This window comes from Micromonospora sp. DT44 (assembly GCF_049841635.1).
Taxonomy (GTDB): Bacteria; Actinomycetota; Actinomycetes; order Mycobacteriales; family Micromonosporaceae; genus Micromonospora.
In genome coordinates this window covers 1-87652 of sequence record NZ_JBNCKS010000022.1, presented here as the reverse complement: position 1 = coordinate 87652, position 87652 = coordinate 1, and the positions used below count along the sequence as shown (strand labels likewise).

Here is an 87652-nt window from a genome sequence, read left to right as displayed (position 1 = left end):
ACCACCCCGGCCGAGCCGATCGACACCACCCCGGCCGAGCCGATCGACACCACCCCGGCCGAGCCGATCGACACCACCCCGGCCGAGCCGATCGACACCACGCCGGTCGAGCCGGTCGAGGCCGTTCCCGCCGAGAGCGCGTACACCGGGACGACGCCGGCCGACACGACCCCGGCGGTCGCGGCCGGCCTGCCCGCGGCGGACGTCGACGAGGCCGAGCCGGCGCGGGCCACGCCGCCGGTCCGCGCGGCCGACGCCCCGCCGATCCCGGCGGACGCGGCGGACACGGCGGCCACGGCGGACACCGACCCGACGGGCCCGGCGGACGACTTCCGCCGGATCCAGGGTGTGGGGCCGAAGATGGCGGCCGCGTTGCAGGCGGCCGGAGTGCGCACCTACCGCCAGCTCGGCGAGCTGGACGAGCCGGCGCTGCGCGACCTGATCCGGACCGCCGGCCTGCGCGGCGCGCCCGCGCTGGCCACCTGGCCCCAGCAGGCTCGGGTGCTGGCCGGCGCCGGCGACGCGGCGACCGCCGTCCTGCCCGGCGGCGACCAGGGCTGACGCACCACCGTGAACCCCCGGACGTCCGCGCGGACGTCCGGGGGTTCGCTCGTTCCGAGCGCCCGACGGAGGCCGGGACGCGGGCCGAACGACGCCCGGTCGGGGGACGGTGGGACGAATCCCGAGGTGGCGGGGTGGGCCGCTGGCTAGCGTCGGTCGAGGTGGGCCGGACGGTCCGCCGAGTCGACCGGCACCGCAGGAGCGAGCGTGCAGTTCTCCGCGCCGGAGCCCGGGCCCGGAAGGACGCGACCACCGGTACGCGACCCGGATTCCCCCCGCCGGGTGACTCTGCTCGAACTTTTCTTCGACCTGGTATACGTGGTCGCGCTCGCGCTCATCTCGCGCGGCATGGTCGACCAGCTCGACTGGCACCGCGCCGGACGGGCGTTGATCCTGCTGGCCGCCGTCTGGTGGACGTGGGCGATCACCACCCTCGTCACCGACCTGTACGACCCGGAACGGACCGAGATCAAGCTGCTGATCGCCTCGGTCATGTTCGGCGCGCTGCTGATGACCACCGCGATCCCGGAGGCGTTCAACACGCGCGGCATCGCCTTCGCCGGCACGTACGTCGCCATCCACCTGGGGCGCGGGCTGTTCCTGATGCCGGCTGTGCGTCGCCAACCACAGACCCAGCGCCGAGCGTTGCGCATCTTCACCTGGTTCGTCGTGTCGGCGATCCCCTGGATCATCGGCGCGTTCGTCGCCGGTGACGCCCGGATGGCGTGCTGGGCCATCGCGCTTGCCATCGACTACACCGGCTTCCGGCTCGCGTACCCGGTGCCGGGCCTGGGGGTGGTGCCGGAGCCGCAGCGCAACGTCACGGCCGAGCATCTGTCCGAGCGGTACCAGCAGTTCTTTATCATCGCGCTCGGCGACGCCATCCTGACCATCGGCACGATGTTCAACCTCAACCACACCGAGGCGCAGAACATCGTCTCGTTCGCGGTGGCGTTCGGGACCACCCTGCTGCTGTGGCGGATCTACGTTCACAAGTCCGGCCAGCTGCTGCCGGCGGCCATCAAGATCTCCGGCGCGCCGGCCAAGTTCCTGTTCACCGCCCCGTACACCCACCTGCTGATGATCGCGGGTGTGGTGACCACGGCCTCCGGGTTCGACCTGGTGCTGCATGACCACCCGGGACGTACGCCGCCGGCCTGGGTGGCGGTGATCCTCGGCGGCCCGGCGCTGTTCCTGGTCGGCCGGTCCTCATTCGAGTACGAGGTGTTCAGTCGGGTGTCGCCGTCCCGCCCCGGCGGGCTCCTCGCATTGCTGACGATCGCGCCCGTGGTGATGTACCTGCCACCGCTGGCCGCCTCGTTCGGCGCGCTGCTGGTGCTGGCCGGGGTCGCCTACGCGGACCACCTCCGCAGCCACGGCAAACCACCGGAGGCCCCCGCACCGCCGCACTGAACCGGCCGTCGGCCGGCAGGCGGTCACACCAGCGCGCCCGCGTACCCCCGGGCCTGCAGCCGCTGCCCGGCGGTGTTGCCGAGACGCACCTGGAGGCCCAGCGGCGCGGCGGCCCGGCGTACGTCGTCGACGTGCAGCGAGCCGTGCCGGTCCACGGTCAGCACCGGCGGCTCCTCCAGCTCGCCGACCGGCGCGTGGAAGGAGAGCAGGGTCACCGAGGTGGTGAGGTAGCCCGGGTAGGCGGCGCGGGCCACCGCCTCGTCCGGGTGGGCGAGCACCACCAGGTCGCGCAGGTGGGCGAAGTCGGCGGCGAGCGCGCCGGCCTTCCAGTGGGCCGGCTCCTCGGCGGCCCCGGTGTGGTGCCGGGACCGGTTCGCCGACGTGATGTAGAGGTGGTCGGTGCCGGTCTCGGCGAGCGCCCGCTCAAAGAACGTGTTGGACGGGCAGGTGAGGCCGGGAGCGATGACCTGGGCGGTCCGCAGTCCGCAGTCGACCTGCGTGAGGTGGTCGGGCAACCGGTCGGCGGCCGGACCCCGGAAGCCGAACGGCCCGGCACCGTAGAGGGCGTCCATCAGGGCCCGTACCCGGCCGACCGGCAACCGGGGCGAGATGCGGGACCAGTCGAACATCCCCGGGATACGTCCGATCGCGGTGGTGATGCTGCCGACCTGGTCGACGGACCGACCCTTGGCCAGGTTCACCCGACGGACGGTGGCCGGGTCCGGGCGGGCGACGAGGGCGTAGACGTTGGCGAACGCCACCGCGACGATCGCGCCTCCCGCGAGCGCGCGGGCAGCGACCGCGACGTCGTGGGGGCGGTCGACGTAGAGCGATGGTGTCGGGACGTCCATGGGTCCTCCTCGGCGGGCCGTGAGGCAGTTCTACGTCCGATGCCCCGCGCGGCGGCCGGGTCGGTCGGCGATCCGATAGCCGCGCGGGGAGACCTCGTGCGGGCGGCCGATGCCGGCATCGGCCGGACGGACGATGCGGCGGGGGTACGACGCGTCCACCGTTAGCGGCGCGACCCGATTGGGTACAACGCGTGCACCTCAGCTCCACCACATTCCTTCAGGAGGCAGCGATGCGCGGCACCTCGATACTCGGAGTCATCGTCGTTATCTGGCTGGTGATCGGCGCGGTCGCCGCCGGCCAGCGGGGCTACTACAGCGGCGACGACACCAACTGCGCCGAGGCGGGCACGATCCTGGTCACGATCGTGGCCGGACCGTTGAACTACATCGGGGCCAACCCCAAGATCGACTGCAAGCTGCCTGAGCCGTCCAAGTAGGACGAAGGCGGTTCGCCCGGCCCGCGCCCGTGTAGGGCGCGGGCCGTTTTTCTGTCCCGGGATCGACCCGGTGGCGGGGCGGCCAGGCAGCCGGTTGGTCGGTCGGTCGGTCGGGTGATGGTGAGGCCGGCGCCCAGGGCGGGCGCAATGGGGCGAAGAAACCGAAAGGTGATGTCGGGGCGTTCATCGCGAAGAGGGGACATCTATCCGGCACCCGGCGGCTGACAGCCAAAAAGTTTTGTGGGGTCTCTACAAATCAGCGGCGGTTGGTTGGGCCGTTGCACCATGGCGCCGTCCACTCCGAGCCGGAAAAGTGATCACTGCCGGGAGCCGTCATGTCTCGGCACGTACAGATGGTCTACCAAAGGGGTCAGTCGGGTGTTCAACCGCGTCGCCATCGTCAACCGGGGTGAGGCCGCCATGCGCCTCATCCACGCGGTCCGGGAGCTGGCCGCGGAGACGGGCAGCCGGATCGAGACGGTCGCCCTCCACACCGACGTCGACCGCACAGCCACCTTCGTGCGCGAGGCCGACATCGCCTACGACCTCGGGCCCGCGTCGGCCCGCCCGTACCTGAACCTCGCGACGCTCGAGCGCGCCCTGACCGAGACCGGCGCCGACGCCGCGTGGGTCGGCTGGGGCTTCGTCGCCGAGGATCCCGCCTTCGCGGAGCTGTGCGAGAAGATCGGGGTCACCTTCATCGGACCGAGCCCGGAGGCCATGCGCCAGCTCGGCGACAAGATCGGCGCGAAGCTGATCGCCGAGGAGGTCGGCGTGCCGGTCGCGCCGTGGAGCCGCGGGGCGGTCGAGAGCCTGCAGGCCGCGACGGCGGCAGCCGCCGAGATCGGCTACCCGCTGATGCTCAAGGCGACGGCCGGCGGCGGCGGGCGCGGCATCCGCGTGGTCACCAGCGACGCCGAACTCGCCGACGCGTACGAGCGCACCAGCCAGGAGGCGGCGCGGGCGTTCGGCAGCGGCATCGTGTTCCTGGAGCGTCTGGTCACCGGCGCCCGGCACGTCGAGGTCCAGGTGATCGCCGACGGTCAGGGCACCGCGTGGGCGCTGGGCGTGCGGGACTGCTCGGTGCAGCGGCGCAACCAGAAGGTCATCGAGGAGTCGGCCTCGCCGGTGCTCGACAAGGCGCAGGCCGCCGAGCTGAAGACGTCGGCGGAGCGGCTCGCCGTGGCGGTCGGCTACCGGGGCGCGGCGACCGTCGAGTTCCTCTACCACCCCGGCGACCGGCTGTTCGCGTTCCTGGAGGTCAACACCCGCCTACAGGTCGAGCACCCGATCACCGAGCTGACCACCGGATTTGACCTGGTCAAGGCGCAGCTGCACGTCGCGTCGGGCGGCCGGCTCGTGGGTGACCCGCCGCTCGAGCGCGGGCACGCCATCGAGGCCCGGCTCAACGCCGAGGACCCCGACCGTGACTTCGCGCCGTCGCCGGGGCGGATCGCGCGGCTCGACCTGCCCGCCGGGCCGGGCATCCGGGTGGACACCGGCGTCAGCGAGGGCGACACCATCCCGGCCGACTTCGACTCGATGATCGCGAAGATCATCGCGTACGGGCGGAACCGCGACGAGGCGCTGGGCAAGCTGCGGCGGGCGATGGCCGACACCACGGTGATCATCGACGGTGGCGCGACGAACAAGAGCTTCGTGCTCGACCTGCTCGACCAGCCGGAGGTCATCGACGCCAGCGCCGACACCGGCTGGATCGACCGGGTCCGCGGCGAGGGCCGGCTCGTCACGCACCGGCACTCCGCGGTCGCGCTGGCCGCCGCCGCGATCGAGTCGTACGAGGAGGAGGAGCGCGCCGAGCGGCAGCGGCTGCTGTCGACCGCCGCCGGTGGGCGTCCGCAGGTGCAGCACGCCAGCGGCCGACCGCTGGACCTCAAGCTGCGGGGTGTCACCTATCGGCTGCGCGTGGCCCGGATCGGCGCGCACCGGTTCCGGGTGGGCATCGAGGTGGGCGGCGACGTCCGCACGGCCGACGTTGAGCTGGACCGCTTCGACCGGCACACCGGCCAGATCGTCGTCAACGGCGTCCGGTACCGCCTGCTCACGGGCACCCACGGCCCGACCCATCTCGTCGAGGTGGACGGCGTGACGCACCGGGTCAGCCGCGACGAGGGCGGCGTCCTGCGCTCCCCGATGCCCGCGCTCGTCGTCGCCACCCCCCTGGAGGTGGGCGCCGAGGTCGAGGCGGGCGCGCCGGTGCTGGTGCTGGAGGCCATGAAGATGGAGACGGTGCTGCGCGCGCCGTTCCGGGCCCGGCTCAAGGAGTGCGCCGTCTCGGTGGGCAGCCAGGTGGAGGCCGGTGCGCCGCTGCTGCGGCTGGAGCCGATCGTCGACGAGGCCGCCGACACCGTGGCCGCTCCGAGCGGCCCCACCGTCGAGCTGGACCTGCCCACCGTCGATGCCGGCCTGTCGTCGTACGAGCGCAGCCGGCGCGGTCAGGAGGACCTGCGCGGCCTGCTGCTCGGCTACGACGTCGACCCGCACGACGACCGGCGGGTGCTCGACGACTATCTCGTCGTACGCCGGTTGGCGGCCGAGGACGGGCACCGGCCGCTGGCCGCCGAGGTGGACCTCGTCGACGCGTTCGCCGACCTGGCCGAGCTGAGCCGCAACCGGCCGACCGGCGAGGACGGCGGCGCGCACGCGCGCAGTGACCGGGAGTACCTCCACACCTACCTGCAGAGCCTCGACGTGGAGCGGGCCGGTCTGCCGGACGCCTTCCAGGCCAAGCTCGCCAAGGCGCTCAGTCACTACGGCGTGACCGACCTGGAGCGCTCCCCCGGCCTGGAAGCCGCCGTGTTCCGGATCTTCCTGGCCCAGCAGCGCGCGTCCGTCGACGCCACCGTCGTGGCGTCGCTGCTGCGCGAGTGGCTGCGCGAAACGCCGCCGGACGAGTCGCTGCGGGAGCCTGCGGGTCTGGCGCTGGAACGCTTGGTGGCCGCGACGCAGGTCCGCTTCCCCGCCATCGCCGACCTGGCCCGGGGCGTGGTGTTCGCATGGTTCGCGCAGCCGCTGCTGCGCCGCAACCGCGCCCGCGTCTACGCGCAGGTGCGGGCCCACCTGCGACACCTGGACGCCCAGCCGGACTCGCCCGACCGCGCCGAGCGCGTCGCCGAGATGGTCCGCAGCACCGAGCCACTGGTCCGTCTGCTCGGGCAGCGCCTCGTGCGGCACCACCTCGACAACACGGTCATGTTGGAGGTGCTCACCCGCCGCTACTACGGCAACAAGGCGCTCAACCGGGTGCGGACCCGCGAGGTCGCCGACTGCTCCTTCGTGGTCGCCGAGCGGACGGACTCCACCGTGGTCTCCGCGGCCGTCCGCTTCGACGGGCTCGGCGACGCGTTGCGCGGGCTCGCCGAGCTGGCCGGCGCCGAGGACTCGGTCGACGCCGACATCTACCTCGGCTGGGAGAACCAGCCGGAGGACTTCGACGCGATGGCCGCCGCGCTGCGCGACGTGCTCGTCGCCCATCCGCTGCCGGTGCAGGTCCGGCGGCTCACCGCCACCGTCGCGGGTCGCGGCGGGGCGGTCATGCACCACCACTTCACGTTCCGCCCGTCCGACGTCGGGATGGTCGAGGACCGGCTGATCCGCGGTCTGCACCCGTACATCGCGCAGCGGATGCAGTTGGAGCGGCTGCACAAGTTCGACCTGACCCGGTTGCCGTCGTCGGACGAGGAGGTCTACCTCTTCCAGTGCGTGGCGCGGGAGAACCCGGCCGACGAGCGCCTGGTGGCGTTCGCCCAGGTACGTGACCTGACCGAGCTGCGCGAGCAGGACGGCCGGCTGGTGGCGCTGCCCACCGCCGAGGACGCGGTGGCGGCCTGCCTCGACTCGATTCGCCGGGCCCAGTCGCGCCGGCCGTCGAAGACGCGCTTCACCACCAACCGGATCGTCGTCTACGTGTGGCCGCCGAGCGAGCTGACCCGCGAGGAGATGGAGATGATCGCCGGGCGGGTGCGCCCGACGACGGTGGGCGCCGGCCTGGAGGAGATCCTGTTCATCGCGCGTCAGCGCGACCGCCGCACCGGCGAGCTGACCAAGATCGCGGTACGGATCTCGTTCGACGCCCAGGGCGGCGCGGAGCTGACCGTGGGCGAGCCGCCCGCCGAGCCCGTCGAGCCGCTCGACGAGTACCGGCTGAAGGTGCTGCGGGCCAGCAGCCGCAACACGGTGTACCCGTACGAGCTGACCGGTCGGCTCGGTGAGTTCGTCGAGCACGACCTCGACGACGCGCATGCCGCGCAGGATGGACGGTGCTCGTCTCCGCCCAAAACCGGCTCCGACGGCGCTCCGTCGCTATTACCGGTGGACCGGCCGAGGGGGCGCAACCGCGCCGCGATCGTCGCGGGCGTCGTCACCGCCACCACCGAGCGACACCCGCAGGGCGTGACCCGGGTCGTGCTGCTCGGCGACCCGACGAAGTCGTTGGGCGCGCTGTCCGAGCCGGAGTGCCGGCGCGTGATCGCCGCGCTGGACCTGGCGGAGCAGATGCGGGTGCCGCTGGAGTGGTGGGCGCTCTCCGCCGGGGCCAGAATCTCGATGACCTCGGGTACGGAGAACATGGACTGGGTGGCGGCGGCGCTCAAGCGCATCGTCGAGTTCACCCAGGCCGGCGGTGAGATCAACATCGTGGTCGCCGGCATCAACGTGGGCGCGCAGCCGTACTGGAACGCCGAGGCCACGATGCTCATGCACACCAAGGGTGTCCTGGTGATGACCCCGGATTCGGCGATGGTGCTCACCGGCAAGCAGTCGTTGGACTTCTCCGGCGGCGTCTCCGCCGAGGACAACTTCGGCATCGGCGGGTACGACCGGGTGATGGGCCCGAACGGGCAGGCGCAGTACTGGGCGCCGAACCTGACCGCCGCGCGGGACGTGCTGATGGCCCACTACGACCACACGTACGTCGCGCCCGGCGAGGACGCCCCGCGGCGGGTGACCACCACCGACCCGGTGGACCGGGACATCTCCCCGTTCCCGCACGACGTGGCGGGCAGCCCGTTCCGCACGGTCGGCGAGATCTTCTCCGCCGAGGCCAACCCGGACCGCAAGAAGCCGTTCGACATCCGGACGGTGCTGCGGGCCATCGCCGACCAGGACCGCCCGGTGCTGGAGCGGTGGGCGGGCATGGCCGACGCCGACACGGCGGTCGTGCAGGACGCACACCTCGGCGGCATCCCGGTGTGCCTGCTCGGTATCGAGTCCCGGTCGGTGCCGCGTCGGGGGTTCCCGCCCACCGACGGCCCGGACACCTACACGGCGGGCACGCTCTTCCCCCGCTCGTCGAAGAAGGCCGCGCGGGCCATCAACGCGGCCAGCGGCAACCGGCCGCTGGTCGTGCTGGCCAACCTGTCGGGCTTCGACGGCTCGCCCGAGTCGATGCGCAAGCTGCAACTGGAGTACGGCGCGGAGATCGGCCGGGCGATCGTCAACTTCCAGGGTCCGATCGTGTTCTGCGTGATCTCGCGATACCACGGCGGCGCGTTCGTGGTGTTCTCGAAGGCGCTGAACCCGAGCATGACGGTGCTCGCGTTGGAAGGGTCCTTCGCCTCGGTGCTCGGTGGCGCTCCCGCCGCCGCGGTGGTGTTCTCCGCCGACGTCAACGCCCGGACGGCCGCCGACGAGCGGGTACGCGCCCTGGAAGCCCGCGTCGCCGCCGCGTCCGGCACCGAGCGCGCCGCGTTGACGGCCGAGCTCGACGAGCTGCGGTCCTCGGTGCGGGCGGAGAAGCTCGGCGAGGTGGCTACCGAGTTCGACCGGGTGCACAACATCCAACGGGCCGTCGAGGTCGGCTCGGTGGACGCCGTGATCCGCGCCGCGGAGCTGCGTCCGCGCGTCATCGAGGCGATCGAGGCGCGGCTGAACGCTTGATCCGCCGCCGGTCCCGCTGAGTGGGGACGGCACCGACCCTTCCAGGTCGGTGCCGTCCCCACTGCCGTTGACGCCCTGCCGCCCGGCGCAGCGGCGAAACTTTCATCCGATGACTATCCACAGTCGCGCAGCTCACCCGTCTCTTTTCCGGAAGTTTTCAGAGTTGACGGGGCCCATCGACGGCCATAATGTTTCGAACGAGTTTCCGGTCCTTCAAAGCCACTCCCCCGTGCCCTTTCATCCCGGGCCGCACCCTTCCTTCAAAGATCGACACTTGTCGATCATTATCGAGAGGTAGGCAGATGAAGCCAAGACGGTGGATCAGCGCCGGCGTCGTCGCCGTCGCGACCGCTGCGGCGTTGAACGCGCTTCCGGCCACCGCGAGCCGGCCGTACGACCCGACCACCCAGACGCTGGCGGCCCTCGGCCAGCGCCACGGCCTGAAGATCGGCACCGCGGTCAACGCGGAAGCCCTCAACGACGCCAACGACCCGCGCTACCGCCAGCTCGCCGCCTCGGAGTTCTCCTCGGTCACCGCCGAGAACGCGATGAAGTGGGAGAGCCTGGAGCCCACCCGGGGCACCTACGACTGGACGGCCGCCGACCAGCTCATCCAGTTCGCCCAGCGCAACCACCAGAGCGTCCGGGGCCACGTGCTGGTCTGGCACAACCAACTGCCCGCCTGGCTCACCAGCGGCGTCGCCGACGGCACCATCAGCAAGCAGGAGCTGCGCGAGCTGCTGCGCAAGCACATCACCGCCGTCGCGAGCCGCTACCAGGGCAAGATCTGGCAGTGGGACGTCGTCAACGAGGCGGTCAGCGACCCCTGGGACACCCCGTCGACGCTGCACTACAAGGGCTTCTGGGCGCAGAACCTCGGCCCGGACTACATCGCCGACGCGTTCCGCTGGGCCCGCGCCGCCGATCCGAAGGCGCTGCTGTTCTACAACGACTACAACATCGAGGCGTTCGGCTCGGGCAACCCGGCCGACGACAAGACGCAGTTCGTCTACGACATGGCCAAGGGCCTGCGCGCCAAGGGCGTCCCGATCGACGGCGTCGGCTCACAGGGCCACCTGGGCACCCAGTTCGGCAACTTCGACACCCTGCAGGTGACCGCCGCCCTGAAGCGCTTCTCCGCGCTCGGCCTGGCCACCGCGTTCACCGAGGTCGACGTCCGGAGCCAGATGACCGCAGGCGTCCAGGCCGGTAACTCCGAGGAGATCAACCCCCGGTTGCAGGCGTCGGCGGCCAACTTCAGCGTGCTGATGAAGGCGTGCCTCGCCGTACGCGACTGCCTGTCGTACACCGTCTGGGGTTTCAGCGACAAGTACTCGTGGGTGCCGGACTGGTTCAACGACCCGCCCGAGGGCCTGGCCACCATCTACGACGAGAACTACCAGCCCAAGCGGGCGTACCAGGAACTGAAGTCGGATCTGATCTTCGCTGGCCCGCCGTACGTCCTGCCGCGCGTCGCGCCCCGGCCGCACCGCTGAGCCGGCACGGGTCGTGCGGGGTCCCACCCTCCCCGCACGGCCCGTGTCAGCGGGCCACTGTCATGTCGTCATCGGGCAGGAGCGGGCGCATGAACGTCCGCTCGTAGCGCAGCACGCAACCCGACTCGTCACGGATCGCGTCGGCCGCGACGAACTCCGGGTCGTGGCCGAATCGTGCGCGGTACCGCTCGTACGCCGCGAGGCTGTCGAAGCTGAACAACGCCTCGGCCCGGTCGCTGGCGCCCTCGGCGGGCAGGAAGTAGCCGTGGTGCACGCCGCCGTGCCGGGCCACGAGCCTCATCCACGCGCGGGCGAATCGTTCGAACGCCTCGATCTGCGCGGGGTCGATGGTGTAGTGCACGACGCAGGTGATCATCGGTCCACCATAGAGCGCCGGGCGGCCGGCAGTAGGATCGCGGACACCTCGGCGAAGAGTGCCGCCCTGCTGCCGGAGTCCGCATGTCCGACGATCCGCCCGGCGACACCGACCGCCGCCGGGGCATGACCGTTCCTGGCCGGCGCGCGAACGGCCCGTTCCGCGCGATTCGCCGGGCCCTCGCCGTCGGCTGTCTCGTCGTCGTCGCCGGTGTGCCGGCCCGGCCCGTCCCCGCCTCCCCCGCGCCCACGACCCTGTGGGTGGCGCAGCTGAACCTGTGCAACAGCGGTCGCGCCGCCTGCTACACCGGCCGGGCGGTGCCCAGGGCCGCCGAGCTGATCAGGACCGAGCGGCCCGATCTGGTCACCCTCAACGAGATCTGCCAGGACGACGTGCCCCTGCTGGCGGCGGTGTTCGCGACGGTGCACGGCCGCGCGAGAGTCACGTCCGCCTTCCAGGCTGCCGGCGACCGGCCCAGCGGCGCCGACACCCGGTGCCGCAACGGCCGGGCGTACGGCATCGGCCTGCTGGCCCGACTGCCGACGACGGCCAGCCGGTACACGGTGCACAGTGGGATCCACCCGGCGCAGGACCTCGCCGACCCCGAGGAACGGCCCTGGCTGTGCGTCCACGTCGAGGGTGGGCTCAACGCCTGCACCACCCACCTGGCGGCCACCAGCCGCAGCGTCGCGCTCACCCAGTGCGGCCACCTGATCGACGCGATCCTGCCCGCCATTCGTCGGCGCACCGGGTACGCCCCCACGGTGCTGAGCGGTGACCTCAACCTGGGCCCCGGCGACGTGGGGACGTGCGCGCCGCCTGGTCATCTCCGCGTCGGTGACGGGGCGGTGCAGCACATCGTGGCCAGCGACGACATCGGCCTGTGCTGCGCCCGGTCGGTCGACCTGGACGGGGCGACCGATCACCCCGCCCTGTTGGCCACCCTCGTCGTCGGCTGCGCCCGCCCGGCCGGTCAGTCCTCGTCGTCGTCCGGTTCGAGGTCCTGCTCGTAGTAGTCGAGGTCGTCCTCGTCCATGTCCTGCGCGGCCAGCGCTTTCTCGGCCTCGTCGGCGCGACCCTGCGCCCGCAGCGCGAGGGTCAGCAGCGCGGTGGCGTCGTAGCCGTACTCGTCGGGGTCCTCGGCCAGCACCTCCCGGGCCTCCGCCTCGGCGCGGGCCGGCTCGCCGAGACGCAGACGCAACCGCGCCCGGTACAGCCGGGCCGAGCGACGATCGTCCGCCAGCTCGTCGCCGCCGAACAGGCTGACGGCCGTATCGAGCCGGTCGAGCGCCTCGGCGGTACGGCCGGCACGATTCAGGAGCTGCGCGGCGGTCACCTGGTCCCGGCCCGCCAGCTCGGCGGAGTCGGGCCGCGCCGCCGCGGCGAGGGCGTCGACGCGCGCCAGCATCGCCCAGGCGACGTCGTCGGGCGGCCGGTTGGCGAGCCGGCCCAGCGCCTTGCGCAGCACCCGCAGCTCGGCGTCGGCGTCACCGTTGGCCCGGTGCCGGTCGGCGGCCGTGACCAGGTGGGTGAACCCCTCCGCACCGTGGAGCAGGTCGGCGGAGTCCTCCAGGACGACCTCCAGCGGCGGTAACCCGTCGGGCAGGTCCCCGGCCCGGATCAGCTCGGCGAGCACCACCCGCGCGGCATCGCGGTGGTGGTAGCCCCGGCGGTACAGCTCCCACAGCAGGTGGCGGCAGCGCAGCGCGTCGTCGCGCAGACCGACCCGGTCGAGGCTGCGGACCGCCTCCTCGGCGGCCTCGATCGCGTCCTCCTGCCGGCCCGCGTTGCGCAGGGTGTGCGCCACGTCGAGCCGGGTCCGTGCGGCGCCGGCCTGGTCGCCGGCCGCGGTGAGCGCGGCGACCCGTTCGACGAGCGCGGCCAGCGCCGGGTCGGTCGCCCGCTCGGACGTGGTGACCCGCCCGGCGAGGACGGTGAGCGGCACGTGCCGCGCCACCGGCGTCGCCGCCATCCGCGCCTCGACCCGCTCGCTCTGGTGCCGGTTGCCGTTCCGGACGTCGAACCGGGCGGCGATCGCGCGGGCCTGCGCGGCCACCTCGTCGTGCACCTCGGCGACCGTCGCCTCCCAGCGGCGGGTGCCGTCGTCCGAGCGGCGGGACAGCGTCAGGTCTGCGTGACCCGCCGCGCGCAGCCGGCCGAGCACCAGCGCGGCGGACGCGGCGAACTCCATCGCCGCGTACGGCGACGAGGGGCGCTCCAGCCAGCTCAGGTGCCGCTCCACCAGCTCCAGGCCCCGCGCCTCGTTGCCGGTCAGCCCGCAGAACAGCACGTGCTGGGCGAGGTTGTCGAGGTGGTGACGGTCGTCGCGGATGCGGCGGTAGCCGTCCCGGTGCGCCTCGACGGCCTCGTCGAAGCGGCCCGTCCGCAGGTACGGCGTGAGCAGCTCGCTGAGCATCCACTGTGGCTGTTCGGTGCAGCCGCCGCGCTTGTACGGCTCCCCGATGGTGATGGCCTCGTCGAACCGGCCGAGCGACGTGAGGTGCCGGACCTGCCCCGACGGAACGCACGCCTGGCAGTCGGACATCGAGTCCCGCTTGGCGGTGACCATCCGGTCGTACGCCTCCTGGGCGGCCTCCATGTCCCCGACATGGTGCGCCACGAGCCAGCGATGCTGGTGGACCGCGTGCAGGCTCTGCCCGGCGAGCTGGTAGCGGCGCTGCATGTCGTCGAGCACCGCCATGGTGCGCTCCAGCGGGATGTCCGGGAACTGGGGCAGCGCCCAGACGATCCATTTGAAGTCCCACAGCAGCGAGCGCGCGTGGTAACCCTCGACCACCTCCGGCTGCCGGTCGAACGTCGCCAGGCACCAGGAGAAGGCGAGGAACGCCCGGGTCGGGTCGCCGCCGTGGTGGAAGTCGCTGATCGCGCTCATCCGGGCCGAGAAGGCGAACGGCACGTCGCCGGCCGCGTCCGCGTGCCGGAAGACCGCGTCCAGCGCGGCGAAGCGGGCCGGGCCACGTGGCAGCGCGTACGCCTGGCTGAGGCGCTCCCGCAGCTCCTGCTCGGAGGTGGTCATCGGGTTCCCTCCATGGCGCGGGCGAGCAGACCGAGGAACGACTGGTTCAACGCGGCCGTGTCGGCGGGCCGCAGCGGCTGGTGGCCCAGCAGCAGCGCCTGCACGTACAGGCCCTCGATCGCGAGCGTCGTCAGCTCGTCGTCGCCGGTGGCGGTGGCCTGCCGGACAAGGGGGTTGCGGTGGTTGAACACGAGCTGCGGCCGCTCGTCGCGGCCCTGGGTGAAGGTGCCGAGGATCGACGACCACAGCTCGTCGGCCTGCTCCTGCCCCTGACGCAGGTCCACCGCCAGGGCGGTGTCACCGTCGAGCAGGTGCAGCGCCGGCATGCTGGCCGGTTCGAAGGCACGCACGAGCACCTGCACGCCGAGCCGGTCGAGGGTCCGCTGCGCCAGGACGAGGAAGGGCCGCACGGCCAGCTCGACGTCCGGGTCGAGCGGTTCCAGCCGGGTCGCCAGGTCACTGGCCGTGAGGATCTCGGTGACGACGCCGCTGTCCACGTCGGGCAGCCGACGCAGCAACTCGGCGTCGTACACGTAGCCCGCGTTGACCACGGCGATCCCCTGGGCGGCGGCGACCGCGGCGAGCTGCCGGAACTCGTCCACCGACGGCGTGTACCGCACCACGCCGTGCCGCTCCCGGAACTCGGCGAGCGTCAGCGGGCCCATGTTCGTCTCGAACGGCCACCACTGCTCGACCAGGCGCAGCATCTCGTCGTCGTGCACCGCCAGGGCCTTGACGCCCAGGTGGTGCACCCGCAGGAAGGCCTGGAGGCGACGCGGGTCGGTGCGTCCGAGCCGGGTCATCCAGCCGCGCAGGGTGTCGCCCAGCGCGTCGCGGACCTCGTCGAGCAGCGCGTCCTCGTAGAGCGCCTCCCGACTCGCGGTCGGGCGCAGCTCGGTGGTGTCGACCACGCACCGGACGAAGAAGGCCCACTCGGGCAGCAGCCGTTCGATGTCCTCGGAGAGCAGCATCTGCTTGAGATAGACCCGGTGGGCCACCCGCGACGTCGGGTTGGCCGGCATAGGCAGCACGAACGCCACCCCGCGCAGGCCCGCCGCGGGCACCGCCAGGTCGATCACGTCGAAGGGCGGAAAACCGAAGACCTCCTGGGCGTACGCGTCAAGGCGCTCCCGCCGTGCCGCCGCCGGCTCGGCCGGGTCGTTTTCCCAGGGGGCGAGTCCGGTGGTGATGGCCTCGTGGTCGACGTGGACGCCGATCGGGAGCAGCGACCCGTACAGCGAGGCGATCTCGACGACGCTGTCCCTGCGCAGCCAGTGCTCGGCGCCGCGCCGGGGCACCAGGGTCACGGTGGTGCCCTGCTCGGGGCGTTCCCGCTCGGCCGGGGCGATGTGCAGCTCGTAGCGCCCGTCGCCGTAACCGATCCACTCGACGGTCGGCGAGCCGGCCGCACGGGTGGACACCCGGATCTCGTCGGCGACCAGGAAGCAGGAGAGCAGACCGATGCCGAACTGGCCGAGGAACTCGTGTCGGGCGAACCCCAGGTCGTCCCGCTTGGAGCTGCGGCCGATCGTGGCGAGCAGCTCGTGCACCTGCGATTCGGTGAGACCGACGCCGGTGTCCTCGACGCGCAGCGTGCCGTCCCCTGTGGACTCCGGTGGGTAGATCCGGATCGCGCCCGGCGCGCCGGGCTCGCCCACCCGACGGGCGGTGATCGCGTCGACGGCGTTCTGCATCAGCTCGCGGACGTAGACGCGTGGGCTGGCGTACAGGTGGTGACTGAGCAGGTCGACGATGCCGCGCAGGTCGACGTGGAAGGTGTAGCTCACAACCGCCCTCTCCCGTGATCCGATCGGCTGCACACTAGCGGCTGACCTGACGCGCTGGGGGGCGCGTTTTCGTCGGACGGCCGTGCCATGCTGCCGCTCACCTGAGGGCGAGGAGCGCAACGCATGGTCACGGTGATCGTTCGGGACGAGACGGCGACCGGCAGAGCCGTCGACCGTTGGCCGTTGACGGGCCTGCCGGAGCGGATCTCCGCGCGGGAGCTGGTTCGGCTACGGGTCCGCGAGGAGGTGGCGCGGTTCAACGCCGAGCGGCCGCGGCACTTCCGGGGCCTGGTGCAGCCGACCGACACGGAGGCCACGCTGAACGGCTACCGGGTCGCCCCGGGCCGGCGGCTCGACTGGGAGGCGCAGGCGGATCGGGCCTGTGCCGCGTTCGCCCACAACGGTTTCCTGCTGCTGATCGGTGATCACCAGGTCGACGACCTCGACGAGGAGATCGACCTGCGAACCGATCCCGACGTGGCGTTCGTCCGGCTCGTCGCGTTGGTGGGTGGCTGACATGGGCGACTGGACGGCGCTGCTCCCCCACCTGAGCGATGCGGACCGGCGGCAGGTGGAGACCGGTCTCGCCGAGGCCGACGAACGAATCCGCACGCTGCTGCGCGCTGCCAGCGCGAACTACTGGGTGTCGTCGGTGACGAACCTGCCGGAGTGGGCCACCGTACGGGCGTGGCCGGCCGAGGAGCGCCGCCGGGCCGCCCTGGCCCTGCACCGGGGATCGACGTCCGGGATGAGCGGGGTGCTGCCCAACCTCGCCACCGAGGATGTCCCCTTCACGCGGGCGGACCTGCTGTGGTGCCTGGACGTGGTCGCTCGCCGAGGCGGCGTCGACGATGGCACCGACCTGGAGCTACCCGCCCTGATCGCGCCGCGCCTGACGGCCGCCGAGCTGGCCGACCTGGTGCCGGCGCTGTCCGCCCTGAGCAGCGAGCTGCTCGACGACTACTTCATCGCGGCGGCGACCCGACGGCGTACCGTCACGCTGCTCGGCCAGGCCATCGACCGCGCCACCGGCAGCCGCCTGCCGGCGTGGCTGCTGCACGACGGGGACAGCTTCGGGCCCACTGTCCGCGCCGACCTGGGCGCCGACCTCGTCGCGCCGGGCGTGCCGGAGCTGCTGGAGCACTGCGCCGCGCTGGACAAACCGGCGGCGACCGCGAAGTGGCTGCGCCGCCTCGACGAACTGCTCGTGGCCGCACACGGCGGCCGGCAGGTCGTCCGCCAGCTCCTCGACGCGTTCACCGCCCACGGGCGGAGCGTCCACGACGACACGGACCGTCTCCTGCGCGGGCTGGTCTGGGCGCTGTCCCGCGAGCGCGACGAGCGGGCGACGGAGCTACTGGCCCGGGCCACCGCCGGCGCGGCCGCCGCACCCCGCCAGGCCGCCGGATTCCCGTACGCCCCACGGACGGCCATCGCGGCGGTACGACTCCTGGCCGACCGGGACGGCGACGTGCCCCTGCGTACGCTGGCCCGCCTCGCGGTGACGGTCCGCAACAAGGCGGTGCGGAGCCGGGTCCAGACCGCGCTGACCCAGCTCGGGGCCCGACGCGGCTGGTCGCTCAGCGAGGTCATGGAGCTGGCCGTCGACGACCACGGTCTCGGACCGGACGGGCGGCTGCGCCGGGCGGTCGGCCCGTACGAGGCGACGGTCGAGATCGTGGGCGAGCGGGCACGCCTGGTCTTCGCCCGCGACGGGGCCAGCCTCAAGGGCGTTCCGGCGCAGGTGAAGCAGTCCCACGAGGACGATCTCGCCGAGTTGCGGAGTCTGGTCAAGCGGGTCGGCGCGACGCTGGTCAGCGAGCGGCAGCGGGTGGAGGGGCTGCTGTCCGAGGAGCGCGTCTGGTCGTACCCCGACTGGTCGTCGCGCTTGCTCGACCACCCGGTGACCGCGACCTACGCGCGGAGTCTGCTGTGGGAGACCAGCACCGACGGCCAGCGCTGGACGGCCGGCCTACCCCGGCGGAACCGCGACGGGTGGACGATGGTCGACCGGGACGGCCACGCCCTCGGCCACGGATCGGTCCGGTTGTGGCATCCGGCCCGCGCCGACACGGCCGAGGTGCTGGCCTGGCGCGCCCACCTGGTCGACGCCGGCCTGACGCAGCCGTTCAAACAGGCGTTCCGCGAGGTCTACCTGCGCACGCCGGCCGAGGAGAAGACGGAGACCTACTCCAACCGGTTCGCCGCGCACATCCTGCGCTACCGGCAGGCCAACGCCCTGATGCGCGCCCGTGGCTGGCAGGCGGGTTACCTGGGCACGTGGGACGGCGGGTACGACAGCGAGGCCACCAAGGTCTTCGGTGGCGGCGCGTGGCAGGCGTCCTTCCACCACGCGCTCGTCAACGACCCGGAGGAGCGCCGCCACGACGTCGAGTACTGCTCGACCGACCAGGTGCGCTTCGCCCGACACGACGGGAAGACGTGGCAACCGGCGCAGATCATCGACGTGCCCCCGCTGGTGTTCACCGAGGCCATGCGCGACGTGGACCTGTTCGTCGGCGTCACCTCGATCGCCACCGATCCACAGTGGGCGGACCGTGGCGAGGACCGGTTCTCCGCCTACTGGCACCGCACGGCGGTGGCGGAGCTGACCCCGTCCGCGCAGGTACGCGGGGACGCGCTCGCCCGACTGCTGCCCCGGATGGCCATCGCCGACCGGGTGGACCTCGCGGAGCGGTACCTGCGGGTGCGGGGCAACCTGCGCGCGTACCGCATCCACCTCGGGTCGGGCAACATCATGATGGAGCCCGACGACAGGTACCTGTGCATCGTGGCGGCACGTCAGCAGACCGGCCGCCTGCACCTGCCGTTCGACGACGACGCCATGCTCGCCACGATCCTGTCCAAGGCGATCATGCTGGCCGCCGACGACCGCATCACCGACCCCACCGTCCTGAGCCAACTCCGACCCGCGCAGGTCGGCTGATGCCGACCGAGCGAGTAGATTACCGGCGCATCGCCAACGAGATAGCCGAAAAGATCAAGTCCGGAGAGCTTGCGCCGGGCGAGAAGTTACCGTCCACGCGGGAGCTGGCCGAACAGCACGGCGTGCACATCTCCACGATCAACCGGGTCATGACGATCCTCAAAGATCGCGGGTCGATCGAGGGACATCCCGGTAAGGGCGTCTACGTAGCAGAGTCCTGACCTCAGGGCAGCAGGAGGATGTGCAGGCGGCGGGGGCCGTGCACGCCCTCGACGCGGATCAGCTCGATGTCGCTGGTGGCCGACGGCCCGCTGATCCAGGTCAGCGGGCGTTGCGGCGTGAGCCGGGCCAGGGCCTCGGGAACGGTGGCCACGACCTGGTCGGCGCGGACCACGCAGATGTACAGGTCCGGCAGCAGGCTGAGCACACGGCGTCCCTGGTCGGGCGAGCCGTCGAGGACCACGGTCCCGGTCTGGGCGACGGCGACCGCGGCGGCGGTGACGACGGCGTCCGCCGCGCCGATCCGCGCGTGGTCGAGGCCGTCGTCGGGCAGCGCGGTCACCGTCGGCGGCAGCCAGGCGGAGGGCAGACCCGGGGGTACGACGACCGTGCCGCCCGCCGGCAGGATGTCGGCGATCGTGTCGGCGACGGCGGCCTCGGGAACCCGGTGCACCTGCGCCCGGTAGTCGGTCAGTCGCTGCGCCAGCTGGTCGAGGTCCGCGTCGGCGGTCCGGCGGTAATCGCGCGGCACCGGCACCGGATCGGCGGGACTGCCGGCGAGCGCGGCGCGCAGTCGGCCGAGGACGAGGTCGCGGGAGTTCACCGATCGGCCCACCATTCGCGGAACGTCTGCGCCGGCGGGTCGGGCAGGTCCCGGCTGGCGGTCCAGCCGTTCAGCGGCGGGGGCAGACCTCGACCCCGCCGACCGGCGAGCCGGCTCAGCCGGGCCGCGCGCTGCCCGGCCGCGTACAGCCGGGGTCGGTCCATGGTGTACGCGGCGGCGGCCATCGCGATCGACTCGGCCGTGGGTCGCTGTCGCGCCTCGACGGCCTCGGCGCGCAGGTGCACCAGCAACTCCGGGATGTTGATCTTCACGGGGCAGGCGTCGTAGCAGGCGCCGCAGAGCGTCGACGCGTACGGCAGGGACGCATTGTCCTCGATGCCGGTGAGCTGGGGAGACAGCACCGCCCCGATGGGCCCGGGATACACCGACCCGTACGCGTGCCCGCCCGCGCGCTCGTAGACCGGGCACACGTTGAGGCACGCCGAGCAGCGGATGCACCGCAGCGCCTGCCGACCCACCTCGTCGGCGAGCACCGCGCTGCGCCCGTTGTCCAGCAGGACCAGGTGAAACGCCTGCGGCCCGTCGCCGGGGGTGACGCCCGTCCACATCGAGGTGTACGGGTTCATCCGCTCCCCCGTCGACGCGCGCGGCAGGAGTTGGAGGAAGACCTCCAGGTCACGCCAGGTGGGCACCACCTTCTCCACGCCCATGACGGTGATGAGGGTTTCCGGCAGGGTCAGGCACATCCGGCCGTTGCCCTCGGACTCCACCACGGCGAGGGTGCCGGTCTCGGCGATGGCGAAGTTCGCGCCGGACACCGCCACCGGCGTACTCAGGAAGGTCTGGCGCAGGAACCGGCGCGCGGCGGCCGCCAGGGCCGTCGGGTCGTCGGTGAGCGCGGGGTCGACGCCGGGCATCTCGCGCAGGAAGATCTCACGGATCTCGGCGCGGTTGCGGTGGATCGCGGGTACCAGGATGTGGCTCGGCCGGTCGTCGCCGAGCTGCACGATCAGCTCCGCGAGGTCGGTCTCGACGGCGGTGATCCCGGCCGCCTCCAGGGCCTCGTTGAGGCCGATCTCCTGGGTCGCCATCGACTTGACCTTGATGACGCGGTCCGCGCCGGTCGCCTGGACGAGGTCGGTGACGATGCGGTTGGCCTCGATCGCGTCCGCCGCCCAGTGCACCACACCGCCGGCCGCCGCGACCTTCGTCTCGAGCTGTTCCAGCAGCTCGGGAAGGCGGTGCAGGGTGTCGGTCTTGATGGCCGCGCCGGCCGCGCGCAACTGCTCCCAGTCGGCCTGCTCGGCGATCACCGATCCGGACTTGGTCCGGATCGTCGTCGTGGCGTGCCGCAGGTTCCGCCGCAGTTGCGGGTCGGCCAGGCTGCGCCGCGCGGCGGTCGGGAACGACTCGTCGCCGCGCAGGTGCCCCACGCCGGGCGGCGCGGTCGCCGGCATGCCGAGGAACGTCCGGCGGGTCACGACCGGGCCGCCGCTGCGCCGCTGGTCTCCGTCGACGCCAGGATCTCGGCGAGGTGCACGGTACGCACCCCGGTGCGCAGCCGTGACAGGCCACCGCCGATGTGCATGAGGCAGGACACGTCGCCGGCAGCGCACACGTCGGCGCCGGTGTCCAGCACGTGGCGCATCTTGTCCGCCAGCATGGCCGTGGACGTCTCCGGGTTCTTCACGGCGAACGTGCCACCGAAGCCGCAGCACTGCTCCGCCGCCGGTAACTCGACCAGGTCGAGGCCGCGCACCTCGCGCAGCAGCTGTCGCGGCCGGTCGCCCACCCGCAGCATCCGCAGCGAGTGGCAGGTCGGATGGTAGGTGACCCGGTGCGGGTAGTACGCGCCCACGTCGGTCACGCCGAGCACGTCCACGAGCAGCTCCGACAACTCGTACGTCCGCGCGGCCACCGACTCGGCCCGGTCGGCCAGACCCTCGTCGCCCGCCTGCCGGGCCACCATCGCGTGCTGGTGCCGGACCGACCCGACGCAGGAGCCCGACGGCGCAACGATCACGTCGTACCTGTCGAAGGTGCGCACGTGGCGGCGCACCAGCGGCACGGCCTCGCGCCGGTAGCCGGTGTTGACGTGCATCTGCCCACAGCAGGTCTGCTCGGTGGAGAAGACGACCTCGTGGCCGAGCCGTTCCAGCAGCCGTACGGTCGCCGTGGCCGCCTGCGGGAACATGGTGTCGGCCAGGCAGGTCACGAAGAGCGCGATCCGCACGGCACACCCCCGCCCGTCGTCACGGTCGGACCCGCAGGTGGGTGACCCCACCGTCGACGTCCAACACCGTACCCGTGGTCGACGCCGATCGGGGTGACGCGAGGTAGAGGATCGCGTTGGCGACCTCCTCCGGGGTGACCAGCCGTCCGATGGGTTGACGGGCCCGCAGCGCCGCCCGCTCGGCCGCCGGGTCGTCCGCCTGCGCGAGCAGCCGCCCGACCCACGGCGTGTCCGCCGTGCCGGGGCAGACGCAGTTGAACCGGATGCCCTCGCGGACGTGGTCGGTGGCCATGGCGAGGGTCAGCGACAGCACGGCGCCCTTGCTGGCCGAGTAGAGCGCGCGGCCCGGCAGCCCGTTGAGCGCAGCGATGGACGAGATGTTGACGACCGAGGCGTGCTCCGAGCGGCGCAGCCAGGGCAGCGCGGCGCTGACTACCCGGGCCATGCCGACCACGTTGACGTCGAGCACCCGGTGCCACTCGTCGTCGCCCTGGTCGGCGACGGTTCCGGTCGCGCCGATGCCGGCGTTGTTGACCACCACGTCGAGGCCGCCGAGCACGGTGGCCGCCTCGGCGACCGCCGCCTCCACCGACGGCCGGCTCGACACGTCGGCGGTGATGCCGGCGATGTCGTCGTCAAGCCCGCTCGGGTCGAGGTCCAGGACGGCCACGCGGGCGCCCCGGGCGCGCAACTCCACGGCGGTGGCGCGTCCGATGCCGGACGAGCCGCCGGTGACGATCGCGGCCAGCCCGGCGAACTCCGCGGTCATGCCGCCACCAGCGTCTGGCGTGCCCGGCCCAGGCCGGCGACCTCCAGCTCCACGACGTCACCGGCGCGCAGGTACGGGTGATCCGGAAGACCCAGCGCGACCCCGGCCGGCGTTCCCGTGTTGATGACGTCGCCCGGGTAGAGGACCATGAACTGGCTCAGGTACCAGAGCACGTGCGCCACCGGGAAGATCATGTTGGCGGTGGACCCGTCCTGGCGGAGCACGCCGTTGACCCACAGGCGCAGCGCGAGCGACTGCGGATCGTCGACCTCGTCGGCCGGCACGAGACTCGGCCCCAGCGGGTTGAAGGTCTCGCAGCTCTTGCCCTTGTCCCACTGGCCGCCGCGCTCCAACTGGAAGGCGCGCTCGGAGACGTCGTGCGACACCGCGTACCCGGCGACGTGGCGCAGGGCCTGCTCCGGAGACTCGGCGTACCGGATGGTCGTTCCGACGACGACCGCGAGTTCGACCTCCCAGTCGGTCTTGGTCGAGCCACGGGGAACGAGCACGTCGTCGTACGGCCCGACGATGGTCATCGGGTCCTTCATGAAGACCACCGGCTCGGCGGGCAGCGCCGCGCCCGTCTCCGCCGCGTGGTCGCGGTAGTTGAGTCCGATGCAGACGATCTTCGCCGGACGCGCCACCGGGGCGCCCACCCGCAGCGACGCGGCCCCGGGCAGCTCGAGCAGCTCGCCCCGGTCGAGCGCGCCGCGCGTCCGCGCGATCCCGTCCGACGCCCAGAACGCCCCGTCCAGGTCGGCGGTGAGCGGCCGCAGGTCGAAGGTCGTACCGTCACGCTCGACGACCGGGATCTCCTGGCCGCTCGGGCCGAGGCGCTGGAAGTTCATCTCACCCTCCTCTGTGTCCGGTTGACTCGCGGGGGTGGCGGACACCCCCGCATTCAACACCGACACACCTCGCCGCCCGCACGGCGGGATCACCTCGGTCAGTTCGGTGGGACCTCGTCGCTGCCCCGGACGCCGAGGGCACGCGCCGTCGCCGCGTCGGCGGGAAAGAACGACTCGACGGCCAGCCCGGCGACTGTGACATCCAGCGGGGTGCCGAACACGGTGGTGGTGCTGAGAAAGGACAGCTCCCGGCCGTGGTGGTGGTACCGGAGCCCGACGGCGACCCGCGAGACCGGGTCGTCGATGGCCGGCGAACGGCCGTTGTCGCCGGGATAGCCCCGCAGCTCCTCGTGCAGCTCATGCAGGGCCGCGTCGCCGGTGGCGGCGGTCGTCTGGCGCAGCCGGGTGAGCAGGTGCGCCCGCCACTCGGGCAGGTTGCCGATCCGCGGAGCCATGCCGTCGGGGTGCAGACTGAGCCGCAGGACGTTTACCGGAGGAACGAGCAGGTGCGGGGCCGCGCCCTCGGTGAACAACGCCACTGCGGGGTTGGCCTCCACGAGCTGCCAGTGCCGGTCGATGAGCACCGCCGGGTACGGGCCGTGGCCGTCGAGGATCCGCCGCACGGCGGCACGCACCGGCGCCAGCTCCGGGTCGTCCAGCTCGTGGCGGGGGTAGACGGGCGCGTACCCGCCGGCGAGCAGGATCGTGTTGCGGTCCGGCAGTGGCACGTCGAGCTGCTCGGCCAGCCGCAGGATCAGCTCGGGGCTCGGCTGGGACCTACCGGTCTCCACGAAGCTCAGGTGTCGGGCCGAGATCCCCGTCTCGATCGACAGGTCCAGTTGGCTCATCCGACGGCTCCGGCGCCAGTCGCGCAGCAGCTCTCCGACCCGTCCCACCGGTCTGGTCGTCGTCACGCGACCGACCCTAGTGAGTGCGCCGACGTACGGACCATTACCTCCGACGTAATCGACAGCGCCCCGGCTCGACCGCAACCATCTCTCCCGAGAGCGGCGCCCACCGCCGCCCGACGATGAGGAGAGAAGTCATGGCTACGAGCTTCGACGCGCTGGCCGAGCGGTACATCGCGATCTGGAACGAGACCGACCCGGCCCGCCGCCGCACCCAGATCGCCGAGGTGTGGGCCCCCGACGCCCGCTACGTCGACCCGCTCACCGTCGCCGAGGGCCGCGACGCCATCGACGCGACGATCGCGGCCGTGCAGGGCCAGTTTCCCGGCCTGACGTTCCGGCTGGCCGGCCCGGTCGACGGCCACCACGACCAGGTCCGGTTCACCTGGGAGCTGGGGCCCGACGGGGTCGAGGCGCCGGTCGTGGGCTTCGACGTCGCCGTGCTGGACGGCAACGGGCAGCTCCGCGAGGTGCTCGGCTTCCTGGACCGGGTCCCGGTGGCCTGACCCGTCCCCCCGGCGCGGGCAGTCAGCGCGGCGGGTTGTCCCGGCGGGACGGGAACGGGGTGCCGGGCGTCCCGAGGGTGGAGCGGGCGCGCAGCCCGACCGGGTCCGGGGCGGCTGCCGGCGCGGCCAGGGTGGGTTCCGGGGTCCAGCGCGCGTCCAGGTACGCGGCGGCGGCCAGGTCGTCGTCGGTGGGGGCGGCGAGCAGGGCGTAGAGCAGCCCGACCACGCCGAAGATCACCGCCACGACGATCGGCACCAGCAGGGCGCTCACCCCGGCACCGGTCACTCCGCCCGAGCGTTCGTGCAGGTGCACCGAGAGGGCGCTCATGCCGGTGAAGTGCATGCCGTTCACCGCGACGCCCATGACCAGCGCGGAGGCGAAGATCGCCAGGCCGCGCCGGACGGTCATCGCGAGCCACAGGGCCACGGTCGCGGCGACGACCGCGATGACCACGGAGAGGACGACCCGGATGGTGTCGTAGTTGAGGCTGCCGTTGAGGCGCATCGCCGCCATGCCGGTGTAGTGCATGGCGGCGACCCCGGCGCCGGTGAACACGCCGCCGGCGATGAGGCGTACCGGGTTCAGCCGGCCGGTGCCGACGATGGCCAGGCCGATGCCGACCGCAACCACCGCGATGGCGGTGCTGGCGACGGTGAGCGGCACGTCGTATCGGATGCGGGTGCCGTCGACGGCGAAGCCGAGCATGGCCATGAAGTGCATCGCCCAGATGGCGGTGCCGCCGAGGGCCCAGGCGGCCAGGAGGCCCCACCAGGCGCGCTGGCGGGCGGTACGGGCCGTGCGGATGCGGCCGGCGCAGACGAGCCCCAGGACCGACCCGAGCACCGACAGCGCGTAGCTCAGCGCGGGCGTGATCCACCCGTACTCAAAGTGATTGATGTCCGCCACGGCGATGTTTCTCCCCACTCGTTACCGGCGCGTATGCACAGCGCCTGGGCAATGATCAGGGGTGCTCCGAGCAGGCGCAATAGCGCCCCCCGGCTATTCGTGGGGTGCCGTCACGGTGACCGTCCGATGCGTCGATTCACCGGGCCGGTTGACCGAAAGTGATCATCAGGCCGAGGTGTGGTACGCCAGCACTCCCCGGTTGATGGCCGCGATCGCCTGCCGGGCCATGGAACGCAGCTCCGGCGACGCGCCGCCAGAGTCGGAAAGTTGGCCAAGAAGGTCGACCACCTGCCGCGCCCACCGGACGAAGTCGCCGGCCGGCATTTCGCCGTCGATCTCGTGCCCACTGCCGAGCACCTTCGCCAGGGCCTCGCCCCGGGCCCACCGGTAGACCGGCCAGGCGAAGCCCAGATCCGGCTCGCGGGTCGCGGTCAGCCCACGGGCGGCCTCGTCGGCCTCGATCTCGCCCCACAGCTTCAGCGTCTCGTCCACGGCGTCGGAGACCGGGCCGCGCGGCAGGGACGCCCGCTCGTCGACGTCGCGGCGCGCCTCGAAGACCACCACGGACACCGCGGCGGCCAGCTCGGCCGGGGAGAGCCCGTCCCACACGCGTCGACGCAGGCACTCGGCGACCAGCAGATCCGCCTCGGTCCAGATCCGGCCGAGCATCCGACCGGCGTCGGTGACCGCGCCGTCGCGGCCGAGGTAACCACGTTCGGTCAGCAGCGCGACGATCCGGTCGAACGTCCGGGCGAGGGACCCGGTACGCCCCGACACCCGCTCGCGCAGCTCCTCGGTGTCCCGTTCGAGACGACGTCGGCGCTCCGCCCAGCGGGCGTGCTCCTCCCGCTCCGGGCAGGCGTGACAGGGGTGGTTACGCAGCTCGGTGCGGAGCTGGCTGAGCCGGTGGTCCTCGCCGGGCGTCTGCCGGGAGCGGCCACCGCGGCGCCCACCGTGCCGGTCGAGGCCGGTGCCGCTGACCTCGGCGGCGAGGTCCCGCCGGGCCGCCGGCGAGCGGTGGTTGAAGTGCTTGGGCACCCGGATGCGGGCCAGCACCTCGGCGGGCGTGGTGAAGTCGCCCGGGCTGACCCGTCCCGCCCAGCGGTCCTGGGTGAGCACCAGCGGACGGGGTTCGCCGAACCCGCCGGTCGCCGGGTCCAGCACGACGGCCAGACCGGCCCGCCGGCCCGACGGCACACGGATCACGTCGCCGATACGCAGCCGCTCCAGCGACGCCACGGCCGCGGCCTTGCGCTGGTTCTGCCCCTGCCGGGCGATGGCCTTCTCCCGGTCGGCGATCGCCACCCGCAGCGCGAAGTACTCGTCGAAGTCGCCGTGGTGGCAGGCGGCCTCCGCGCCGTACGCCTCGATGGTCTCGGTGTTGCGCTGCACCTGCCGCGCCAGGCCGACCACCGACCGGTCGGCCTGGAACTGGGCGAACGAGGACTCCAGCAGCGCCCGGGCGGGCTCCGCGCCCACCGAGCCGACCAGGTTCACCGCCATGTTGTACGACGGGCGGAAGCTGGACCGCAGCGGATAGGTGCGGGTGGAGGCGAGCCCGGCCACGTGGCGCGGGTCGGTCTCCGGGGACCACACCACCACGGCGTGCCCCTCGACGTCGATGCCCCGCCGACCGGCGCGGCCGGTGAGCTGGGTGTACTCCCCCGGGGTCAGGTCGACGTGCGCCTCGCCGTTGTACTTGACGAGGCGTTCCAGCACCACGCAGCGCGCCGGCATGTTGATGCCCAGCGCGAGGGTCTCGGTGGCGAAGACCGCCTTGACCAGGCCCCGGACGAACAGCTCCTCGACGACCTCCTTGAACACCGGCAGCATGCCGGCGTGGTGGGCGGCGAGGCCGCGCTCCAGGCCGTCCAACCACTCCCAGTAGCCCAGCACCGTCAGGTCCTCGCCGGGGATGGCGGTGACCCGGGACTCGACCACCCGGCGGATCTCGGCGCGCTCCTCGGGCGAGGTGAGCCGCAGCCCGGCGGCCAGGCACTGCTGCACGGCGGCGGCGCAGCCCGCGCGGCTGAAGATGAACAGGATGGCCGGCAGCAGACCCTCCCGGTCCAGCCGGTCCACGATGTCCGGGCGGATCGGGCCGCGCCAGCGGGGACCTCGGCGTCCGGAGCCCGGCCCGGCGCTGCGCCCCTCCCCCAGCTCCAGGCGACGCATCGTGTCGCGGGTGTAGCGCAGCAGCTCCGGGTGCACGTCGTGCTTGCGGGCGGCGTCGGCATCGTGGAACAGGTCGAACATCCGCTTGCCGACCAGCATATGCTGCCACAGCGGCACCGGCCGGTGCTCGCTGACCACCACGGCGGTCTCGCCGCGCACGGTGACCAGCCAGTCGGCGAACTCCTCGGCGTTCGAGACGGTCGCCGACAACGAGACCAGGGTGACCGACTCCGGCAGGTGGATGATCACCTCTTCCCACACGCCGCCGCGGAACCGGTCGGCGAGGTAGTGCACCTCGTCCATCACCACGTAGGCGAGCCCCTGCAGGGTGCTGGAACCCGCGTAGAGCATGTTGCGCAGCACCTCGGTGGTCATCACCACCACGGGCGCGTCGCCGTTGATCGCGTTGTCGCCGGTCAACAGGCCGACCTGCTCGGCGCCGTACCGGGCGACCAGGTCGTGGTACTTCTGGTTGGACAGCGCCTTGATCGGCGTCGTGTAGAAGCACTTGCGCCGGGTCGTCGGCGGCGTCGCGCCGTCGGCCGCCGCCGGGTCGTCGGGCCGCCCCCGCAGAGCCAGGTGTACGGCGAACTCGCCGACCACGGTCTTGCCGGCGCCGGTCGGGGCGCACACCAGCACACCGCTGCCCCGCTCCAACGACTGACACGCCTCGCGCTGGAAGTCGTCGAGGTCGAACCCCAGGTCCAGGGCGAACTCGTCCAGCGCCGGAAACTCGGAGGCCTGCGCGGCCCGGCGGCGCGCCGCGGCGTACCGCTCAGCGGGGCTCGACATGGCACCAAGATTAGTGCGTGCCGGCACAGTGCACCCCACAAGGCCGTCCGGCGGGGCTGTCGGCGAGGGTCGGTAGGGTGCACGGCGTGCCGGACCATGCCGAACCGCCCCAGACCACTCCGCCGGGCAGCGCCACCGCCCGCCGGACGTCCCGACGGCCCGTGAAGGCGGTGCTCTTCGACTTCCACGGCACCCTGGCCCAGGTGGAGGAGCCCCGGCAGTGGGTGCTGGAGGCCGCGGCGGCGTGTGGGGTCACCCTGGACCGGGTCCGCGCCACCTCGCTGGCCGACCGCCTGCTGACCGCCGGCCGCGCGGGCGGCCCGCTACCGGCCCGGGTTCCGCCCCGCCTGGCCGAGCTGTGGGCCGACCGGGACCTCTATCCGCACGCCCACCGGGGCGCGTACACCGGGCTGGCCGAGACCGTGGACGCCGGCATCGAGGGCTTGGCCGACGCGCTCTACGAGCGTCTGCTCCTCGCGGAGGGCTGGGTGCCCTACCCGGACACGGCCCCCACGCTGGCCGCTCTGCGCGACGCCGGCGTACGCGTCGCGGTGGTCAGCAACATCGGTTTCGACCTGCGCCCCCACTTCGACGCCTGGGGGTTGACCGACCTCGTCGACGCGTTCGTGCTGTCGTACGAGGTGGGGCGCTGTAAGCCCGACCCGGCGATCTTCTGGCGCGCCTGCGGGATGCTGGGCGTCGACCCGGAGCAGACGCTGATGGTCGGCGACAGCCCGGCCGACGCGGGCGCGGTGGCCGCCGGCTGCGCGGTGCTGGTGCTGCCGGCCGCCGAGCCGGGCCGGGAGAACGGGCTGGGTGCGGTCCTGGACCTGGCGCTGCCCGCCTGATCCCCGTTCGAGGACCGTCAGTCCGGCATGGGGATGACGGGTAACTCCCCGTCGCCGTACCGGTCCTCCCCGGTCAGGATGGCGGCGTCATGGTCGAGCACGGCTAGCGCCGTGGTGGCGAGATCAACCCGACCCGTCAGCGTCCGCCAGTAGCTGAGCTCGTGCCAGGAGCGCCCTTCGGTAGAGAGCACCGCACAGGCGTCCAGGGTCAGCAGCCGGTGCAGGGTCGCTCGTTCCTTCGGGTCGCTGACGATTGCCATGGCCTCCGCCACGGTCACGACAGTTACACCGAACCTGTTGCGGTCCTGGATGACCTCGTGCAGAGGCTCCCCGACATGCACCGAACCCGCCAGGTACGCCAGCAGCGCCGACCGATCCAGCACGAGTCGGACCGGCCGCTCCTCCCCGGCGCTCACGCGGCAGGCTGGTCGGCAGCTTCCAGCGTATGTTGGCGTGCCCGCTCCCGAAGCGCCCGACGACGCTCCGATGACCAGTCCGCCTCGACGGCGGCACGGCGGGCGCGCGCCTCGGCCACACCCTGCTCCGTGATCTGGATGCCCTGATGAGCCAGCTCCGCATCCAGGGCGTCCAGACGCATCCGGTCTCGAACGGCCTGGGTGATGTAGGCGCTGGCGTTGGCCTCGCGCTCCAGCCTCTCCGCCACGTCCGGCGGAACGGAGATGGACAGCTTCCGCATCGCGATGGTCATACCAGAGACCGTACGCAGGTAGCACCGCATTGGCGAACACCTTCGGCGTGTCGGGTGCTCGGGCGCTTGCGACACCAGCGGCTCGCGTTCGTCGAGCGCACCCCCGGAAGATCCCGCTCGGCCGACCGCCTAGCGTCAGGGCCGTGACGGACACCCTCCTGCCTGCGTCGACACCGGCCGACGCGCCCCCACAGCGGCACGGTGGTGTCCTCGCCGTGGGGCTGGTGCTCGGCGGGGCGCTGTCGGTTCAGTTCGGCTCCGCCCTGGCCGCGCTGCTCTTTCCGCGTACCGGGGTGGCCGGGGCGGTCACCCTGCGGCTGACGATCTCGGCGCTGTTGCTGCTCCTCGTGTGCCGGCCGCGACTGCGCGGGCACGACCGCTCGGCCTGGCTCGCCGTCGGCGCGTTCGGGCTCGCCCTGGCCGGCATGAACTCGCTGTTCTACCAGGCCATCGAACGCATCCCGCTCGGACCGACGGTGACGCTTGAGGTGCTCGGTCCGCTGGCGCTGTCGGTGTTCACCGCCCGCCGGCTGGCGAGCTGGTGCTGGGCGGGCCTCGCGCTGGCCGGGGTGGCGCTGCTCGGGCAGGGCGGCTTCGACCGGCTCAACCCGGCCGGGGTGGCGTTCGCGTTCGGCGCGGGCACGATGTGGGCCGCGTACATCGTGCTCAGCGCCCGCGTCGGCGGCCGGTTCCCCGGCGCGGACGGGCTCGCCCTCGCGCTCACCCTGGCCGCGCTGGTCACCCTGCCGCTGGGCATCGCCGACGGCGGCGCCGTCCTGCTCGACCCGCAGGTGCTCGCGTTCGGCGCGGCCCTCGCGGTGCTCGCCTCCGGCCTGCCGTACACCCTGGAACTGCTGGCGCTGCGCCGGATGCCCACCGCCACCTTCGCGGTGCTGATGAGTCTCGGCCCGGCCGTCGCCACCCTCGCCGGCTGGCTGGTGCTGCGCCAGGCGCTGACCGTGTCGGAGTGTGTCGCCATCGTGCTGGTCATCGCCGCCAGCATCGGCGCCGGACGGGTCAGCGCAGCAGTCGCAGGGCCCCGGGCACCGCGGTGATCGAGACCGGGAGGCTGAGCGAGCGTTCCCCGTCGGCGTACGTGACGATCCCGTCGGCGGCCAACTCCACCGTACGGGCCCGGTAGCTGCTCACCACCGGGTGCTCGACGTGGGTGCCCTGGTAGATGTGCGGCTTCACCCGGATCATCGTGCGCCGGTCCGCCCGGCCGGCCACCACCACGTCCAGCAGCCCGTCGGTCGGGTCGGCGTCGGGACAGATCCGCATCCCACCGCCGTACGACGGGCAGTTGCCCACCGCCACCAGCACCGAGTCCATCTCGTGCAGCACCCCGTCCAGGCGCATCGTGTAGCGCCGGGGCTTCAGGCGGGCCATCTCGATGAGGATCGCCAGGTCGTACCGGCGGGGGCCACGCGGCCACCGCATCCGGTTGGCCCGCTCGTTGACGATCGCGTCGAAGCCCGCCGCGAGGACCGCCCCGTACCAGCGCTCGGTGCCGTCGGCGCCGGTCATCCGGGCCAGGTCGACCTCGCGGCTCCGGCCGGCCCGCAGCGCCTCGACGATCACTTCCACGGCGGCGACGGGATCGGCGGGAAAGCCGGTGTCGATCGCGAAGTCGTTTCCGGTGCCGGCGGGCACCGGTCCGAACGGGATGTCGGTGCCGGCCACGGCCTGCAGCGCCCGGTGCACGGTGCCGTCTCCGCCGATCGCGACCAGCGCGCCCGCGCCCTCGGCGACCGCCGTCCGACACGCCACCTCCGCCTCATCGGGGGTGGACGCCGACAGCACCGTCACTGGCCGGCCGGCGGCGGACAGCCCGCCCAGCAGCCGGGGCAGCAGGGCCCGACGCCGTCCCCGGCCGGCCGTCGGGTTGGCGAGCACGGCCACCGGGCCAGCGGCCGACGCGGCGTCCTCCGCCGGTCCGGGCCGAAACTCTTTCACGGTCACGGCCAGCACCGTACTCGTCGTACATCTGATGTTCATCGTGCGGAGGTAGCGCTCCCAGCCCACCGGGCGGCTCGATTCGGTCGACGGCGGACACAGCGACGCCGCCCCCACATGGCGGGGACGGCGTCGGCAGATCCGGCGGCGCGGAGCCGTCAGGTCATGTCGTCGTAACGGCGTTCGATCGGCGCCGGCTTCGCGATCGGCTCCGGAGCGCCGATCGGCGCGGTCGCGTCGACCCGCTGCCCGGCCACGACCGGGTCCGTGTCGAACTCCAGCGGCGAGACCTCGTCGTCGTCGAGACCGGCGTAGACCTCCTTGCCGCGACCCCGTCGCCGGTCGTTGATGAACGCGATGCCCACCGCTCCGAAGTAGAGCGCGGAGAGGCAGACGGCCAGGGCGGTCATCCCGAACGGGTCGGGGGTGGGGGTGACCACGGCGGAGAACGCGAAGAACACGAAGATCGCGACCCGCCACCAACTGAGCAATCGCTTGGCGCTGGCGATGCCGACGAAGTTGAGCATCAGCACCAACAACGGGAACTCGAACGCCACCCCGAACAGCAGGATCAGGTTGGTGACGAACGAGATGTACCGAGTGATGTCGAGCGTCGTTGTGATGTCCCCGCCACCGGAGACGTTGAGCAGAAACTCCAGGCCCTTCGAGGTGACGAAGTACGCCAGCACAGCGCCAGCCGCGAAAAGGGGCGCGGCCAGAGCGGTGAAGACGTAGGCGTAGCGCCGCTCGTGCCGGTGCAGACCGGGCGCGATGAACGCCCAGAGCTGGTAGAGCCAGATTGGCGCGGCCACGATCAGCCCGACCCAGAGCGCAACCTTCAGCTGCAGCAGGAACAGGTCGGCCGGGCCGAGCTGAACGAAGTTGCACAGGCCGTTGGCCAACCGGGCCTTGGGCAGATCGCAGTATGGCTGCTGGAGTAGGTGCAGCACCGGCCCGGCCAACCAGATGCCGAAGCCGAAGCCGACCACGATGCCGATCGAGGCGCGGAAGAGACGGTTGCGCAGCTCGCGGACGTGCTCGATGAGCGTCATCGAGCCGTCGGAGGCCCGCTCGAACTCGCTCGGGCCACGCTTACGCAGGGCGAAGGCCACGGTGCCAGGGCCCTTCGGTCAGTTGTCGCGGACGCGGTGCACCGGGTCGACGACCGGCTGCTGCGCCGGCGCCTGCTGGTACGGCGGCTGCTGCGGCTGCCCGGCGTACGGCGCCTGCTGACCGGCGTGCGGCGGCAGTGGCTGGTAGCCGGCCTGCGCGTCGGCCTTCTCGGCGAGGTCGCGGTCGTCGTCCTGCAGGCTCTTCGTCTCGGCCTTGATGATCCGCAGCGAGCGACCCAGCGAGCGGGCCGCGTCGGGAAGCCGCTTCGCACCGAAGAGCAGGATCAGCACAACCACGAGAACGGCGATGTGCCACGGCTTGAGGGCACCCATGAGAAGCTCCAGTCGCTCTGTGTCCGGGGGTGGTACGCAGCCCATCGTACGTGCGGATCGGTGGGATGCCACCCGCCGGGTGGTGGTGGTCCGGCCCGGCCGGTGAAGTCTTGACCAACGCGCGATGATCCGTCAACCAGATGGGCCGACGGCGCGGTCAGCCGCGCTTGGCCTTGATCAGCTCAAGGCGCTGCTGGGCGGTGTCGAGCTGACGCTGGACGCCCTCGGCGCGCTGCTGCAACGCCTCCGCGGTCTCCCGCATCGCCTCCGCCTCCCCGGCCCGGCGCTGCAACGCCTCGGCGGCCCGGCGCAGCTTGGGCAGCCGGGCCAGCACCGGGCGCACGGCCAGCACGAGCGCCACGAGCGGGAGCAGCACCAGCGCGAGCACGATCCAGATCAGCACGCCGGCCAGCCTACTGGGTGCGGCCGGCCACCGCCGGATCGCCCGACGGCGCGCCGGGGGCCGCGGCCGCGCGGTCGTCGGGCAGCCGCGTCACCGGCGCGGGCACCGCGTACGCGTCGAGCGCGGCGGACGCGGTCGCCCGGACCTGCTCGGCCAGCTCGACGGGGGCGACCACGGTGACGTCCGGGCCCAGGCCGAGCACGAACCGTCGCGCCCACCCCAGATCGGTCACGCGCAGCGAGACCAGCCACTGGTCACCGTCGCCGGCCTCGACCCGCTCACACGGGTAGTACTCGGTGATCCACCGCTCGCCGCGTCCGATCCGCAGGGTGATCAGCGGCAGGTCGGGCGACGGCCGGAAGACCCCCTCGGTGCGATCGTGCGGGACTGCCTGCGGCGGAACGGCGGCCGGCTCGTCCAGCTCGGTGATCGCGTCGATCCGGTCGGCGCGGAACAGCCGCACCGCCTCCGCGCGCCGGCACCACGCCTCCACGTACGCCCGGCCGCCGACCATCAGCATCCGCAGCGGGTCGACCACCCGCTCGGTGGTCTCGTCCCGGGCCGCCGTGTAGTAGGTGATCCGCAGCGCCCGGCCGCTCTCCACGGCGGCGCGCAGCGCCTCGACCCGCCGGGTGTCCCCGGGGAGCCGGACCGCTACCGGCGCGCCCACCAGGTCACCGGCGGCGTCCTCGATCTTGGCGAGGGCCCGTTCGATGGCGTCCCGGTTGGCGACGCCGGGGGTCTCGGCGAGCATCCGCAGCGCCACTACGAGCGCGAGGGCCTCGTCGGGGGTGAGCCGCAGCGGCCGGTCGATACCGGCGTCGTACGTGATGGTCACCCGATCACCGTCGAAGGCCATGTCGATCAGGTCGCCGGGGCCGTACCCGGGCAGCCCGCACACCCACAGCAGCTCCAGGTCCTCCCGGAGCTGCCGTTCGGTGACACCCAGGTCACCGGCCGCCTCGGCGACCTCGATGCCCGGTCGGGCCAGCAGGTAGGGCACCAGGTTGAGCAAACGCGCCAACCGGTCGGCGGAGGTCTTGGAACCGCCACGGGCGGCCGGGCGGGTCACCGGGCACCCCCGGAGACCGCCAGCTCGTCGTGGCGGACCGCGATCTCCTTGAGCCGTTGGATGACCGCCTCGCGGACCTCCGGCGGGTCGAGCACGCGTACGTCCGGCCCGTACCCGACGAGGTGGCCGGCCAGACCGTCCGGGTCGGCGTACGGCAGCACCAGGCGGTCGCCGTCCGGCCCGGCGGTCACCTCGACCGCCCAGCGACGCAGGCCGGCGGCCCGGCCGGGCGCGGCCAACACGGTCGCCCGGCCGGTCCGCTCCACCGGCCCGGACCAGCGGGCCACGTGACTGATCAGGTCTTCTCCCAGCGGCGGCTCGTAGGCGCCGGACGCGCCGGTCACCCGGACCGCGCCGACCACCCGGGAGAGTCGGAAGCAGCGGGTGGCGTCCCGGTCCAGGTCGTGGCCGACCACGTACCACCGGCCCCGCCAGCAGACCACGCCCCACGGCTGGAGCCGGCGGCGGCTGGGGGCGTCCCGGTCGGGTACCCGGTAGTCGAAGCCCACCTCCCGGCGGTCCCGGGCGGCGGCGGTCAGCGGCGCGAACGCCGGGTCGACGGTGACCATCGGCTCCAGGCCGAGGGTGGCCTGCGGGTCGACGTCCACCCCGGCGGCGCGCAGCTTGGCCAGCCCGGAGGACGCGGCGGCGGCCAGCCCGGCGTGCTGCCACAGACGGGCGGCGATGCCGACGGCGGCGGCCTCGTCCGGTTCGAGGGGGATGTCGGGCAGCGCGTACTCGCGGTGGGCGATGCGGTAGCCGGGCTCGGCGTCGAAGACGCTGGCCGTGCCGGTCTCCAATGGGACGCCCAACTCGCGCAGCTCGGCCTTGTCCCGCTCGAACTTGCGCTGGAACGCCTCGTGGTCGCGCGCGTCGTCGGGATCATGCTCGTAGCCGGGCACGGTCGCGGCGATCTGCGCGGCGGTCAGGAACCGTCGCGTGGACAGCAGGCAGATCACCAGGTTGACCAGGCGTTCGGTGCGGGTCCGCGACACGCGGTAGACGCTAGCAGCCGACGCGCCCGCATCGTGCACCCACGCGGGCGTGCCGCACACTTGTTCGGATCGGGCCTCTCCCCCGGCGCGCCGCCGCCCCCGGCCATAGGGTTGCCCTCATGTCGCAAGCCGGGATGAAGACCGAGAGCGAGAGCGTCGGCACCGTGGTCGTCGCGGGCGTCGCCAACCTCGCCATCGCGGTCGCCAAGCTGATCGCCGGGCTGATCTCGGGGTCGGCCGCGATGCTGTCCGAGGCGGCGCACTCGGTCGCCGACACCACCACCGAGGTGCTGCTGTTCCAGGCGCTGCGCCGGGGTGCCCGACCGGCCGACAAACGGCACCCCTTCGGGTACGGCAAGGAGAGCTACGTCTGGGCGTTCTTCGCCGCGATGTTCACCTTCGTGGCCGGCGCCGGTTTCGCCGTCACCCACGGCGTCACCACGATCCTCGTGCACGAGCACAGCGGCGACTACCTCGTCTCGTACATCGTGCTGGCGGTCTCGTTCGTCATCGAGTCGATCTCGCTGGCACGGGCCGTCCGGCAGGTCCGGCGCGAGTCCGAGCGCTGGCAGACCACCCCGCGACGGTTCCTGCGGCTCACCGCCGACACCACCGTCAAGGCCGTCTTCCTGGAGGACAGCGCGGCCCTGATCGGCCTGGTGCTCGCGGGGCTCGGCATCGGCCTGTCGCACGCCACCGGCGACGAGGTGTGGGACGGCGTCGCGTCGATCCTCATCGGCCTGCTGCTGCTGACCGTCGCCGGGATCCTCGCCAGCAACAACCTGTCGCTGCTGGTCGGCCGGGCCGTCCCGGAGCGGCTGCGCCGCGAGATCGAGCAGGAACTGGCCGGCCTGCCCGAGGTGGAACGCATCGACACCCTGCTGACCATGCAACTCGGCCCGGACGACATCCTCGTCGCCGCGAAGGTCGACTTCCGCGACGAGGCCACCGGCGCGCAGATCGAGACCACCGCCGACGAGGCCGAGCGGCGGCTCACCGAGCGCTACCCGGAGATCCGGTTCGTCTTCCTCGACCCCACCCGCTCGCAGCCCGGGGCCACCGGAAACGCCCGGCACACCCAGGCCGCAGACCCCGGCGACTCGCCGGCCTGAGATCGCACCCGGTCGCGGTCCGCCGCGCCCGCGCGGCTAGCGTGCCGGTCATGGTGCGATGGCGTACGGGGACGGTGGCGGCGCTGCGACGGCAGTGGACCGGGGCGGTGGAACTCGACGTCGACCTGCCCGACGGCACGCGCATGCGGGCGCTGGCCTATCCCGAACTGGTCGGCACGCCCGAGCCCGGCGACCGGGTGCTGCTCAACGCCGGCGCGCTGCTGATGGGGCTGGGCACCGGCGGGTACGCCCTCGTGGTGGCGGTGCCGGACCGGCTCCCCCCGGACCCGCCGGACGCCGGCGACACCCGCGACGCCGGGCACCTCGTCAAGGCCCGCTACACCCCGTTGCAGCCGATCCTGCTCGGTGTCGACGAGGAGGCGTCCCCGCACCGGGCCGTGCTGGCCGACGCCGACGACCTGGGCGGCCTGCCCGTGGTCACCGCCGACCTGCACTCGGCGCTGCCGGCGATCCTGGCCGGCATCCGGGCCGACGCTCCGCAGGCGCGGATCGCGTACCTGCTCACCGACGGCGGCGCGCTGCCGGCCTGGTTCTCCCGCACCCTGGCCGGGCTGCGCGACGAGCTGGCCGGGACGATCAGCGTCGGGCAGGCGTTCGGCGGCGACCTCGAGGCCACCACCCTGCACGGCGGTCTGCTCGCCGCCCGCCACGTGCTGCGCGCCGACGTGGCGATCGTGGCGCAGGGCCCCGGCAACCTGGGCACCGGCACCCGGTGGGGCTTCTCCGGCGTCGCCGTCGGCGAGGCGGTCAACGCGATCGCCACGCTCGGCGGACGGCCGGTCGGCTCGCTGCGCATCTCCGACGCCGACCCCCGCCCCCGGCACAACGGCGTGTCGCACCACAGCCTCACCGCGTACGGCCGGGTGGCGCTCGCCCCGGCGGAGCTGGTGGTGCCCGACGACCTGGACCCGGCCCTGGCGGCCGAGGTCGACGCCGCCCTGGCACCGCTGGCGGCCCGGCACCGGATCGTGAAGGTGCCCACCGCCGGCCTCGACGCCGCGCTGCGCGCCAGCCCCGTCCCCCTGTCCACCATGGGCCGCCCCCTGGACGCCGACCACGCCTACTTCCTGGCGGCAGCAGCCGCCGGCCGCCAAGCCACCACCCACGTCCCCTAACCTTCCACCCCCCAACCCCCACCCACCCCCACCCGGCCCCCGCGCCCCGCTCCGCCCCGGTGATCAAGAAGTTTGCGTCAGAATCCGGCGCGATTTTGACGCAAACCTCTTGATCACCGCAGCCAGTCGGGGGGGTCAGCGGATTACGGGGCGTTGGTCTCGGGGTAGGGCCTCGATCAGTTCTCGGGGCAGGTTGAGGGTGTCGGCGCTGACCTCGGGCGGGGTGTTCGCCATCCACTGGGTCAGCGAGACGGACTCGAACCGGGGCTTGCGGAACATCTCCAGGAACACCAGCGGCTCGGTGCCAAGGTTCTCGATGTAGTGGCCGTAGGCGAACGGCACGTACCCGACGTCACCGGCGCGCATGTCGAAGGTGCCGGCCACGCCCTGACTGGCGAACACGCCCATCCGACCGTGGCCGGACAGGTAGTACTGCCACTCGTCGTCGGTGGGGTGCCAGTGCAGCTCGCGCATCCCACCCGGATCCACCTCGACCAGCGCGGCGCAGATCGTGGTGGCAGCGGCGAACTGGGTGACGTCGGCGATGCGGACCTGACCGCCCGCGAAGCGCTGCGGCTTCTGGGCGAGCAGCCGGTGACTGAGACTGCGGGGCACGTCCCCGGTCGGGCTGACGACCCGGTCCTGGTCCAGCGCCGGCGGCACCTGCCCGGCGAAGATGTACTTCTCCCGCTCGGGGATCGAGTCGAGCTGATCGAGCCGCCACCCGAAGTTCTTGGCCAACACATCCTTCGGGGTGTGCGCGAAGAAGTCGCTGATCAGGAACGTGCCGTTCTCGGTGAACGCGCCGTCGTCGAAGACCAGCAGGAACTCCACACCCTCGTCGAGCGCCTGGATGTGGTGCGGCACCCCCTGCGGAAAGAACCACAGGTCACCGGCGCGCACGTCGTCGAGGAAGTTGCGGCCCTCCTGGTCGACGGCGCTGATCCGGGCGCTGCCACGCGACACGTACGCCCACTCGGACTGCTTGTGCCAGTGCATCTCCCGGTACCCGCCCGGTTCCAGCGCCATGTCCACGCCACTGAGCTCGGTGGCGATGGGCAACTCCCGTACGGTCACCTCCCGGGTCCATCCGCCGCGCTGCACCCGGGTGTGCGCGTCCGAGAAGGAGAACCGCAGGTTCGGCAGCGTGCCCGCGTCCGTGCTCGGTGGGGTCAACAGGTCGGGGTTCTGCCGGTCGCGGACCACGTCGCGTGGCCCGGGGTCCACCCAGCCCCCACCGTCGCGTTCCGGCTGCGGCACCGTCGGGTCGTTCATGATCGCCTCCCGCGTCGTCGCGTCCTGGCGCCGCCGGCACGATGGCCGGCAGGACGGCCCGCGACGGCGACGGCCAGCGGATACCCGGCGGGGCGACCCGGCCGGGCCAACCCCTGGCCCCGACGGGTCAGCACGTCGGACACCGAGCGGGGCAGCGATCACCGGACACCGTTCACGACCGCGCGGGAATGCGATCACCGGACACCGTTCACGACCGCGCGGGGCGGGGATCAGCGAACATCACGCGCGACCGCGCGGGGCGGGATCAGGAGAGGAAGATCAGGGCGAGCCAGCCGCCCACGATGAGCACCAGCGCCACGGCCAGCACCCAGGTCGGCACGGTGTACTCACCGCGCCGGTTGCGGTCGATCTCGGCGCGGATCTTCTCCCGCCGGCGCTCGACCCAGTTCTGCCGCGCGCCGCCGCGCTCGGAGGGCTCGGATGGTCCAGAAGTCGTCATGGCGCGCTCAGCCTACCGGTTGCGCCGGCCCCGTCGGCGTACACCACCGTCGGGGCCGGCGGACCCGTCACATGCTGGCGATCAGCCGCTCCACCCGCTCGTCGTACGCCCGGAAGGGGTCCTTGCAGAGCACGGTGCGCTGCGCCTGGTCGTTGAGCTTCAGGTGCACCCAGTCGACGGTGAAGTCGCGTCGCTTCTCCTGGGCGTGCCGGATGAACTCGCCGCGCAGCCGCGCCCGGGTGGTCTGCGGCGGGGTCTCCTTGGCCTCGAAGATCTCCGGGTCGGTGGCGACCCGGTCCACCTCGCCGCGGCGCTCCAACAGCCCGTAGAGGCCACGGCCACGGCGTACGTCGTGGTACGCCAGGTCCATCTGCGCCACCCGGGGGTGCGACAGCGGCAGGTCGTGCTTGCGCTGGTACCGCTCGATCAGCCGCAGCTTGCTGACCCAGTCGATCTCCCGCGAGACCGGCTCCAGGTCACCGCTCTCCACCGCGTTGAGCACCCGGCCCCACAGCTCGACCACCCGCTTCGCGGCCTGGTCGCCGCCGCGCCGCTCGACGAATTCGGTGGCCTTGGCCAGGTACTCCTGCTGGATGTCCAGCGCGCTCACCTCCTTGCCGGAGGCCAGGCGCACCTTGCGGCGGCCGGTGATGTCGTGCGACACCTCGCGGATCGCCCGGATCGGGTTCTCCAGCGACAGGTCCCGCATGACCACGCCGGCCTCGATCATCCGCAGCACGATGTCGGCCGTGCCGACCTTGAGCAGCGTGGTGACCTCGTTCATGTTCGAGTCACCGACGATGACGTGCAGGCGCCGGTAGCGCTCGGCGTCGGCGTGCGGCTCGTCGCGCGTGTTGATGATCGGGCGGCTGCGGGTGGTCGCCGACGAGACGCCCTCCCAGATGTGCTCGGCCCGCTGCGAGAGGCAGTAGACCGCGCCGCGCGGGGTCTGCAGCACCTTGCCGGCCCCGCAGATCAACTGCCGGGTCACCAGGAACGGGATGAGCACGTCGGCGAGCCGACCGAACTCGCCGTGCCGGGAGACCAGATAGTTCTCGTGGCAGCCGTACGAGTTGCCGGCCGAGTCGGTGTTGTTCTTGAACAGGTAGATCTCACCTGCGATGCCCTCGTCGTGCAGCCGCTTCTCCGCGTCGACGAGCAGTCCCTCCAGGATCCGCTCGCCGGCCCGGTCGTGGGCCACCAGGTCGGTCACCGAGTCGCACTCCGGTGTCGCGTACTCCGGGTGTGACCCGACGTCCAGGTAGAGACGGGCCCCATTGCGCAGGAACACGTTGCTCGACCGACCCCAGGACACGACGCGCCGGAACAGATACCGCGCGACCTCGTCCGGGGACAGCCGCCGCTGCCCGCGATAGGTGCAGGTGACGCCGTACTCGGTCTCGAGGCCGAAGATTCGCCGCTCCATGATGAGACATTAGCTGCCCGGAGGCCCGGTTCGTCACTGTCACACCACAGGTCGTGCCCGAGGAGCGGTCACATACCGGCCGAATGCGACATTCCGTCCGGTCCTAGGCTGGCCACGAACCGCCGGCAGGCGTCGTACTCCGGCAGCAGGCCGCTCTCGCGGGCCTGCGCGAGGGTCGGCGCGGCGTCGTCGCGCGCGGACAGCAGCGGCACCTCGGCGGGCCACTCAATGCCCAGTTCCTCGTCGAGCGGGTGCACCGCGTGCTCGCCGGTCGGGTTGTACGTGGCCGAGCAGAGGTAGCTCAGCGTCGCGTCGTCGGTCAGCGCGCAGAACCCATGCCCCAGCCCTTCGCTGAGGTAGACGGCCCCCCGGCCGGTGTCGTCCAACCGGACGCCCTCCCAGCGGCCGAAAGTCGGCGAGCCGACCCGCAGGTCGACGATCACGTCGAGGACCGCCCCGCGCACGCAGGTCACGTACTTGGCCTGCCCGGGAGGTACGTCGGCGAAGTGGATGCCGCGCACCACGCCGCGCGCGGAGACCGACAGGTTGGCCTGGGCGAGGCGCAGGGGGTGCCCCACCGCCTCGGCGAGCTTGTCGAAGCGGTACCACTCCATGAACATGCCGCGCGGGTCGCCGTGCTGCTGGGGGGTGATCTCCCAGGCGCCCTCGATGCTCAGCTCGCGGATCTTCACCGGCCCACGCGCCCCTCGTTCTTCTCGGCCAGCAGCCCGAACAGGTACTCGCCGTACCCGCTCTTGACCAGTGGCTCGGCGAGCGCCCGCAGCTGGTCGTCGTCGATGAGGCCGGCCCGCCAGGCCACCTCCTCGACGCAACCGATCTTGAGGCCCTGCCGCTCCTCGATCACCCGGACGAACTCGCCGGCCTGCATCATCGAGGCATGGGTGCCGGTGTCCAGCCAGGCGGTACCCCGGTCGAGCAGGGTGACGGACAGCTCGCCCGTCTCCCGGTACACCTCGTTGACCGCCGTGATCTCCAGCTCGCCCCGGGCGCTGGGGGTGAGCTTGCCGGCGATGTCGACCACCCGGTTGTCGTAGAAGTACAGCCCGGGCACCGCGTAGCGGGACTTCGGCCGCGCCGGCTTCTCCTCGATCGAGAGCACCCGCCCCTCGGCGTCGAACTCCACCACGCCGTACTCCTGCGGGTTGGCCACCGGATAGGCGAACATCCGGCCGCCGACGACCTCGCTGTGGGCGGCGAGCTGCCGACCCAGGCCGACACCGTGGAAGATGTTGTCGCCGAGGATCAGCGCCACCGACTCGGCGCCGATGAAGTCCGCGCCCAACAGGAACGCCTGGGCGATGCCCTCCGGGCGGTCCTGCGTCGCGTACTCCAGCCGCAGCCCGAACTGGCTGCCGTCGCCGAGCAACCGGCGGAACTGGTCCTGGTCCTCCGGAGTGGTGATCACCAGGATCTCCCGCACCCCGGAAATCATCAGGGTGGAGAGAGGGTAGTAGATCATCGGCTTGTCGAAGACCGGCAGCAGCTGCTTGGACACTGCCCTGGTGATCGGCCATAGCCGGGAACCGGTTCCGCCGGCGAGTAGAATTCCGCGCACCTGAGGAGCTTAGCCGCAACCAGCCCGCCGGCATGTCGCAGGTCGCCGCCGACATGCCCGCGTACGCCTTCGCGTACACTCCTGGACCCGTGAGGATCCTCGTCACCGGCGGTGCCGGATTCATCGGTTCGGAGTACGTCCGCATGCTGCTGGGCGTGCCCGGTGGCACGGCCGAGGGCGTGCCAGCGCTCGACCCGGCCGGCGTGACAGTGCTCGACAAGCTCACCTACTCGGGCAACCTGGGCAACCTGGACCCGGTGCGCGACGACCCGCGGCTGCGGTTCGTGCAGGGCGACATCTGCGACCCGACCGTCGTCGACGAGGTGGTCGCCGGGCACGACGTGATCGTGCACTTCGCGGCGGAGTCGCACGTCGACCGCTCCATCGCCGGCGCCGCGCCCTTCGTCACCACCAACGTGCTCGGCACCCAGACCCTGCTCGACGCCGCGCTGCGCCACGGCACCGGCCGTTTCGTGCACGTCTCCACCGACGAGGTGTACGGCTCGATCGACGAGGGCTCCTGGACGGAGACCTGGCCGCTCGCCCCCAACTCGCCGTACTCGGCCTCGAAGGCCGGCTCCGACCTGCTCGCGCTGGCCTACCACCGCACCCACGGGATGGACGTGGTGGTCACCCGCTGCTCCAACAACTACGGGCCGTACCAGTTCCCCGAGAAGGTCATCCCGCTCTTCGTCTCCAACCTGCTCGACGGCGGCACCGTCCCGCTCTACGGCGACGGCGGCAACATCCGCGACTGGCTGCACGTGCACGACCACTGCCGGGGCATCGCGATGGTCCAGCAGAAGGGCCGCGCCGGCGAGGTCTACAACATCGGCGGCGGCACCGAGCTCACCAACAAGGAGCTGACGGGCCTGCTGCTGGAGGCCTGCGGCGCCGGCTGGGACCGGGTCGTCCCGGTCACCGACCGCAAGGGCCACGACCGCCGCTACTCGCTCGACATCACCAGGATCAACCAAGAGCTGGGGTACGCCCCGAGCATCGGCCTCACCGACGGTCTGGCGCAGACCGTGCAGTGGTACCGCGACAACCGCGCCTGGTGGGAGCCGCTCAAGGCGGCGCCGACCGCATGACCCGACCGATCAGTCCCCCCGTTTAGCCCCCCGACCGGCGTACAGTCTGCTAGGGAACGGCCGTTGGGCCGCCGCTGGTGTGCCACCCCTTCCGGGCGGGCGCACCACCCTGGCCGCCAGGTACGCCTCCGCCGCTCCACCCGCCCCGTGGAAGGTCGCATGAAGCTCACCCTCGTCACCGGCCTGACCGGCCTGATATTGCTGGCCACCATCGTCGAGCTGCTGCGCCGCCGGCAGCTCCGCGAGAAGTACGGCATGCTCTGGCTCTGCGTCCTGGTGATCGTCATTCCGCTGTCGCTCTTCCCCCGCCTGCTGGACAACGTCGCCGAACTGCTCGGCGTCCAGTCCGGCGTGAGCCTCGTGCTCTTCCTCGGCATCGTCTTCCTGCTGCTGGTCTGCGTGCACCTCAGCTGGGAGGTCAGCGCCCTGGAGGAAGAGACCCGGACCCTGGCAGAAGACTTCGCCCTGCTCCGCGCCGAGATCGACGCGGACCGGGCGGCCCGAGACGAACTGGTGTCGCACGATGGTTAACGGCAAGCGGGTCCTGATCATCATCCCCGCGCTCAACGAGTCCGGCTCCATCGCCGACGTCGTGGGCGAGGTCCGCGGCGAACTGCCCGGCGTCGACGTGCTCGTCGTCGACGACGGCTCCACCGACCGCACCGCCGCCGTTGCCGCCGCCGCCGGCGCCCGGGTCGCCAAGCTGCCGTACAACCTCGGCGTCGGCGGCGCCATGCGCCTCGGCTACCGGTACGCCCGCGACCACGACTACGACGTCGCCATCCAGATCGACGCGGACGGCCAGCACGACCCCCGGTACGTGCCGAAGCTCGTCGACCTGCTCGACGACACCGACCTGGTGATCGGCGCCCGGTTCGCCGGCGAGGGCGACTACAGCGTCCGCGGCCCCCGCCGCTGGGCCATGGTCATGCTCTCCGGCGTCCTGTCGCGCGTCGCCCGCACCAAGCTCACCGACACCACCTCCGGGTTCCGGGCCGCCAACCGCCGGGTCATCGACATGTTCGCCACCTGGTACCCGGTGGAATACCTGGGCGACACGGTCGAGACGCTCGTGCACACCGCCCGGCGGGGCTACACCATCCGCCAGGTGCCGGTGGCCATGCGCAAGCGGATGGCGGGCACCCCCAGCCACTCCCCGGCCAAGGCCATGATCTACCTCGGTCGGGCCTTCGCCGTCCTCACGTTGGCGCTCATTCGCCGGTGATCCGCCGGCTCCTGAGTCTCGTCCCACCGGGCACCGTCGCCGTCGGCGCCGGCCTGGCCCTGCTGGGGCTCGCCTCCTACGTCCACCTGGCCGTCGCCGGGCACAGCCTCACCGAGGCCGACTACTCGTCGCTCGCGGCGCTCTGGACGATCGTCTTCACCCTCGGCATCGGCCTGTTCATGCCCGTCGAACAGGAGGTCGCCCGCCTCGTCGCCGGCCGGCACAGCCACGGCAGCACCCCCGGGCCCGTACTGGCCCGGGGGGCCGCCCTGGCCCTCGGCCTGCTCGTCGTGGTCGTCGCGCTGATCATCGTCGCCCGGGCGCCGCTCGCCGACCGGCTCTTCGCCGGCGACGACCGGATGGTCGCCGTCCTGATCGGTTCGCTCGCCGCGCTCGCCGTCGCGCACACCACCCGCGGCGTGCTCTCCGGCCTGCAACTGTTCCCCTGGTACGGCACCCAACTCGGCGTCGACGGCGGCCTGCGCATCGCCCTCGTCGCCCTGCTCGGCCTGACCGGCGTCACCTCCCCCGTGTGGTTCGGCGCGGTGCTGGTCGCCGCACCGCTGATCAGCGTGGTGATCACCGCCCCACCGGTGCTGCGGGCCATCGGCGGCGGCGTCCCCGTCGCCTGGGCGGCATTCCTGCGCGGCCTCGGCCTGCTCATCACGTCCAGCCTGCTCTCCCAGGTCGTCGTCAACATCGGCGTGATCAACGTCAAGGTGCTGGACCCCACCGACGGGGCCACCGCCGGCGCGCTGCTCTCCGCGCTGGTGCTGGTCCGGATCCCGCTGTTCGTCTTCGCCTCGCTCCAGGCGTCCCTGCTACCCGGCCTCGCCACCTCCGCCGCGACCGGCGACCGCACGGCCTTCAACGGGCTGCTGCGCCGCGCCCTGGGCGTCGTCACCGCGCTCGGGCTCACCGGCGCCGTGCTCGCCGTCCTGCTCGGCCCGTGGCTGGTGCAGACCCTCTTCGACGCGCCCGACGTCCTCGGCCACGGCGACTTCGCCTGGCTCGCCGCGGCCACCCTCGCCTACCTCTGGGCGATGGTCCTCGGCCAGGGGCTGCTCGCCCTTGACCGGCACCGGGCCCAGGCCGTCGCCTGGGCCGTGGGCGTGGCCGCGCTGGTTGCCGCCACCCTGGCCCCCGTGGCCACCGCGCTGAGGGTCGAACTCGGCTACGCCATCGGCTCCGTCGTGGTCGCCGCCACCATGGCCGTTCTGCTGCGCGGCACCCAGTCCCCCGCGCCGGCCCCCACCCCCACCCACGAAGCCGTCCCCCCCGAAGTAACCACCGCCCCCTGACCCCCCACCCCACCCCAGCCCGCGCCGCGCCCAGCCCAGCCCAGCTCGGCGATCTTGCAGTTTCTGTCGGGACTAATCGTCGTCAAGCTGACTTTTCGTCAACCGAAAGTGCAAGATCGGCGGGCTGGAGCGGGCGCGGAGCGGGCCGCCCGGTTTCCGGGCCGCCCGCCGAATGCGCGTACGAGAACTACTTGCCGTCCGCCGGCTTGTCCTCCAGGTCGGCCGAGCCCGCCGACGTCGTCGGCTTGTGCGCCTCCGTGGTCGGCTGCGCCGGCGTGTCCGGCCCCCCCGCCTCGGCCGGCTCCTCCGCCGCCGCGACATCACCGTCGAGCAGCGCCGTCAGCGCCGCCCCCGTGATCCGCCGGAACGTACGCCCCACCCGCTGACGGTCCAGCACCGCCACCTCAAGCTGGTTCGCGGCGATCGTACGGGCCGCGCCACCCTCACCGCCGACGGTGCTCAACGCCTGCACCGCCACCCGGACGGCCTCACCGAGGGACATGTCCGCCCGGTGCTGCGACTTCAACACACCGGTGATCGCCTCGGCCTGGCCGCCCATCGCCATCCGGCCCGGCTCGTCGTTGACCGACCCGTCGTACGTGAGCCGGTACAGCTCGTCGTCGTCCGGGGTCGCCCCGACCTCCGCCACACAGATCTCCACCTCGAAGGGCTTCGACTGCTCGGTGAAGATCGCGCCGAGCGTCTGCGCGAACGCGTTGGCGAGGGCCCGCCCGGTCACGTCACGCCGGTCGTAGCTGAGGCCGTTCAGGTCGGCCATCCGCACACCCGCGCGACGCAGGTTCTCGAACTCGTTGTACCGGCCGACCGCGGCGAAGCCGATCCGGTCGTAGATCTCACTGACCTTGTGCAGGGCGCTGGAGAGGTTCTCCGCGACGAAGAGCACCCCGCCGGAGTAGCTCAGGACCACCGCGCTGCGACCCCGGGCGATGCCCTTGCGGGCCAGCTCGGAGCGGTCGCGCATGATCTGTTCGGGCGAGGCGTAGAACTGCATGGCCACGGCGGCGGTTCTCCTTACGGCGCGGTGCTGACGACTGCTGACTGGTGGGGGTGGACGGCGCTCATCCGCCCGGGTTCTCCATCCGACCGGCGACCACACCCTCGGCGATCGCCGCCGTCTCGGTGTCGGTCAACCGGCGGGTGCCCTCGGCGGTAGCGGTCATCACCACCGGATAGATCCGGCGGGTCAGGTCCGGTCCGCCGGTCGCGGTGTCGTCGTCGGCCGCGTCGTAGAGCGCCTCGACCGCGAGCCGGGTCGCGTCCTCGAGGGACACGCCGGTACGGAAACGCTTCTTGAGCGCCGACTTGGCGAAGAGCGAGCCGGAGCCGATGGCGTCGTACCCGGTCTCCTCGTACGGGCCACCGGTCACGTCGAAACTGAAGATCCGTCCAGCCCGCGCCGGGTCACTGGCGGCAAGGTCGAAGCCCGCGAACAGCGGGACCACGGCGAGGCCCTGCATGGCCGCGCCCAGGTTGCCCCGGATCATCGACGCCAACCGGTTGGCCTTGCCGTCGAGCGAGAGCATCGCGCCCTCGATCTTTTCGTAGTGCTCCAGCTCCACCTGGAACAGTCGCATCAGCTCGATGCCGATGCCCGCGGTGCCCGCGATGCCGACCAGCGAGTACGCGTCGGCGGGGTGCACCTTCTCGATGTCGCGCTGGGCGATCAGGTTGCCCATGGTGGCCCGCCGGTCGCCGGCCATCACCACGCCACCGGCGGCAGAGATCGCCACGATGGTGGTCGCGTGCGGCGCCAGGTCGGCGGCCATGCCCGGCGGCAGCGGCCGACGACCGGGCAGCATCTCGGGCGCCGCCCGGCTCAGGAACGTGGTGAAGGAGGACGTCCCCGCGTTGGTGAACACATCTGGTAGACGCCCGGATGGATCAAAGCCCGCTGCCACGTGGCTCCTCTCAGGTACGTGATCGCCCTGGCCAGCCTCGTAGGACTGTCACGGAACTGGCCAAGACCACCGTTGCAGTTGAAGCAGAGTATCCCGCGCACCCATCCGGTGCGATGATCGTGGTCCAGATGTTGCGGGTCCGCGCCGCCACAGATTGCGCAGACCCCGCCCTGCTCGGCCAGGAGCTCCTGAAACTCCTTCTCCCCCACGCCGTAACGATGCCGCAGGTGGTACTCGCGCGTGCCGCCGTAGAGTCGTTGCGCCGTCTCTTTACCACGGGCGTTGTGGCAGGGCTTGCAGTAGCTGTGTCGACCACTCGCCTTGGTCGAGGTGGTCGGAAAGTCGTTCAAGTGCTTGATCTGATCACAGTCTGGACACCACTTAAGGCCTTCACCGACGGGCGTGGGTGATTTCCGCTGCGGGGCGATACCGCGCTTGCGCCGACTTGCCTCCGACCGTGCGGCGGCGCAGATCTTGCAGTAGAAGGCCAGCCCGTCCTTCCTTCGCCGATCACGGTGGAACTCCGTGCTGGCCAGCATCCTCTTGCACTGCGGACATGTCTTATCGACGCCGCCCGGCGAATAAGACATTTACTATCATTCACCTCCTTTCTGTACATAACCCCTCACGAACTCTTCTGGGTTCTCTTCCAGGACGGAGTCGATCTCGTCGAGCAGGTCGTCGACGTCCTCGGTGATCTCGGCGTGCCGCTCAGCCACCTCGGGGTTCGCCTCGGTGGTGACGTCCTCGATCTCCTCGCCCTGGCGGGACTTGCCGGACTGCGACTGGCCGCCGCTGTCATGAGTGGCCATTGCTGCCTCCTCCACGATCGCCTGCGATGAACTTACCTCGCCCGGACGACGAAAAGCCCGCCGCGCGCCGGCTTGCGGCGCACAGCGGGCATTCGGTTCGCGCGTTCAGCCGCCGGTCAGCGTCTCCAGCAGGTCCTTGGCGCTGGCGCAGCGGTCGAACAGGGCCCCGACGTGGGCGCGGGTGCCCCGCTCCGGCTCCATCATCGGTACCCGGACCAGCGACTCCCGGCCCACGTCGAAGATCACCGAGTCCCAGCTCGCGGCGACCACCTCGGAGGCGTACTGCGCGAGGCAGCGGCCCCGGAAGTAGGCCCGGGTGTCCTCCGGGGGCTCGGTCATCGCGCTGCGGACCTCCTCGTCGGTGAGCAGCGTCTTCATGGCCCCACGGGAGACGAGCCGGTTGTAGAGGCCCTTCTCCTGGCGTACGTCGGAGTACTGCAGGTCGACGAGCTGGAGCTTGTGGGAGCCCCAGCCGAGCTTCTCCCGCTCCCGGTAGCCCTCCAGCAGCCGTAGCTTGGCCACCCAGTCCAACTCGTCCACGCAGAGCATCGGGTCGCGGCCGAGCCGGTCCAGGACACCCTCCCACCGGTCCAGCACGTCGGCGGTCTGCTCGTCGACGTCGGCGCCGTAGCGGTCGTCGACAAAGGACCGCACCCGTTCGAGGTACGCCCACTGCACGTCCAGGGCGGTCAGCCGGCGGCCGTCGCGCAGCCGCATGAGGTGCGTGAGGGACGGGTCGTGGCTGACCGCGCGCAGTTCGCTGACGGGGTCGGCGATGCCGAGGTCGGCGCTGAGCGCCTTCTCCTCGATCATGGTGAGGATCAGCGCGGTGGTGCCCACCTTGAGGTAGGTGGAGATCTCGGAGAGGTTGGCGTCGCCGATGATGACGTGCAGCCGGCGGTACTTGTCGGCGTCGGCGTGCGGCTCGTCGCGGGTGTTGATGATCGGGCGCTTGAGGGTGGTCTCGAGGCCGACCTCGACCTCGAAGAAGTCCGCGCGCTGGGAGATCTGGAAGCCGCTCTGCCCGCCGTCCTGTCCGATGCCGACGCGGCCGGTACCGCAGACGATCTGGCGGGTCACGAAGAAGGGCGTCAGGTACGCCACGATGTCGGCGAACGGGGTCTGCCGGCGCATCAAATAGTTCTCGTGGGCGCCGTAGCTCGCGCCCTTGTTGTCGGTGTTGTTCTTGTAGAGGTGGATGGGCTGGCTGCCGGGGATGGTGGCGGCGCGGCGGGACGCCTCGGCCATCACCCGCTCGCCGGCCTTGTCCCAGCGCACGATGTCGCGGGGGGTGGTGACCTCGGGGGTGGAGTATTCGGGGTGCGCGTGGTCCACGTAGAGGCGTGCGCCGTTGGTGAGTATCACGTTGGCCAGGCCCAGGTCCTCGTCGGCGAGGGCCTCGGCGGGGTCGTAGGCGGCCCCGGAGTAGGTGAAGCCGCGGGCGTCGCGCAGCGGCGACTCCTCCTCGTAGTCCCAGCGGGCGCGACCGCCCCGGTTGAGTTCGGGCCGGGCCCCGTAGGCGTTGACCACCTGGGACGAGGTGACCATCGGGTTGGCTCCGGCCTGGCCGGGCACGGAGATGCCGTACTCGACCTCGGTGCCCATGATCCGTCTTACGCTCATCGACCTACCCGCTTCGCTCGCCCGACCCGGTGCCCGTCATGTCGAGCGTAGTCCGACTGTTCGGGGTCGGGGGCGCGCCGGTGCGGGCGGGTCACGGGTGTCGCCCCGCGTCCCGCCCGCCGCGTTCAGTACTTGATGTGCATTTGAACGGTGGTGACCCGGCCGCGTAGGTCCGGGTACCTGGTCAGCAGTTTGTCGACGCGTCGTTGCGCGGCGGGATCGCTGATCACCAGCCGGATCGGGCCGCGTGCCCCGCGCAGCATCTTGCGGGTGCGCTCGGGTTCGTCGAATACGGGCAGGTAGATGGCCCGTTCGGTCTGCGCGGTGGTGCCCTGCAGGGCGGAGAGGCAGATCGATTCGAGGTAGCCGCGGTAGCCGCCGCGGTCGAGCACGACGGTGACGGTGCCCGGCTGGTGAGGGAAGCGGCGGTAGGCGGCGGCGCAGACCTGGGCGGCCCTCGACGGCTTGTCGACGCTGTTCTGGACCCAGAGTTGGGTCCAGCTCTGCTTGTTCACCACGAGCAGGCTCCGACTCCAACCGGTGAGCCCGCAGAGGATCACGACGGTGAGCACGGCCAGGGCGGCGGCGAGCGCGGGGACGGCGACGGCGCGGGCCCGGTTCGCGCGCGCGTCGGCCTTCGGCACGGGCAGCAGCACGACCAGGGCGGCGGTGCCGACGATGAGCCCGACGGTGGCGAGGTGCACGCCCTTCATGAAGTAGTAGGCGGGTTGGATGCCGCTGAGGATGTTGGCCAAGGCGATGACGAGGGCGAAGCCGACGGCCACCAGCACGGCGGCGAGGTGCCGGCGCCAGGCCCGGTCGGCGCGACGGGCCTGGATCACCAGGCCGATGAGGACGATCGGGGTGAGGCCCAGCAGGGCCCGCCAGGCCTCGGCGAGTTCCAGGCCGGCCTTGGCGTCAAGGGCTTCGGTCTGGCCCGCGGCGAAGATGCCCAGCAGCAGGGGCAGCGGGGCGAGCAGGGCGGTGACCAGGCCGACGGCGAGCACGGTCCGGCGGATGCGGAGCAACTCCCGGCGGTGCGCGACGAGCCAGCCGAGCACGAGCAGTCCGGCCGGGGGGAGGAACAGGTAGTAGGTGAAACCGATGCCGGTGAGCAGCGCGCCGAACAGGATGAGTTGTTCCCGGTTGCCGGCGAGCGGGCGTACGACGAGTGCGGTCAGCGCGACGGCGAGCGCGAGCCCCAGCACCTCGCTGGGGTAGCCGGCGATCAGCAGCCGGGGCAGTTGGCTGCCGAGGACGAGGGCGCCGACGACGACGGTCAGGACGACCCGGTGCAGCGGGTGCAGGGGGCCGGGAAGCCGTTGGGCGGCCCAGAAGAGGGTGAGCACGAGCAGGCCGAAGGTGGCGAAGCACCACCACTCGTAGTGGCTGAGGGTGCTGGCTCCGCTCGGGGTGCCGGTGGCGGAGCGCAAGTGCGTGTCGAGCACGGCGGTGGTGAGGTGCCAGCCCTGCGGGTAGCGGGCGAGCAGGGAGACGATGTCGTCGCGGGCGGCCGACGGGTCGAGGAAGACGTACCCGCCGAGCCGGCCGATGGCGTCGACGAGGGCGACGTGCCGGAAGTTGTCCTCGCCGAGGGCGAGCAGGCTGAGGCGGCCGACGAGCGCGGTGGCCCGCAGCCAGGGCGACGCGAGGTAGCCGACGACGGCGACGGCGGTGACGACCGGCAGCAGGTCGGTCCAGCCGGGCCGGGGCAGGGCGGGACGTCGGCCGGTCACCACGGCGATGAGGGCGAGGACGGTGAGCGCGGTACCGCTGACCGCGACGGGGTGCAGCCCCCAGGGCCAGAGGGTGAAGAGCAGCCCGGCGGCGGTGGTGACGCCGACGAGCAGCAGCATGGCGAGCACGAGCCGGTCGAGCAGGGTGCGGCCGCCGCGTAGCAGGCTGGCCGTGGCCAGCAGCACGAGCGGGGGCAGCAGCCAGGCCAGGTGCAGGGGGTACGCCACCGCGGGTACCAGCCAGGCGACCGCCAGCGCGACGAGCAACGCGCGGTACGGGCGGGTGGGAGGCGGGGTCCGCGGGTCGACCGCAGGGCGTGCCGGCGGGTCGGTGACGGTGAGTTCGGACGGCACGCGGATCCTCGACGTTTCGCAGGGCTGGAAGCGCCACAGCGTACCGGTTCGGGTGAGCGGGCGTGGGCCGGTGTGACGAGCGGGGCCCGGGACGCGACGCGTCTCGGGCCCCGCTGATGTCAGCGCTTGCCTACAGGTACTGGCCGGTGTTGCTGGCGGTCTCGATGGACCGGCCGGCCTCGGTGCCCTTGCCGCCGGAGACGAGCGTACGGATGTAGACGATCCGTTCGCCCTTCTTGCCGGAGATGCGGGCCCAGTCGTCGGGGTTGGTGGTGTTGGGCAGGTCCTCGTTCTCGCGGAACTCGTCGACGCAGGCGTCGAGGAGATGCTGCAGGCGTAGGCCCTTGCGACCGGAGGTGAGGAATTCCTTGATGGCCATCTTCTTGCTCCGGTCGACGATGTTCTGGATCATCGCGCCGGAGTTGAAGTCCTTGAAGTAGAGGACCTCCTTGTCACCGTTGGCGTAGGTGACCTCGAGGAAGCGGTTCTCCTCGGTCTCCGAGTACATCCGCAGAACGACGGCGTCGATCATCGCGGCCACCGTGGCCTGCGCGTCGGTGCCGTGTTCGGCGAGGTCGTCCGGGTGCAGTGGCAGCCCGGAGAGGATGTACTTGGAGAAGATGTCCTTGGCCGCCTCGGCGTCCGGCCGCTCGATCTTGATCTTCACGTCGAGCCGGCCCGGGCGCAGGATCGCCGGGTCGATCATGTCTTCCCGGTTGGAGGCGCCGATGACGATGACGTTCTCCAGCCCCTCCACGCCGTCGATCTCGCTGAGCAACTGCGGGACGATGGTGTTCTCCACGTCGGACGAGACGCCGGAGCCACGGGTCCGGAAGATCGAGTCCATCTCGTCGAAGAACACGATCACCGGGGTGCCCTCACCGGCCTTCTCCCGAGCCCGCTGGAAGATCAGCCGGATGTGCCGCTCGGTCTCGCCGACGTACTTGTTGAGCAGCTCCGGGCCCTTGATGTTCAGGAAGAAGCTGGTGTGCTTCTCCTTGCCCTGCCGCTCGGCGATCTTCTTGGCCAGGGAGTTGGCCACCGCCTTGGCGATCAGCGTCTTGCCGCAGCCGGGCGGCCCATAGAGCAGGATGCCCTTGGGCGGCCGGAGCTGGTGCTCACGGAACAGGTCCGCGTGCAGGAACGGCAGCTCCACCGCGTCGCGGATCTGCTCGATCTGGGACTGAAGGCCACCGATGTCGGAGTAGTCGACGTCGGGCACCTCCTCCAGGACCAGCTCCTCGACCTCACTCTTCGGGATCCGCTCGTACGCGTACGCCGAGCGGGGCTCGATCATGAGCGAGTCGCCGGCCCGGATCGCCGAGCCGATGAGCGTCTCGGCGAGGTGCACGATGCGCTCCTCGTCGGAGTGGGAGACCACCAGCGCCCGGTCGCCCGGCCCGCCGTTCGGCCCCTCCAGGATCTCCTTGAGCATCACCACTTCGCCGACCCGCTCGTACCCGAACGCGTCGACGATGTTGAGCGCGTCGTTGAGCAGGACCTCCTGGCCGCGGCGCAGCTCGGCCACGTCCAGCGAGGGCGAGACGGCGACCCGCAGTTTGCGGCCGCCGGTGAACACGTCCACGGTGCCGTCGTCGTGCTTGGCCAGGAAGACTCCGTAGCCACTCGGCGGCTGTGCGAGCCGGTCGATCTCCTCCTTGAGCGTGACGATCTGCGTGCGAGCCTCCTTGAGGGTGCTCACCAGCCGGTCGTTGTTCTCGGTCAGCCGCGCCAACTGTGCCTGGGTGGCCGCCAGCCGCTCTTCGAGCTGCCGGACGTGTCGGGGGCTTTCGGTCAACTTGCGCCGCACCAGGGCGAGTTCCTCCTGAAGGAACGCGACCTGCGTGGAGAGATCGTGGGCTTCCTTCTCCCACCGTGCGGCGCGCGAGTCCGCGTCGTCGCTGCGTGCTGCCACGTCCCACCTCCCCGGGGGGCTTGAACGTTCTGAGCTAACACTAGCCGCTATGAGCCCGATTCGGTCCCACGCAACACCCTCGTCACTGAACCTTGATCGCCAAGGGGTGGTCTGCGGGGTCGTTAACCGCGTTCGGGTACCGTCGGAGGCTGGTACGGGAGAACATGGGGGGTGCACCGGTGGCCGAGGTCGCGACCGACCAGTTGCAGGTCTGGGTGGACCAGGATCTCTGCACGGGCGATGGGCTCTGCGTGCAGTACGCGCCAGAGGTGTTCGAGTTCGACATCGACGGCCTGGCGTACGTCAAGGGCGCCGACGGTGAGCTGAGGTTGGCCCCGGGCAGCCGCGTCGATGTGCCCGAGCACCTGCGACTCGAAGTGATCGACTCCGCGAAGGAGTGCCCGGGCGACTGCATCCACGTGGTGCGCGGCGACGGCGTCGAGGTCGCCGGCCCGGACGCCGAGGACGACTGAACCGACGCCGCGAGGTCCGCGCGACGCCGGCCCGAACGGGGTACGCCTCAGAGCATCGGGCGGCCGACCACCGAGGCGACCAGCCGCGCGAACTCCTCCAGCCGGGCGATCTGCCCGGCCCCACCGTCGTCGAGGGTCTTGCCGAACCGCAGCGCGTCGTGCCGGGGCGTACCGGCCATCTCTTCGCTCGGCGGCGCCTCGTCCAGCGAGGTGAGCAGCAGGTAGACGTCGATGCTGTCGACCCGGATCTCGCCGCTGTCGGAGCGGTTCAGCCGACGTCGACAGCCCACCTCGGTGACCGTGGACACGGGCACCACCCGCAGCGACGACGTCATCGAACCCGGCGGCCCCTCCTCCGGCGGCACGTCCTCGCCGTGCCAGAGGATCAGCCGGCTGCCGTCGCAGACGACGACCTCCTGCCACACGCCGTTGACCTCGTTGACGAAGCGTTCCAGGGTGAAGCCGAGCACCGAGGCGCCGCGTAGCACCCCGCCGAGCGCTTCCAGCGCGACGTCCGGGTCCCGCAGATAGGCGCGCGCCGCCGACTCCAGGTCCTGGTAGGGCGACCAGTCCGGAAACACGGCGGGCAGGTCGCCGCCGCCGTAACCCGGTCGGCTCATCGGGCCGCCTCCCCCCGCTCACCGATGGTCACGGCCTGTCCATCTCCCCCGTCGCGTCGGGCTGCGCGTCGGCGGCCTGGGCGGCGGCGGCCTGGCGGGCCGCCTCGGCCGCGCGCAGGTCCTCGCGGCGCTGCACGTACGCCTCGGTGCCCTTGCTGGGTTTGCGGCGGCGCGGCGGCGCGGTGACGCCCGGGGCGAGCTTGCGCGCCGAGACCAGGAACGCCGTGTGCGCGATCATCCGGTGGTCGGGTCGGACGGCGAGGCCCTCGGCGTGCCAGTCGCGCACCAGCGACTCCCAGGCGCGCGGCTCGGTCCAGCCGCCGCGCTCACGCAGCGCCTCGACCAGCTCGGAGAGCTGCGGAGTGGTGGCCACGTAACCGATGAACACGCCGCCGGGCACCAACGCCCGCTCGACCATGTCGAGGGTCTCCCAGGGGGTGAGCATGTCCAGGATGATCCGGTCGAAGCCGGTCTCCTGGCACTGCGCGACGTCGCCGACGTGCAGGTGCCACGACGGGTGCGGCCCGTTGAAGAACGCCTCGACGTTGCGCTTGGCGATCTGGGCGAAGTCGTCGCGTACCTCGAACGAGTGCAGCTCGCCCTCGGTGCCGACGGCGCGCAGCAGGGAGCAGCTCAGCGCGCCGGAGCCGGCGCCGGCCTCGAGGACCTTCGCGCCGGGGAAGATGTCGCCCATCGCGACGATCTGCGCCGAGTCCTTCGGGTAGATCACCTGGGCGCCGCGCGGCATGGAGAGCACGTAGTCCGACAGCAGCGGACGCAGCGCCAGGAACGCGGTGCCGCCGCCGGAGGTGGTCACCACGCTGCCGTCGGGCAGCCCGATCAGTGCGTCGTGCGCCAGGATGCCGCGGTGGGTGTGGAACTCCTTGCCGTGCTCCAACGTGACGGTGTGCATCCGCCCCTTGGGGTCGGTCAGCTGCACCCGGTCGCCGGGCCGGAACGGGCCTCGGTGCACGGGTGTCAGCGTCCGGGGGGCGTCGTCGGCTGCGACGGTGGAGGGAGTTGCGGTCACGGTGTCATCTTCCGGTTGGGTTCGAGGAGCTGTGCCAGGTCCCCGATGTGCAGAATGCCGACGACATCTTCGCCTGACGTCACCACGTACTGCGCGCCCGGGTGGGTCTGCACGGCCTCCATCACCCGTTCGCCGTCGAGTCCGAGCGTCAGGGTGGGGAGCGCGGTGAGCGGCCGGGCCACGGAGTCCACCGCCAGCCAGGCGCGACGCTCGACGGGTACGGCCGCGGCGGCGGCCGGGTCGACCAACGCCACCGGGATGCCGGTGGAGTCGGTGACCAGCAGCGCGGCGGCGGGCTGCCCGCCCTCGGCGCGGCGGCGCTGGGCCTCGGCCAGCGGTGTGCCGGTGGTCACCGGCCAGATTGGCCGCGCCAGTTGAGCCAGGTCGATCAGCGGGAACCGTCGGCTGACCCGCGCGGCGCGGATCGACTGCCCGGCGCCGCGCCAGAGGGTGACGGCGACCAGCAGCATCAGCGGCAGCGCGACCGGGGCCAGGTGGTCGGTGGCGGTCAGTAACCCGACCAGCGCGGCGGTGCCGACGGCGACGACGCGGCCGGCCCAGCCGGCGACCTCGGTGCCACGGTGCCGGTCGCGGGTGAGACCCCACACGGCGGCGCGTAGCGCCCGGCCGCCGTCCAGCGGCAGCCCGGGCAGGATGTTGAACACCGCGACGATGACGTTGCTCAGCGCGAGCTGGAAGGCGAGCTGATGGCCGACGGTGCCCGGCGGCAGGGCGAGGGTGGCGGCGACCGCGAGGGCGCCGAGCACCGCGGAGACCGCCGGGCCAGCCAGCGAGACCAGCAGGTCGATCCGGGGCGTCGGGGCGTCCCGCTCCATCTCGGTGTACCCGCCGAGCAGTTCGAGGGTGATTCCCCGCACACCGATGCCGTAGCGGCGGGCGGTGAGCGCGTGGCCCAGCTCGTGCAGCAGCACCGAGCCGAGCAGGGAGACCACGAATCCGAAGCCGATGAGGTAACCGCTGATCTGCGGCAGGTCCAGTTGTCGGCGGGCGAACTCGGCGTAGAGCACGGCCACCAGCACGGCGAGCAGGAGCATCGACGCGTTGAGGTGCAGGGGCACCCCGAACACCCGGCCCACGCTCAGACCGGGTCGCCGGTCGGACCGGCGCGACGGCCGGGAGGTCTGCTCCATCGCACCGATGCTACGGACCGGTCACCTGCGGGGCGGGCGGCGGGCGGTGTCACACCGGTGCCCTAACCTTTGCGCACATGACGGCGGAACCGGTCACCACCCCCCAGTCCACTCCCCCGGCGCAGACGCCGCCGACGGTGCGGGCCTCGCTGTCGCCCTCGCGGGCGGCGGATTTCAAGACCTGCCCGCTGCTATACCGGTTCCGCAGCATCGACCGGCTGCCCGAGCGGACGACCCTTGAGCAGGCCCGGGGCACGCTGGTGCACGCGGTGCTGGAGCGGCTGTTCGACCTGCCCGCGTCGAGCCGCACACCGGCCGCGGCCGGTGACCTGGTGGCCCCCCAGTGGGACCGACTGGTCACCGAGCAGCCGGAGCTGGCCGCGATCTTCGACGACGCCGAGCCGGCCGGCCCGGTGGAGTTCCTACGCTCGGCGGCGGGGCTGCTCGAGGGCTACTTCGCGGTGGAGGATCCGACCCGCCTGGAACCGGCCGAGCGCGAGAGCCTGATCTCGGCGGTCGTCGACGAGGAGCTGCTGATCCGGGGCTACCTCGACCGGCTCGACGTGGCCCCGGACGGCGCGCTGCGGGTGGTCGACTACAAGACCGGCGGCGCGCCCCGGGAGGCGTTCGAGGCGCGGGCGCTGTTCCAACTGAAGTTCTACGCGCTGGTGCTGTGGCGCACCCGTGGGGTGGTGCCCCGGGTGCTGCGCCTGCTCTACCTGCGCGACGCCGAGGTGTTGGACTACACGCCCGACGCCGACGAGCTGGTCCGCTTCGAGCGCACCGTGGTGGCGCTGTGGCGGGCGATCGAGCAGGCCACCGCCCGGCAGGACTTCCGACCCCGTCCGAGCAAGCTGTGCGACTGGTGCAGTCACCAGGCGCTGTGCCCCACGTTCGGCGGCACCCCACCCCCGTTCCCCGTCACGGCGACAACCGCCGACCCCCTCCGCGACGCCCGCACCACCCCCACACCCCCCGGCGCCGACGAGTAACCCCGCCGCGCGCGCCACGCGCCGCTCGCGCCGCCCCCGCCCGCCCTGCCCCGCCCCGCGCCGCCGATCTTGCACTTTCGGATGTCGACTCCATCGGATTCGCACCATTTATCCCAGCAGAAAGTGCAAGATCGACGGCGTCAGGAGGGCCGAGCCCCGGCACCGCCCGACCGGAGCGGTGCTGTCCGGGTCGGGACAGGGCGCCCGGCCGACCTCTACCGTGGTCCGCGACGCACAGGCCGGTGGAGCGGGGACGGGAGACGACATGAGCGATCGGGTGGCCCCGGCGCGGCCGGTACGGATCCTGCTCGCCGACGACCAGCCGCTGCTGCGGACGGGCTTCCGGATGGTGTTGGGCGCCGAGGGCGACCTGGACGTGGTGGCGGAGGCCGGTGACGGCGTGGAGGCTGTGGAGCTGTCCCGACGGCTCCTGCCCGACGTCGTGCTGATGGACATCCGGATGCCCCGGATGGACGGGGTGGCGGCGACCCGGGCCATCGTCGACTCCCGCCTGCCGGTGCGGGTGCTGGTGCTGACGACGTTCGACCTCGACGAGTACGTGGTGGGGGCGCTGCGGGCGGGCGCGAGCGGATTCCTGGCCAAGGACGTACCCGCCGAGGAGCTGATCGCGGCGATCCGCACGGTGGCCGGCGGGGACGCGGTGGTCGCGCCACGGATCCTGCGGCGACTGCTGGACCGCTTCGCCGACCTGTTGCCCGACCCGGCGGCGACGCCGTCGGCGGCGCTCAACGCGCTCACCGACCGGGAACGTGAGGTGCTGGTGCAGGTGGCCCGCGGACTGTCCAACGCCGAGATCGCGTCGGTGTTGTCGGTCAGCGAGACGACTGTCAAGACCCACGTCGGGCACCTGCTGACCAAGCTGCGGCTACGCGACCGCGTGCAGGCCGTCGTGCTGGCATACGAGTCGGGTCTGGTCCGCCCACGGGCGTAGTCGCCGCACGGCGACTACCTCACCTGGCGTACCCGAAGATCCCCCGTGGAGGGACGGCCCGGGTTGCCGTCGTCACCTACCGTGACCGGAGGCGGCGCCGCGCGGTTGACCCTCCTGTGACGTGCGGGGGAAGTGTGCGAAACCGGTCGATCGGCCGTCGGGTCAGGGGCAACCCTGATGCGGCATGGGGGTGCACCCGCAGCGGGAAATCCGCTGCGTGTCCCCCCAGGGGCGGACGGGATGGACGCTCGCAGCGCCGATGATTGAACGGTCGCGCCGGACCATCGGGGGGCGGCGTGAGATTCGGACAGACGGAAGAGGTAGATGACGTGACCGCGACGGTAGGCCGGCAGGCGCAGGCCGCGGCCCGGGCGAACGACGTGTGGAAGGTGTACGGCAGCGGCGAGGCCCAGGTCATCGCGCTGCGGGGGGTCAGCGCGGAGTTCGAACGTGGCCGCTTCACCGCGATCATGGGGCCGTCGGGTTCCGGCAAGTCCACGTTGATGCACTGCCTCGCCGGTCTGGACTCGGTGACCCGGGGGACGGTGTCGATCGGTGAGACGACGGTCACCGGGCTGGGCGACTCGGGGCTGACGAAGCTACGCCGGGAGAAGGTGGGCTTCATCTTCCAGCAGTTCAACCTGCTGCCGACGCTCACCGCGAAGGAGAACATCCTGCTGCCGATGTCGATCGCCGGGCGCAAGCCGGACCCGGCCTGGTACGACACGGTAATCAGGACGGTGGGCCTGCAGGACCGGCTGGACCACCGGCCGGCGCAGCTCTCCGGCGGTCAGCAGCAGCGGGTGGCGTGCGCGCGGGCGCTGGTCGCCCGCCCCGAGGTGATCTTCGCGGACGAGCCGACCGGAAACCTGGACTCGCGCTCCGGCGCGGAGGTGCTCGGCTTCCTGCGCGACTCGGTGCGCGAGCACGGTCAGACCATCGTGATGGTCACCCATGACCCGACCGCCGCCGCGTACGCCGACCGGGTGGTCTTCCTGGCCGACGGTCAGATCGTGTCGGAGCTGATCGAGCCGACCGCCGACACCGTGCTGGACACCATGAAGAAGCTGGACACTCCGGCCGAGGTGGGCAACTGATGTTCCGGGCGACACTCAAGAGTCTGCTGGCCCGCAAGGTCCGGCTGATCCTGTCCGCGCTGGCGGTGGTGCTCGGGGTCATGTTCGTCTCGGGCGCGTTCGTGCTGACCGACACGCTGGGTCGTTCCTTCGACTCGGTGTTCGCCGACGGCTTCTCCGAGATCGACGTGAACGTCGCGGCGAAGCCAAAGATCGAGGTCAGCGAGTTGGAGGGCGAGCAGACCTCCGCTCCGCTGCCGGCCGCCGTGGTCGACCGGGTCAAGCAGGTGCCGGGGGTGGCCTCCGCGACCGGTGTCGTCAACGCCGACGGCGCACGGGTGATCGGCAGCAACGGCAAGGTCGTCACGTCGTTCGGTCCGCCGCAGCTCGGTGAGAACTGGGTCGGCGAGAGCGACCTGCTGCAACTGCGCGAGGGCCGCGCTCCGCAGGCCGACGACGAGATCGTGATCAATAAGTCGCTGGCCACGTCCGCGAAGGTGCGCGTCGGCGAGAAGGTCGGCGTGCTGACCGCGTTCGAGTCGAAGAAGCGGGACTTCACCCTGGTCGGCATCGCCGGCTACAGCGGTGACCGGGACTCGATCGGCGGCGTCAACGAGGTCTTCTTCACCACCCCGGTGGCGCAGCGGCTGATGCTCGGCGAACCGGACACCTTCAGCAGCGTCACCGTCCGCACCGCCGGCGGGGTCTCCGACGAGAAGCTGCGCGACGACATGGCCCGCACCCTGGGTGCGGACTTCGACGTGAAAACCGGCGAGCAACTGGCCGAAGACGCCGCGTCGAGCCTGAAGGAGGGCCTGTCGTTCTTCAACAAGATCCTCCTGGGCTTCGCCGCGGTGGCGCTGCTGGTCGCCACGTTCCTGATCCTCAACACCTTCTCGATCATCGTGGCGCAGCGCACCCGGGAGTTGGCGCTGATGCGCGCCATCGGGGCGAGCAGCCGTCAGATCATCGGCTCGGTGGTGCTGGAGGCCGTCGCGGTCGGCCTGCTCGCGTCGGTGCTCGGTCTCGCCGCCGGCATCGGGGTGGGCGCGCTGCTGGCGTTCCTCTTCGGCAAGCTGGCCGGTGGTCTGACCCTGGCCGGGATCGGCGTGCCGGCGGCGGCCGTGATCGGGTCGTTCGGCGTCGGCCTGGTGATCACCGTGGTGGCGGCCCTGGTGCCGGCGCTGCGGGCATCCCGGATCCCGCCGATCGCCGCCATGCAGGACGTGGCCACGCCCGACCGGTCATTGACCAAGATCACCGTGGCGGGGTCGGTGGTCACCGGCATCGGCGCGGTGCTGCTGTTCCTGGGGCTCAGCGGCAACGCGGGCGGCCAGACGCTCGCCACCATCCTCGGCGGCGTGCTGTTCTCCTTCATCGGCGTGGCGCTGCTGACTCCACTGATCAGCCGGCCGGTGGTGAACCTGCTCGGTGCGATCTTCTCCTGGTCGGTGCCGGGCAAGCTGGGCCGGCTCAACTCCGGGCGCAACCCGCGCCGCACCGCCATCACGGCCGCCGCGCTGATGGTCGGCATCGCGCTGGTCACCGGCATCACCGTGATCCTGGACTCGGCCAAGAGCAGCATCAGCGCGCTCGCCCAGGACAACATCAAGGCCGAGCTGGTGATCGCCGGCCAGCAGGGCGGTCCGCGTCCGCCGAGCTTCGACCCGGGCGTGCTGGACCAGGTGAAGACGTTGCCCGGCGTGCGGATGGTCGACGGCGAGTACGGCGACATGGGGCGCATCGACGGCGAGAGCACGTGGGTGGCGGCGAGCAGCGACATCGCGTCACTGCGGCAGATCTTCGGCGCGAAGGCCGCCGCGGGTGACATCGACCGGCTTTCGCCGACGCAGATGCTCGCCAGCTCCGACACCGCCAAGTCCCGGGGCTGGTCGGTCGGCTCGACCGTGAGCGTGCAGCTGACCCGGGGCGAGGCTCGCACGTACACGATCAGCGGCATCTACGAGTCCTCGCAGCTGACCAACCCGGTGACGTTGCCGGCAACGGCGGCGAAGGACTTCGCGATCCCGCAGCCCATCCAGGGCTTCATCCAGCTCGCGCCGGGAGCCCGGGTGGCCGACGTGCAACCGCGGGTGGAGACGCTGCTCGCGGACAGCCCCGAGGTATCGGTGGCCGACCGAGACGCGTTCATCAAGCAGCAGACGAGTTCGCTCGACGGGCTGCTCATGATGATCAAGATCCTGTTGGGGCTGGCCATCATCATCGCCGGGCTCGGCATCGTCAACACCATGGCGCTGTCGGTGCTGGAACGGACCCGCGAGCTGGGTCTACTGCGGGCGATCGGCCTGCGGCGCGGCCAGACGATGGGCATGATCACCGTGGAGGCGGTGGTGATCTCCGTGTTCGGCGCGCTGCTGGGCGTGGCGGTCGGCACCGGCCTCGGTGCCGCGGTGGTCGAGGCGCTCAAGGACGAGGGCATCACCGACCTGAACCTCCCCTGGGGGCAGATGGTCGTCTTCCTCGGTTTCGCCGCGCTCATCGGGGTGGTGGCCGCGGTGCTCCCCGCTGTGCGGGCGGCCCGGATCAACGTCCTGGGCGCGATCGCCCACGACTGACGCCAGGTCCGACAAACGAGGGGGTCCCGCACCGCGGGGCCCCCTCGTTCTTTCCGGCTGCGGCTTTCTGTCAGGCCGCGGCGCGGTCGGTCAGCAGCGCCGCCAGCGCCTCCAGGTCCACGCCGACCAGGCTTCGCACCTGGTGTACGCCGGCGATGGGGGGCAACGGCACCTCGGCGGGTACGGCCAGCACGGCCGCCCCGGAGGCGAGCGCGCTGGCCACCCCGGTCGGTGAGTCCTCGATCGCCACACACCGCTCGATCGGGGCACCGAGACGCCGGGCGGCGGTCAGGTACGGCTCGGGGTGCGGTTTGGCCGCCACCACCTCGTCACCCGCGACCACCACGTCGAAGGTGTCCCGCCCGAGGGTGTCCAGGGCGACCTCGACCAGCGCCCGGGGGCTGGAGGTGACCAGGGCGGTGGGGACTCCCGCCGCGCGGACCGCGTGCAGCAGCTCGAACGCGCCCGGCCGCCAGGGCAGACCGGTACGGAACAGCTCCAGGATCCGCGCGTTGATCCACGCCGCGCTGATCTCCGGATCACGCTCGGGTTGGCCCAGGTCGTCGTGCAGGATGCGCATCGACTCGGCCATGGCGGTGCCGATGATCGACCGGCGGGCGTCGGCGGACAGCTCCCCGCCGTACTCGCGGGCCAGCTCCTGCAACGCGACGTCCCACAGCTTCTCGCTGTCGACCAGCGTGCCGTCCATGTCGAAGAGCACGGCGGCGGGGTGTTGGCTGCTCAGCGGATCCTCCAGGGGTCGTGGCCGACACCGGCGATCCTGCCAGCCGGGTCCGCCGCCGGTGGCGGCAACGGCTCCGAGGGTGACCGGGGCAACCCCGCTCAGCTCAGGTCGCACTCCTTCAGCGAGCGTTCGTAGCCACGGAAGAACGTGTCGGTGCGCTGTTCGGCGGTGCCGTGCGCGCCCTCGGCGAACCACGGCTGGTCCGGGTCGTCACCGACCGCCGCCACGCCCTCGCGAAACTCGTCCAGGTCGCCCTCGGCGAGTCTCAGGTCGCCGGCGCGCACCGAGTCGCCGAGGTACGCCCCGGCCATGCAGTCGGCCTGCAACTCCTGCTGGATGGTGAAGCTGTAGTTGATGCCCAGGCGCACCTGGATGCCGTGGGCGTACTCGTGACCGAGCAGGTAGAACACGAACGCGTCACCGACCTCGCGGAACGCCGCCACCGACCAGGCGACGTCGTACGCGATGAAGTCGTCCTGCGAGCAGTAGACCGCGTTGTTGCGCGGCAGTGGCTGACCGCCGCAGGAGACCTCACCGGCCCGCTGGTACGGGGTGACCCGCCGGATGGGCGTGAAGCGCTGCCCGGACGCCTTGAACTGGGCCGCCCAGTAGCGCTCCGCGATCGCCTGCGCGTCGGCGACGTCCTGTTTGAACTCGGCCACGCTGGTGGTGCTGTCGGCGCGGGTGGTGTTCGGCTCCGGCGAGGCGGCCCGCAGGTTCGCCCCTGGACGTTCCCCCTCCGGTTGGGCCAGCCCACCGCCCGCGCACGCGAGCGACACCAGCGCGACGACCACCAGGCCCACGAGGGGCCCCCGCGCGACGCGTCCCGACCATGGCCCCACTGTGCCTCCCCAGACCTCGGCGCCCGCACCATGCCATACCCCGACGGTACGACCACCACGCCCGCCACCGGATTCACGCACAACCGCCCCAGACGGTTCACACCCCGCGCAGAACCCCACCCGGACCCCCCGGGCCCCTCCCACTCGGCCCGGTGATCAAGAAGTCTGCGTCAGCCTGTCCGGCGTGTCGTGACGCGAACCTCTTGATCACCGGGGCCATCGGGTGGGGGTGGGGGTGGGGACGGTTCGCAGGGTGGGGGGTTGGGCGGCCACAATGGGCCGGGGCGGAGGTGGCCGTCCGGTCGGGAGGGCGACGTGCACGTACTGGGCAGCCGTCGACGAAGCCAGCCGGCCCCGGCGCATGTCGTGTGGCGGTCGCTGCGGGACCCGTACGAGGCCGGAAGCCGACCCTGGCTGGAACTGCGCGACGACGAGGTGCCGCCACGGGTGGTGGCGGGGTACGCGCCGGTACTGCTGGTGTGGTCGTCGCTGTGGCCGCACTGGCCACTGGAAGAGATCCGTTTCGACATCTCGCCCGGACGTCCCGGCGGTGACTGTGCGGTGCGCTGGACACTGACCACCCCCGACGCGGACCTGCCCAGCGAGAGCACCCTCGGCTACCTCCGCCACCGCCTCAACTACCTGATCAACAACCGCCTCCGCCTCTCCTACGGCCAATAATCCCCCACCCCGCACCCCCCACCCCCCTGCCGCCGTTGATCATGAAGTTATTGCGCCGACACGCCGAGATCGATGGCAATAACTTCATGATCAACGGGGTGAGGGCGGGGATGGGGGCGAGGTGGGGCGGGGGTGGGAGGGGCCGGGGTGTCCGGGGAGGGGGGTTGGGTTCGACGTTTCTGGTGAGCGGTGCCGGGGCGGCACCGGGAACAGGAAGGCCACCATGAAATACATGATCATGCTTTACGGGTCGCAGCGGGACTACGACGCGTTGACGGGCCGGCCCTCCGACCGGCCGGCCATGTCGGCCGAGCAGGTGGCGGCCATGCACCAGCACATGGAGACGTTCCACCAGGCGCTCGCCGAGTCCGGGGAACTCGTCGACGCGCGGGGCCTCAGCGAGCCCGTGCACGCCCGTCGCGTGCGGGTGCAGGGCGGGGCGCCCGTGGTCACCGACGGCCCGTACGCGGAGACGCAGGAGGTCCTGGCGGGTTACACGGTCGTGGAGTGCGTCAGCCTCGACCGGGCCACCGAGATCGCCGCCGGCCTGGTCGACCCGGACACCCCGGGGGCGTACGTGGACGTGCGTCCGGTGCTGGACGGCTTCGAGGACCTGGCCGGCTGAGCAGGTGCCCGAGACACCCGCCGAGGACCTGCTGCGCGAGTTGGCGCCGCAGGTCCTCGGCGCGCTCGTACGCCGCTTCGGGCACTTCGACACGGCCGAGGACGCGGTACAGGAGTCGTTGATCGCGGCGGCGGACACGTGGCCGCGCGACGGCGTACCGGACAGTCCCCGCGCGTGGTTGATTACCGTCGCGTCCCGACGGCTCACCGACCTGCTCCGGCGCGACCAGGCGCGGGCGCGGCGGGAGGAGACGGCGGCGCGGTGGATGCTGCCGGAGCAGTGGCTCGCGCCGGCCGCCGACCGACTCCAGGACGCCGACGACACGCTCATCCTGTTGTTCCTGTGCTGCCATCCAGCGCTCCCCCCGGCGTCGCAGATCGCGCTGACGTTGCGCGCGGTCGGCGGGTTGAGCACCGCGGAGGTGGCCCGCGCGTTCCTGGTGCCGGAGGCGACCATGGCCCGGCGGATCAGCCGGGGAAAGCAGCGGATCCGCGACAGCGGCCTCCGGTTCGCGCCACCAACGGCAGCGGAGCGCGCCGATCGGGTCGCCGCGGTACTGCACGTGCTCTACCTGGTGTTCACCGAGGGGTACGCGCGTACCGCCGGGCCGGGACTGCTGCGCGCCGACCTGACCGCCGAGGCGATCCGGCTGACGCGGCTGGTGCGCCGGCTGCTGCCCGACGACCCCGAGGTCACGGGACTGCTCGCGTTGATGCTGCTCACCGACGCCCGCGCGCCAGCGCGGATCGGTCCACACGGCGAGTTGGTGCCGATGGCCGAGCAGGACCGCGCCCGGTGGCGGGCCGACCAGATCGCCGAGGGCGTCGCGTTGGTCGGCGCGGCGCTGCCGCGCGGACCCGTCGGGCCGTACCAGCTCCAGGCGGCCATCGCGGCCGTGCACGACGAGGCGCCGAGCGCGGCGGCCACCGACTGGGCCCAGATCACCGCCCTCTACGAGGTGCTGCTCGGCCTGTCCGACAACCCGGTGGTGGCGCTCAACCACGCCGTCGCGGTGGCGATGAGCAGGGGGGCGCGGGCCGGCCTGGCGCTGCTCGCCGGGCTGGACGGCGACGCCCGGTTGGCCGACGATCCGCGGCTGCCGGCCGCCCGCGCCCACCTGTGGGAACTGATCGGTGAGCGGGCCGCGGCGCGCGAGGCGTACCGGCTGGCGGCCGCGCGCTCGACGAACCTGGCGCAGCAGCGCTACCTCAACGCCCGCGCGGACCGGCTGGTCGACGACCCGCCGGCCGCCGGCTGAGCGAGCGATCCGGCGTCGACCGGGCCGAGCCCGCCATTCGCCGAGCCCGCAGCGCCCGGCCGAACCCGTGCCGGTGTCACGGACTGGCGGCGAGGAAGACGAACGCGGCCAGCAACACGAGATGGACGCCGCCCTGCAACACGTTGGCCCGCCCCGGTACGACGGTCAACACCGCCGTCACCGCAGTGAGGGCCAGCAGCGCGAGCTGGGTGCCGCCGAGGCCGAGCAGCAGCGGGCCGTCCAGCCAGATCGAGGCGATGGCGATGACCGGAATGGTCAGACCGATGCTGGCCATCGCGGAGCCGAGGGCGAGGTTGAGGCTGATCTGTACGCGGTCGCGGCGCGCGGCGCGGGCGGCGGCGAGGGTCTCCGGCAGCAGCACCAGCAGGGCGATGATCACGCCGACGAACGCGTGCGGCAGGTTGGCGGCCGCCACGCCGGCCTCGATGGTCGGTGAGACGGTCTTGGCGTCGCCGACCACCGCGACCAACGCCACCAGCAGCAGCGCGAGGCTGACCAGCGCGGCGCGGGTGGTGGGCGGCTTGGCGTGTTCCTCCGCGTCTATCACCCGGCCCTGCGTGTCGACCGGCAGGAAGTAGTCGCGGTGCCGGCCGGTCTGCACCAGCACGAACAGTCCGTACAGCGCGAGCGAGGCGACGGCGGCGAAGGTGAGCTGGGCCGGGCTGAACTCCGGGCCGGGGCGGGCCGTGGTGAAGGCCGGGATGACCAGGCTCAGCGTGGCCAGGGTGATCACGGTCGCGAGGGCGCCGCCGGTGCCCTCGGGATTGAACACGGCCACCCGCCGACGCAGCGCCCCGAGCAGCAGGGACAGGCCCAGGATGCCGTTACACGTGATCATGACGGCGGCGAAGACGGTGTCGCGGGCGAGCGACTGGGTCTTCTCCGGACCGCTGATCATCAGGGTGACGATGAGGGCCACCTCGATGACGGTGACCGCGACGGCGAGCACCAGCGAGCCGTACGGCTCCCCCACCCGGTGCGCCACCACCTCGGCGTGGTGCACGGCCGCGAGCACCGCGCCGCCCAGTAGCGCGGCGACCACCACGACGGCCGGGCCGGGAAGATCTCGCCCCCACGTCACGAGCAACACCAGCACCGCGAGCACGGGTACGGCGACGGTCCAATCGAGCAGGCGGGATCGAAGCTGGGCTGGCATGCGTCAAGAGTGCCAGGTCACGTGATCATGTGCCCACCATCGACGCACCGCGTCTCGTAATCCGTAACCTGTGGGTTACGCTTCTCGGCGTGGACGAGGTGGCCGCGGCGATCGCGGACCCGGTACGGCGGCGCATCCTGAGCATGCTGCGTGACGCGCCGCTGGCCGCTGGCGAGATCGCCAAACGCTTCACCATCAGCCGCCCGGCGATCAGCCGCCATCTGCGGGTGCTCCGCGAGAGCGGGCTGGTCCGCGACGAGCTGGTCGGCCGCACGAGGATCTACCGCCTCGATCCCGCCCCGCTCGCCCCGCTCGTCGACTGGCTCGGCGGGATCGTCGCGCCGGACCGGTGGGAACAGCGCCTCGACGCCCTGGAGACCGAGGTCTATCGAACCCGCCGGGAACGCCGCACCCGCGGCCCGGCCGCCCATCGAACGGAGCACACCGCATGACCCGTACCCCCGCTGGCCGCCTGTTCCGCACCGCCACCGGCCACGACCTCGTCCTCACCCGCACCTTCCGCGCCCCGGCGGCGGACGTGTGGGCGAGCCTCACGGACCCGGAGCGCACGGCCCGCTGGTTCGGCCCGTGGGAGGGCGACGCCCGGCCCGGCAACACCATCCGCGTCCAGATGGCGTACGAGGAGCAGCAGCCCTGGTGCGACGTACGCGTCGAGGAGTGCGAACCGCCCCGCCGTCTGGCCGTGTCGATGGTCGACGATCACGGCGACTGGCTGCTGGGGTTCGCGCTGACCGAGACCGACGGCGTGACCGAGCTGCGCTTCACCCAGCACCTCGGCAGCCTCGACGGCGTCGCCGAGGTGGGCGCCGGCTGGGAGTACTACCTCGACATGCTGGTCGCCTCCCGGGACGGCACGCCCCGACCGGAGTTCGACGAGTACCACCCGGCCATGCGGTCCTACTACGAGGCGCTGGCCGACGGGGTCTGAGGGTCGACCTCCCGCCGCAGTCGGGCGAACTCGGCGGTCAGCGCCGGCAGCGGGAAGTGGGCGTTCAGGCCGCTGGGGTTGGGCAGCACCCAGACCCGGGCCGGGCCCACCCGTTCCGGCTGCGGGCCCAGCGCGGCCTTCGGCCGGACGAACGCGATCCGGTACGCGGTCACCCCGAGCACCGCCACCCACCGCGGCCGGTGCCGCTCGACCTTGACCGCCAGCCGGGTCACCCCGGCGACCAGCTCGGCGGCGGTCAGCTCGTCGGCCCGGGCCGTGGCCCGGTTGCTGAGGCTGGTGACGCCCAGCCCCTGCCGGAGCAGCTCGGCGCGCTCCCACGGGCGCAGTTCCCGGTCGGTGAAGCCCGCGCCGTGCAGGGCCGGCCAGAAGCGGCTGCCCCGCCGGGCGAAGTGCTCCCCCACCGCTGCCGAGTAGAGCCCCGGGTTGAAACCACAGAACAGCACCCGCAGGCCAGGGCCGATGACGTCCACCAGGCCGCGACCGGCCGCCGCCGCGACCTCGTGGCGGGTCGGCGGCCGCCACGGCGGTGACACGTCCGCGTCCATGGCACCGATCCTGCCGTACGCGCCGACGCCCGTCCCCGCTTGCCGGCGACGCCGACGCACCGGACCCGGTGCGCGCCGATGGTCATGCTTTGGCACCCTGAACCGATGCAATCCACCGACCACCTCGCCGCCAGTCGTTACGCGCGCATGCGCTGGAACACGCCCCTGTCGGAGGAGCACGCGGCCCTGCTGCTGCGCCGCCTCGACGTACGCCCCGGCGCGCGTGTGCTGGACCTGGGCTGCGGGTGGGGCGAACTGCTGCTGCGCGCTGTCGCTGCCGGCGGCGTGGCCGGCCCGGTCGCGACGAGGGGCGTGGGCGTCGACACCGACGAGGCGGTCCTCGCCCGGGGCCGCAGGCTCGCCACCGAGAGATCGCTGAACCGGCACGTCGCCTTCGTGGAGGGCGAGGCCGCCGCCTGGCAGGAGCCGGCCGACCGGGTTCTGTGCATCGGCTCGGCGCACGCCTTCGGGGGCACCGGAGCGGCCCTCGACGCCCTCGCCTCCGTGGTCCGCCCGGGCGGGCGGCTGCTGTTCGGCGAGGGGTACTGGCAGCGCGACCCCAGCGCGGAGGTCACGGAGATCTTCGGTGCGGACGTCACCGACCTCGCCGGCCTCGTCGAAGCCGCCCGTGAGCGAGGCTGGCGGCTGCTCCATCTGAGTACCGCCGACGAGCGGGAGTGGGACGACTTCGAGTCCACCTGGCTCGCGGGCCGACAGGAGTGGCTGTTGACCTATCCCGAGGATCCCCGCGCGGCACAGGTCCGCGCCGAGCTCGACGACCGGCTGCGCGAGTACGTGGGCGGCTACCGCGGCGTACTCGGCCTCGCGTACCTGGTCCTCGGTCGCTGACACCGCTGCCCAAGGTAACCGACCTGGTGTACGACGCGTCCGGCGAATGCCGGGCTCGGGCCCGCGTCCCAGGCCACAGCACGTGGGGTTGACGGGCGCAGACATCGGAGGTTTACTGCCTCAACGACACCAGTCGATACTATCCGTCCGTCCACACTGGCCGGTCGGAGTCGTCGGCTGGCTCGTGTGCCGCAACACGGCACCATCACCACCGCTCCACATCACCACCGCTCCACATCACCTCAGCCGAGCATCGGCGGCCCGGCTTCCGCATCACCGCCACCATGGCCCCTGACGCGCCCACGTGCGCTGTGCGGGGTCGACGCTCAGCTAAGGAGCATCACCATGCGTTCCCGTCCCCGCCTGTTGGCCCTCGTCACCGGCCTGGCCGTGATGATGGCCGGTCTGGTCGCGCTGCCGACCACCGCCTCGGCGGCACCATTGACCAAGGTCCTGGTCTTCAGCAAGACCGCCGGCTTCCGGCATTCGGCCATCCCCAACGGCATCGCGGCCATCCAGCAGCTCGGCGCTGCCAACGGCTTCAGCGTGACCGCCACCGAGGACGCCAACCAGTTCACCACCTCCAACCTGGCCCAGTACCAGGCGGTGGTCTTCATGTCGACGACCGGCGATGTGCTCAACTCCAGCCAGCAGACGGCCTTCGAGCAGTACATCGCCGCTGGCGGCGGATACGTCGGCGTGCACGCCGCCGCGGACACCGAGTACAGCTGGCCGTGGTACGGGCAGTTGGTCGGGGCGTGGTTCGACTCGCACCCGGCGATCCAGACCGCGACCGTGAAGATCGAGGACCGGAGCAACCCGTCGACCGCGCACCTCGGCGCCACCTGGGTCCGCTCCGACGAGTGGTACAACTACCGCACCAACCCCCGGTCCAGCGCACGGATCCTCGCCAGCCTCGACGAGTCGTCCTACAGCGGCGGCAACATGAACGGCGACCACCCGATCACCTGGTGCAAGGCGTACGGCGGCGGACGGGCCTGGTACACGGGTCTCGGGCACACCGAGGCGTCGTACACCGACCCGAACTTCACCCGGATGCTGCTCGGTGGCCTGCAGGTCGCCGCTGGTTCGGTGAGCGCCAACTGCTCGCCGGGGACGAACCCGACCACCCCGCCGCCGACCACGGCCCCGCCGACCACCCCGCCGCCGACCACCGCTCCGCCGACCACGGCCCCGCCGACCACCCCGCCGCCCGCCGTCGCCGGTTCGACCCTGCGGGCCCGCGCCAACAACCAGTACGTCAGCGCGGCCAACGCCAGCACCCCGCTGATCGCCAACAAGACGTCCGTCGGCACCAGTGAGCGGTTCGAACTGGTCAACCTCGCCAACGGCAACGTCGCGCTGAAGGCCAAGAGCAACGGGCAGTTCGTCGCGGCGGAGAACGCCGGGGCCTCGGCGCTGATCGCCAACCGGGCCACCGCCGGCGCGTGGGAGACGTTCCAGCTGATCCGCAACTCCGACGGCACGGTGAGCCTGCGGGCCACGGTGAACAGCCGGTACGTGGCCGCCGACAACGGAGGCTCCTCCCCGCTGATCGCCAACCGGACCTCCATCGGTCAGTGGGAGAAGTTCGACCTCGTCACCACCAGCTGACCGCGCCGCGATCCACTCCCCACCACCCTCACCTGGCCGTGGTGCGCCCCAGCACGCCCCGGCCCTGGTCGTCGAGGAAGGACGATCATGCTTTCGAAATCCCGGCGCTGGTCTCGGGCACTCGTCGCGGCGGTCACCACCGTCGCGAGTGTGACCCTGGCCGTGGCCGCAAACTCCCCCGCCGCGCAGGCGGTGGTGATTCCCGCCAGTGATTACCAACAGATCAAACTCGCCACCGGCTCCGCCGAGCTGGGCGAGGCTATGTCCCTGGCCGTCCTGCCCAACCGCTCGGTGCTGCACACCGCCCGCAACGGCGTCCTGCGGGTGACCGACGTGGCCGGCAACACCAAGACCTCCGGCACCCTGTCGGTCTACACCCACGACGAGGAGGGGTTGCAGGGCGTCGCCGTCGACCCCGGCTTTGCCACCAACCGGTGGATCTACCTGTACTACTCGCCCACGTTGAGCACCCCGTCCGGGGACGCGCCCACCACCGGCTCGCAGACCGACTGGGACCGGTGGAAGGGGCACCTGCGGCTGTCCCGGTTCACCCTCAACAGCGACGACACGCTCAACCTGAGCAGCGAGAAGATCGTGCTCCAGGTCGCCAACGACCGTGGACAGTGCTGCCACGTCGGCGGTGACCTGGACTTCGACGCCGCCGGCAACCTGTACCTGACCACCGGCGACGACACCAACCCGTTCGAGTCGTCCGGCTACGCGCCGCTCGACGAGCGGACCAACCGCAACCCGCAGTTCGACGCCCAGCGCTCGGCGGGCAACACCAACGACCTGCGGGGCAAGGTGCTGCGGATCAAGCCGCAGGCGGACGGGACGTACACCATCCCGTCGGGCAACCTGTTCGCGCCCGGCACGGCCAACACCCGTCCCGAGATCTACGCGATGGGTATGCGCAACCCCTTCCGGATGAGCGTGGACAAGGCGACCGGCGTCGTCTACGTCGGCGACTACGGCCCGGACTCCGGGAGCACGAACTCCAGCCGGGGCCCGTCGGGTCAGGTCGAGTTCAACCGGATCACGGCACCGGGCAACTTCGGCTGGCCGTACTGCACCGGCAGCAACACGAGCACGGAAACATACAATGAATACACCTTCCCGTCCGGGCCGTCGCAGTCGAAGTACAACTGCACGGGCGGGCCGACCAACAACTCGTTCCGCAACACGGGCCTGCAGACCCTGCCCGCGGCGAAGCCGGCCTGGATCAAGTACGCCGGCGACTCCGGCTCGCCGTCGGAGTTCGGCAGCGGCTCCGAGTCGCCGATGGCCGGACCGGTGTACCGGTACGACGCGTCGCTCAACTCCAGCGTCAAGTTCCCGCAGTCGCTGAACGGCCTGTTCTTCGCCGGTGAGTACGGTCGCCGCTGGATCAAGCCCATCGCCATCAACGCCGACGGCTCCCGTGGGGAGATCTCCAGCTTCCCGTGGTCCGGCACGCAGGTCATGGACATGGCCTTCGGCCCGGACGGCGCGCTGTACGTGCTGGACTACGGCACGGGCTCGAACAACCAGGCGCTGTTCCGGATCGAGTACATCGGCAGCGGCAACCGCAACCCCATCGCGGTCGCCTCGGCGAACCCGACGTCCGGGGCCAACCCGTTGACGGTGAACTTCTCCTCGGCGGGCAGCTCCGACCCCGAGGGTGGGGCGCTGAGCTACCTGTGGACGTTCGGTGACGGCACCACGTCGACGGCGGCGAACCCCACCAAGACGTACACCACCAACGGCACGTACTCCCCCACGTTGAAGGTCACCGACCCGACCGGGCTGACCGGTACGGCGAGCCTGGTCGTCACCGTGGGCAACACCGCGCCGACGGTGACGCTCACCTCGCCCGCCGACGGGCAGCTGTTCAACTTCGGTGACACCATCTCGTACCAGATCAGCGTGAGCGACCCGCAGGACGGCACCATCGACTGTTCCAAGGTGAGCCTGACGTACGCGCTGGGCCACGACAGTCACGCGCACCAGATCACCTCGAAGAACGGGTGCAGCGGCTCGATCACCGTGCCGACCGACGGGGAGCACGACTCCGCGGCCAACATCTACGGGGTCTTCGACGCCGCCTACACCGACAACGGTGGGCTCACGACGCACAGCATCCGGACGCTGCAACCGAAGCACCGCCAGGGTGAGCACTTCGGCGGCCAGTCGGGTGTGCAGGCCACCGACCACACCAGCGCCGAGGGTGGCCGCACCGCCGGGTTCATCGAGAACAACGACTGGATCTCGTACCAGCCGTACAACCTGACCGGCGCGAACCGCATCACGGTGCGCGCGTCCTCGGCCGGGGCCGGCGGCACGATCGAGGTGCGGGCCGGCTCGGCCACCGGCACCCTGCTGGGCACCGTCACGGTGCCGGTGACCGGCAACTGGGAGACCTTCAGCGAGGTGTCCGGCACGATCAGCAACCCGCCCAGCGCGTCGACCACGCTGTACCTGGTGTTCAAGGGCGGGTCGGGCTATCTGTTCGATGTGGACGCGTTCACCTTCGACACCGGCACCGGTGGCAGCACGCCGGTGACCACGCTGCGGGCGCAGATCAACAACCAGTACGTGTCGGCGGTCGGCACCACCGCGTTGATCGCCAACAAGGCCAGCGTCGGCAGCACCGAGCAGTTCGACCGGGTGGACGCCGGCAACGGCAACATCGCCCTGAAGTCGCGCTCCAACGGGCTCTACGTCTCGGCCACGAGCACTACCGCACCGTTGGTCGCCACCGGCACGTCGATCGGGGCGGCGCAGACCTTCCAAATCGTCAACAACTCGGACGGGACGGTCAGTCTGCGCGCCACGATCAACAACCAGTTCGTGTGCGCGGAGAACTCCGGGGCCGGGTCTCTGATCGCCAACCGCACGTCCGCCGGAGCCTGGGAGAAGTTCTACCTGACCACCGGCTGACACGTGGTGGGCCCGGCCCGTTCGGTGACCGGGCCGGGCCCACCGCACCATCGACTGCCGACGCGCCGCGTCGAAGAGGGGTCCCCGCCGTCAGAAGCCGGCGGGGACCCCGCTGTCGAGTTGCCCGATCACCGGCGCCACCAGCTCGTTGAGTTCGCGGGCCAGCACCGCGACCGCCCGACGCGCCGCGGCGGGGACGTCGTCGTCCGGACCGTCGGGTGTCGGTGGCAGGCCGTCGAGCGGCAGCGGCGCCTCCACCTGGAGCAGCGCACGCAGATGCGGACGGCGCGTCCGGTCCTGCTCGGTGGGGGTGGTGAACTGGCCGAACAGCTGCGGCCAGTTCTGCCACCCACGGTCGCGTTGCCACTGCTTGCTCCAGGTCAGCTCCGCGGGCCAGCGGGAGGCCACGGTGACCGCGCAGACCATGCTGCCGTCCCACGGGCTTCGTTCGCAGGTCGCCGAGATGATCCGCCGGTGCCACCGGACGAAGCCGGGCGACAGCTCGCTGGCCACCCGCCAGGCCGTCGCGGCGAACGCGACCGGCGCGAAGTCCCCCCAGGTCTCGGCGAAGTCATCGATCCGGCGGAGCACCTCGGCCTCGTACCGGCCGTGGCCGTCGGCGCCGTGCTCACGGTCGAACTGCTCGTCCAGCCAGAAGGCACGCGGTTCCGGCATCCTCGACCCCGTTCTCGACGATCGTGCGCTCCACGGTGACGCGTCGCCCGCGTACGGACACGGACGGCACTATCCCACCATGATGCAGAACGGGTGGCCGGCCGGGTCGGCGTACACGCGCAACGGCTCCTCGGGGTCTTCGATCCGGTCGTAGCGCAGCCGGCCGCCGAGGCGCAGCACGCGCTCGTGTTGCAGCAGCAGTTCGTCGACGGAATCCACGGTCAGGTCCAGGTGTAGCTGTTGTGGCACGTCGTTCGTCGGCCACGTCGTCTCGGGCAGGCTGTCGACCTGCTGCACCGCGATCTGCGGGCCCCCCTCCGGGGACCGCAACACCAACCAGTCACGACCGCGCTCATCGGGTCGGCCGTCCGCCGGTGGCTCGTCGCCGGGCCGGTAGACGAAGCCCATGAGCTGCCGGTAGAACTCCGCCAACTCCCGCGCGTCGGTGCCGTCGAGCACCACCGATGTCAGCCGGGGAACGCTCTCCTGGTCGACCATCCTCGATCACCTCCGGACGTCATTCTGGCCGGGCCACGCTGCCGTCGCATCCGCAGGCGCCACCGTGTACTTGACACGTACCCCGCTGGACAGTGGACGATTCAGCGTGCGAATTCTCGTGGTGGGTGGCAGTGGCCTGATCGGCGCGCACGTCGTGGAGGTGCTGCGCGAGCGCGGTCACGACACGACCTCGGTGGCGCGTTCCGCCCAGCCGGGGGTCGATCACCTGCTCGATGTGGGGTCCGGCTCGATCGACGAGCTGCGGTCGTTGCTCGCCGGTCACGACGGCGTCGTGTACGCCACCCGGACCGACGAGCAGCGGCCGTTGCCGAAGCCGATCTACCCGCAGTTCCGGCGCGAGAACGTCGACCCGGTGGTACGCCTGTTCGCCGCCGCCCGCGACGAGGGCCTCACCCGTGGGGTGGTCATGGGCTCGTACTACACGTACTTCGACCGGCTCCATCCGCAGTGGCGGCTCGCCGAGCGGCACACGTACATCCGCTGCCGGCTGGAGCAGGCGCGGGAGGGACGTGCCGCCGCCGGCCCGGGCCTGCCGGTCGCCGTACTCGAACTGCCCTTCGTCTTCGGTCGGGCCGGTGACCGGCTGCCGAACTGGGCCGGTCCGCTGGACCGGTGGGCGCGCTCTCGTACCCCATTGGTGGCGCCGACCGGCGGAAGCGCCGCGGCCTCGGCGCGCAGCGTGGCCGAGGTCGCGGCCGATGCCCTCGAGAGCGCCAGCGGCGCGGACATCCCGGTCGCCGACGAGAACCTCACCTGGCACGACATGCTCGCGCGCATCGCCGAGGCGGTCGGTCGACGCCGCCGGGTCGGCCGGCTGCCGGCCTGCGCGGCGCGGACGGCGCTGCGACTGGGCGGCGCGGCGCAGGCGCTCGGTCGCAAGGAGTCCGGGATCAACCCGACCTTCCTCGCCGACCTCCTGCTCGCCGAGTTGTTCATCGAGCCGACCACCGGCCGTGCGCTGGAACCGGCCCTGCGCGAGACCTTCCCCGCCTGACCCCTGACCCGGGTTTTTTGATCGACCGACGCGCCCCCGCTCCACACGCGACCGGGATCCAGATCTTGACAGTCCCGTGACGGAGGGGAAGCATCCCTCGTGGATAGGACAACGTTGTCAGTGCCGTGTGCGTCTCCCGCATAGACGGAGGAAGCGTGACGGGTCGCCCCGCCGAGCTTCGCGCAGACGGTGCCAACCGAAGGGCCAACACTGTGTCAGACACACCGGCGCGCCTGGCGTACACCGCCAAACGCCGAACCCTCGCCGCCGCCACCGCCGTGGCCGTGGCGGCGCTGGCGGCGGTCTCCGCGGGCACACCCGCCGCGGCCGCTGCGCCTGTCCGCCTGGTCACCGACCCCGCCGGGTACGTCAACCCGCTGATCGGGTCCACGAACCTCGGCAACACCTACCCCGGAGCGGTCCGCCCCTTCGGCATGCTGGCGTGGAGCCCGCAGACCAGCACCGGCAAGCAGACCTCGACCCCCGCGCCCGGTGGCTACGAGTACGGAGCGACCCGGATCCGCGGCTTCAGCCTCACCCACCTCAACGGGGTCGGCTGCAACGGCGGCGCGGGCGACATCCCGATCATGCCGATCGTGGGTGACGTCAACTCCTCGCCGTCCGTCGACACCTCCGACGCGACGTACGCGAGCAGCTTCTCCCACCAGAACGAGACCGCGCGGGCCGGGTACTACCGGGTGGGCCTCGACAGTGGCGCGTCGGCGGAGCTGACCACCACTCCCCGCACCGGCTCGGGCCGATTCGGCTTCCCGGCCGACCAGCCCGCCAGCATGCTGTTCCGCACCTCGAACTCGGAGACCGGCAGCACCGACGCCACCGTACGGGTGGACGCCGCAGCCCGGACCGTCACCGGCTCGGTCACCGCCGGCAACTTCTGCGGCCCGCACAGCGAGAACAACCGCAAGTCCCTGTACACGCTGCACTTCACCGCCCACTTCGACCAGCCCTTCGCCAAGCTCGGCACGTGGCAGGACGGCACCCGGACGCCGGACGCCACGACGGCGACCGGCGGCACCGGCCTCGACGCGGGCAACCCTGTGCCGGGCAAGGGGTCCGGCGCGTACGTCACCTTCGCCGAGGGCATCACGACCGTCGGCGTGAAGGTCGCCATCTCCTACGTCAGCCTGGACAACGCCGAGGCCAACCTGCGGGCGGAGAACCCGCAGAAGAAGAGCTTCGACGCGGTCCGGTCGGAGGCCACGGCGGCCTGGCAGCGCGAGCTGAGCAAGATCAAGGTCGGCGGCGGCACCAACGACCAGCTCAGCACCTTCTACACGGCGCTGTACCACTCCATGCTCGAACCCACCCTGACCAGTGACGTCGACGGCCGTTACCTCGGCGCCGACGGCAAGCCGCACCGCCTCACCAAGGGCCAGGACGCGCAGTACGGCACCTTCTCCGGCTGGGACCAGTACCGCGCCCAGGTGCAGCTGATGACGCTGGTCAACCCGAAGGCGGGCAGCGACTATGCGCAGTCGTTGTTCAACTACGCCACCCAGCGGGGCGGTGAGTGGGACCGCTGGCTGCTCCAGCACGGCAAGACGAGCGTCATGTCCGGCGACCCGTCGGCCCCGGCGGTCGCCGGCATCCACGCCTTCGGCGGGCGGGACTTCGACGTCAAGGGCGCTCTCCGGTCGCTGATCACCGCGGCGGCGGTCCCGAACGCCAACGACTCCGACAGCGCCGGTTGCAACGTGGCGTGCGTCGGTCAGCGTCCCGCCCTCGACAAGTACCTGGAGTTGGGCTACGTACCCGCTGACGGCTGCTCCTGCTGGGGCGGCGCGGCCGAGACGATGGAGGACGCGGTCGCCGACTCCGCGCTCGCCGAGCTCGCCGGGCAGGTCGGCGACCAGGCGAACGAGCGGGTCTTCCGCAAGCGGTCGGGCACCTGGAGCAACGTCTTCGACCTGACCGCCACCGCGCAGGGCGGCTACCCGCGCTCCCGCAAGGCCGACGGCACCTGGGCGGAGCGCGCCTTCCAGCCCGCGACCGAGAACGGGTTCGTCGAGGGCAGCAGTGCCCGCTACACCTGGATGGTCTACTCCGACGTCGCCGGCCTGGCCCGTGCCATGGGCGGCAACAAGGTGGCCGAGCAGCGCCTCGACGCCTTCTTCCGTACGCCGGACGGCGCCTTCGACTTCTCGGCCCGCGACCTCACCCGGTACGACCCCACGAACGAACCGGACATGAACGCGCCCTACCTCTACAACTACTTCGGCGCTGCCTACAAGACCCAGCAGACGGTCCGCGCGGTGATGGACCAGCTCTGGGGCAACACCCCCGGCGGCATCCCCGGCAACGACGACGCCGGCACCATGTCGTCGTGGTACGTCTTCTCCGCGCTGGGCATGTACCCGCAGAACCCGAGCCGAGCCGACCTGGTGCTCACCGCCCCGCTCTTCCAACGCGCGGTGATCGACGCCGGACCCGGCCGCCGGATCACCATCGACGCCCCGGCCGCGTCGGCCCGGAACACGTACATCCAGTCCGTCAAGGTCAACGGTAGGACGTCGACCCGGAGCTGGGTCCCCGACACCCTCGTCAACAAGGGCGGCACCGTCGCCTTCGTACTCGGCGACAAGCCGAACACCAAGTGGGGCAGCTCCCCCGCCGACGCCCCGCCCTCGTACGGCGACGGCCGGCGGCCGTACCTGACGGGCGCGAGCCCGCAGACGCTCAAGGTGGAGCCGGGCAGCACCTCGGCGACGACTTACAAGATCCAGGCATTGACCGAGGCTCCCACCACGGCGCGCTGGAAGGTCAGCGCGCCCGCCGGCCTGACCGTCACGCCCGCGCAGGGCGAGTTCAGACTGGCCGGCGACGGGTTGGGCAGCAAGGAACTCACCGTCTCCGCGCCGGCCGACCTCAGGCCCGGCGCCTACGCCGTGACAGTGACCGCGACCACCACCTCCGGTACGGCACTGCCCACCGTCACCATCCCCGTGACGGTCGCCGTGCGGGACAGCGTGCTGTGGAACCTCAACAACAACGGCATCTCGGCCGACGACACCAATCCGCAGGCCAACTTCGACACCGGAGGCTGGAGCTACTCCGCCACGGCACTCGCGGCCGCCGGGGTGAAGCCGGGATCCACCGTGTCGGCAAACGGGTTCGACTTCACCTGGCCGAACGTGGCCCCCGGCGACCCGGACAACATCCTGGTCGGCGGCGGTGGTCAGGTGCTCAGCGTCCAGGCCACCGAGGGTGACACGAAGCTGAGCCTGCTGGGCAGCGCCGCGTTCGGTCCCACCACCGGCACGGTGACGCTGACGTACACCGACGGCACGACGCAGCAGGCGACGGTCGGCTTCAGCGACTGGACGCTGGGCGGCGGGTCCGACCAGCCGTCGTTCGGCAACGTCACGGCGGTGCACACCGCGTACCGCGACGTGTTGGGGTCGGGGGTCGACCCGGTGGCGACGTACGTCTTCGCGACGACCCCGATCGACCTGCAGCCGGGCAAGCGGCTCGCGAGCCTGACGCTGCCCACCACCGCCGAGGGCGGCGTCATCCACCTCTTCGGGGTGGCGACGGCCTGACGCACGGCACAGGGGCCTGCTCCGCCGCGCGGCGGAGCAGGCCCCTGTGGGTCTGACCTCAACGCCAGCACTCAGCGCAGCTCCTCGGCCAGCCCGACGACGATGCCCTCGGGACCACGGACGTAGCAGAGCAGGAAGATGTCCTCGTACCGCTGCACCTCCCCGACCAGTTCCGCCCCGTGGCGGCGCAGCCGCGCGATCGTGTCCTCGACGTCGTCCACGGCGAACATGATCCGGCGAATGCCGAGGGTGTTCGCCGGCGTGTCCTCCGGCTCGTGGCGAATGGCCTTCGGCGCGTGGAACATCGCCAGCTCGACCTTGCCATGACCGTCCGGGGTCCGCAGCATCGCGACCTCCTGCCGCACGTCGTCGATGCCGATGACACGCTCCACCCAGCGCCCCTCGACCGGTCCCCGGCCCTCCACCTCCATCCCGAGTTCGACGAAGAACGCGATGACCGCGTCGAGGTCCTCGACCACGATGAGGACGTTGTCCATCCGCCGGATCGCCATGCTGGTTCCTCCTGCTCTAGGTGCGGTCGCCGGGACCGACGTCGCCGGCCTGCCGTACGGCGATGTCGACGAACTCCCGCACCAGCGGTGACCGGTTGTTCTCGGCCCAGGCCAGGCACACCTGGTTGTCACTGAGGTCGCCGACGGGCACGTGAACGACGTCCGGCCTGGTGTAGAACCTCGCGATCGACAGCGGCAGGATCACCACCCCGGCCTCCGCGGCGACGTGCTCCAGCTTCTCCTCGACGGAGGTCAGCACCGGCCGGGGGCGGGGCTCCGGGTCCGTCGGACGATTCGGCAGGTCCCGCCACTCCGGCACCGCGTCCGGATCCTGAAGCAGGCGCTCCTCGGCCAGCTCGGCAAGGTCGACCGACTCCTTGCCCGCCAGACGATGTTCGCCGGGCAGGACCACGACACGGGGTTCGGTGAACAGCGGACGGAGGCGCAGGCCCCGCTGGTCGACCGGAAGCCGCACGTAGCCGACGTCGGCGCGCCCCTCGCGGAGCACCTCGGCCTGGTCGTCCCGGGAGGTGCGGACGACACCGACAGCCAGTTCGGGGTGCATCTGCGCGATGGCACGGGCCTCGGCCGTGACGATGAGGCCCGGCATGAACGCGATGGTGAACGTCGGCCGGCCGTGCGCCGCCCGCTGCACCCGCCGGCCCAGGGCCTCGGCCGAGGCCAGAAGCGGACCGGCGTCGGCCAGCAGTTGACGACCGGCCTCGGTCAGCACGGTGGAGCGGCGATCACGAACGAACAGCTCGGCGCGGAGTTCGCGCTCGAACGCCCGGATCTGCCGCGACAGGACCGGCTGGGCGATGTGCAGCCGCGCGGCGGCCCGGCCGAAGTGCAGCTCCTCGGCGACGGCCACGAAGTAGCGGAGCTTACGCAGATCGACGTCCATCCGACCCTCCCGTCCAGCACCCACGATACCCGTCGGGTATCACAGCAGCTCGAAGAGGTCTTGGACGAGGGTGCCAGCGCCGACGCACGGTGGGAAACGTCAGCCGAACACGATCCGGAAGGACCATCATGACCCTCACCGACCAGCGCGTCGTCGTTCTCGGCGGCACCTCGGGAATCGGGCTCGCGACCGCCGCCCGGGCCGCCCACGAGGGCGCCCAGGTCGTGGTCGCCTCGCGCAACCGGCACAGCGTGGACCGCGCCCTCGCCGCCCTGCCGGCCGGCACCCAGGGGTACGTCGCCGACCTCGCCGACCCGGCCGACGTGACGCGTCTGTTCCAGGGGCTCGGCCCGTTCGACCACCTCATCTACACCGCCGGCGAACCGCTCGCGCTGGTGTCCGTCGACGCCCTCGACCTCGCCGCCGCCCGTACCGCCTTCAACCTGCGCTACTTCGGTGCGCTGGCGGCGGTCCACGCGGCGCTCCCGCACCTGCGGCCCGGCGGGTCGATCACCCTCACTACCGGCACCGCCGGTCAGCGGCCGAAGGCGGGCTGGTCGGTGGTCGCCGGCATCACCGGAGCGGTCGACGGGCTGGTCCGCGCGCTCGCCGTCGAACTGGCACCGATCCGGGTCAACGCCGTCTCCGCCGGCGTCATCCGCTCACCGCTGTGGGAGTCGCTGTCCGAGGACACCCGAGAGCAGATGTACGACCATCTCAGCGCGTCACTGCCGCTCGGCCGCGTGGGCGAGCCTGAGGAGGTCGCCGAAGCGTACGTCTACCTCCTGCGGTCGACGTACGCCACCGGCACGCTGGTCACCGTGGACGGCGGTACCCTGCTCGCCTGAGACCCGTGCGCCGCGGCCCTGCGCCGCCCCTCCCCACTACGGAGTGAGGACGATCCGCCCGAAGACCTGGCCGGCGGCCATCTTCTGGTGGGCGACCGCCGCCTGCTCGAGAGGCAGCACCTCGTGCACCACGGAGACCAGCTCGCCACGGGCCGCCGCGGCGAGCTGGTCTCGCCGCACGGCCTGGCGAGCGGGTTCCGGCACCGTCGCGGCGCTGAACGTGGCGAAGGACAGGGACTTCTGGAAGGCGGCCATCAGCGTCGCGCCGAAGTCCGCCGGCGGCTGACCCCCGACCGCGCCGACGAGCACGAGGCGCCCGTTGGGATTGAGCCGGTCGAAGAACGAGGGCATGCGGTCGCCCCCGACAACGTCGATGATCACGTCATAGCCGCGGGGAGCGTCCGACCCTCCTGCTCCGGAGCGGTCGAGCACGTGGGTCGCGCCAAGGCTGCGCAGCCGACGACCACGCTCGGGCGACGAGGTGGTGACCGCGACGGCGCTGGCACCACGGCGGGTCGCCAGTTGCACCGTCATGATCCCGAGGCTGCCGGCAGCACCGCGCACCAGGACGGTCTCCCCTTCGGCCAAGTGCGCGTGGGCGAGACCGAAGTGGGCCACAACCCCGGAACTGCCGATCGTCACGGCGTCGACGACGGAGAGGCCGGCGGGGACGGGCAGCACCTCCGAGATCGGGGCGACCGTACGCTCGGCGTACCCACCGCCGGTGCCGGTGAACGCCCAGACGCGCTGCCCGACCCACGCCGCGTCGACACCCTCGCCGACGGCAGCCACCGTCCCCGCCACCTCGCCGCCGAGGATGTGACCCTCTTTGAAGCCGTAGGCGGCGAGGGCGCCGCTTCGGATCATGACGTCGGCGCCCGCGACACCGACCGCCTCGACGGTGATCATCACCTGCCCCCGAGCCGGAACCGGGTCAGGGAGGTCGGTCACCGCCAAGCCTCGAGGATCGCCGAACTCCCTGATCATGACTGCCTTCACGGGTGCCTCTTCTCGAGCCGGAACGACCTGTGGTCAGCGCGAACGGTAGTGGACGCCGGCGTCCGTTTAGCTAAAATGAGAGCGTGACCGAGCAGTTGACTCGAAACCTGCGGTCGGACGCGCGGGACAACCGCCAGCGGATCCTCGAAGCCGCCCGGACGATGTTCGCCACCGACGGCATGGACGTGCCGATGCGCGAGATAGCCCGCCGGGCCGGGGTGGGCCCCGCCACCCTGTACCGGCGCTTCCCCACCAAGGAGGCACTGGCCACCGAGGCGTTCGCCGAGCAGATGGACGCCTGCCAGGTCATCGTCGACGAAGGGCTCGCCGACCCCGACCCGTGGCATGGCCTGCGCCTGGTGATCGAGAAGCTCTGCGAGCTGCACGCCCGTGACCGGGGCTACACCACGGCGTTCACCACAGCCTTCCCGCATGCCGTGGATCTCGCCGCGAAACGCCGAACGGCCCTTGCCTCACTCGCCGACCTCACGCTGCGGGCCAAGAACACCGGTTACCTGCGACCCGACTTCGTCCTGGACGACCTCATCCTCATCCTGATGGCCAACGGCGGCCTGCACGCCACCTCGACGGACGCCCGGATTGCCGCGTCCCGACGATTCGCCGCGCTGGCCATCAGAGCGTTCCGCGCCTGAAGCGAGTCGTTCGCCGCGCCTCGCGCTGATCCGTCACACCGTCGCCGGCGACAACCGCATCTTCTGCCAGTTGCGGAACACGAAGCGGTGCACCGACTTCAACCCGACCCACAGGGCCGGATAGAGGGCCGCCCGACCGAACCCGCGAACCGTCACCGTCGTCGTCCGGGTCACCAGCGTGCCGCGTTCCGTCCCGGTCAACTCGAACACGTCCCCGAGCTGATCGACGAAGCGGTGGAAGCCCAGGTCGGTCGACTCCATGTGGAACGCCAACCGGACCGGCGGCTCCCACGTCGTGATGCGTTGCCGCACCACGCCCTGCTCCGACACGCACTGGCGAGCGGCGCCCACCTCACCCGGGCCCTCGGGCAGGCGGCAGGTCGTCGGTCGAGGCGTACCCAGATAGAAGACCGGACACCGGGGCTGCAACTCCAACCGGGAGTCGCACAGCGCCGGCCACAACACCTCGGGCGGGTGGGGCATCATCCAGCGCGTACGCACGATCATGCCCGTGACGGTAGACCCCGGCGTCGACGGTGCGCTGCCCCGATCCCCTGTGTAAGGCTGCGGCGGTGATGACGTTCAGCATTCGTACCGCCACCTCGGCTGACCACAGTTTCCTGGTCGACATGCTCGTGCAGGCCATCAACTGGCTACCCGAGCGCAACTGGTCACGCGAGGAGATCCTGACGAAGCCCGAGCTGGCCCACTACGTCGCCGGGTGGATGCGACCGCAAGACTTCGGGGTCGTCGCCGTGGATCCGGCTGATCGGCCGATCGGCGCGGCCTGGTGCCGAAACCTGACCGCCGCCGACCCGGGCTACGGGTACGTGAGTGACGACGTGCCCGAGCTGACCCTCGGCGTGGTGGACTCGTGGCGCAATCGCGGCGTGGGCCGGGCGCTCGTACGCGCGGTTCTGCACGCTGCTGGGGAGCGTGGCCTACGGGCGGTGTCGTTGAGCGTGGAGCGGGCCAACTTCGCCGCGAAGCTCTACGCCAGCGAAGGCTTCCGTACGGTCAAGTCGTTCGACGAGGCCGACACCATGGTTGCCCAGCTCGCCGGCCGCCCGTCGGCCGGCGCCGACCCGTCGGTCAGCGCGAACCCCTGACCGTCGACGTCGCGGGCTACTGCCCGGGCCGCACGCCGTCCGGCGCGACCGGCCCGTACACGTGGCGGCGCACGAGGTCGTCCCGTTCCAGGATCACGTCGACGACCTGCCAGAACTCGGCGATCCTCGGATGACTCAGCCCTTCTTCCCGGGTGAGCTTGCGCCCGAAGATCGGACTGTCACCGGCAACCTCGCCACCATTCACGAGCGTCGCAGCAGGGGCCGGGGAGCCGACCACGGGACCGACCCGGCAGCCGAACGTGATGTGGTCGTCGAAGCGATCCTGGCCCCACGTCCCCAAGATGGCATCGATCCAGGCCTCGTGAACCCCGTTGTGGTGATAGCAGCTCGCGAAGTAGACAGCGAATGCGGTGTCGCCCTCGTAGATGTTGGCCCAGGTCCGGTCCGCCTGCGTGTCGCAGCACTGGCACACGAACTCGCGGACCTGGCGGCTGCTCTCATCGATCACGAGATTCACGGCGTGACACTAGCGGCCGTCAGCGCAGGGCGCGATCCCGCACACGTCACTACATGACGGCGCCTCGACGTGAACCGGTAACGGTTGTCGGCGCTCGTCGCAGTCGTGCCGCACCTTGGGCCTGCCCCGTTTTGACGGACATCCGAGATCAGGGGACCTGGGGTCTCCGGGAGGATGTCCAGCATCATGGAG

General features: G+C 71.8%; 82 protein-coding genes. 36 read left to right on the top strand and 46 right to left on the bottom strand.

What is annotated here, in order from left to right:
• Together ACLQ25_RS15150 and ACLQ25_RS15145 are read left to right on the top strand one after the other, a co-directional pair.
• Positions 1 to 561, top strand: a 561-nt coding sequence (locus ACLQ25_RS15150) for a hypothetical protein (RefSeq protein WP_425731505.1), incomplete at its 5' end; no start/stop codon positions are given.
• Between the two features lie 207 nt (positions 562 to 768).
• Positions 769 to 1974, top strand: coding sequence for a low temperature requirement protein A (locus ACLQ25_RS15145; protein ID WP_425731504.1), 1206 nt, complete (start codon positions 769 to 771; stop codon positions 1972 to 1974).
• A gap of 23 nt (positions 1975 to 1997) precedes the next feature.
• Here the strand turns inward: ACLQ25_RS15145 and ACLQ25_RS15140 are convergent, their stop codons facing one another.
• Positions 1998 to 2825 (bottom strand): hypothetical protein, encoded by an 828-nt coding sequence (locus ACLQ25_RS15140; RefSeq protein ID WP_425731503.1) that lies wholly within the window; start codon positions 2823 to 2825, stop codon positions 1998 to 2000.
• Positions 2826 to 3055: 230 nt separating this feature from the next.
• On the opposite strand from ACLQ25_RS15140, the gene ACLQ25_RS15135 reads away from it, so the two are divergent.
• The 3 genes from ACLQ25_RS15135 (at position 3056) to ACLQ25_RS15125 (ending at position 10656) form a co-directional block, all read left to right on the top strand.
• Positions 3056 to 3262 carry a hypothetical protein gene (locus ACLQ25_RS15135; protein ID WP_355052696.1) on the top strand — a complete coding sequence of 69 codons (207 nt, stop codon included), beginning with the start codon at positions 3056 to 3058 and terminating at the stop codon, positions 3260 to 3262.
• Between the two features lie 378 nt (positions 3263 to 3640).
• On the top strand, positions 3641 to 9160 hold the full coding sequence (locus ACLQ25_RS15130; protein WP_425731502.1) for a carboxyl transferase domain-containing protein: 5520 nt from the start codon (positions 3641 to 3643) through the stop codon (positions 9158 to 9160).
• A gap of 302 nt (positions 9161 to 9462) precedes the next feature.
• Positions 9463 to 10656 (top strand): endo-1,4-beta-xylanase, encoded by a 1194-nt coding sequence (locus ACLQ25_RS15125; RefSeq protein ID WP_425731501.1) that lies wholly within the window; start codon positions 9463 to 9465, stop codon positions 10654 to 10656.
• A 46-nt stretch (positions 10657 to 10702) separates the two neighbouring features.
• On the opposite strand, the gene ACLQ25_RS15120 is transcribed toward ACLQ25_RS15125, so the two are convergent.
• Complete coding sequence (locus tag ACLQ25_RS15120; protein WP_425731500.1) at positions 10703 to 11032, bottom strand: NIPSNAP family protein; 330 nt, start codon at positions 11030 to 11032, stop codon at positions 10703 to 10705.
• An 83-nt stretch (positions 11033 to 11115) separates the two neighbouring features.
• Here ACLQ25_RS15120 and ACLQ25_RS15115 point away from each other — a divergent pair, with 83 nt between their 5' ends.
• A complete protein-coding gene (locus tag ACLQ25_RS15115) occupies positions 11116 to 12045 on the top strand; it encodes an endonuclease/exonuclease/phosphatase family protein (protein WP_425731499.1) in 930 nt (309 codons plus the stop codon).
• On the opposite strand, the gene ACLQ25_RS15110 is transcribed toward ACLQ25_RS15115, so the two are convergent.
• Positions 12006 to 14069, bottom strand: a complete 2064-nt coding sequence (locus ACLQ25_RS15110; protein ID WP_425731498.1) for a hypothetical protein — start codon at positions 14067 to 14069, stop codon at positions 12006 to 12008. The two genes, ACLQ25_RS15115 and ACLQ25_RS15110, sit on opposite strands and share 40 nt — an antisense overlap.
• Positions 14066 to 15856, bottom strand: a complete 1791-nt coding sequence (locus ACLQ25_RS15105; protein WP_425731497.1) for an HSP90 family protein — start codon at positions 15854 to 15856, stop codon at positions 14066 to 14068. The genes ACLQ25_RS15110 and ACLQ25_RS15105 overlap by 4 nt, the downstream gene beginning before the upstream one ends.
• A 123-nt stretch (positions 15857 to 15979) precedes the next feature.
• Between ACLQ25_RS15105 and ACLQ25_RS15100 the strand changes: the two genes are divergently transcribed.
• Genes ACLQ25_RS15100 through ACLQ25_RS15090 form a run of 3 tightly spaced genes read left to right on the top strand, consistent with a single transcriptional unit; the run spans position 15980 to position 19024 of the window.
• Positions 15980 to 16372 carry a hypothetical protein gene (locus tag ACLQ25_RS15100; RefSeq protein WP_425731496.1) on the top strand — a complete coding sequence of 131 codons (393 nt, stop codon included), beginning with the start codon at positions 15980 to 15982 and terminating at the stop codon, positions 16370 to 16372.
• Between the two features lies 1 nt (position 16373).
• Positions 16374 to 18803, top strand: a complete 2430-nt coding sequence (locus ACLQ25_RS15095; protein ID WP_425731523.1) for a DUF4132 domain-containing protein — start codon at positions 16374 to 16376, stop codon at positions 18801 to 18803.
• Positions 18803 to 19024 (top strand): GntR family transcriptional regulator, encoded by a 222-nt coding sequence (locus ACLQ25_RS15090; RefSeq protein ID WP_425731495.1) that lies wholly within the window; start codon positions 18803 to 18805, stop codon positions 19022 to 19024. The genes ACLQ25_RS15095 and ACLQ25_RS15090 overlap by 1 nt, the downstream gene beginning before the upstream one ends.
• A gap of 2 nt (positions 19025 to 19026) precedes the next feature.
• On the opposite strand, the gene ACLQ25_RS15085 is transcribed toward ACLQ25_RS15090, so the two are convergent.
• The 6 genes from ACLQ25_RS15085 to ACLQ25_RS15060 form a co-directional block, all read right to left on the bottom strand.
• Positions 19027 to 19641 (bottom strand): LutC/YkgG family protein, encoded by a 615-nt coding sequence (locus tag ACLQ25_RS15085; RefSeq protein ID WP_425731494.1) that lies wholly within the window; start codon positions 19639 to 19641, stop codon positions 19027 to 19029.
• Entirely contained in the window at positions 19623 to 21044 is a 1422-nt protein-coding gene (locus ACLQ25_RS15080) for a LutB/LldF family L-lactate oxidation iron-sulfur protein (protein WP_425731522.1), read from the bottom strand. The genes ACLQ25_RS15085 and ACLQ25_RS15080 overlap by 19 nt, the downstream gene beginning before the upstream one ends.
• Positions 21045 to 21064: 20 nt before the next feature.
• Positions 21065 to 21820, bottom strand: coding sequence for a (Fe-S)-binding protein (locus ACLQ25_RS15075; protein WP_425731493.1), 756 nt, complete (start codon positions 21818 to 21820; stop codon positions 21065 to 21067).
• A gap of 19 nt (positions 21821 to 21839) precedes the next feature.
• On the bottom strand, positions 21840 to 22589 hold the full coding sequence (locus tag ACLQ25_RS15070) for an SDR family NAD(P)-dependent oxidoreductase (protein WP_425731492.1): 750 nt from the start codon (positions 22587 to 22589) through the stop codon (positions 21840 to 21842).
• Positions 22586 to 23437 (bottom strand): fumarylacetoacetate hydrolase family protein, encoded by an 852-nt coding sequence (locus ACLQ25_RS15065; RefSeq protein ID WP_425731491.1) that lies wholly within the window; start codon positions 23435 to 23437, stop codon positions 22586 to 22588. The genes ACLQ25_RS15070 and ACLQ25_RS15065 overlap by 4 nt, the downstream gene beginning before the upstream one ends.
• Before the next feature lie 98 nt (positions 23438 to 23535).
• Positions 23536 to 24351 carry a helix-turn-helix domain-containing protein gene (locus tag ACLQ25_RS15060; protein WP_425731490.1) on the bottom strand — a complete coding sequence of 272 codons (816 nt, stop codon included), beginning with the start codon at positions 24349 to 24351 and terminating at the stop codon, positions 23536 to 23538.
• A 131-nt stretch (positions 24352 to 24482) separates the two neighbouring features.
• On the opposite strand from ACLQ25_RS15060, the gene ACLQ25_RS15055 reads away from it, so the two are divergent.
• On the top strand, positions 24483 to 24851 hold the full coding sequence (locus tag ACLQ25_RS15055; RefSeq protein ID WP_425731489.1) for a nuclear transport factor 2 family protein: 369 nt from the start codon (positions 24483 to 24485) through the stop codon (positions 24849 to 24851).
• Between the two features lie 22 nt (positions 24852 to 24873).
• On the opposite strand, the gene ACLQ25_RS15050 is transcribed toward ACLQ25_RS15055, so the two are convergent.
• Together ACLQ25_RS15050 and ACLQ25_RS15045 are read right to left on the bottom strand one after the other, a co-directional pair.
• Complete coding sequence (locus ACLQ25_RS15050) at positions 24874 to 25758, bottom strand: MHYT domain-containing protein (protein ID WP_425731488.1); 885 nt, start codon at positions 25756 to 25758, stop codon at positions 24874 to 24876.
• Positions 25759 to 25923: 165 nt separating this feature from the next.
• The gene (locus ACLQ25_RS15045) at positions 25924 to 28725 is read right to left on the bottom strand and encodes a DEAD/DEAH box helicase (RefSeq protein WP_425731487.1); all 2802 of its coding nucleotides are present in this window, start codon (positions 28723 to 28725) and stop codon (positions 25924 to 25926) included.
• 86 nt (positions 28726 to 28811) lie between these two features.
• Between ACLQ25_RS15045 and ACLQ25_RS15040 the strand changes: the two genes are divergently transcribed.
• A complete protein-coding gene (locus tag ACLQ25_RS15040) occupies positions 28812 to 29573 on the top strand; it encodes an HAD family hydrolase (protein WP_425731486.1) in 762 nt (253 codons plus the stop codon).
• A gap of 17 nt (positions 29574 to 29590) precedes the next feature.
• On the opposite strand, the gene ACLQ25_RS15035 is transcribed toward ACLQ25_RS15040, so the two are convergent.
• Positions 29591 to 29989, bottom strand: a complete 399-nt coding sequence (locus tag ACLQ25_RS15035) for a hypothetical protein (RefSeq protein ID WP_425731485.1) — start codon at positions 29987 to 29989, stop codon at positions 29591 to 29593.
• Positions 29986 to 30282 (bottom strand): hypothetical protein, encoded by a 297-nt coding sequence (locus tag ACLQ25_RS15030; protein WP_425731484.1) that lies wholly within the window; start codon positions 30280 to 30282, stop codon positions 29986 to 29988. The genes ACLQ25_RS15035 and ACLQ25_RS15030 overlap by 4 nt, the downstream gene beginning before the upstream one ends.
• A 143-nt stretch (positions 30283 to 30425) precedes the next feature.
• On the opposite strand from ACLQ25_RS15030, the gene ACLQ25_RS15025 reads away from it, so the two are divergent.
• Complete coding sequence (locus ACLQ25_RS15025; RefSeq protein ID WP_425731483.1) at positions 30426 to 31337, top strand: EamA family transporter; 912 nt, start codon at positions 30426 to 30428, stop codon at positions 31335 to 31337.
• Here the strand turns inward: ACLQ25_RS15025 and ACLQ25_RS15020 are convergent.
• The 6 genes from ACLQ25_RS15020 to ACLQ25_RS14995 all read right to left on the bottom strand — a co-directional run bounded on the left by ACLQ25_RS15020 (position 31300) and on the right by ACLQ25_RS14995 (position 36153).
• Positions 31300 to 32253 (bottom strand): diacylglycerol kinase, encoded by a 954-nt coding sequence (locus ACLQ25_RS15020; protein ID WP_425731482.1) that lies wholly within the window; start codon positions 32251 to 32253, stop codon positions 31300 to 31302. The two genes, ACLQ25_RS15025 and ACLQ25_RS15020, sit on opposite strands and share 38 nt — an antisense overlap.
• Positions 32254 to 32396: 143 nt before the next feature.
• A complete protein-coding gene (tatC, locus tag ACLQ25_RS15015) occupies positions 32397 to 33350 on the bottom strand; it encodes a twin-arginine translocase subunit TatC (RefSeq protein ID WP_425731481.1) in 954 nt (317 codons plus the stop codon).
• A gap of 18 nt (positions 33351 to 33368) precedes the next feature.
• Positions 33369 to 33683, bottom strand: a complete 315-nt coding sequence (tatA, locus tag ACLQ25_RS15010; RefSeq protein WP_355233542.1) for a Sec-independent protein translocase subunit TatA — start codon at positions 33681 to 33683, stop codon at positions 33369 to 33371.
• Positions 33684 to 33840: 157 nt separating this feature from the next.
• Complete coding sequence (locus tag ACLQ25_RS15005) at positions 33841 to 34086, bottom strand: hypothetical protein (RefSeq protein WP_425731480.1); 246 nt, start codon at positions 34084 to 34086, stop codon at positions 33841 to 33843.
• A 10-nt stretch (positions 34087 to 34096) separates the two neighbouring features.
• Complete coding sequence (locus ACLQ25_RS15000; protein WP_425731479.1) at positions 34097 to 35158, bottom strand: helix-turn-helix transcriptional regulator; 1062 nt, start codon at positions 35156 to 35158, stop codon at positions 34097 to 34099.
• On the bottom strand, positions 35155 to 36153 hold the full coding sequence (locus ACLQ25_RS14995; protein ID WP_357119225.1) for a helix-turn-helix transcriptional regulator: 999 nt from the start codon (positions 36151 to 36153) through the stop codon (positions 35155 to 35157). The genes ACLQ25_RS15000 and ACLQ25_RS14995 overlap by 4 nt, the downstream gene beginning before the upstream one ends.
• 119 nt (positions 36154 to 36272) lie before the next feature.
• Here ACLQ25_RS14995 and ACLQ25_RS14990 point away from each other — a divergent pair, with 119 nt between their 5' ends.
• Both ACLQ25_RS14990 and ACLQ25_RS14985 read left to right on the top strand, forming a co-directional pair.
• Complete coding sequence (locus tag ACLQ25_RS14990) at positions 36273 to 37265, top strand: cation diffusion facilitator family transporter (protein WP_425731478.1); 993 nt, start codon at positions 36273 to 36275, stop codon at positions 37263 to 37265.
• A gap of 50 nt (positions 37266 to 37315) precedes the next feature.
• Positions 37316 to 38401 carry a DUF3866 family protein gene (locus tag ACLQ25_RS14985; RefSeq protein ID WP_425731477.1) on the top strand — a complete coding sequence of 362 codons (1086 nt, stop codon included), beginning with the start codon at positions 37316 to 37318 and terminating at the stop codon, positions 38399 to 38401.
• Between the two features lie 135 nt (positions 38402 to 38536).
• On the opposite strand, the gene ACLQ25_RS14980 is transcribed toward ACLQ25_RS14985, so the two are convergent.
• From ACLQ25_RS14980 to rfbA, 5 genes are all read right to left on the bottom strand, one after another.
• A complete protein-coding gene (locus ACLQ25_RS14980) occupies positions 38537 to 39676 on the bottom strand; it encodes an oxalate decarboxylase family bicupin (RefSeq protein WP_425731476.1) in 1140 nt (379 codons plus the stop codon).
• Positions 39677 to 39941: 265 nt separating this feature from the next.
• On the bottom strand, positions 39942 to 40136 hold the full coding sequence (locus tag ACLQ25_RS14975) for a hypothetical protein (protein WP_425731475.1): 195 nt from the start codon (positions 40134 to 40136) through the stop codon (positions 39942 to 39944).
• A gap of 67 nt (positions 40137 to 40203) precedes the next feature.
• Positions 40204 to 41562, bottom strand: a complete 1359-nt coding sequence (gene pafA / locus ACLQ25_RS14970; protein ID WP_234581936.1) for a Pup--protein ligase — start codon at positions 41560 to 41562, stop codon at positions 40204 to 40206.
• A 68-nt stretch (positions 41563 to 41630) separates the two neighbouring features.
• On the bottom strand, positions 41631 to 42254 hold the full coding sequence (rfbC, locus tag ACLQ25_RS14965) for a dTDP-4-dehydrorhamnose 3,5-epimerase (RefSeq protein ID WP_425731474.1): 624 nt from the start codon (positions 42252 to 42254) through the stop codon (positions 41631 to 41633).
• Positions 42251 to 43138, bottom strand: a complete 888-nt coding sequence (rfbA, locus tag ACLQ25_RS14960) for a glucose-1-phosphate thymidylyltransferase RfbA (protein ID WP_396805170.1) — start codon at positions 43136 to 43138, stop codon at positions 42251 to 42253. Before rfbA ends, rfbC begins: the two co-directional genes overlap by 4 nt.
• Positions 43139 to 43227: 89 nt before the next feature.
• Here rfbA and rfbB point away from each other — a divergent pair, with 89 nt between their 5' ends.
• The 4 genes from rfbB to ACLQ25_RS14940 all read left to right on the top strand — a co-directional run bounded on the left by rfbB (position 43228) and on the right by ACLQ25_RS14940 (position 46755).
• Complete coding sequence (gene rfbB / locus ACLQ25_RS14955) at positions 43228 to 44229, top strand: dTDP-glucose 4,6-dehydratase (RefSeq protein ID WP_425731521.1); 1002 nt, start codon at positions 43228 to 43230, stop codon at positions 44227 to 44229.
• Positions 44230 to 44388: 159 nt separating this feature from the next.
• Positions 44389 to 44760 carry a DUF2304 domain-containing protein gene (locus ACLQ25_RS14950; RefSeq protein ID WP_007459918.1) on the top strand — a complete coding sequence of 124 codons (372 nt, stop codon included), beginning with the start codon at positions 44389 to 44391 and terminating at the stop codon, positions 44758 to 44760.
• Positions 44753 to 45454: a glycosyltransferase family 2 protein gene (locus tag ACLQ25_RS14945; RefSeq protein ID WP_355053025.1), complete on the top strand. Its 702-nt coding sequence runs from the start codon at positions 44753 to 44755 to the stop codon at positions 45452 to 45454. Before ACLQ25_RS14950 ends, ACLQ25_RS14945 begins: the two co-directional genes overlap by 8 nt.
• Positions 45451 to 46755 (top strand): lipopolysaccharide biosynthesis protein, encoded by a 1305-nt coding sequence (locus ACLQ25_RS14940; protein ID WP_425731473.1) that lies wholly within the window; start codon positions 45451 to 45453, stop codon positions 46753 to 46755. The genes ACLQ25_RS14945 and ACLQ25_RS14940 overlap by 4 nt, the downstream gene beginning before the upstream one ends.
• A gap of 187 nt (positions 46756 to 46942) precedes the next feature.
• On the opposite strand, the gene prcA is transcribed toward ACLQ25_RS14940, so the two are convergent.
• The 7 genes from prcA to arc all read right to left on the bottom strand — a co-directional run bounded on the left by prcA (position 46943) and on the right by arc (position 55114).
• Positions 46943 to 47773, bottom strand: a complete 831-nt coding sequence (prcA, locus tag ACLQ25_RS14935) for a proteasome subunit alpha (protein WP_355053023.1) — start codon at positions 47771 to 47773, stop codon at positions 46943 to 46945.
• Positions 47774 to 47834: 61 nt separating this feature from the next.
• Entirely contained in the window at positions 47835 to 48674 is an 840-nt protein-coding gene (prcB, locus tag ACLQ25_RS14930; RefSeq protein WP_425731472.1) for a proteasome subunit beta, read from the bottom strand.
• Positions 48593 to 49213 carry an endonuclease VII domain-containing protein gene (locus ACLQ25_RS14925; protein WP_425731520.1) on the bottom strand — a complete coding sequence of 207 codons (621 nt, stop codon included), beginning with the start codon at positions 49211 to 49213 and terminating at the stop codon, positions 48593 to 48595. The genes prcB and ACLQ25_RS14925 overlap by 82 nt, the downstream gene beginning before the upstream one ends.
• 57 nt (positions 49214 to 49270) lie before the next feature.
• Complete coding sequence (locus tag ACLQ25_RS14920) at positions 49271 to 49486, bottom strand: ubiquitin-like protein Pup (protein WP_425731471.1); 216 nt, start codon at positions 49484 to 49486, stop codon at positions 49271 to 49273.
• A 105-nt stretch (positions 49487 to 49591) separates the two neighbouring features.
• Positions 49592 to 51109 (bottom strand): depupylase/deamidase Dop, encoded by a 1518-nt coding sequence (gene dop / locus ACLQ25_RS14915; RefSeq protein ID WP_425731470.1) that lies wholly within the window; start codon positions 51107 to 51109, stop codon positions 49592 to 49594.
• 125 nt (positions 51110 to 51234) lie between these two features.
• Positions 51235 to 53199 carry a hypothetical protein gene (locus ACLQ25_RS14910; RefSeq protein ID WP_425731469.1) on the bottom strand — a complete coding sequence of 655 codons (1965 nt, stop codon included), beginning with the start codon at positions 53197 to 53199 and terminating at the stop codon, positions 51235 to 51237.
• Positions 53200 to 53329: 130 nt separating this feature from the next.
• Positions 53330 to 55114: a proteasome ATPase gene (gene arc / locus ACLQ25_RS14905; protein ID WP_357170269.1), complete on the bottom strand. Its 1785-nt coding sequence runs from the start codon at positions 55112 to 55114 to the stop codon at positions 53330 to 53332.
• A gap of 179 nt (positions 55115 to 55293) precedes the next feature.
• Between arc and ACLQ25_RS14900 the strand changes: the two genes are divergently transcribed.
• Positions 55294 to 55587, top strand: coding sequence for a ferredoxin (locus ACLQ25_RS14900; RefSeq protein ID WP_357119276.1), 294 nt, complete (start codon positions 55294 to 55296; stop codon positions 55585 to 55587).
• A gap of 47 nt (positions 55588 to 55634) precedes the next feature.
• On the opposite strand, the gene ACLQ25_RS14895 is transcribed toward ACLQ25_RS14900, so the two are convergent.
• The 3 genes from ACLQ25_RS14895 to ACLQ25_RS14885 are packed head-to-tail and all read right to left on the bottom strand — an operon-like array spanning position 55635 to position 58292.
• Positions 55635 to 56207 carry a hypothetical protein gene (locus ACLQ25_RS14895; protein ID WP_030332883.1) on the bottom strand — a complete coding sequence of 191 codons (573 nt, stop codon included), beginning with the start codon at positions 56205 to 56207 and terminating at the stop codon, positions 55635 to 55637.
• A gap of 28 nt (positions 56208 to 56235) precedes the next feature.
• Positions 56236 to 57237, bottom strand: a complete 1002-nt coding sequence (locus tag ACLQ25_RS14890) for a tRNA (adenine-N1)-methyltransferase (RefSeq protein WP_396805152.1) — start codon at positions 57235 to 57237, stop codon at positions 56236 to 56238.
• Positions 57234 to 58292, bottom strand: coding sequence for a M50 family metallopeptidase (locus ACLQ25_RS14885; protein ID WP_425731519.1), 1059 nt, complete (start codon positions 58290 to 58292; stop codon positions 57234 to 57236). Before ACLQ25_RS14885 ends, ACLQ25_RS14890 begins: the two co-directional genes overlap by 4 nt.
• 173 nt (positions 58293 to 58465) lie before the next feature.
• Here ACLQ25_RS14885 and ACLQ25_RS14880 point away from each other — a divergent pair, with 173 nt between their 5' ends.
• The 4 genes from ACLQ25_RS14880 to ACLQ25_RS14865 all read left to right on the top strand — a co-directional run bounded on the left by ACLQ25_RS14880 (position 58466) and on the right by ACLQ25_RS14865 (position 63984).
• Positions 58466 to 59380, top strand: coding sequence for a RecB family exonuclease (locus ACLQ25_RS14880; RefSeq protein ID WP_425731468.1), 915 nt, complete (start codon positions 58466 to 58468; stop codon positions 59378 to 59380).
• 265 nt (positions 59381 to 59645) lie between these two features.
• Positions 59646 to 60332: a response regulator gene (locus tag ACLQ25_RS14875; protein WP_425731467.1), complete on the top strand. Its 687-nt coding sequence runs from the start codon at positions 59646 to 59648 to the stop codon at positions 60330 to 60332.
• A gap of 329 nt (positions 60333 to 60661) precedes the next feature.
• Positions 60662 to 61429 carry an ABC transporter ATP-binding protein gene (locus tag ACLQ25_RS14870; RefSeq protein WP_425731466.1) on the top strand — a complete coding sequence of 256 codons (768 nt, stop codon included), beginning with the start codon at positions 60662 to 60664 and terminating at the stop codon, positions 61427 to 61429.
• Positions 61429 to 63984, top strand: coding sequence for an ABC transporter permease (locus ACLQ25_RS14865; protein WP_425731465.1), 2556 nt, complete (start codon positions 61429 to 61431; stop codon positions 63982 to 63984). Before ACLQ25_RS14870 ends, ACLQ25_RS14865 begins: the two co-directional genes overlap by 1 nt.
• 70 nt (positions 63985 to 64054) lie before the next feature.
• Here the strand turns inward: ACLQ25_RS14865 and ACLQ25_RS14860 are convergent, their stop codons facing one another.
• Both ACLQ25_RS14860 and ACLQ25_RS14855 read right to left on the bottom strand, forming a co-directional pair.
• Positions 64055 to 64705: an HAD family hydrolase gene (locus ACLQ25_RS14860; RefSeq protein ID WP_425731518.1), complete on the bottom strand. Its 651-nt coding sequence runs from the start codon at positions 64703 to 64705 to the stop codon at positions 64055 to 64057.
• Between the two features lie 122 nt (positions 64706 to 64827).
• Positions 64828 to 65571, bottom strand: a complete 744-nt coding sequence (locus ACLQ25_RS14855) for a neutral zinc metallopeptidase (RefSeq protein WP_425731464.1) — start codon at positions 65569 to 65571, stop codon at positions 64828 to 64830.
• A 315-nt stretch (positions 65572 to 65886) separates the two neighbouring features.
• On the opposite strand from ACLQ25_RS14855, the gene ACLQ25_RS14850 reads away from it, so the two are divergent.
• The 3 genes from ACLQ25_RS14850 to ACLQ25_RS14840 all read left to right on the top strand — a co-directional run bounded on the left by ACLQ25_RS14850 (position 65887) and on the right by ACLQ25_RS14840 (position 68135).
• The gene (locus ACLQ25_RS14850; protein ID WP_425731463.1) at positions 65887 to 66252 is read left to right on the top strand and encodes a hypothetical protein; all 366 of its coding nucleotides are present in this window, start codon (positions 65887 to 65889) and stop codon (positions 66250 to 66252) included.
• Between the two features lie 232 nt (positions 66253 to 66484).
• Positions 66485 to 66877, top strand: a complete 393-nt coding sequence (locus ACLQ25_RS14845; protein ID WP_425731462.1) for a YciI family protein — start codon at positions 66485 to 66487, stop codon at positions 66875 to 66877.
• A 4-nt stretch (positions 66878 to 66881) separates the two neighbouring features.
• On the top strand, positions 66882 to 68135 hold the full coding sequence (locus tag ACLQ25_RS14840; protein ID WP_425731461.1) for an RNA polymerase sigma factor: 1254 nt from the start codon (positions 66882 to 66884) through the stop codon (positions 68133 to 68135).
• Between the two features lie 76 nt (positions 68136 to 68211).
• Here the strand turns inward: ACLQ25_RS14840 and ACLQ25_RS14835 are convergent, their stop codons facing one another.
• Entirely contained in the window at positions 68212 to 69312 is a 1101-nt protein-coding gene (locus tag ACLQ25_RS14835) for a calcium:proton antiporter (RefSeq protein ID WP_425731460.1), read from the bottom strand.
• Between the two features lie 89 nt (positions 69313 to 69401).
• Here ACLQ25_RS14835 and ACLQ25_RS14830 point away from each other — a divergent pair, with 89 nt between their 5' ends.
• Both ACLQ25_RS14830 and ACLQ25_RS14825 read left to right on the top strand, forming a co-directional pair.
• The gene (locus tag ACLQ25_RS14830) at positions 69402 to 69764 is read left to right on the top strand and encodes an ArsR/SmtB family transcription factor (protein WP_425731459.1); all 363 of its coding nucleotides are present in this window, start codon (positions 69402 to 69404) and stop codon (positions 69762 to 69764) included.
• Positions 69761 to 70261: an SRPBCC family protein gene (locus ACLQ25_RS14825; RefSeq protein WP_425731458.1), complete on the top strand. Its 501-nt coding sequence runs from the start codon at positions 69761 to 69763 to the stop codon at positions 70259 to 70261. Before ACLQ25_RS14830 ends, ACLQ25_RS14825 begins: the two co-directional genes overlap by 4 nt.
• Here ACLQ25_RS14825 and mug read toward each other — a convergent pair.
• Positions 70234 to 70827: a G/U mismatch-specific DNA glycosylase gene (gene mug / locus ACLQ25_RS14820; RefSeq protein ID WP_425731457.1), complete on the bottom strand. Its 594-nt coding sequence runs from the start codon at positions 70825 to 70827 to the stop codon at positions 70234 to 70236. The two genes, ACLQ25_RS14825 and mug, sit on opposite strands and share 28 nt — an antisense overlap.
• A 105-nt stretch (positions 70828 to 70932) precedes the next feature.
• Between mug and ACLQ25_RS14815 the strand changes: the two genes are divergently transcribed.
• From ACLQ25_RS14815 to ACLQ25_RS14805, 3 genes are all read left to right on the top strand, one after another.
• Complete coding sequence (locus ACLQ25_RS14815) at positions 70933 to 71676, top strand: SAM-dependent methyltransferase (protein WP_425731456.1); 744 nt, start codon at positions 70933 to 70935, stop codon at positions 71674 to 71676.
• Between the two features lie 345 nt (positions 71677 to 72021).
• Positions 72022 to 73290 carry a ThuA domain-containing protein gene (locus tag ACLQ25_RS14810; protein ID WP_425731455.1) on the top strand — a complete coding sequence of 423 codons (1269 nt, stop codon included), beginning with the start codon at positions 72022 to 72024 and terminating at the stop codon, positions 73288 to 73290.
• Positions 73291 to 73377: 87 nt separating this feature from the next.
• Positions 73378 to 76209 (top strand): PQQ-dependent sugar dehydrogenase, encoded by a 2832-nt coding sequence (locus ACLQ25_RS14805; RefSeq protein WP_425731454.1) that lies wholly within the window; start codon positions 73378 to 73380, stop codon positions 76207 to 76209.
• A gap of 90 nt (positions 76210 to 76299) precedes the next feature.
• Here the strand turns inward: ACLQ25_RS14805 and ACLQ25_RS14800 are convergent, their stop codons facing one another.
• Positions 76300 to 76884 (bottom strand): hypothetical protein, encoded by a 585-nt coding sequence (locus tag ACLQ25_RS14800; RefSeq protein WP_425731453.1) that lies wholly within the window; start codon positions 76882 to 76884, stop codon positions 76300 to 76302.
• 69 nt (positions 76885 to 76953) lie between these two features.
• Complete coding sequence (locus ACLQ25_RS14795) at positions 76954 to 77382, bottom strand: VOC family protein (protein WP_425731452.1); 429 nt, start codon at positions 77380 to 77382, stop codon at positions 76954 to 76956.
• A gap of 106 nt (positions 77383 to 77488) precedes the next feature.
• On the opposite strand from ACLQ25_RS14795, the gene ACLQ25_RS14790 reads away from it, so the two are divergent.
• Together ACLQ25_RS14790 and ACLQ25_RS14785 are read left to right on the top strand one after the other, a co-directional pair.
• Positions 77489 to 78397 carry an NAD-dependent epimerase/dehydratase family protein gene (locus tag ACLQ25_RS14790; RefSeq protein WP_425731451.1) on the top strand — a complete coding sequence of 303 codons (909 nt, stop codon included), beginning with the start codon at positions 77489 to 77491 and terminating at the stop codon, positions 78395 to 78397.
• 212 nt (positions 78398 to 78609) lie between these two features.
• Positions 78610 to 81957 carry a GH92 family glycosyl hydrolase gene (locus ACLQ25_RS14785; protein WP_425731450.1) on the top strand — a complete coding sequence of 1116 codons (3348 nt, stop codon included), beginning with the start codon at positions 78610 to 78612 and terminating at the stop codon, positions 81955 to 81957.
• 71 nt (positions 81958 to 82028) lie between these two features.
• Here ACLQ25_RS14785 and ACLQ25_RS14780 read toward each other — a convergent pair whose 3' ends face one another.
• Positions 82029 to 82469, bottom strand: coding sequence for a VOC family protein (locus tag ACLQ25_RS14780; RefSeq protein WP_425731449.1), 441 nt, complete (start codon positions 82467 to 82469; stop codon positions 82029 to 82031).
• Positions 82470 to 82485: 16 nt separating this feature from the next.
• Entirely contained in the window at positions 82486 to 83373 is an 888-nt protein-coding gene (locus tag ACLQ25_RS14775; protein WP_425731448.1) for a LysR family transcriptional regulator, read from the bottom strand.
• A 128-nt stretch (positions 83374 to 83501) separates the two neighbouring features.
• On the opposite strand from ACLQ25_RS14775, the gene ACLQ25_RS14770 reads away from it, so the two are divergent.
• The gene (locus ACLQ25_RS14770) at positions 83502 to 84221 is read left to right on the top strand and encodes an SDR family oxidoreductase (protein WP_425731447.1); all 720 of its coding nucleotides are present in this window, start codon (positions 83502 to 83504) and stop codon (positions 84219 to 84221) included.
• Positions 84222 to 84257: 36 nt separating this feature from the next.
• On the opposite strand, the gene ACLQ25_RS14765 is transcribed toward ACLQ25_RS14770, so the two are convergent.
• Complete coding sequence (locus ACLQ25_RS14765) at positions 84258 to 85172, bottom strand: zinc-binding dehydrogenase (RefSeq protein ID WP_425731446.1); 915 nt, start codon at positions 85170 to 85172, stop codon at positions 84258 to 84260.
• A gap of 131 nt (positions 85173 to 85303) precedes the next feature.
• Between ACLQ25_RS14765 and ACLQ25_RS14760 the strand changes: the two genes are divergently transcribed.
• Positions 85304 to 85873 (top strand): TetR/AcrR family transcriptional regulator, encoded by a 570-nt coding sequence (locus ACLQ25_RS14760; RefSeq protein WP_425731445.1) that lies wholly within the window; start codon positions 85304 to 85306, stop codon positions 85871 to 85873.
• Between the two features lie 33 nt (positions 85874 to 85906).
• On the opposite strand, the gene ACLQ25_RS14755 is transcribed toward ACLQ25_RS14760, so the two are convergent.
• A complete protein-coding gene (locus ACLQ25_RS14755) occupies positions 85907 to 86380 on the bottom strand; it encodes a hypothetical protein (RefSeq protein WP_425731444.1) in 474 nt (157 codons plus the stop codon).
• 68 nt (positions 86381 to 86448) lie between these two features.
• Between ACLQ25_RS14755 and ACLQ25_RS14750 the strand changes: the two genes are divergently transcribed.
• Entirely contained in the window at positions 86449 to 86982 is a 534-nt protein-coding gene (locus tag ACLQ25_RS14750; protein WP_425731443.1) for a GNAT family N-acetyltransferase, read from the top strand.
• A gap of 16 nt (positions 86983 to 86998) precedes the next feature.
• Here ACLQ25_RS14750 and ACLQ25_RS14745 read toward each other — a convergent pair whose 3' ends face one another.
• Positions 86999 to 87460 carry a hypothetical protein gene (locus ACLQ25_RS14745; RefSeq protein ID WP_425731442.1) on the bottom strand — a complete coding sequence of 154 codons (462 nt, stop codon included), beginning with the start codon at positions 87458 to 87460 and terminating at the stop codon, positions 86999 to 87001.
• Positions 87461 to 87652: the final 192 nt, after the last annotated feature.

Excerpts from the sequence above, each read along its gene's own strand:
- ACLQ25_RS15140 (WP_425731503.1), bottom strand. The coding sequence starts at position 2,825 with ATGGACGTCCCGACACCATCGCTCTACGTCGACCGCCCCCACGACGTC.
- ACLQ25_RS15135 (WP_355052696.1), top strand. The coding sequence starts at position 3,056 with ATGCGCGGCACCTCGATACTCGGAGTCATCGTCGTTATCTGGCTGGTG.
- ACLQ25_RS15125 (WP_425731501.1), top strand. The coding sequence starts at position 9,463 with ATGAAGCCAAGACGGTGGATCAGCGCCGGCGTCGTCGCCGTCGCGACC.
- ACLQ25_RS15120 (WP_425731500.1), bottom strand. The coding sequence starts at position 11,032 with ATGATCACCTGCGTCGTGCACTACACCATCGACCCCGCGCAGATCGAG.
- ACLQ25_RS15115 (WP_425731499.1), top strand. The coding sequence starts at position 11,116 with ATGTCCGACGATCCGCCCGGCGACACCGACCGCCGCCGGGGCATGACC.
- ACLQ25_RS15110 (WP_425731498.1), bottom strand. The coding sequence starts at position 14,069 with ATGACCACCTCCGAGCAGGAGCTGCGGGAGCGCCTCAGCCAGGCGTAC.
- ACLQ25_RS15100 (WP_425731496.1), top strand. The coding sequence starts at position 15,980 with ATGGTCACGGTGATCGTTCGGGACGAGACGGCGACCGGCAGAGCCGTC.
- ACLQ25_RS15095 (WP_425731523.1), top strand. The coding sequence starts at position 16,374 with ATGGGCGACTGGACGGCGCTGCTCCCCCACCTGAGCGATGCGGACCGG.
- ACLQ25_RS15090 (WP_425731495.1), top strand. The coding sequence starts at position 18,803 with ATGCCGACCGAGCGAGTAGATTACCGGCGCATCGCCAACGAGATAGCC.
- ACLQ25_RS15085 (WP_425731494.1), bottom strand. The coding sequence starts at position 19,641 with ATGGTGGGCCGATCGGTGAACTCCCGCGACCTCGTCCTCGGCCGACTG.
- ACLQ25_RS15080 (WP_425731522.1), bottom strand. The coding sequence starts at position 21,044 with ATGCCGGCGACCGCGCCGCCCGGCGTGGGGCACCTGCGCGGCGACGAG.
- ACLQ25_RS15070 (WP_425731492.1), bottom strand. The coding sequence starts at position 22,589 with ATGACCGCGGAGTTCGCCGGGCTGGCCGCGATCGTCACCGGCGGCTCG.
- ACLQ25_RS15065 (WP_425731491.1), bottom strand. The coding sequence starts at position 23,437 with ATGAACTTCCAGCGCCTCGGCCCGAGCGGCCAGGAGATCCCGGTCGTC.
- ACLQ25_RS15055 (WP_425731489.1), top strand. The coding sequence starts at position 24,483 with ATGGCTACGAGCTTCGACGCGCTGGCCGAGCGGTACATCGCGATCTGG.
- ACLQ25_RS15045 (WP_425731487.1), bottom strand. The coding sequence starts at position 28,725 with ATGTCGAGCCCCGCTGAGCGGTACGCCGCGGCGCGCCGCCGGGCCGCG.
- ACLQ25_RS15030 (WP_425731484.1), bottom strand. The coding sequence starts at position 30,282 with ATGACCATCGCGATGCGGAAGCTGTCCATCTCCGTTCCGCCGGACGTG.
- tatA (WP_355233542.1), bottom strand. The coding sequence starts at position 33,683 with ATGGGTGCCCTCAAGCCGTGGCACATCGCCGTTCTCGTGGTTGTGCTG.
- ACLQ25_RS14990 (WP_425731478.1), top strand. The coding sequence starts at position 36,273 with ATGTCGCAAGCCGGGATGAAGACCGAGAGCGAGAGCGTCGGCACCGTG.
- ACLQ25_RS14985 (WP_425731477.1), top strand. The coding sequence starts at position 37,316 with ATGGTGCGATGGCGTACGGGGACGGTGGCGGCGCTGCGACGGCAGTGG.
- ACLQ25_RS14980 (WP_425731476.1), bottom strand. The coding sequence starts at position 39,676 with ATGAACGACCCGACGGTGCCGCAGCCGGAACGCGACGGTGGGGGCTGG.
- ACLQ25_RS14975 (WP_425731475.1), bottom strand. The coding sequence starts at position 40,136 with ATGACGACTTCTGGACCATCCGAGCCCTCCGAGCGCGGCGGCGCGCGG.
- pafA (WP_234581936.1), bottom strand. The coding sequence starts at position 41,562 with ATGGAGCGGCGAATCTTCGGCCTCGAGACCGAGTACGGCGTCACCTGC.
- ACLQ25_RS14950 (WP_007459918.1), top strand. The coding sequence starts at position 44,389 with ATGAAGCTCACCCTCGTCACCGGCCTGACCGGCCTGATATTGCTGGCC.
- ACLQ25_RS14945 (WP_355053025.1), top strand. The coding sequence starts at position 44,753 with ATGGTTAACGGCAAGCGGGTCCTGATCATCATCCCCGCGCTCAACGAG.
- ACLQ25_RS14925 (WP_425731520.1), bottom strand. The coding sequence starts at position 49,213 with ATGCTGGCCAGCACGGAGTTCCACCGTGATCGGCGAAGGAAGGACGGG.
- ACLQ25_RS14920 (WP_425731471.1), bottom strand. The coding sequence starts at position 49,486 with ATGGCCACTCATGACAGCGGCGGCCAGTCGCAGTCCGGCAAGTCCCGC.
- dop (WP_425731470.1), bottom strand. The coding sequence starts at position 51,109 with ATGAGCGTAAGACGGATCATGGGCACCGAGGTCGAGTACGGCATCTCC.
- ACLQ25_RS14895 (WP_030332883.1), bottom strand. The coding sequence starts at position 56,207 with ATGAGCCGACCGGGTTACGGCGGCGGCGACCTGCCCGCCGTGTTTCCG.
- ACLQ25_RS14885 (WP_425731519.1), bottom strand. The coding sequence starts at position 58,292 with ATGCTCCTGCTCGCCGTGCTGGTGGCCGTGCTCTACGCCGAGTTCGCC.
- ACLQ25_RS14880 (WP_425731468.1), top strand. The coding sequence starts at position 58,466 with ATGACGGCGGAACCGGTCACCACCCCCCAGTCCACTCCCCCGGCGCAG.
- ACLQ25_RS14875 (WP_425731467.1), top strand. The coding sequence starts at position 59,646 with ATGAGCGATCGGGTGGCCCCGGCGCGGCCGGTACGGATCCTGCTCGCC.
- ACLQ25_RS14865 (WP_425731465.1), top strand. The coding sequence starts at position 61,429 with ATGTTCCGGGCGACACTCAAGAGTCTGCTGGCCCGCAAGGTCCGGCTG.
- ACLQ25_RS14845 (WP_425731462.1), top strand. The coding sequence starts at position 66,485 with ATGATCATGCTTTACGGGTCGCAGCGGGACTACGACGCGTTGACGGGC.
- ACLQ25_RS14835 (WP_425731460.1), bottom strand. The coding sequence starts at position 69,312 with ATGCCAGCCCAGCTTCGATCCCGCCTGCTCGATTGGACCGTCGCCGTA.
- ACLQ25_RS14825 (WP_425731458.1), top strand. The coding sequence starts at position 69,761 with ATGACCCGTACCCCCGCTGGCCGCCTGTTCCGCACCGCCACCGGCCAC.
- mug (WP_425731457.1), bottom strand. The coding sequence starts at position 70,827 with ATGGACGCGGACGTGTCACCGCCGTGGCGGCCGCCGACCCGCCACGAG.
- ACLQ25_RS14815 (WP_425731456.1), top strand. The coding sequence starts at position 70,933 with ATGCAATCCACCGACCACCTCGCCGCCAGTCGTTACGCGCGCATGCGC.
- ACLQ25_RS14810 (WP_425731455.1), top strand. The coding sequence starts at position 72,022 with ATGCGTTCCCGTCCCCGCCTGTTGGCCCTCGTCACCGGCCTGGCCGTG.
- ACLQ25_RS14805 (WP_425731454.1), top strand. The coding sequence starts at position 73,378 with ATGCTTTCGAAATCCCGGCGCTGGTCTCGGGCACTCGTCGCGGCGGTC.
- ACLQ25_RS14800 (WP_425731453.1), bottom strand. The coding sequence starts at position 76,884 with ATGCCGGAACCGCGTGCCTTCTGGCTGGACGAGCAGTTCGACCGTGAG.
- ACLQ25_RS14795 (WP_425731452.1), bottom strand. The coding sequence starts at position 77,382 with ATGGTCGACCAGGAGAGCGTTCCCCGGCTGACATCGGTGGTGCTCGAC.
- ACLQ25_RS14780 (WP_425731449.1), bottom strand. The coding sequence starts at position 82,469 with ATGGCGATCCGGCGGATGGACAACGTCCTCATCGTGGTCGAGGACCTC.
- ACLQ25_RS14775 (WP_425731448.1), bottom strand. The coding sequence starts at position 83,373 with ATGGACGTCGATCTGCGTAAGCTCCGCTACTTCGTGGCCGTCGCCGAG.
- ACLQ25_RS14770 (WP_425731447.1), top strand. The coding sequence starts at position 83,502 with ATGACCCTCACCGACCAGCGCGTCGTCGTTCTCGGCGGCACCTCGGGA.
- ACLQ25_RS14755 (WP_425731444.1), bottom strand. The coding sequence starts at position 86,380 with ATGATCGTGCGTACGCGCTGGATGATGCCCCACCCGCCCGAGGTGTTG.
- ACLQ25_RS14750 (WP_425731443.1), top strand. The coding sequence starts at position 86,449 with ATGACGTTCAGCATTCGTACCGCCACCTCGGCTGACCACAGTTTCCTG.